At 41.5% G+C, this 115,343-nt stretch carries 96 protein-coding genes, 2 tRNA genes and 2 pseudogenes (1 of these 100 running past the window's edge); 58 read left to right on the forward strand and 42 right to left on the reverse strand.

Features of this window, described 5'->3' with window-relative positions; genetic code table 11:
• Positions 1-138: 138 nt before the first annotated feature.
• Positions 139-873 carry an MBL fold metallo-hydrolase gene (locus tag V7K35_RS13635; RefSeq protein ID WP_335079764.1) on the reverse strand — a complete coding sequence of 245 codons (735 nt, stop codon included), beginning with the start codon at positions 871-873 and terminating at the stop codon, positions 139-141.
• 290 nt (positions 874-1,163) lie between these two features.
• On the opposite strand from V7K35_RS13635, the gene V7K35_RS13640 reads away from it, so the two are divergent.
• The gene (locus V7K35_RS13640) at positions 1,164-2,681 is read left to right on the forward strand and encodes a site-2 protease family protein (RefSeq protein ID WP_335079975.1); all 1,518 of its coding nucleotides are present in this window, start codon (positions 1,164-1,166) and stop codon (positions 2,679-2,681) included.
• A 507-nt stretch (positions 2,682-3,188) separates the two neighbouring features.
• Here V7K35_RS13640 and V7K35_RS13645 read toward each other — a convergent pair.
• From V7K35_RS13645 to V7K35_RS13655, 3 genes are all read right to left on the reverse strand, one after another.
• Positions 3,189-3,755, reverse strand: coding sequence for a phycobiliprotein lyase (locus V7K35_RS13645; protein ID WP_335079765.1), 567 nt, complete (start codon positions 3,753-3,755; stop codon positions 3,189-3,191).
• A 75-nt stretch (positions 3,756-3,830) separates the two neighbouring features.
• Positions 3,831-4,511, reverse strand: coding sequence for a HEAT repeat domain-containing protein (locus V7K35_RS13650; protein WP_335079767.1), 681 nt, complete (start codon positions 4,509-4,511; stop codon positions 3,831-3,833).
• 287 nt (positions 4,512-4,798) lie between these two features.
• Positions 4,799-4,883: transfer RNA gene (locus tag V7K35_RS13655), tRNA-Ser, on the reverse strand.
• 107 nt (positions 4,884-4,990) lie between these two features.
• Here V7K35_RS13655 and V7K35_RS13660 point away from each other — a divergent pair.
• The 6 genes from V7K35_RS13660 to V7K35_RS13685 all read left to right on the forward strand — a co-directional run bounded on the left by V7K35_RS13660 (position 4,991) and on the right by V7K35_RS13685 (position 9,320).
• Positions 4,991-5,359, forward strand: a complete 369-nt coding sequence (locus V7K35_RS13660) for a 2Fe-2S iron-sulfur cluster-binding protein (RefSeq protein ID WP_335079769.1) — start codon at positions 4,991-4,993, stop codon at positions 5,357-5,359.
• Positions 5,349-5,972 carry a thermonuclease family protein gene (locus V7K35_RS13665; RefSeq protein ID WP_335079771.1) on the forward strand — a complete coding sequence of 208 codons (624 nt, stop codon included), beginning with the start codon at positions 5,349-5,351 and terminating at the stop codon, positions 5,970-5,972. Before V7K35_RS13660 ends, V7K35_RS13665 begins: the two co-directional genes overlap by 11 nt.
• A gap of 31 nt (positions 5,973-6,003) precedes the next feature.
• Positions 6,004-6,816, forward strand: coding sequence for an inositol monophosphatase family protein (locus V7K35_RS13670; protein ID WP_334793062.1), 813 nt, complete (start codon positions 6,004-6,006; stop codon positions 6,814-6,816).
• Positions 6,817-6,890: 74 nt separating this feature from the next.
• Complete coding sequence (locus V7K35_RS13675; RefSeq protein ID WP_335079773.1) at positions 6,891-7,841, forward strand: J domain-containing protein; 951 nt, start codon at positions 6,891-6,893, stop codon at positions 7,839-7,841.
• Positions 7,841-9,055, forward strand: coding sequence for an ATP phosphoribosyltransferase regulatory subunit (locus tag V7K35_RS13680; RefSeq protein ID WP_335079776.1), 1,215 nt, complete (start codon positions 7,841-7,843; stop codon positions 9,053-9,055). Before V7K35_RS13675 ends, V7K35_RS13680 begins: the two co-directional genes overlap by 1 nt.
• A 28-nt stretch (positions 9,056-9,083) precedes the next feature.
• The gene (locus V7K35_RS13685) at positions 9,084-9,320 is read left to right on the forward strand and encodes a hypothetical protein (protein WP_335079778.1); all 237 of its coding nucleotides are present in this window, start codon (positions 9,084-9,086) and stop codon (positions 9,318-9,320) included.
• 26 nt (positions 9,321-9,346) lie between these two features.
• Here V7K35_RS13685 and V7K35_RS13690 read toward each other — a convergent pair whose 3' ends face one another.
• Both V7K35_RS13690 and V7K35_RS13695 read right to left on the reverse strand, forming a co-directional pair.
• Entirely contained in the window at positions 9,347-9,571 is a 225-nt protein-coding gene (locus tag V7K35_RS13690) for a hypothetical protein (RefSeq protein ID WP_335079780.1), read from the reverse strand.
• Complete coding sequence (locus V7K35_RS13695) at positions 9,561-10,085, reverse strand: DUF4258 domain-containing protein (protein WP_335079782.1); 525 nt, start codon at positions 10,083-10,085, stop codon at positions 9,561-9,563. Before V7K35_RS13695 ends, V7K35_RS13690 begins: the two co-directional genes overlap by 11 nt.
• A 684-nt stretch (positions 10,086-10,769) precedes the next feature.
• On the opposite strand from V7K35_RS13695, the gene V7K35_RS13700 reads away from it, so the two are divergent.
• Together V7K35_RS13700 and V7K35_RS13705 are read left to right on the forward strand one after the other, a co-directional pair.
• The gene (locus V7K35_RS13700; protein ID WP_012407913.1) at positions 10,770-10,994 is read left to right on the forward strand and encodes an indolepyruvate ferredoxin oxidoreductase subunit alpha; all 225 of its coding nucleotides are present in this window, start codon (positions 10,770-10,772) and stop codon (positions 10,992-10,994) included.
• Positions 10,995-11,071: 77 nt separating this feature from the next.
• Positions 11,072-11,800 carry an ABC transporter ATP-binding protein gene (locus V7K35_RS13705; protein WP_334793065.1) on the forward strand — a complete coding sequence of 243 codons (729 nt, stop codon included), beginning with the start codon at positions 11,072-11,074 and terminating at the stop codon, positions 11,798-11,800.
• 1,496 nt (positions 11,801-13,296) lie between these two features.
• Here V7K35_RS13705 and V7K35_RS13710 read toward each other — a convergent pair.
• Positions 13,297-14,619 (reverse strand): hypothetical protein, encoded by a 1,323-nt coding sequence (locus V7K35_RS13710; protein WP_335079784.1) that lies wholly within the window; start codon positions 14,617-14,619, stop codon positions 13,297-13,299.
• 497 nt (positions 14,620-15,116) lie between these two features.
• On the opposite strand from V7K35_RS13710, the gene V7K35_RS13715 reads away from it, so the two are divergent.
• A complete protein-coding gene (locus tag V7K35_RS13715; RefSeq protein ID WP_335079786.1) occupies positions 15,117-15,839 on the forward strand; it encodes a carbonic anhydrase in 723 nt (240 codons plus the stop codon).
• 602 nt (positions 15,840-16,441) lie between these two features.
• Positions 16,442-17,950 (forward strand): UbiD family decarboxylase, encoded by a 1,509-nt coding sequence (locus tag V7K35_RS13720; RefSeq protein ID WP_334793068.1) that lies wholly within the window; start codon positions 16,442-16,444, stop codon positions 17,948-17,950.
• A gap of 88 nt (positions 17,951-18,038) precedes the next feature.
• Here the strand turns inward: V7K35_RS13720 and V7K35_RS13725 are convergent, their stop codons facing one another.
• Positions 18,039-18,920 carry a TauD/TfdA family dioxygenase gene (locus V7K35_RS13725; protein ID WP_335079788.1) on the reverse strand — a complete coding sequence of 294 codons (882 nt, stop codon included), beginning with the start codon at positions 18,918-18,920 and terminating at the stop codon, positions 18,039-18,041.
• Between the two features lie 283 nt (positions 18,921-19,203).
• On the opposite strand from V7K35_RS13725, the gene V7K35_RS13730 reads away from it, so the two are divergent.
• Positions 19,204-19,743: an SH3 domain-containing protein gene (locus tag V7K35_RS13730; protein ID WP_335079791.1), complete on the forward strand. Its 540-nt coding sequence runs from the start codon at positions 19,204-19,206 to the stop codon at positions 19,741-19,743.
• A 257-nt stretch (positions 19,744-20,000) separates the two neighbouring features.
• The gene (locus V7K35_RS13735; protein WP_335079793.1) at positions 20,001-21,644 is read left to right on the forward strand and encodes a tetratricopeptide repeat protein; all 1,644 of its coding nucleotides are present in this window, start codon (positions 20,001-20,003) and stop codon (positions 21,642-21,644) included.
• Between the two features lie 129 nt (positions 21,645-21,773).
• On the opposite strand, the gene V7K35_RS13740 is transcribed toward V7K35_RS13735, so the two are convergent.
• The gene (locus V7K35_RS13740; protein ID WP_335079795.1) at positions 21,774-23,684 is read right to left on the reverse strand and encodes an acetate--CoA ligase family protein; all 1,911 of its coding nucleotides are present in this window, start codon (positions 23,682-23,684) and stop codon (positions 21,774-21,776) included.
• A gap of 317 nt (positions 23,685-24,001) precedes the next feature.
• Between V7K35_RS13740 and V7K35_RS13745 the strand changes: the two genes are divergently transcribed.
• The 3 genes from V7K35_RS13745 to V7K35_RS13755 all read left to right on the forward strand — a co-directional run bounded on the left by V7K35_RS13745 (position 24,002) and on the right by V7K35_RS13755 (position 26,946).
• A complete protein-coding gene (locus V7K35_RS13745) occupies positions 24,002-24,205 on the forward strand; it encodes a hypothetical protein (protein ID WP_335079798.1) in 204 nt (67 codons plus the stop codon).
• Positions 24,206-24,582: 377 nt separating this feature from the next.
• Complete coding sequence (locus tag V7K35_RS13750; protein WP_335079800.1) at positions 24,583-25,437, forward strand: cyanophycinase; 855 nt, start codon at positions 24,583-24,585, stop codon at positions 25,435-25,437.
• A 426-nt stretch (positions 25,438-25,863) separates the two neighbouring features.
• Positions 25,864-26,946 carry a tetratricopeptide repeat protein gene (locus tag V7K35_RS13755; RefSeq protein WP_335079802.1) on the forward strand — a complete coding sequence of 361 codons (1,083 nt, stop codon included), beginning with the start codon at positions 25,864-25,866 and terminating at the stop codon, positions 26,944-26,946.
• A 375-nt stretch (positions 26,947-27,321) separates the two neighbouring features.
• On the opposite strand, the gene V7K35_RS13760 is transcribed toward V7K35_RS13755, so the two are convergent.
• Positions 27,322-28,020 (reverse strand): phosphoribosyltransferase, encoded by a 699-nt coding sequence (locus tag V7K35_RS13760; RefSeq protein WP_335079804.1) that lies wholly within the window; start codon positions 28,018-28,020, stop codon positions 27,322-27,324.
• A 188-nt stretch (positions 28,021-28,208) separates the two neighbouring features.
• Here V7K35_RS13760 and V7K35_RS13765 point away from each other — a divergent pair, with 188 nt between their 5' ends.
• Entirely contained in the window at positions 28,209-28,889 is a 681-nt protein-coding gene (locus tag V7K35_RS13765) for a uracil-DNA glycosylase (protein ID WP_335079976.1), read from the forward strand.
• A 430-nt stretch (positions 28,890-29,319) separates the two neighbouring features.
• Here V7K35_RS13765 and V7K35_RS13770 read toward each other — a convergent pair whose 3' ends face one another.
• The 4 genes from V7K35_RS13770 to hetZ form a co-directional block, all read right to left on the reverse strand.
• A complete protein-coding gene (locus tag V7K35_RS13770) occupies positions 29,320-30,060 on the reverse strand; it encodes a Shedu anti-phage system protein SduA domain-containing protein (RefSeq protein ID WP_335079806.1) in 741 nt (246 codons plus the stop codon).
• A gap of 125 nt (positions 30,061-30,185) precedes the next feature.
• Positions 30,186-32,483: a DUF3488 and transglutaminase-like domain-containing protein gene (locus V7K35_RS13775; protein ID WP_335079808.1), complete on the reverse strand. Its 2,298-nt coding sequence runs from the start codon at positions 32,481-32,483 to the stop codon at positions 30,186-30,188.
• A gap of 303 nt (positions 32,484-32,786) precedes the next feature.
• Positions 32,787-33,761, reverse strand: coding sequence for a PatU (locus V7K35_RS13780; protein WP_335079810.1), 975 nt, complete (start codon positions 33,759-33,761; stop codon positions 32,787-32,789).
• The gene (gene hetZ, locus V7K35_RS13785) at positions 33,754-34,959 is read right to left on the reverse strand and encodes a heterocyst differentiation protein HetZ (RefSeq protein ID WP_335079812.1); all 1,206 of its coding nucleotides are present in this window, start codon (positions 34,957-34,959) and stop codon (positions 33,754-33,756) included. The genes V7K35_RS13780 and hetZ overlap by 8 nt, the downstream gene beginning before the upstream one ends.
• 205 nt (positions 34,960-35,164) lie before the next feature.
• Here hetZ and V7K35_RS13790 point away from each other — a divergent pair, with 205 nt between their 5' ends.
• Entirely contained in the window at positions 35,165-35,638 is a 474-nt protein-coding gene (locus V7K35_RS13790) for a hypothetical protein (protein ID WP_334793084.1), read from the forward strand.
• A gap of 303 nt (positions 35,639-35,941) precedes the next feature.
• Here the strand turns inward: V7K35_RS13790 and sds are convergent, their stop codons facing one another.
• Positions 35,942-36,913 carry a solanesyl diphosphate synthase gene (sds, locus tag V7K35_RS13795; protein WP_334793085.1) on the reverse strand — a complete coding sequence of 324 codons (972 nt, stop codon included), beginning with the start codon at positions 36,911-36,913 and terminating at the stop codon, positions 35,942-35,944.
• 934 nt (positions 36,914-37,847) lie between these two features.
• Here sds and V7K35_RS13800 point away from each other — a divergent pair.
• Positions 37,848-38,045 (forward strand): hypothetical protein, encoded by a 198-nt coding sequence (locus V7K35_RS13800; RefSeq protein ID WP_334793086.1) that lies wholly within the window; start codon positions 37,848-37,850, stop codon positions 38,043-38,045.
• 58 nt (positions 38,046-38,103) lie between these two features.
• Here V7K35_RS13800 and murI read toward each other — a convergent pair whose 3' ends face one another.
• The 5 genes from murI to V7K35_RS13825 all read right to left on the reverse strand — a co-directional run bounded on the left by murI (position 38,104) and on the right by V7K35_RS13825 (position 46,212).
• Positions 38,104-38,970 carry a glutamate racemase gene (gene murI, locus V7K35_RS13805; RefSeq protein WP_335079815.1) on the reverse strand — a complete coding sequence of 289 codons (867 nt, stop codon included), beginning with the start codon at positions 38,968-38,970 and terminating at the stop codon, positions 38,104-38,106.
• A gap of 129 nt (positions 38,971-39,099) precedes the next feature.
• Positions 39,100-41,001 (reverse strand): N-acetylmuramoyl-L-alanine amidase, encoded by a 1,902-nt coding sequence (locus tag V7K35_RS13810; RefSeq protein ID WP_335079818.1) that lies wholly within the window; start codon positions 40,999-41,001, stop codon positions 39,100-39,102.
• A gap of 739 nt (positions 41,002-41,740) precedes the next feature.
• On the reverse strand, positions 41,741-43,642 hold the full coding sequence (locus V7K35_RS13815; protein ID WP_335079820.1) for an N-acetylmuramoyl-L-alanine amidase: 1,902 nt from the start codon (positions 43,640-43,642) through the stop codon (positions 41,741-41,743).
• A 594-nt stretch (positions 43,643-44,236) separates the two neighbouring features.
• Complete coding sequence (locus tag V7K35_RS13820; protein WP_335079822.1) at positions 44,237-45,715, reverse strand: cation:proton antiporter; 1,479 nt, start codon at positions 45,713-45,715, stop codon at positions 44,237-44,239.
• Between the two features lie 83 nt (positions 45,716-45,798).
• Positions 45,799-46,212 (reverse strand): EVE domain-containing protein, encoded by a 414-nt coding sequence (locus V7K35_RS13825; RefSeq protein ID WP_335079824.1) that lies wholly within the window; start codon positions 46,210-46,212, stop codon positions 45,799-45,801.
• Between the two features lie 225 nt (positions 46,213-46,437).
• On the opposite strand from V7K35_RS13825, the gene V7K35_RS13830 reads away from it, so the two are divergent.
• Entirely contained in the window at positions 46,438-47,178 is a 741-nt protein-coding gene (locus V7K35_RS13830) for an SIMPL domain-containing protein (protein WP_335079826.1), read from the forward strand.
• Between the two features lie 128 nt (positions 47,179-47,306).
• Here the strand turns inward: V7K35_RS13830 and V7K35_RS13835 are convergent, their stop codons facing one another.
• Positions 47,307-47,669, reverse strand: a complete 363-nt coding sequence (locus V7K35_RS13835; RefSeq protein ID WP_335079828.1) for a single-stranded DNA-binding protein — start codon at positions 47,667-47,669, stop codon at positions 47,307-47,309.
• A gap of 372 nt (positions 47,670-48,041) precedes the next feature.
• On the opposite strand from V7K35_RS13835, the gene V7K35_RS13840 reads away from it, so the two are divergent.
• The 4 genes and pseudogenes from V7K35_RS13840 to V7K35_RS13855 all read left to right on the forward strand — a co-directional run.
• On the forward strand, positions 48,042-49,049 hold the full coding sequence (locus V7K35_RS13840) for a rod shape-determining protein (RefSeq protein WP_334793120.1): 1,008 nt from the start codon (positions 48,042-48,044) through the stop codon (positions 49,047-49,049).
• A gap of 101 nt (positions 49,050-49,150) precedes the next feature.
• A complete protein-coding gene (mreC, locus tag V7K35_RS13845) occupies positions 49,151-49,960 on the forward strand; it encodes a rod shape-determining protein MreC (RefSeq protein ID WP_335079830.1) in 810 nt (269 codons plus the stop codon).
• A 26-nt stretch (positions 49,961-49,986) separates the two neighbouring features.
• The gene (gene mreD, locus V7K35_RS13850; RefSeq protein ID WP_335079832.1) at positions 49,987-50,604 is read left to right on the forward strand and encodes a rod shape-determining protein MreD; all 618 of its coding nucleotides are present in this window, start codon (positions 49,987-49,989) and stop codon (positions 50,602-50,604) included.
• A 914-nt stretch (positions 50,605-51,518) separates the two neighbouring features.
• Positions 51,519-54,260: pseudogene (locus V7K35_RS13855) on the forward strand (beta strand repeat-containing protein); the annotation flags it as partial.
• An 895-nt stretch (positions 54,261-55,155) separates the two neighbouring features.
• Here V7K35_RS13855 and msrB read toward each other — a convergent pair.
• The gene (gene msrB / locus V7K35_RS13860; RefSeq protein WP_335079838.1) at positions 55,156-55,650 is read right to left on the reverse strand and encodes a peptide-methionine (R)-S-oxide reductase MsrB; all 495 of its coding nucleotides are present in this window, start codon (positions 55,648-55,650) and stop codon (positions 55,156-55,158) included.
• A 644-nt stretch (positions 55,651-56,294) separates the two neighbouring features.
• Between msrB and V7K35_RS13865 the strand changes: the two genes are divergently transcribed.
• The 6 genes from V7K35_RS13865 to ssuE all read left to right on the forward strand — a co-directional run bounded on the left by V7K35_RS13865 (position 56,295) and on the right by ssuE (position 61,549).
• Positions 56,295-57,488, forward strand: a complete 1,194-nt coding sequence (locus V7K35_RS13865; RefSeq protein ID WP_335079841.1) for a DUF262 domain-containing protein — start codon at positions 56,295-56,297, stop codon at positions 57,486-57,488.
• A gap of 15 nt (positions 57,489-57,503) precedes the next feature.
• Complete coding sequence (locus V7K35_RS13870) at positions 57,504-58,571, forward strand: MAE_28990/MAE_18760 family HEPN-like nuclease (RefSeq protein WP_335079843.1); 1,068 nt, start codon at positions 57,504-57,506, stop codon at positions 58,569-58,571.
• A 101-nt stretch (positions 58,572-58,672) separates the two neighbouring features.
• On the forward strand, positions 58,673-58,804 hold the full coding sequence (locus V7K35_RS13875) for a hypothetical protein (protein WP_335079845.1): 132 nt from the start codon (positions 58,673-58,675) through the stop codon (positions 58,802-58,804).
• Positions 58,805-59,159: 355 nt separating this feature from the next.
• Positions 59,160-60,320 carry an FMNH2-dependent alkanesulfonate monooxygenase gene (gene ssuD, locus V7K35_RS13880; RefSeq protein WP_335079847.1) on the forward strand — a complete coding sequence of 387 codons (1,161 nt, stop codon included), beginning with the start codon at positions 59,160-59,162 and terminating at the stop codon, positions 60,318-60,320.
• A gap of 27 nt (positions 60,321-60,347) precedes the next feature.
• On the forward strand, positions 60,348-60,965 hold the full coding sequence (locus V7K35_RS13885) for a beta-class carbonic anhydrase (RefSeq protein WP_335079849.1): 618 nt from the start codon (positions 60,348-60,350) through the stop codon (positions 60,963-60,965).
• 17 nt (positions 60,966-60,982) lie between these two features.
• The gene (gene ssuE / locus V7K35_RS13890; RefSeq protein WP_335079851.1) at positions 60,983-61,549 is read left to right on the forward strand and encodes an NADPH-dependent FMN reductase; all 567 of its coding nucleotides are present in this window, start codon (positions 60,983-60,985) and stop codon (positions 61,547-61,549) included.
• Between the two features lie 391 nt (positions 61,550-61,940).
• On the opposite strand, the gene V7K35_RS13895 is transcribed toward ssuE, so the two are convergent.
• Positions 61,941-62,561 carry a TenA family protein gene (locus tag V7K35_RS13895; protein WP_335079853.1) on the reverse strand — a complete coding sequence of 207 codons (621 nt, stop codon included), beginning with the start codon at positions 62,559-62,561 and terminating at the stop codon, positions 61,941-61,943.
• Positions 62,562-62,672: 111 nt separating this feature from the next.
• On the reverse strand, positions 62,673-63,443 hold the full coding sequence (locus V7K35_RS13900) for a pentapeptide repeat-containing protein (RefSeq protein ID WP_335079855.1): 771 nt from the start codon (positions 63,441-63,443) through the stop codon (positions 62,673-62,675).
• A 438-nt stretch (positions 63,444-63,881) separates the two neighbouring features.
• Here V7K35_RS13900 and V7K35_RS13905 point away from each other — a divergent pair, with 438 nt between their 5' ends.
• Positions 63,882-64,148, forward strand: coding sequence for a type II toxin-antitoxin system HicA family toxin (locus V7K35_RS13905; protein ID WP_334793104.1), 267 nt, complete (start codon positions 63,882-63,884; stop codon positions 64,146-64,148).
• Positions 64,132-64,344, forward strand: coding sequence for a type II toxin-antitoxin system HicB family antitoxin (locus V7K35_RS13910; RefSeq protein ID WP_335079857.1), 213 nt, complete (start codon positions 64,132-64,134; stop codon positions 64,342-64,344). Before V7K35_RS13905 ends, V7K35_RS13910 begins: the two co-directional genes overlap by 17 nt.
• An 84-nt stretch (positions 64,345-64,428) precedes the next feature.
• Here the strand turns inward: V7K35_RS13910 and V7K35_RS13915 are convergent, their stop codons facing one another.
• Together V7K35_RS13915 and V7K35_RS13920 are read right to left on the reverse strand one after the other, a co-directional pair.
• Complete coding sequence (locus V7K35_RS13915; protein WP_335079859.1) at positions 64,429-65,490, reverse strand: L-histidine N(alpha)-methyltransferase; 1,062 nt, start codon at positions 65,488-65,490, stop codon at positions 64,429-64,431.
• A 79-nt stretch (positions 65,491-65,569) separates the two neighbouring features.
• Entirely contained in the window at positions 65,570-65,785 is a 216-nt protein-coding gene (locus V7K35_RS13920) for a pentapeptide repeat-containing protein (protein ID WP_335079861.1), read from the reverse strand.
• Positions 65,786-65,962: 177 nt separating this feature from the next.
• Between V7K35_RS13920 and V7K35_RS13925 the strand changes: the two genes are divergently transcribed.
• From V7K35_RS13925 to V7K35_RS13940, 4 genes are all read left to right on the forward strand, one after another.
• Positions 65,963-67,750 (forward strand): ABC transporter ATP-binding protein, encoded by a 1,788-nt coding sequence (locus V7K35_RS13925; protein WP_335079863.1) that lies wholly within the window; start codon positions 65,963-65,965, stop codon positions 67,748-67,750.
• Positions 67,751-68,101: 351 nt separating this feature from the next.
• Entirely contained in the window at positions 68,102-69,901 is a 1,800-nt protein-coding gene (locus V7K35_RS13930; RefSeq protein ID WP_335079865.1) for an ABC transporter ATP-binding protein, read from the forward strand.
• 150 nt (positions 69,902-70,051) lie between these two features.
• On the forward strand, positions 70,052-70,306 hold the full coding sequence (locus V7K35_RS13935; RefSeq protein ID WP_335079867.1) for a TIGR03643 family protein: 255 nt from the start codon (positions 70,052-70,054) through the stop codon (positions 70,304-70,306).
• A gap of 35 nt (positions 70,307-70,341) precedes the next feature.
• Complete coding sequence (locus tag V7K35_RS13940) at positions 70,342-70,875, forward strand: dihydrofolate reductase family protein (RefSeq protein WP_335079869.1); 534 nt, start codon at positions 70,342-70,344, stop codon at positions 70,873-70,875.
• A 148-nt stretch (positions 70,876-71,023) separates the two neighbouring features.
• On the opposite strand, the gene trxA is transcribed toward V7K35_RS13940, so the two are convergent.
• Positions 71,024-71,377 carry a thioredoxin gene (gene trxA / locus V7K35_RS13945; protein ID WP_334793110.1) on the reverse strand — a complete coding sequence of 118 codons (354 nt, stop codon included), beginning with the start codon at positions 71,375-71,377 and terminating at the stop codon, positions 71,024-71,026.
• A 242-nt stretch (positions 71,378-71,619) separates the two neighbouring features.
• Entirely contained in the window at positions 71,620-71,931 is a 312-nt protein-coding gene (locus V7K35_RS13950; RefSeq protein ID WP_335079871.1) for a hypothetical protein, read from the reverse strand.
• A 699-nt stretch (positions 71,932-72,630) separates the two neighbouring features.
• On the opposite strand from V7K35_RS13950, the gene V7K35_RS13955 reads away from it, so the two are divergent.
• On the forward strand, positions 72,631-72,843 hold the full coding sequence (locus V7K35_RS13955; protein WP_334793112.1) for a hypothetical protein: 213 nt from the start codon (positions 72,631-72,633) through the stop codon (positions 72,841-72,843).
• 822 nt (positions 72,844-73,665) lie between these two features.
• Here V7K35_RS13955 and V7K35_RS13960 read toward each other — a convergent pair.
• Positions 73,666-73,989, reverse strand: coding sequence for a hypothetical protein (locus V7K35_RS13960; RefSeq protein ID WP_335079873.1), 324 nt, complete (start codon positions 73,987-73,989; stop codon positions 73,666-73,668).
• Positions 73,990-74,528: 539 nt separating this feature from the next.
• On the opposite strand from V7K35_RS13960, the gene V7K35_RS13965 reads away from it, so the two are divergent.
• Complete coding sequence (locus V7K35_RS13965; RefSeq protein WP_335079875.1) at positions 74,529-76,199, forward strand: ABC transporter ATP-binding protein; 1,671 nt, start codon at positions 74,529-74,531, stop codon at positions 76,197-76,199.
• 209 nt (positions 76,200-76,408) lie between these two features.
• Here V7K35_RS13965 and V7K35_RS13970 read toward each other — a convergent pair whose 3' ends face one another.
• Positions 76,409-77,350, reverse strand: coding sequence for a hypothetical protein (locus V7K35_RS13970; protein WP_335079877.1), 942 nt, complete (start codon positions 77,348-77,350; stop codon positions 76,409-76,411).
• Positions 77,351-78,518: 1,168 nt separating this feature from the next.
• Here V7K35_RS13970 and V7K35_RS13975 point away from each other — a divergent pair.
• From V7K35_RS13975 to patX, 4 genes and pseudogenes are all read left to right on the forward strand, one after another.
• Entirely contained in the window at positions 78,519-79,250 is a 732-nt protein-coding gene (locus tag V7K35_RS13975; RefSeq protein ID WP_335079879.1) for an alpha/beta fold hydrolase, read from the forward strand.
• A 94-nt stretch (positions 79,251-79,344) separates the two neighbouring features.
• Positions 79,345-79,902: pseudogene (locus tag V7K35_RS13980) on the forward strand (hemerythrin HHE cation-binding protein); the annotation flags it as partial.
• 195 nt (positions 79,903-80,097) lie between these two features.
• Entirely contained in the window at positions 80,098-81,906 is a 1,809-nt protein-coding gene (locus V7K35_RS13985) for an FAD-dependent oxidoreductase (RefSeq protein ID WP_335079883.1), read from the forward strand.
• Between the two features lie 107 nt (positions 81,907-82,013).
• Positions 82,014-82,256: a heterocyst-inhibiting protein PatX gene (patX, locus tag V7K35_RS13990; protein ID WP_298911892.1), complete on the forward strand. Its 243-nt coding sequence runs from the start codon at positions 82,014-82,016 to the stop codon at positions 82,254-82,256.
• A 1,000-nt stretch (positions 82,257-83,256) separates the two neighbouring features.
• Here the strand turns inward: patX and V7K35_RS13995 are convergent.
• Positions 83,257-84,156: a ferritin-like domain-containing protein gene (locus tag V7K35_RS13995; protein ID WP_335079885.1), complete on the reverse strand. Its 900-nt coding sequence runs from the start codon at positions 84,154-84,156 to the stop codon at positions 83,257-83,259.
• 404 nt (positions 84,157-84,560) lie between these two features.
• Here V7K35_RS13995 and V7K35_RS14000 point away from each other — a divergent pair, with 404 nt between their 5' ends.
• Entirely contained in the window at positions 84,561-84,761 is a 201-nt protein-coding gene (locus tag V7K35_RS14000; protein ID WP_335079887.1) for a hypothetical protein, read from the forward strand.
• Positions 84,762-84,882: 121 nt separating this feature from the next.
• Here the strand turns inward: V7K35_RS14000 and glnA are convergent, their stop codons facing one another.
• The gene (glnA, locus tag V7K35_RS14005; RefSeq protein WP_335079889.1) at positions 84,883-86,304 is read right to left on the reverse strand and encodes a type I glutamate--ammonia ligase; all 1,422 of its coding nucleotides are present in this window, start codon (positions 86,302-86,304) and stop codon (positions 84,883-84,885) included.
• Positions 86,305-86,662: 358 nt separating this feature from the next.
• Here glnA and apcB point away from each other — a divergent pair, with 358 nt between their 5' ends.
• From apcB to V7K35_RS14020, 3 genes are all read left to right on the forward strand, one after another.
• Positions 86,663-87,172, forward strand: coding sequence for an allophycocyanin subunit beta (gene apcB / locus V7K35_RS14010; RefSeq protein ID WP_334793238.1), 510 nt, complete (start codon positions 86,663-86,665; stop codon positions 87,170-87,172).
• Between the two features lie 266 nt (positions 87,173-87,438).
• On the forward strand, positions 87,439-89,424 hold the full coding sequence (locus tag V7K35_RS14015; RefSeq protein WP_335079891.1) for a Z1 domain-containing protein: 1,986 nt from the start codon (positions 87,439-87,441) through the stop codon (positions 89,422-89,424).
• Between the two features lie 212 nt (positions 89,425-89,636).
• A complete protein-coding gene (locus tag V7K35_RS14020; RefSeq protein ID WP_335079893.1) occupies positions 89,637-90,455 on the forward strand; it encodes a TlyA family RNA methyltransferase in 819 nt (272 codons plus the stop codon).
• On the opposite strand, the gene V7K35_RS14025 is transcribed toward V7K35_RS14020, so the two are convergent.
• Together V7K35_RS14025 and V7K35_RS14030 are read right to left on the reverse strand one after the other, a co-directional pair.
• Positions 90,452-90,712 (reverse strand): Calvin cycle protein CP12, encoded by a 261-nt coding sequence (locus tag V7K35_RS14025; protein WP_334794360.1) that lies wholly within the window; start codon positions 90,710-90,712, stop codon positions 90,452-90,454. The genes V7K35_RS14020 and V7K35_RS14025 overlap by 4 nt on opposite strands.
• Positions 90,713-91,162: 450 nt before the next feature.
• Entirely contained in the window at positions 91,163-92,509 is a 1,347-nt protein-coding gene (locus V7K35_RS14030; protein WP_335079895.1) for a GTP-binding protein, read from the reverse strand.
• 400 nt (positions 92,510-92,909) lie between these two features.
• On the opposite strand from V7K35_RS14030, the gene V7K35_RS14035 reads away from it, so the two are divergent.
• The 4 genes from V7K35_RS14035 (at position 92,910) to V7K35_RS14050 (ending at position 97,711) form a co-directional block, all read left to right on the forward strand.
• The gene (locus V7K35_RS14035) at positions 92,910-94,595 is read left to right on the forward strand and encodes an ABC-F family ATP-binding cassette domain-containing protein (protein ID WP_335079897.1); all 1,686 of its coding nucleotides are present in this window, start codon (positions 92,910-92,912) and stop codon (positions 94,593-94,595) included.
• Positions 94,596-94,815: 220 nt separating this feature from the next.
• The gene (gene gpmI / locus V7K35_RS14040) at positions 94,816-96,414 is read left to right on the forward strand and encodes a 2,3-bisphosphoglycerate-independent phosphoglycerate mutase (RefSeq protein ID WP_335079899.1); all 1,599 of its coding nucleotides are present in this window, start codon (positions 94,816-94,818) and stop codon (positions 96,412-96,414) included.
• Between the two features lie 159 nt (positions 96,415-96,573).
• Positions 96,574-96,807: a preprotein translocase subunit SecG gene (secG, locus tag V7K35_RS14045; RefSeq protein WP_273768523.1), complete on the forward strand. Its 234-nt coding sequence runs from the start codon at positions 96,574-96,576 to the stop codon at positions 96,805-96,807.
• A 124-nt stretch (positions 96,808-96,931) separates the two neighbouring features.
• A complete protein-coding gene (locus tag V7K35_RS14050) occupies positions 96,932-97,711 on the forward strand; it encodes a peptidase (protein WP_335079977.1) in 780 nt (259 codons plus the stop codon).
• Positions 97,712-98,022: 311 nt separating this feature from the next.
• Here the strand turns inward: V7K35_RS14050 and V7K35_RS14055 are convergent, their stop codons facing one another.
• The 5 genes from V7K35_RS14055 to V7K35_RS14075 all read right to left on the reverse strand — a co-directional run bounded on the left by V7K35_RS14055 (position 98,023) and on the right by V7K35_RS14075 (position 104,483).
• Positions 98,023-99,171 carry a glycosyltransferase family 4 protein gene (locus V7K35_RS14055; protein ID WP_335079901.1) on the reverse strand — a complete coding sequence of 383 codons (1,149 nt, stop codon included), beginning with the start codon at positions 99,169-99,171 and terminating at the stop codon, positions 98,023-98,025.
• Positions 99,172-99,524: 353 nt separating this feature from the next.
• On the reverse strand, positions 99,525-101,165 hold the full coding sequence (locus V7K35_RS14060) for an MFS transporter (protein ID WP_335079978.1): 1,641 nt from the start codon (positions 101,163-101,165) through the stop codon (positions 99,525-99,527).
• Positions 101,152-102,081, reverse strand: coding sequence for a DNA repair protein RecO (gene recO, locus V7K35_RS14065; protein ID WP_335079903.1), 930 nt, complete (start codon positions 102,079-102,081; stop codon positions 101,152-101,154). The genes V7K35_RS14060 and recO overlap by 14 nt, the downstream gene beginning before the upstream one ends.
• A 373-nt stretch (positions 102,082-102,454) precedes the next feature.
• The gene (gene deoC, locus V7K35_RS14070) at positions 102,455-103,135 is read right to left on the reverse strand and encodes a deoxyribose-phosphate aldolase (protein WP_298909978.1); all 681 of its coding nucleotides are present in this window, start codon (positions 103,133-103,135) and stop codon (positions 102,455-102,457) included.
• A 79-nt stretch (positions 103,136-103,214) separates the two neighbouring features.
• A complete protein-coding gene (locus V7K35_RS14075) occupies positions 103,215-104,483 on the reverse strand; it encodes a DNA cytosine methyltransferase (protein WP_335079905.1) in 1,269 nt (422 codons plus the stop codon).
• 288 nt (positions 104,484-104,771) lie between these two features.
• Here V7K35_RS14075 and V7K35_RS14080 point away from each other — a divergent pair, with 288 nt between their 5' ends.
• The 6 genes from V7K35_RS14080 to V7K35_RS14105 all read left to right on the forward strand — a co-directional run bounded on the left by V7K35_RS14080 (position 104,772) and on the right by V7K35_RS14105 (position 110,343).
• Positions 104,772-106,052, forward strand: coding sequence for a glycosyltransferase family 4 protein (locus V7K35_RS14080; RefSeq protein ID WP_335079907.1), 1,281 nt, complete (start codon positions 104,772-104,774; stop codon positions 106,050-106,052).
• Positions 106,053-106,533: 481 nt separating this feature from the next.
• Positions 106,534-106,992 carry a ribosome silencing factor gene (rsfS, locus tag V7K35_RS14085; protein ID WP_335079909.1) on the forward strand — a complete coding sequence of 153 codons (459 nt, stop codon included), beginning with the start codon at positions 106,534-106,536 and terminating at the stop codon, positions 106,990-106,992.
• A complete protein-coding gene (locus V7K35_RS14090; protein WP_334721967.1) occupies positions 106,989-107,489 on the forward strand; it encodes a CGLD27 family protein in 501 nt (166 codons plus the stop codon). The genes rsfS and V7K35_RS14090 overlap by 4 nt, the downstream gene beginning before the upstream one ends.
• Before the next feature lie 219 nt (positions 107,490-107,708).
• Complete coding sequence (locus V7K35_RS14095) at positions 107,709-108,662, forward strand: asparaginase (protein WP_335079911.1); 954 nt, start codon at positions 107,709-107,711, stop codon at positions 108,660-108,662.
• A 46-nt stretch (positions 108,663-108,708) separates the two neighbouring features.
• Positions 108,709-108,785, forward strand: a tRNA-Met gene (locus V7K35_RS14100).
• Between the two features lie 103 nt (positions 108,786-108,888).
• Positions 108,889-110,343, forward strand: coding sequence for a YcjF family protein (locus V7K35_RS14105; RefSeq protein WP_335079913.1), 1,455 nt, complete (start codon positions 108,889-108,891; stop codon positions 110,341-110,343).
• A gap of 489 nt (positions 110,344-110,832) precedes the next feature.
• Here the strand turns inward: V7K35_RS14105 and V7K35_RS14110 are convergent, their stop codons facing one another.
• Positions 110,833-111,882 (reverse strand): sugar transferase, encoded by a 1,050-nt coding sequence (locus V7K35_RS14110; RefSeq protein ID WP_334794385.1) that lies wholly within the window; start codon positions 111,880-111,882, stop codon positions 110,833-110,835.
• Between the two features lie 198 nt (positions 111,883-112,080).
• Between V7K35_RS14110 and V7K35_RS14115 the strand changes: the two genes are divergently transcribed.
• Entirely contained in the window at positions 112,081-112,878 is a 798-nt protein-coding gene (locus V7K35_RS14115) for a 7-carboxy-7-deazaguanine synthase QueE (protein WP_334794387.1), read from the forward strand.
• A gap of 282 nt (positions 112,879-113,160) precedes the next feature.
• Here the strand turns inward: V7K35_RS14115 and V7K35_RS14120 are convergent, their stop codons facing one another.
• Together V7K35_RS14120 and V7K35_RS14125 are read right to left on the reverse strand one after the other, a co-directional pair.
• Positions 113,161-113,805 (reverse strand): DUF3318 domain-containing protein, encoded by a 645-nt coding sequence (locus V7K35_RS14120; RefSeq protein WP_298920482.1) that lies wholly within the window; start codon positions 113,803-113,805, stop codon positions 113,161-113,163.
• A gap of 77 nt (positions 113,806-113,882) precedes the next feature.
• The gene (locus V7K35_RS14125) at positions 113,883-114,440 is read right to left on the reverse strand and encodes a hypothetical protein (RefSeq protein ID WP_335079916.1); all 558 of its coding nucleotides are present in this window, start codon (positions 114,438-114,440) and stop codon (positions 113,883-113,885) included.
• A 579-nt stretch (positions 114,441-115,019) separates the two neighbouring features.
• Here V7K35_RS14125 and V7K35_RS14130 point away from each other — a divergent pair.
• Positions 115,020-115,343 carry the beginning of an amino acid ABC transporter substrate-binding protein gene (locus tag V7K35_RS14130; RefSeq protein WP_335079918.1) on the forward strand. 756 nt of this gene lie beyond the right edge of the window, so 324 of the gene's 1,080 nt are visible here — the first part of the coding sequence; the start codon lies at positions 115,020-115,022; the stop codon falls past the right edge of the window.

The raw sequence follows: 115,343 nt of genomic DNA on the forward strand, positions 1-115,343 counted from the left end.
TACTCGTGAACGAGTCTTTGATACTCGTGAATGAGTCTTTGATACTCGTGAACGAGTCTTTGATACTCGTGAATGAGTCTTTGATACTCGTGAACAAGTCTTTGATACTCGTGAACAAGTCTTTAAGCTAGATAAATATTAAATTAGGGGCTGTATCCGCAGCAAATCTGGTAAATCTAGAGAGGCGAGGTGTTGATAAGCTTGATTGATGACACGCTTGCCTCTGAGAAAGCCTGTATTAGCTCCTGGACAAATGTAGCTGAGAGTTTCTGGTGTAAAATCTTCTAATAATAACCGAAGACTGTTAATTTGTCGGGGCCAATGAAAGGTTTTTGCTGTCCGTAATGGTACTGCTTCACCCTTATGATTAGGAACTAAATGACGCCCAGAAAACAATATACCTCCAAGCTCACTGTAGTATAGGCAAGATGAGCCGGGAGAATGACCTGGTGTCCAAATAACTTGGACTACTGGATCAAGAGAAAATTCCTGTCTAAAAGTAGTTACAGTTAAGCCTGGTAATAAATAAGCTTCTTGTTCTTGAATCAGAACTTCGCAGCCAAAGGTTTGCTGAATTTCAGAGGTCTTGCCAATAGCGCCTCGATGGGTGAGAAATAACCAACGTATGCCTCCATGCGATCGCAAAAAATCTTCATTTGTTTGATCTAAAGCAGGGCAGTCTATAAGGATATTGCCTTCATTTCTTACAATGAAATAAGACGTTCCCCCTAATGTGTCCCGATTGGGTGCAAAAGCAAAAATACTTTCCTGTGCGAAGTCCGATTGTAGAGAACTTCCGCTAGGAACTTTGTCAAGAAACACAGGCCGTGGTGGCTTAGTTGTATGACTTGGCACTTGAGGTAAAGGGCACATGATAAAAGAGCCGAAACTGAGGAGTTGTAGACAATCTGCTTACAGTGTGGAAATTCTCAAGAATTGAAACTTAAGCGTTTAACTAGTACAGCACAACGTAAATTCAGCCACCATCTCAGATTAACTAGATTTGGGGCAAACCCTTGTTAAAGGTAGGCAAACTGACGCTACAGTGTACTAACACTGTTAACCGTTCGTAAATAAAATTGGGATTTGAGGTCTGCCTTGTAGTTAATGCTATGGTGCTGAAGCTACTGGTGGGGCGTTTTGTCAAAATTACTGAAGATAACATGGCATTTTGGTTTCTATTTATCCTCTTACTGGGGCTAGCTACTTATCTAATGGTGCAGCACAGTGTTGCTCACATCACCCGGACGCCAGTATGGTTGTTGTGGCTGGTTTTAATGACACCAGCATTTCTGTTGAGTGGATGGACGCTGGTGTATGGGGCGAAACAATCTCCGCCGCCAACGCTGATCATCTCGTCGTTATTTGTCTGCACATTGTTGTACTGGATGTTGTTTCAATGGGGGCGTGGAGTGCCAACAGATACACAAACCCAAACCCAAGCCCAAGCCTCAGAATCACAGCGGACTATCCAGGCTACCGCAGAACCAGCAGTGCGTCCTATTGAGCTAAAGGAAGAAACCCAACTACGAAATTGTTTTCCTTGGTCTGTATACTACGTTCAAAATATTGAGTATCGACCACAAGCGGTGATTTGCCGGGGTCAGTTGCGAACTCAAGCCAGCAACGCCTACCAGCAGATTAAAACTAATATTGAAGCACAATTTGGCGATCGCTTCCTACTGATTTTTCAAGAAGGTGTCAATGGAAAACCTTTCTTTGTGCTGGTTCCCAACACTCAAGCTAAAGAGAGAAATACACCACGACGCGACCAGGAACGCTTAACTCGACCAGGATTAGCACTTTTACTACTAGTAGCTACTTTCCTAACTACTACCTTGGTGGGAATCCAAAATGCTGGTGTTTCTCTTCCACCTCTATGGGAAATTAGCTCTTTGCTAAAAGTTCTATTTAACCCAGATGTCCTATTTAAAGGATTACCCTATGCTTTAGGATTAATGACTATTTTGGGTATTCACGAACTTGGGCATTATTTGACAGCTAAATTCTACAAGATTCGCTCGACGTTGCCTTACTTTATTCCCATACCTTTCTTCTTGGGAACTTTTGGTGCATTTATTCAGATGCGTAGTCCCATTCCCAACCGCAAAGCTTTATTTGACATTAGTATCGCTGGTCCAATTGCAGGCTTTGTCGCGACTTTACCATTACTAATATGGGGCTTGGCTCATTCTGACGTGGTTTCCCTGACTGAAAAAACCCGACTTTTGAATCCTCATGCCCTTAATCCCAAGTATTCCATCTTACTAGCGCTACTCTCGAAGCTAGCCTTGGGTAGTCAGTTAACAGAAAAATCCGCTCTTGACCTTCATCCACTTGCAGTGGCTGGTCTTCTAGGACTAATTGTCACAGCCTTAAATTTAATGCCTGTGGGACAATTAGATGGAGGTCACATTGTCCATGCAATGTTTGGGCAACGAACTGCGATCGTAATTGGTCAAATTGCTCGCCTGCTATTGCTATTACTTTCTTTAGTTCGGGAAGAATTGTTGCTGTGGGCGATTATCTTATTATTTATGCCGTTGATTGATGAACCTGCACTGAATGATGTTACTGAATTGGATAATGGACGTGATATTTTGGGATTACTGGCAATGGCTTTGTTGATTGTAATTGTCTTGCCACTACCGCAGGCGATCGCTAACTTTTTGCAAATTTAAAAAGGATCAAGGCAAAGAAAGAAATATATCTGAATTTTTTCCAAACTATGGTATTAACCACAGTTTGATATTTTGTGATTGAGATTATATCCAATATTAAATAACAGCCCTCTTTTAAAAGTGCTTTTTGCAGTTTTGTCAGCAGAGGGTAAATAACAAATATATCCCTTGCCCCATTGCTCAATACTAGGGCTTATGCCCTGTACAAATTAGTCATGGTATGCATTTCAAAAATAGGTCGTTTCAGGCTTTTATTAATTCTATAAAACGCGACACTAGTTACACACAAGTCTCATTAGCAATTCTATGGTTTATCAAATAGCCCAATCAAACCTCATCTTGGTTGTGCTACGTAAAACTATCCCTCTCCATGAGTTTGGAGAGGGATTTCAATTAGGACAGGGTGAGGTTTTATTTACCTTAATCTTGTAAAAAAGGACTTTTGGGTAATCAGATAACTTGTGTATACACCGTAGCAAGGGAAAGGGAGATTATTTCGTATTACAACTAACTTGATACTGAATTAGCCGCTTTGTCAGCCTTCGCAGCTGGTGGAAAGCCACCCATGCGAATCTCAGAAGTGAAAGAAGTGATACTAAATCCACCAAAACTCTTGAGGACATTTACCCGCATTCGCAAATTGGGACTAGCAAACCACACGCGCTCCTCTAACCACATGGTTTCATCTTCTGTAGTTAGGATCAAGGCACCATCACTGTCAAATTTATAGTCTCCAGCTACTGGGCTTTTATCAGGATCAAGTATTTCCCGCAGTAACTTACCTTGGGCCGGATTATCTGCATCAGGTATCGAAACTAACACAGTTGAACCACTGTGTTTTGCTTGATCCTTTTCCATTGTGCCATTCCAGGTAATTTTGATCGCACAAGAGGCGGAACTAGGATTAATTTTGTCCTGTTGACATAGTTTGATCACTTCTGGATGATCTACTGCCAGCGTCTCAATTATGATGTCTGACTTGCTATTTTCAGATTGGTTAAAAGCCAAATGTTGACTAGTCCGATGAGAAAACCATTTGCCAGCGCTTAACTGAAAAAATTCTTCAATATTCATGAATGAAATTACCCTGCATCAAAATGCTAAAATTCCCACTTAATTATTATTAAAAGGTAGCAGGAGGCTTTAATATTAAGCTTGATTGTCTATTTCCTCAAGCTTCTTGAGGCCAATTCTGGCTGCCTCAGCAACGTTGAAATGATTGTCTTTTTCCAGGTATCTTAAAGCTGAGACACTCTTAGGAGTAGGAAGATTTCCCAAGGCTTCTGCCAAACGCTGCCTTACTATCCAATCATCTGATTGGGCGAAGCGCAGGATATTATCAACAGACTCAATATCTTTAATTTCTCCCAGTGCAGAAATTGCAGCTTGTTGCAACACAACTTCTTTGCTATCCAATGCCTGAAGAAGAACCTGATGGGCCCGAGGGTCTTTAATGTTACCTAGAGAAACGGCTGCACTAAAGCGTACTAGCCAATCAGTATCTTCATAAAACGCCCGTGAAAGCACCTCAAAGGCTCTGGCATCACCCAAATATCCCAAGGCACCAGCGGCATCAGCGCGTATACCATAATCTGGGTCATTTTCGAGAATTCTTACCAAAATTGAATAACATTCTGGCGTCGGCTTGATTCCCAGAGCAAATATTGCCATCGAGCGCAGTTGCAAAGATTCGTCATCTAGTACCTTTTTAATCAAAGGGACTGCATCCTCAGCGGAAACATGACGCAGATTGGCAAGGGCTACCATGCGATCGCGCAAATTCGGACTTTCTAACTGAGTAGAAATTTCTTGTAAGCTTAGATCTGCCATTTAGTTCAAAGCGTTTTCTTTACTTATCTTAATTTACCTGATCTGTTCATCAGGCTGTCACCATAATGAAGTAGGAGTTTGGCGACTTTACAAAATGCCTCAATTATGAGTGAAAAGTAAACAAATGTTACTTCCCGCTAAAACGTTTGAATTTAGCAATCAGATTTAACACTTGATCACCCTTTCAAAGCAATTTTAAGAATATATTTAGCAATATCGTACTATTACTAAACCCGACGATTTGTATAAGTCAAGTTGAAACTATATATTTATACTAGGTTTGAGAACGGAGAGGGAGGGATTCGAACCCTCGTTAAGTTTCCCTAAACAGACTTTCCAGGTCTGCGCCTTAAACCGCTCGGCCACCTCTCCAGGTGCCACAAGTCACGATTCTACTATAGAATCCCAGAAAATGCAAAGATAAACAAAGATATTTTTAGGTTGAATTTGAAAGTCCCAATCCCAAAACGCAAATTTAGATGTCCCGTACATACACAATTAGAGTTCGCGATCGCGCCACTGGCAAAATATACACCTTACAAGTGCCAGAAGACCGCTACATCCTGCACACTGCCGAAAAACAAGGGGTGGAACTGCCGTTTTCCTGCCGCAACGGGGCTTGCACCACTTGTGCGGTGAGGGTATTGTCAGGAGAAATTTACCAACCAGAAGCGATCGGATTGTCGCCAAATTTACGTCGGCAAGGTTATGCCTTGTTGTGTGTGAGTTACCCCCGTTCTGACTTGGAGGTGGAGACACAAGACGAAGATGAAGTCTACGAACTCCAGTTTGGACGCTATTTTGCTAGGGGGAGAGTTAAAGCGGGTTTACCCTTAGATGAGGAATAAACAATTCAAAATCACCGTACCCCTACTCAACCAAATAGCAAGAGTTGCGACCAGAGGAGAAGTTCTAATATCTGTGCGTCTTGGTGACTGGGTGCGAAAAATAGCCATTTTGGCTTGCTTATTGCTTTTAGTGAGTTGCCAAGGTAAAAACCAGCTGCCAAACAATCAGGCTGAGGTGAAAGTAGCGCGAGTAGTTAGTGGGCAAAGTTTGGAAGTGTTAGGCATGGCTGAACAACCAAATTTGATTTCCCAAGTGCGGTTAGTTGGTATTGATGCACCAGATTTGCGACAGCGACCTTGGGGGGAAGAAGCAAAAGAACAGTTAGAAAATCTAATTGGTGGTGCAGAACAATCGGTAACCCTGGAGTTTGATTTAGAAGCAAAAGACAAAATCGGGCGAACTCTAGCTTATGTGTGGAAAAATAAGGTGTTGTTAAATGAAGAATTAGTCAAACAAGGGAATGCAATGTTTACTGGGCGATCGCCTAACCACAAATATGATCAGCGTTTAGAACGTGCCCAACAATGGGCTAGACTTATGGGCCAAGGAATCTGGAACCCTGAAAAACCCATGCGCCTTACTCCCGCCGAGTTTCGCCGCCAAAATCTTTAAAGAGTGGGCACAAAGGAGACTACTAAACCCAATGACAAATCTACAAATTTTTCTAGATATTGCTACAGAAGCGGCCTTAGCTGCTGGTGCCATTTTGCAAGGTTACTTGGGTAAGTTAGAAGACGCAATTGTTGAAAAAGGACGCCCTGGTGATTTAGTCACTGCTGCTGATAAAGCCTCAGAAGAGTTGATTTTAGAAATTTTGCGTCGCCACTTTCCCCAACATTCTATCCTCGCAGAAGAATCAGGAAAATTAGGTAATCAAGAGAATGAATACCTTTGGGCAATAGATCCTCTAGATGGCACAACCAACTACGCTCATCAATACCCATTTTTTGCCGTTTCCATCGGGCTATTAATTAATGGGGTTCCGCAAGTTGGTGTAATTTATGACCCCTTTCACAATGAGTTGTTCCGTGCTGCTGCTGGCTTGGGAGCAACGCGTAACCGTCATCCCATCAAGGTTTCGGCAACCTCGAAACTGAGTAAAAGCCTTCTGGTAACTGGATTTGCCTATGATCGCCGCGAAACCTCTGATAACAACTATGCAGAATTTAGTCACCTCACCCATCTTACCCAAGGAGTCAGACGTAGCGGTTCTGCATCGCTAGATTTGGCGTATGTTGCCTGTGGACGTGTCGATGGTTACTGGGAACGGGGACTTTCTCCTTGGGATATTGCCGCCGGGATAATTTTGGTACAAGAAGCCGGGGGCAAAGTCACCGCCTACGATGGTACTCCCGTCAAAATCGAGTCAGGTAGAATTATTGCAACAAATGGTTATATTCACGACTCTCTGAGTAGCGAACTTTTACAAGTTCCACCACTGTCAGCATGGGTGTAGCAGATGGGGGCTTTCCCCCCGACTTTGGGTAAACTAAAAAGAATCTAACTGCTCCTTTGGTGCAAAACCTGTATATGTCTTTCAAAATAGATCGTGGATTATTTAAATATGATTTCATAGATCATCACGCAGTATTATGCGTTCCAGTTGATGCGGATGTTAAAGAGATTCGCAAACGCTATCTCAAAATTGCTCGCCGCTTACACCCGGATAGTAGTTTTACTGAAAGTGATGCACAAAAACAGCTAGGAAACGAATTGTTATCAAAGTTAGTTAACCCAGCTTACGAAAAACTTTCTGGCGATCGCACTCGCGTTGAATATATTCTAATTTTGTCGCAAATTGGCAAGCGCCTGGTACAAGAGTCTACTTCGGTTATTCTAAACACTGACTTGGGGAAACAGTTAGCTGATACCGCCAATATCGATCATTTCTATAAAAGTGCGATCGCTAAACTAGCCCAAACCCAATATGATTCTTTAGAGCAAGCGCTGCAAGTCATTGCCCAAGTTAGTGAGTTGAATTTAGTCTATTTAATGCGGAGTGGGGGCAAAGCATCCGCACCGCCGCCACCATCTGCTCAACCCAAAGTCCAATCAGGTACGTCTGAGCCAAATACACCAAAGAATACACCACCAGCGCCAGCAAAAGAAGACTCGATTGTAGAACAGTATGTTCGTCGCGCTCAATCTTTAATTGACAAAAACCAATTTACCCAAGCCAAAGTAGAGTTGCAAGATGCCCTAAAGCTAGAACCTAAAAATAGTCGCTGCCATAGCTTAATTGCAATGGTGTATTTGAGGCAAAATCAGCTAAAAATGGCAAAAATCCACTTTGACAATGCTCTAAAATTAGACCCCAATGACGAAATAGCTCTGCAATGGAAACCTAAAATAGATAAAGCTCTAGGACAACAACCTAGTGATCATAAGGTGACTTCATCCCCCAATAATAGAGATAAGCAACCAGATAAATCTGGTAGTGGCGGTTTGTTCGGTGGTTTGTTTGGTGGGAAGAAAAAATAATGGTGTATCAACCAGCAGCGGGAGCCAGGGATTTATTGCCCTTGGATGTGGAGAAAAAACGCTGGATTGAAGAGCGGTTACAGCAGGTGTTTCACCGTTGGGGATATCACAGGATTATCACCTCGACTTTAGAGCGCATGGATACTCTGATGGCGGGGGAAGCAATCCAGCGTCAGATGGTGATTCAACTACAACAAAATGGCGAAGATGATGAATTAGGGCTACGTCCAGAATTAACAGCATCCATTGCTCGGACTGTTGTCACTCGGATGGCAAGTCTGCGTTATCCGCAACGGTTGTACTACAACGCCAATGTGTTTCGCCGCACTTGGGAAAGTAGACACAATCGCCAACAGGAGTTTTATCAAGCTGGGGTGGAGTTGTTAGGTGCTGGCGGATTGCTGGCAAATGCAGAAGTACTACTATTAGTAGCAGATTGTTTGGCAGCACTGGGTTTGCAGGAATGGCATTTAATTTTAGGTGAGGCGGGAATTACCCGATCGCTTCTGAGTGCCTTTCCAGCTAATTTACAGGATAAAGTTCGCAGTGCGATCGCTCATCTTGACCGGATTACTATAGATAATTTACCCATAAGTGACAAACTACGCGATCGCGCTAGAATCATCCTGGATCTACGTGGCTCTAGTGCAGATGTGTTGCAAAAAGTTAGTAGTTTGGATCTAGATGAAGAACAGCGAGAGGCAGTAAATAACCTCAAATCCTTAGTAGAATTACTGGAATCAGAGAAAAAACTTCCGTTAATCCTTGACCTCAGCCTCATTCAGACCATAGATTACTACACTGGTATTGTATTTGAAGTTGTCACAGATACCGAATCGCAAGCCAGAGTTTTAGGGCGGGGTGGTCGCTATGACCAGCTTTTGGGGCTATATCATCCTCAAGGAGAAAACATCCCCGGAATTGGTTTTGGACTCAATATCGAAGATTTATACCAAGTTTTGTTGTCTACTCAGCAATTACCACAGATAATCCCAGCGAGTAACTGGTTGGTAGTATCAGAGACGCCGAATGCTAACGCCTTTGCCTTTGCCTACGCGCAAAAACTCAGAGATTCTACTGATTTGGTGCGGGTAGAAATTGATTTGGGGGGAAGGGATGCAGACGCTATTCGCCAATATGCACGCGATCGCAGTATAGCCCAAATTGCTTGGATCAAAGCTGATGGCTCCCCAACTATTGAATCATTGCGTTAAGTGAGTTGAGCATTGGGCATGGGGGGCATTGGGAAGAGACAAGGGAGACAAGGAAGAAACTTGTTCAATAATTCTCTCTCGTCCCCCTCATCTCCTGCTGCCTCCCTCACTCCTCACTCCCCAGCTACGCGACTCAGATAATACTATAATTTTAGAAACTGCTGTAGCAGCTAATGCCGAAGTTATCGTAACTGGCAATTTAGATTTATTGATGCTGACAAAATTTAACAAAATTCCCATTTTGACATTTTGGCTAATAAGCTAGCTATCCGAATACTTTATTGATTTATCCTAAGCAGCAAAGTCATACACTGGCGTTTCAACAATGCAGACAGGCTCTTGTTGGTTGTAAATAATCTGCTGCAACCGTTCTACTGTAGACGGTGAGAAAAATTGTTCTCCTGTCTCTGGATTTACCCGTGCAGGTACATTTTCAATTAAGTAAAATTTGCCATTCATCTGTAGTGTGTAAGTTACTGTTTGCTCTATTAGTGTCTCATTGAAGTTACTGCTCATCGTTGCTTCTCCTTCGGGTAAAGTCATTGTTCCATAGGTTGGAGTTAGGCTCGTAAACGGTAATAATTTTGATTAAGGAGCGAGAGGGATAGCTACATTGAACGTGAAGAGGTCGGTTTGCTTGCGTCAAGCCACTAATCAAGCAGCTAGATCCATATTTATCATCTGGATAGTCTTCGATAACTTGACTACTAGCAATTGCCTCCTTAATTTCTTGTACGTGAATACCACGCAGAATAGATTGGTCAAGAGCATGTTTGGAGAATTCAAATTGATCATCAGCTATTTTGCGACGAATTTCTGCAAGCATTGTGAGCAACAGAATAATATCGGCTGTGTTTAAATTGTTATTAATTTGCTGATCCCACTCCTCTCCAGGTAGTATCTTGCGATCGTGCCAGCTTGAAATTACACTCTGCCGTGTCAAAGTACTGAGGTGATTAGCTAGTTCATCCAGTAAAGCTTCGTCTTTGTGAGAGTAGGAGAAGAAAAGCTGTAGCGATACTTCTGGCATTTTGCGTTTCAGGAGTAGGATAAATTACGCTTGTAACAAATTATAGTATTTTTGCCTGAATTTCCCTAGAACCTAACGGCGATAGCTAAGACAGCTTGCTTAGTACAGCCCACCATAAATGAGGTACGGAATTCGTTTTTTGAATTAAACGTATCTAGTATAGCAGTGGACAGACAGCTTGGGACATTCGTAAATTCCAAGAGAGTGGCTGTCACAGCTATCCATAGCAGACTTGTCCTAACCATTATGGCAGCCGCTATAACATCACAGTTTTTATTTCCGACCCCTTTTTGGGGTGACATGTACTTAGTACAATTTTGCATAAAAGCGTAGTGTTTTTAATGCAGGAGGATGCATTGGCATTGCAGAGGGACGCATTAACATTGCAAGGTATTGCCAAATTTAATTCGTTACAAATTAATGAAATGCTGTACTTAGGGACTTCCAATTAAAAAAATACTCAACTACTTCTTGTGCGGTGGGCGACACGAGAGGCCGTAGCCAAAGGCGGGCAAGACTTTGTTACTACTAAGGGTAAATTTGAAAATTCCGAGTTCTGAGCTACTAATGAATAGAAATTGCACTCTCATCCAGACTCACCTTAACAGCGGTATCTCCAATCTCCAGTCCCCACTCCCCTGCTAGGCTAGAAATAGCCGATACAGAAAAGAGGGAATCGAGAACATGCCGCACACAATTGTTACAGAAGTCTGTGAAGGCGTAGCTGACTGCGTAGATGCCTGTCCAGTAGCTTGTATTCATGATGGCCCAGGCAAAAATGCCAAGGGAACAGATTGGTACTGGATTGACTTTGCAACTTGCATCGACTGTGGTATATGTCTCCAAGTTTGCCCAGTAGAAGGGGCGATTCTTGCAGAAGAACGACCAGAGTTGCAAAAAACTCCGTAATAGTCCATAGTCAACAGTCAATAGTCAATAGTTATGTTTGACTTGACTGTTGACCAATGACAAATGATAAATGACAAATGATAAATGACTATTTACTAGACATTCAAAATGTCCACGCTGGATACATCAAAGATGTAGATATCCTGCAAGGTGTAAATTTCCGGGTTGCACCAGGGGAATTGGTAACAGTGATTGGCCCTAATGGCGCGGGTAAATCTACTTTAGCAAAAGCAATTTTTGGGCTTTTAATCCCGCACACAGGCACAATTACCTTCAAAGGTGAAAACATCGTGGGGCTAAAATCCAATCAAATCGTCCAACGAGGAATGTGCTACGTACCGCAAATCACCAATGTCTTCCCCTCTCTCAGTGTTGAAGAGAACTTGGAAATGGGTGCTTTTGTGCTTAACGTTCCCCTGAAACCAATCAAAGATAAAATATTTACCATGTTCCCTAGACTGAGCGATCGCCGTCGTCAACGCGCTGGTACTCTCTCTGGAGGAGAACGCCAGATGCTAGCGATGGGCAAAGCTTTGATGTTGGAACCTAGTTTGCTGATTTTGGATGAACCATCTGCTGCTTTATCCCCTATGCTGGTGACACAAGTCTTTGAGCAGATTAAACAAATTAATCAGGCGGGTACTGCGATCGTACTAGTGGAACAAAATGCCCGTAAGGCTTTAGAAATGGCTAATCGTGGCTATGTACTGGAGTCGGGACGCGATGCGATCTCCGGTTTTGGTCAAGAACTGTTGAATGACCCGAAAGTGGGTGAGCTATATCTAGGAGCAGGTAAAAGACATTAAATAGTTGCTAGCTATGGGGAACCAAAAAGCGTATTGACACCAATGAGCTTTTTCTATGCTCCGAAAGTGCGGGTCTATTTACTATCAAAGAATCATTAATAAAAGCCTGAAAGGGCAAGATAAAACAGTGAAGACTATAAAAGCTTCTTTACGAGACGCTGCGCGAACGTTATCAGTATCGCACGCAACGAGATGTCCGGTTGCCCTACGCGCAACTGTAAATCAAACTCAATCAAACACTCCAGTAATGAATTATTAATTAGTATTCATATACCGTGTAATCTGTGAGTAAATTGTGATTTATCTTACCTGTGAGCGCTAAAGTTGTAGTCTTTCAGATAGCAGCAAGCCTTATCATAGTTATCATCAAAGAACATTGCAGCACAAACAGCCATTGTAATAATTTCTGTATTGCTCATCTCGATAAGACAATCTTCTTGATCAGCGACGCCGAATAGCCCGCTGTAGGCATCCCCTTCTCTTCTCTACGAGAGGCTACGCCAACGAGACCTTACGCGAACAAGAGATCATCAGTGATAGCATAGACAGTAATTATTTCATTTAACATATGCCCCTCCTAATTTTCTGAATGGAGAGGTTTTTATTACTTAAGTGACCTGAAGTGATCGCTTGGCAGCATAACTAGCATACTTGGGTTAATGCAAAAGCTATAACAATTCCTGCCACTGCCGCGACCGTCATTTTCGATGCTCAAAGAATTCTCCCCAATAATCCTTGCGTTTCTAATCACATCTACAGCGAGTAAAAAGGTAAAACAGGACATTCATTCAGGAAAAAGTGACCAGAACGTAAATTATCGGGATCTGCCAAAACTCTCATTAAATAGGAATGCATAGTGAGCTTCCTATATATAAATAGGACTTATGCATAAGAGATCCTCTAATCCCCTTAAAAAGTTGGCTTTTAAGATCCCCCCTTTTTAACGGGAGCCACTTACTCAGAGGGGTTTCCTCAAGTGGACGATCGCGTGGGCGGGTCTTTTGACTTAAGCGGACTGGCATCAAGTGGCATGGGTTAGGGAGGAGTGCGCGAACGAGGTTTCAGGTTTTTAATGCGTAAGTCGTGATAAAGCTCTGCATTAGTTTTTGATGTACTGCTGAGTTACAACAACTCCTGCAAAGCTGCGCCAGAGGAAACCTTGGGCGTTTTTGCATGGAATAAAAATGCTTATGTTTCCCCTAATCAAAATTGATTGAGTGCTTTTGGCAATTTGGCACCCAAAATTTTTCTATTGCAGTTTTAATTGAGATATCAGCAGGGTTACTGGGACATTGAGAAAGTTCTACAAGGGATCGATTCCCGTCTCAAAAATCCCACCCAATGGCCAGTTGTTGACTTTTGCGCTCTGTGAACTACCCTTTTAGGGTGGATGCAGTAAACAAGCACGAACGTCAGCGCTTCACCACAACTGGCTAGAAATCAAACAGAAAACACATAGTTAGGCCATCGGATCATACCAAAGCGATCGCCACCATTTATTGAGCCTCAAGCTGCCTTAGTTTATTATTTGCCGACAGTAGTAACTCTTGAGCTTTTAGATAGGCTGTTGTGCCATTTTGGACTTTTCTTAATTGATTAATAATACTCTGCAATTGGCTCAACACCCGATTGCGCTCCAGATCATGAGCATCAGCAGGAATTGAAGCCAGGAACCTTCCGATTTCTCGTTGCGCTGCGTCTATTGCCTCCACAGCATCCGCCTCAGCTTGCCGCCTGACTTTAACTTGACCTAAATTAGCCTGATAAATTGCTAATAACTTTTGTGCTTCGGTATAACCCGCCACATCTTTTGAAGAAATCTCTTTAAGCCGCTCAATTGCCTCTATCCACAAATTTTCTATCTGTTGCCATTCAGTTACGGTGTGCGGCGGATTTTGACCAGCTTTGGCAGCTTGCCAGGAAAACTGCCGGGCTGCGGTGATTAAGGCACTGATGCGATCATTCCCAGCTGCCAATCCAACAACTTCCTGAAACTCATGCTTATAAGTATCTAGTTGATTTTGTACGCTTTTTCCTGCTAGGGTTTGACCAGGAATCTGCTCTAATTGATTAAGCGCCGTCTGCCAAGCAGCTGTTGCAGCCTGTTTATCAGTTGCTGTTGCAGCCTGTTCATATTGCTGTTTTGCATTTAAGAGGGTCTGCATATTATCGGTAAGCAAGGACTGAGCATTTTTTTCCTGAAAAACCTTAGCTTCTAGCTGCCCAACTTTACTCCGAAATGCATTAAAATCATAGATGCTAAAGCGCGAGTCGTACCACCAATATCTGTATTCTGACCAATCGTTGACAAAGGAAGTTGGCAACTGATCTAGATGTTTTTGTGTTTCTTGTAGCTTCTGTTCTCCCAAAGCCAAATCTGCTGGACTAGTAGCTTTTTCAATCAATTGTTCAGCTTGCTCGACTGATACCAACGCCTGTCGATAGTGATTATCCATGCTGATGTAGCTGGGTAGCAACAAAAAAGGCGCATGGAGCATCACCGGACGGCGAATTACCGGGTAAGGCTGGTTCGCCACCCAAATTACACCAACGGGAATGCCTATAAGTATTGCTATCCAAATAAGTCTACTACCTATACCCCGCTTGGCTTTGCTATGCAGTTGCTGAGGGGAGGTTTTGATAACCCGCCTCTCTAACTCAATTTCATGCTCTAATTCAGCAAGGTTTTTGGGGGTTGATGGTGTTGCAGGTTTTTTCTGCACTACAGGTTGAAGGCTTGGGGCAGACGGATCTATGCCAGAGCTATTTTGAGGATTTTTACGTAGAAAGTTCCAGTTTATTTTGTTTAAAAAAGTCATATCTATAGCCAGTACTATGTTAAGTATTCCCAAAAAATATGGGAAATACAAACAATAGATCATTTTGGCTTTTGACACGAATTATACTCTTTTGTAACTAGAAGATAATGTGTTGGAAAAACTATCTTAGTTATGACTCAATACCTTGGATTAATGATACTTTGTCCAGGAAGATCCCCCCAATTACTTGCTCATAAGGGAAACCCCCAAGCCGCAGTGGCTCCTCTTAAAAAGGCTTGCTCTAATTTAAGGAGGGTTAGGGAGGATCAAGCTTTAACTGAGCCATATTAGGTTATGGCTAACTCTAGCTTTAAATTTGACAGATGATATCGAATTTCCTTGATACACATAATAGTCAATCTGTATAGTGTATAAGTTCTAAATTCCAATGCAAGGTGAAGATTAAATGACTCTTAAATCGTGTTAAAGGGTACTCTTACATCTTGCTTGAGTCTGATATATTCCTGATAACAGCTTTGTTGTTGTCAGGTAGATTGATGAGTCGAATTAATGGATTTGTAGGGCGGCGTGATTTCTTAAAATTCGCAAGTGTGGTAGGTATTGCAGCTACTACTTTGGGTAATAGTTTTTGGAATACAGAGCAAACTGCTGTTGCTGATATTCATCCAGTTAACCCTAATCTAATCAGTCCTAATGAAGCTATCAGACGCTTGCTTGATGGTAATCAAAGATTTATCCATCAAAAACGTAAATATCCCGATCAATCATTAGAACATCTACGATTAGTTGCTAAAGCTCAGTATCCTTTTGCCGCCATATTGGGCTGTGCAGATTCCAGAGTACCAGCAGAAATCGTCTTCGATCAAGGGCTTGGAGATTTATTTGTCGTGCGAGTTGCTGGTAATGTCGTCAGTGACACGGTTATAGGTAGTTTGGAATACTCTACAGCAGTATTGGGTTCGCAGTTGATTGTGGTTTTGGGTCATAAAAGATGCGGCGCAGTAGCAGAAGCAATCAAAAATGAACCACTTCCTGGTAGAATTGGTTTAATTATTGAGGGCATCAAACCATCTGTAGAAAGAGTAAAGTTAAAACCGGGTGATAATATGCAAAATGCGATTATAGCTAATATTCAATATCAAACTGAAAAATTGCAGGAAAGCTCAACGATTTTAGCCAAATTGCTCCGTGAAGATAAACTAAAAATTGTTGGCGCTTGTTACGATATTGATACTGGTAAAGTCAACATTATTACTTGAAAATCTCACACTTTAGGCGTAAAATTTTTAGTTTAATGATATTGCAAAAAATTATTATTTATAAAGCTTTTTTCATTAATAATCTTCAAAAATAATAAAATTAATTGCTTAACTTAGAAACCTATTTTTTATACAATTTTACAAAATACCTGTTACATATACATTGGGAAGGGTGTACAACTGTACGCTCCTACAGTTAGGCTACGCCAACGCAAACTCACAAAAATTCAGAAAAATATAAAAGTAAAATACAGATCAAACTTGTAAAAAATAAACCCAGCAGGGGACATATAACAAGCCCGCCTGCCAGGAAGGTATAGTATATTCTGGCCATGTTTGATCAGGTTAACGCTTATTTGTAAAAATAATTGCGTATCCCTAGATACAATAACTAAATACTTTGGAAAACACAGTTAAGAAAAGTTACTAAATAGGTTAATTTTCAATTAAAACCAACAATTTCCCAAATGGGAAGATGAGGGGACAAGGGGTACAAGAGACAATTATTGAATAAGTTTCTTCCTTATCTCTTCGCAATACCCAATGCCCCATAATATAAGAAAGCGCTTCACACTTCTTAAATAATCAGCTTTATTAGAACAATGGCGAGAGACTTGCGGGGATTCATTAAAATTTTAGAAGAAAGAGGACAATTACGGCGAATTTCAGCTTTAGTTGATCCAGATTTAGAAATTGCTGAGATTTCCAACCGAATGCTACAAAAAGGTGGCCCAGGGTTGTTGTTTGAAAACGTCAAAGGCGCTTCCTTTCCGGTGGCGGTGAATTTGATGGGAACTGTGGAACGGATTTGTTGGGCGATGAATATGCAGCATCCAGAGGAGTTGGAAAGTTTGGGGAAAAAACTGGGTATGCTACAACAACCAAAACCGCCGAAGAAGATTTCCCAGGCGATAGATTTTGGAAAAGTACTGTTTGATGTGGTGAAGGCGAAACCAGGACGAGACTTTTTTCCTGCTTGTCAGCAAGTTGTGCTTCAAGGTAATGATTTAGATTTACATAAGTTGCCCTTGATACGTCCCTATTCTGGTGATGCTGGCAAGATTATCACGCTAGGACTGGTAATTACCAAAGATTGTGAGACGGGTACACCCAATGTAGGTGTGTATCGCTTGCAACTACAATCTCAGAATACGATGACAGTTCACTGGTTATCGGTGCGGGGTGGGGCGAGGCATTTGCGAAAAGCGGCCGAACGTGGGAAGAAATTAGAAGTTGCGATCGCACTTGGTGTAGATCCTCTAATTATCATGGCAGCTGCCACACCCATTCCTGTAGATTTATCAGAATGGTTGTTTGCTGGACTGTATGGCGGTTCTGGTGTGCAGTTGGCGAAGTGTAAAACTGTAGACTTGGAAGTTCCCGCAGATTCAGAATTTGTCTTGGAAGGAACGATTACACCTGGGGAAGTTTTGCCAGATGGACCTTTTGGTGACCATATGGGTTATTACGGCGGCGTGGAAGATTCGCCGTTGATACGTTTTGAGTGTATGACACACCGGAAAAATCCGATTTACTTAACAACATTTAGCGGTCGTCCACCTAAAGAAGAAGCGATGATGGCGATCGCACTAAATCGCATTTATACTCCCATTCTGCGGCAACAAGTCTCAGAAATTGTCGATTTCTTCCTACCAATGGAAGCTTTGAGTTACAAAGCGGCGATTATTTCCATAGATAAAGCATATCCAGGACAAGCGCGACGGGCAGCTTTAGCGTTTTGGAGTGCGTTGCCACAATTTACTTACACCAAATTTGTCATTGTTGTGGATAAAGACATAAATATTCGCGATCCGCGTCAAGTGGTGTGGGCAATTAGTTCCAAAGTTGACCCAGTGCGGGATGTATTTATTTTGCCAAATACACCTTTTGATACGTTGGATTTTGCCAGTGAGAAGATTGGCTTAGGTGGACGCATGGGAATTGATGCGACTACAAAAATTCCACCGGAAACAGACCATGAATGGGGTTCGCCTTTGGAATCTGACCCAGATGTGGCGGCGATGGTAGAGAGGCGATGGGCGGAGTATGGTTTGGCAGAGTTGCAGTTAGGAGAAGTAGACCCGAATTTGTTTGGTTATGATATGAGGTAACGTGTTAGATAGAAACTGGTAAAAATCTATGCTGGCTATCAGCTTAACTGATTTTTATCAGTTTAACTTACCCAAAACTAACAAAATATTAGAATGAAAAAGCTGGAGAACATAGCCTGATATAAATATCTCTTTGATTATCAGCAAAAGCTCTTCTACCATGAAGTATTCTTGTATTATCAATCATTAAAATATCCCCTTTTTGCCACGAAATTTCTGTGGTTATTTTTTCAGCAATTTCATTAAGTTCAGAGACAACCTCTTCAGGAATTTCTGAATTATCCTCAAACTTAAGTATTTTTGGGCTTAACTGCTTTGTGGGCAATAGACTATTAATAAATACTTGATACTTTCCACATCTGCTGGGGATAATGGCTGGACAAATATATTCAATCAGAATCGATTGATCATCATTTACTGCTAGATGCGTATTATTCTTCTGACATATCTCTTCTAGTGTATTTAAGTTATCTGTTTGGTGTTTTTTTTGCCACTCCTCTTTAGATATGCTAACAGTAAATTTTAGCTTCTTTTTGTTGAACAATTCTTTAGTTGAACTACTAATTTCATTGAAAAATTGTCTACCATCACATACCGTAGTTTCACCATCTTCTAATGGTGGATTAGCACAAAAAAACCACAGCATAAGTGGGATATTTTGCTGATAATACATTTCTCCGTGCAACTTAATCTCAGACTTAAAATCATTTACACTTAAAAGAGTTTCATCTCCATTAATTACCCTCCTACTGAATGCACCGCCAGCATAATTGATAAAATCGGTACTCAAGATATTAGTAAATTCTTTAAAAATGTCAGTCTCAACATCAAATCCTTTAAAAAGTAAGATTCCATAATGTTTAAACAGACTAATAATTTTTTCTTTGTCTAATTCTAAAATACTGACATGATCGAGATTAATAATCTCTTGACCTATGGCATCTGATATAGGCTGTATCTTGGTATTCATATAACTTAATAAAAGTTTGTCGAAATTTGAACTCAATGTTGGCGTTAACTATACCATATACTGACATTTTAATACTCAATATGTCGTTGTGATGCATCTGCGTAGGCGTAGCCCGTCGTAGACATTGCAGGACTAAATTTTGTAAAATTAAAAGTGTTATTGCAGTACTAAAATTCATTTTAAGGAACTACGTTACAAATTTAACCCTAATTTATTTGGGTAGATTATCAGATACAAATAAGACTATAGCCTTAGTTACTGATGCCAGAAAATTAGAGAAATTATGACAAAAAAAGCGAAAAATCCAGTATCAAAGTTAGTAATAGGATTAACATTCAGTTGTATTAGTATAATACTTAATACAGGTATAGCTCATCAAATAAGTTTAGCAAAATCAACTAATCCTCAAAAGTGCGATATTCTTGCCTACGTCACCGATACAGATCCACAAGGTTTAAATGTGCGGAGTAGTGCAAGTACAAATAATACAATTATAGGGCAAATACCCATCAACGAAACAGTTCAGGTTATTGGTGCTGCTAGAGATTGGGTACAGATTACTAATGCTAGTGATGGTTTTCAAGGAACTGGATGGGTGTTTGTGTCCAAATTAGGCTTAACAACGCGGGGCTACGGTACTAATGGCGTGGATTTATATGCTAGTAGCAGTCAACAAAGCCTAAAAGTGCGAAGAATTCCTGCTAATACGGTTGTTAAGTTGTTAGGTTGTCAGGGAGATAAAGCGCAGGTAGAATATCAAAGTGTTAAAGGTTGGTTAACAAAGGAAGATCAATGTGGTGCAGCCCTTACGAGTTGTTCTTAGAATCACTCCCCACTCTTCAAGAGGGGGCTAATAGCAAGAAATCTTAAAATCCCGAATATAGCTGTAGCTACACCTGCCGTTCAACCTAAAACGGTGATAGTTCCCATACCTGAAATAGTAACAGATATTAAGTAAAATTAATAATGATTACAAAATAATAAGCAATTTTTGGGAATATCACTCAAGCTAATTAAAAGGTTTACGCCGAATATATATTTTAATAGAATAATCTCATCAAAAGATTCGCAGAAACATAAATGGACTGGATTACACTACTGCGATCGCTACAGTCTGATTTTATTAAAAGGTTAACATCTGGTTGTCTGCTTCATTGTGAAATAGAAGGTCAATATAGTGAATTAACTATAATCTCTGGAGAGAGATTAAAGGCACTACGGGAATTTTGCTGGCTGATGGCTGAGAAATATAAGCGTGTTTCGCCAGTGCGTGACGTTTTTATTAGCTATCTCAAAGGGAAGTTGGGTGAGGAGGTTGTCAAAGAACGTTTAGCTGATTTTATTACCGAAGTCGATTATGAAAAGCGATTCGGCGGCGATGGTAATATAGATTTTACCTTGACTTCTGACCCATCTATTGGTATCGAGGTTAAATCTCGTCATGGTCGGATTGATAGAGTTAGATGGTCAATTAGTTCTGAAGAGGTTGAAAAAAATGCAGTTGTAGTTTGCATTTTGATTCAAGAAGATGTGAGTGAAGCACAATCTGAGTATCACCTTTTTTTGGCTGGCTTTCTGCCAACCCGGATGATTAAGTTGAAGACTGGGAAAATTTCCTTTGGGATAGAACAATTACTGTATGGTGGTGGTTTATGGTGCTATCTAGAACAGTTACAATCTTCTATAAATAATTCTTCTAAGCAACAACCATCAATTTACAAATATCTTCCGAAGCAGGAAACTGCACCTAAGCCAACTAATAATCAGTTGCTCAAATCTTCGTTTCAACCTGAATTAGAGAACTCTTTACAATATCGTGAGGAAAATTTAAATATATTTTATGTAAAATTAGGTGATGAATGTTTTGAAAAAGGAGAATATCAGAATGCGATCGCTAACTATAATCAAGCCTTACAAATTAATTCTAGTGATGTTGATTTATATTATAAACGAGGTTTAGCTTATTATAAAATAGGAGATTATGAAGCTGCGATCGCAGATTATTCTCAGGCAATTCAGATGAATCTTCATGATGCTAAATCTTATAATAAACGAGGTTTAGCTCTGTCTCAACTGGGGCGATTAGAAGAAGCAATTAACGATTATACCCAGGCTATCATCATTAATCCTAATGTTGCTGTGGCTTATAAAAACCGGGCTGAAGCTCGTTCTCATGTAGGAGATAACCAAGGAGCAATTGAGGATTATACCCAGGCTATTAAAATTAACCCCGATTATGCTGATGCTTATAAAAACCGTGGAATTGCTCGTTATTTATTAGACTCTCAACCGGGATTGGGATTTCCTCAAGCAATCAAGATTAATCCTAAAGATGCCATCGCTTATAAAAAACGTGGTAATGCGCGTTCTGATTTAGGAGATTTTGAAGGAGCGATTGAAGATTATACTCAAGCAATACAGATTAATCGTAATTATGCCGATGCTTATTACAACTGTGGGAATGCTCGTTCTGATTTAGGAGATTTTGAAGGAGCAATTGAAGATTATACTCAAGCAATACAGATTAATTTAAATTATGCAGATGCTTATTACAATCGTGGCAATATCCGTTTAGAAATAGCAGATAAACAGGGAGCAATTGAAGATTTTCAAAAAGCCGCAGACATCTATCGTCAAGAAGGTAAGCTAGAAGCACTCAAAGATACACGAGAAAGAATATTAGATTTAGAAATAGAAGAATCATTAGATATTTTAAAGTTCTAGAAAATCGATGAATTCAGATAATTAGCAATTTTTAGCTAAACTATAGAACCCCGACTTCGTAAAAGTTGTCGGGGTTCTAACTTTTTAGTTAGATTTAGAAATATTGGTTTGAGTGCCTATTTACTTAGCTCATAAAATCGCTCCACTTTCTTTCAAATAAACCCGTGTAAATGGTTCATCTTCAGTCAAAGTATAATCTTCAATCAACCCTTTGCGACGCACAGAAATGTCGTTACCTTTTCTAATCACCACAGTAGAACCATCGAAGATATCCCGCACTAGGATCATCTCAGTTTCGGTGGGATTATCCAAAACTACGATATTACTACTCCGGTAAAACATGCCCTCTTCATTTAGGATGTCTTCCGCATACTCGGCAATCAGCAAATCAAGTTTTGGATGACGCAGCAAAGTTTGGACATTGCTGTTGTAATTTTTGCTTAATACTTTTTTCGAGCGATTCACAAAAACTGCATCACGACAAACAGCGCCTATTGTCCAGTCGGGATGTTGCAAAAGGATATGGTCAATCGTTGCTTGCAGTTCTTCAACTGAGATTTTATTAAAGGTAATAATCGGTATCCTAGCATCTGTACCTGACTCAAAAAAGGTTTCTAAGATATGGGAAGGTACATCAACGCTTTCACCAACAGAAGGTTTAAGATGCATTAAAACGCCTGGTGCAGCGTTGATTTCCAAAATGGCAAAGTTACTGGACTTCCAAGATTCTGAGAGACTTTTGGTAATCACATCAATACCAAGGCAAGTCAGCTGGAAATGTTGGGCAATATCTTGCGCCAAGATAATATTGTCAGCATGAACTGTCTGGGTTGCATCGATGCTTATACCTCCGGCTGAAAGATTGGCGACTTTACGCAGGTAAACAGTACGTTCCTTCTCAATCACGCTGTCTAATGATAAGCGTTGTTCGTCTAGGTAGAGTTCCATCGCTTCATCAATCTGAATTTTACTCATTGGCGAGGTGGGTGAGTCTAAACGTGCAGGTTTGCGGTTCTCTTGGCGAATTAATTCTGCAAGCGTTAAATACCCATCACCGACAACCGATGCTGGACGGCGTTCTGTGGCGGCGACGAATCTACCATTGACACACAACAAGCGAAAATCTGATCCGGAAATACTTTTCTCAACAATTATCCGAGTTAGCTGGTCTTCGGGAATCGCTGCCAGTGCTCTATTATAAGCAGATAGCAGTTCTTTTGAGTCTTGTATGTCAGCCGTAACACCAATTCCTTTGTGACCTACCACTGGCTTAACTGCCACTGGGTAGCCAATTTGTCTAGCTGCCGCCAAGGCTTCCTTTTCCGAAAAGACGATATTGCCTTCAGGGACTGGGAAACCCAAAGTTTTTAAAAATGCCTTGCAGTCATCTTTGCGGGTGGTAAACTCCGAATCTAGATGACTATCACAGTTAAATGTTGTTGCTACCCCCCGGACATGTTTTTTTCCCAAGCCGTACTGCATCAATCCTTCTTCCCACAGATAAAAGGCGGGAATACCTTTTTCGTAGGCTGTTCGCAATAAGGCGTAAACCGTAGGACCACCATAGGCAGATGCGCGGAATCTATTTTGCAGCTTCACTAACTGTTCATCAAAGGTAAAGTCTTCGTCTTGAGTAATGGCTTCAAACCAATCCCAAACAAAATAAGCTACTTCTCTAATTGTGCGTTCATGTAGTGATTGGACACTAATCCGCACCAAATCTGGATATGGCTTAACACTCCAATGGTTAAGGTGCAAATCCATGTCCAGTTTTCCAACTTCGGACACAACTTGGGCAAATAAATGAGCATAAGATTCATAGGTTTGGCTGCCCAAGTGTGGATAGCGATCGCCAATCCTTGCAATATAATCTTTAATGGGCAAAGGCTCTCTAGAGTCAATTAGAGCAAAGTCAAATACCAGCGCCCCTGTATCTAAATAGGGGTTGGGCCCAATATAATGCTTGAATTTGAAAATATCGAATACATCCGTTCTTCTAGCATTAATGCGGGCTAAATCACTGCTTTTTTGTAGAACCATTGATTACGAACCTTTGGCTAAACACCCTGAAATTTATGATGCTGAGGTATGGTTACTCAGACTTATTGATTGTAGATTGATTCAGATTAATTTTGAAGAGTGATGGCAAAGCCATTGATCTAATCAGAACCCACCTTAACCCTATTAGTAAGTATTTTCAACTATCTCAAGGCATAATTAAACCCCCCTTCCTCAGCAAAGAATAAACAACAGTCTATTCATCCTTATGATTAGTCAAAAATATGACCTTTGAAAGGTGCAACACCCACTAAATTATTTGTATAGTTAAATATACGGTATTGAAAAGACAGCAAAGTATGAATAGCACACAAGCTGCTCTAAGAGATGAAATTCGGGAACTTGCTGAGGAAGCTTTTCACCAAAAGCTGATCTCTGGGCATGGTGATGGCCCAGACGTGAATGAGTATCAAATTGTCTACCAAGGCAAACCCAGGCATCTCCCACTAGAACAAGCACGTTTTTTCTTAACTAACTTGCTTTACAAAAGTCGCATTCATTAGGACTAGTTATTAGATATCTAATTGCATCTAGCTAGAGTTAATACCAATTACTCACGATTGCAGGATAAATTTCCAATCGGCAATTAGCAGAATAGTCAGTAATGCCTCTAGAAGATTTCTATAGAGGCAATTGATGCTGTAAGTTTTATTAAGTTAATGAAAATTAACAAGGATAGTTATTTGTCTGTAATTTTTCAGAGAAATCTTTTGGTTTAACTGCGATGTCTAACGACAAGCCGCTTCTCTAAGAGACGCTTTGCGAATGCGTCTACGCAAATATTAATCCTACTTCTATCAGCTAATCTACCAAAGGGATACTTGTATAATTTTAATTGTCATGGTTTAGTGAGATTTATTAACTCAAATCAGGGGGCATCATGGTACAGACTAATGTCAAACGGCAGTTGGTAATTATTGGGGGAGCTGAAGACAAGGATGGAGATTCCGTAATTCTCCGGGACTTTGTGCGCCGCTCTGGGGGTATCAAGGCGTACATTGTAATTATCACTGCGGCGACAGAATTACCAAAAGAAGTGGGAGAAAATTATATTAGAGTATTTGAGCGCCTGGGAGCCGAGAATGTTCGCATTATTGATACAGAAACGCGCGAAGATGCATCTTCATCTACCGCATTGGAAGCAATTAATAAAGCAACTGGGGTATTTTTTACTGGGGGAGACCAAGCTCGGATTACCAGCATCCTCAAGGACACTGAAATAGATACAGCGATTCACAAACGTTTCTCTGAAGGTGTAGTTATCGCAGGCACCAGTGCGGGTGCTGCTGTGATGCCAGATGTAATGATTGTAGAAGGGGATTCAGAAACACATCCAAGGATTGAAGCTGTTGAAATGGGTCCCGGTCTAGGTTTTTTACCGGGGGTGGTAATCGACCAGCATTTTTCTCAGCGCGGACGCTTGGGACGCTTAATTTCAGCTTTGATACTACAGCCTGCTGTTTTGGGATTTGGTATTGACGAGAATACCGCTATGGTAGTGACAGATAACCAAGTTGAAGTTATTGGCCAAGGCGCTGTCACAATTGTTGATGAATCAGAAGCTACATATAACAATATGGGCGAAATTTTGAAGGATGAGTCTTTGGCGATTTGCGGAGCAAAGCTTCATATTTTGCCACATGGCTTCAAATTTGACTTGAAAACCCGTCAACCTATCCTAAATAATGGCTCTGTGGCAAATGTCTCTGTGCCAGTTGGTGCAACCAATACTTAACTTTTAGCAAGTCCATTTAAATTGAGTAAGTAATTAATACTTGAAGATTAGTTACATTTATCTCTTGAATATCCTCCCAATTACTCTCAGAAATAGCGGACATAGCCCCGCTTTTTCAGGAGGAAAGGGGGGATTAATTATTAATATTCCTTATCTTAACTTCAGCAAACTCCTACAACTAATATCATGTCCGCTTGATTATTTATTAAACCCCAAGAACCCCAAAGAGCCAAAGCGTAGCATAGTTCTTACTCTTCATGAGTGGTAATCTCAAAGCCTCGATCAACGATTCAATAACGAAGCGATCGCTTCATTGATCAACTCTCACCCCTACTTAACCTATGCTGTGCTAAACCAACCTGATGAAAGATACCTTCTGGTTTTGGGAACACTAGATTTACCAGCAGACTTAACAGGAATGGGTTGATGTCTAAAGGCGAATGGAATAACAGAGCGAAAAATACAGTTCCCCTGCAATTACCCATAACACACCTAAAATCAGTGAAGCGTAATACAATTACCCATGAATTTGACTCTGGTTCACAAGCAGAAATACTACCTCCACAGGAAAGTGACGACAATTTATCAGAAGCGTCCAAGCTACTACGGCAAGGAATTCAACAGCAGCAAGCTGGTGAATTCCTTACGGCGATGAAATCTTTACAACAATCCTTGGGGTTGTTTCAGGCAATTGGGGATTTGCAAAAACAGGCACAGGTGCTTTGTTTTTTAGGATTAGTAACTTACAGCGCCGGAGACTACAAGGCTGCTATCTGTCACTCCCAACAGTGTTTGTCTTTGCTCTACAACACCTCAGATTTAGCATTGCAAATGCAAGCACTTTCCCATTTAGGCAATTCATACCGTCATCTAAATGACTATAGTAAGGCTATTGAGTTTCTGGAAAAGTGTTTGAAAATAACCCAGCAGCTGCAAGACAAACGGAGTCAACTGGCTGCACTGAATAATTTGGGATTGGTTTATAAAGCTTTGGGTAACTTTACACAGGCAATTGAGTATCAGCAGCAAAGCCTAGAAATTGTGCGGGAACTCAAAGATAATTGGGGTGAGGAACAGGTACTCAAGAATTTGGGTAATGCTTGGTATGCTTTGGACAATTACCCAAAAGCGATCGCCTACTATGAGCAATGTGTAGTAATAGCACGCTCCTTAAAAAATGTTCGTAGTGCTTCTCAGGTGCTAAAAAATCTAGGTAATGCTTGTTATGCCTTATATGATTATGTCAAAGCCATTAAGTATTATGAAGAGCGGTTGCAATTAGCTAGAGAAATTCAAGACAACCGTAGCGAAGAACAGTCTTTAGGTAGTTTAGGAGTTGCTTGTGAAGCTTTGGGTGACTATAACAAAGCAATTACATATTATGAAGAACGTTTACTTTTAGCTAGGAGTATGAAAGATCGGCGCAGTGAAGAAGAAGCTCTTGCTCGTTTGAAAGCTGCTTGCTATGCCTTGGGCGATTACGCCAAAGCTATGCAATACCCTGGTTGACTGACAAATATGAATGCGTTGCACCTTAACCCGCCCTGCAATAAATTGATTGCTCATAGCTCCAGTCCACTTTAGTGGACTGGATATACTTTTGAGTCTACTTTAGTAGACTTAAGCTATTCACTTGGGAATTGATTCCAAGCTGGATGAAAGCGAAAAAACAAAACTTTGAGGACTTTAGGACTTACGCAAAAATTGCCAAAAAGCTTAATTTATCGAACCGCCAAGACGCCAAGAGCGCCAAGAATTCGTAGAGTGTGCGTAAGTCCTAGACTTTTGTCAGTCAACCAAATGTAATACCAGTAAGGAAAATCTCCAATAATTAAAAAGGTAGAGGGGAAAACAATTTAAAATTTACTCATTCAAAATTTAAAATTACTCGCACAGATCCATTTCCCCCATTGTCTTTTGTTGCTGGAGATATCGGATAACTTCTAATGTATCTACTTGAGGAAATTGGGCATAAAAATTACTCACACTCAAGAAGGGTTCCGGTGTTTGCAAGACAATTGTGCGATCGCCCCACTGTTGTAACCAGGGTAGCAATTTTTGTGGCGCTACTGGAGTACATAGCCAAACTGCTGCTGGAGAAAGCGCTTTGATAGCAATTGCCGCTACCGCTATTGTCATACCTGTGGCAATGCCATCATCAACTAAAATGAGCGTAGCATTCTCGGCATTCACCTGCGGACAAGCAGGAATTAATTGAGCTTCAAGAGATTTAGCTTGGTTGATGGCTTTATTTAAAGCCACTTCCCGCCACCGCGCATCATGTTTAGGGCGAAATAGCTTTTGATCAGTCCAAAGAACATTTCCAGAAGTAGTCACTGCACCAATTGCTAACTCTGGATTTTCTGGATGGCTAATCTTTTTCGCCACAACAATTGTCAACGGACAATCCAAAAGACGGGCTATTGGTGCTGCTAATGGGACACCCCCTCTTGGCAAAGCATAAACAATTGGTACAGGCTTTATCCCAGAATCAATAGTTTGCTGAGTTAAAACATCATGAATCACTCGCGCCAATTGCTCACCCGCATGGGTGCGATCGGCAAAAAGTGGGGTATGTGACATGGTTTCCCCCAGCATCTTAGGACGGCACTACTTTTATCATGACTGAATTTTGTCTCAAATTAACTGATACAATAAGATTTGTATAAATAATAAGTAATCAGCAAAAGTCTATTTATTCTGATAAATCTGCAACAAAAGCGGTATTTAATTCAGATATGACAGGTGCTGATACCAAAATCCTGATTTTCATGAGCAGCGAAACCCAACTCAGCCTTTTCGACGACTCAACCTTTAGCCAACAAGAACTGATTCCCACGGACGCTAAAATTCCGATCGCTCCGGGAACATATTCTGGCATCACGGAGTTAACACAGGATTGCGATCGCTGCCACCGTTGTGCATTGGGAGACACTCGGACTCATGCTGTTGTCGGACGCGGTAATCTCAAAGCACCAATCATGGTTATAGGAGAAGCGCCTGGTCAAAATGAAGATGAAACGGGTTTACCATTTGTAGGCAGATCAGGGCAGTTGCTAGAGAAGATTTTGGCATCTGTAAATCTGACTACTGAGCAGGATGTATACATTGCCAATATAAATAAATGTCGCCCACCAGATAATAGAGTTCCTACTCCAACAGAAGTGGCAGCTTGTCTACCCTACTTACTAGAACAAATTCGCCTAGTTGACCCTAAAATAATTTTGTTAACCGGTGCAACTGCTGTCAAAGGAATCACTGGCGATAAGCGCGGGATTACGAAAATTCGCGGCCAGTGGCTGGAGTGGGAAGGGCGTTTGTGTATGCCAATTTTTCATCCTTCCTATTTGCTGCGTAATCCTTCTAAGGAAAGAGGTGCGCCGAAATGGTTGATGTGGCAGGATATCCAGGCAGTGCGTGCCAAGTTAGACGAAATCCAAAACAACAGCTAATATTTAATTTCCTCCTTTTAAGGCTTGTCATTACCAACATCTTTTCAATTACTTGCTTCGTTGCTATCCCGTTTGGGAATAAATTCCAAAGCTAATAGCTAAAGTCCTCTCAAGAGGACTGAATACAAGATTTTAAGCAATGTAGATGACTAAACTCTGTGAAAGAAAAGAGAAAATTTCAGTCCACTAATTGCGATCGCTATCTTTGACTCATACGGTGCTAGCAGTAGCTGGGTCAACTACCGTGCTGTTGGTTGGTGAGCTGTGTTTTACCACGGTTTTTGTCGCTACTCTTCAATATTTGATGCAAATGTGAGGCTAAGTTCTGCCAGTGTTTCAAGTTGAGCTAACTTGAGGTAATTAATGAGATAATACACGATTTAAAGTTTTAGGAGATTAGTGTTAAAGCAAAGTTTAGGGTAATGCCCATTTAAAATGGCGAATTTTCTTCATCTATATCAGTTTCTATGGCTTCGTATTGTACATCATCCCCAGGTTTAGTAGTCAATAAATTTATTTGTAGTTTCTGTAACCAAGGTAACTTGTAAGATATCTGTCCAGCCTCGGCTATTTTGCGAATCAGAGCATCGTAAGTTCGGATTTGAAGATGATAATTATTTTTATTATGACGTGCTTTTAATCTTCGTTTTTCTTGATTATTTTTAAACTCATGCTCCCTCCCAATGATTAAAATACCTATCGGTTCTGTAAATGTCGTTATTCCATAGGCACTTCTCATTGTTTCTTGATTTGTAGTGCAATAGTCAATGTATCTTGTAAGTTGATTAATTCCTCTATTTGCTGCATCTCCAAACCGGAAATCACCATTCTTATCTTCAATCCAAATAGTCTCGTTTGCTCCTTTTAACTCTAGAACCCACCACGTAATTCCATCCGAGTTCTCTCCTGCAAATAAGTAATCAGGTTTCAAACCTTTTGTTTGTGAGCCAACACGCGGACGAATAAGCTGTTGAGGAATAACCCAGGCATTGTGATGCCCTGTTAAAAAGAAAACAGAAACAAATGCTAGTATTTCAGGGTTTGCTCTCAAAAAAACATCGATTTCTGTCTCATCACATCTTCTGAATACAAGGGAAATAAACTTTTTTAATTGTTCTGGAGTAACGTCAAAGCGATTAACTTGAAATTCATCAGGCGGATAGATGCTCATTACTTAGCAATTTACAATTTCAATTTTAAACAATGCGGTACAGGACTAATTTAGGCTTTGACTTCGCTTCCGTGTTGCCACTAAGTCCTGCTAAAAGACACCTTCTTATGTAATTTATCAATAAGTTACTTCGCAGTCTTTTTCAGTTCTTGCCATCTTTGCCGCAGTCGCTTCAAGTTAGGCGTATGACCACCATAACGCCAACTAACATAGGCTTGGCTAATCTCATCTATTACCTCAGCAGTTGCTGGGGCATGATGGTGGTATGATCCTTTGGCATACTCTAAAGGTGTTTGTGCTGGATGCTTACCTAAACCTTTTTGAGTTGTCCATTGCAGCATTTGTTGATAAAGGCTCTCCATTGCTGGCAATTTCTTTAACCATCGGCGGTTGCGCCACTCTCGCCATTGTCCCCAACCTAGCCAACCGAAGAAAGCTGCTGTAGTTGTCAAAATTGAGCCAGTTAATACACCAAACCAACCTTGAGAGAATAAAGCTAAAAACCAAGCGATCGCTCTAATCACCCACCTAAATATTGTCTCAAATATATTATTCAACAAACCTGTCACCGGAGAAGGTAACCATCCAGCAACCCAGTGCCACAACTGGCGCAATACACTAAAAGTCTGAGTATCTTCTACTGATGGAGGTATAAGGGGATGATTGGGAATGGGGTCAAAGGCAAACCAGCCATATTTCGGAAAATATACTTCCGTCATCGCATAAGCGTCAGTATTACGGACAACATACAGCCCTGTAAATGGATTAAATTCTCCTGAACTAAACCCTGCTACTAACCGCGCTGGAATACCAATGGAACGTAGCATCACCGTAAGAACTGTTGAGAAGTGGTCTGGATAACCACCTTTATATTTGAATAAAAAAGCTTCTACTAAGTCATCTTTTTGTCCCAAATAAGGCAAATCTAAGGGATTTTGGGGAATAGAATAGTGTTGCTTCAGGTATTGAGCTAAGTAGAGAGCCTTTTCATAAGGTGAATCCAAACTTTTAAAAGACTTTGATACCCCTTCTCGATTGTAGTTAGCGAGAATTTCTTCGGTGCGTTGTCGGACTTTTTCGGCAATTTCGGGAGGAATTTGGAGATAATGCTTCTTAATCTGTTGCGGATATTTAGTAGAAGCTTCACCTAACAAAGTGCGATCGCGGTATGGTACTCCAGAAATTACTGTGTAGGTGAGTCCTTCTGATAATTCCACAGGCGATCGCAATCCATTTTCTGTATCAACAGCGATCATTGCTGTCGGAAAATAAATCTCTTTAGGATAAGCCATCGCCGGAATTAGGTTAGGCAAATCCGCCACTACTGTATAAGTTTGTACTATCTCTTGGGTTTTACCTATAATCAGAGGTTGGTTCAGGAAAATTTGGTAAGACCAAGGCGATCGCTTCATGGTCATAACATCTTCATTACGAGAAACTTCCCATCCCTTACCTGTATAACGGTCAAATCCTAGCACTCGCCAAAAACCCTCAGCTTGCGATCGCACCCGCATTACAACTTTAGGTTTCATCTCGCCCCGCAGGTTTTGGTTAATCTGACTATTAAAACCGTAATAAAAGTTATTATCTACTTTCCCTGGTTCACCAGTTTTATTTTGTCCTGTACCACCGCTACCACTACCTTGATTATTACCTTTCCCTTGGCGGGCATAACCGGGATTGATGATACTACGACCTGTAAAATTGTTTTTTAACTCGATAGGAGAACTTACAGGAAAATTCCGTAATTGATAGCCAGGGAATCGGGGTAAAAGAGCAAAAATTGCCAGCCCCAGACCGACAATTAGCAAAAAATTCAGAATTAAAAATTTAAAATTAAGAGTTGAGGAATTCTGATTGAGTTTTTCCTTTTGAGCTTTTAATGGTTGCAAACCCAAGCGTGAGCGATAATCTAATACTAAAGTTGGCAGAGCGATCGCTAAAAATAACAGCAATACAGGTGCAAATGCTAATGTCTGACTTAGGGTTGCCGCTACCCCCAATAAAATCAGTCCTATGACAATCGAATAACCTAAATTTTTGCGGCGGGGTGTATCAAAGCTGTGCAACACCTGGAGTTGAATCAATAACTCCGCCAAACTCAACCGCGTATCATTCAACTCTCCCACTAACCGCGCAAAGAAAGCACCCAGCGCTAGTAACATTCCAATAGCGATGCAAAACTTAACTGCAACATTGGCATCACGGCGACGATAGTAACTCCAAATCCCACCCAATCCACTCAGGGGTAACGCCCAAAAACTGAATGAAGTCTCGGCGGCAATATCCGTCACCACAATTCCCAAAATAACCAACGCTAGCACCAGCACCCGCAAGAAAATTGAATCTTCCACTTCTATTAAAGGCGACCCCTGCATATGCCGCCAGAAATTACCTACAGGGAGACGCCAAAACCGATTCATCCTGGATAAGTTAAACATTTGAGTCTAAGCGAAGCAATGATGTAGATGCAACAGACACAATCGGGGGGATGTAATTAGCTACCTTACTACTTGTCAAAGAAATAATCGATAGCGGAAGATGCAGCCAGAGACGTAAAGACACGGAGAAATTATCAAATACTTTCTCCGTGTCCCCGTGTCTTTGTAATAGCTACTTCTCGTAAACACCCTAATCACCACTTGTTGAAAAATAGGATAAGCTTCAAAACCAGGAAAATCCTCTTAATATATATCGACGTAGTGTGCTAGCGCTGGCAATTTAAACTAAATCGTGGGACTAATCACGAACAACAATGGCTGTTGGTCTATTTCTGGAAACTCAACTTCCAGGGTATAAATTGGGTTAAGTTGTTCGCAGCCTAACTCTACACTTAAGTATCCCGAAGTAGAAGAGGTTGCCATTGCTAAGGTGCCACTTCCGCGAAGTGTCAAAGTTCCTTTAACGGGTAACTCAGCCTGAACAAGTAACCTCGTAAGTTTACCTACAGACTGATACTCTACTCTAATGTTCAAATTACCGACACTGGTTAGCCATTGTCTTTCTACCACTGGACTGGTTGCTGAAAGTGGTAGAGTCAGATTTTCCAGCAGTTGTTTAGCTGCTAGCAACGACAAAGCCATCTGTTGACGTGGTTGTAAATCTGAGTAATCGCTCTGAATATTGGGTATTGTTTCCAGAGTATTTACAGACCGATAGGTGCTTCTTAGCACCAATCCAGCTATATCGTTTAATGCTTGAGACTCGTTGGGAAAAAAGTTCTCCACCACCTGAACTAATTTTGCCCCCAGAGGTACTGAAGATGTCACCAATGCCTGACATTGTTCCAGCAATTGCTGGAAAACTCTCTCCGGCAAGGGACATGGCAGTTTCAGCTTCGACTGTTGTACCATCCACCCCCAGGTAGGAACGAGCGTCATTGACGGCTCATCAACAAAATCGGGATAGTCGATTAATTGTGTTTCCCAGGGAAACAAAGGTGGGTGGTCTTGGACTTGGATTTGTAACCGACGCTTAAGGACGGCTTGGAAACGATCTTGCACAGTAGGAATTTCTCCCAATTGAAGGGCCTGGGGCGTTCCTCCCAATTTTGGCTGACTGCTTTTTGAAGCAGTGGCTTCCTTGAGGAGGTTTTCTACCCCGTCATTTTCCTCACATACCGATTGCTCGTTATTTTTGACATCATCTGTCAATAACCAATCGAGACACTGGTGTTGTAAGGATTCTGAGTCACTATTCATGAGTAGATGCACCTGATCCGGACACTAATGAGTTACGAATTTCCCAAGCTTGCTCAAGAATCTTAAACCATCGTTTTTGAAGTTGTGCCATTGACAGCCCTAAAGTTTTTGCTATTTTTTCATCGGCTTGTCCTTGTTGCTTCAACTCTAGTAAAGACCGTTGCTTATTGTCCAGCTGTGCTGTGTATACTTGCCATTGCTGGGGAGTTAAGCCCAAATTGGTGTGCAAAGAAGCTTCCAGCCACTCGTGAACTAATTCCCAACGGTGTAACAAAGCAAACCGAATCAAATGATACTTAAAGCGCTGCTGCAAGTAATCTCTCTGACGAGGGGTTAAACCTAAAATCGACTCAATTTCCTGTGCTGATAGATCCTGGAGGCGGAGGGAAAAGTAATCAGCGCAGTCAGATTGTTGCCGTTGTTCGAGATAATTCATTAATTCCGTAACCACAACGGAGCGCAAGGTATCTTCTTCGGGTTCAGGTTCGGCTTGCGTTGCCATTGTGGAGCGCAATTGCTGCACTGCTGGCTCTTCCCAAGAACCATCGGCTTCACTATTGCTGCCTTCTGCGGCTTGTTCTATATCTACGCTGGTTTCTGGGGGCTGCTGTTGGGAAAAAGTTTGCGCCCGCAGGATAATTAGCTGCTGCTGACGGCCTGGTAAGGGAATGCGTCGCTTGCCGTAGCGCTCGGTAAATGCCATGTACTCGGACAATTCTAGAAGCGTCTGAGGGCGATAAGTAGGGCCAAGTTGATTTTCTCGCCGGAAAGCGTTTAATGCCTCCAGATAAAAACTCTGTAAGAAATCTTCAATTATAGTCAGCCGCCCTTGATAACTCAATTGCTTCTGAGGAGGATTAATGTATCGATAAATAATTGCACTCAGAGTGCTGTGTAATTCTACCCTGCCCCGATTTGAACCCAACTGATAGTACCTGAGACATTGTTGTAGCCGATGCCGAGCTAGGGTGAGCGCCGAGCTTTCTACAGACCCAGAAGCTTGGATACGTTTGCTTTCATGGCAAATTCGATATACTTCGGTGGTAATACGTGTTGCTACATCGTGGCAATTCTGTTCCGAAGCTTTGGTTGACTGCTGAAACTCCCTGGACAGGAGTTGAAAGATCACCTCCACGCCTTTAGAATTTTCTCCCAGAATAGTTACAGATGGAATAGTTGCGGTTGCGGCTGAATTCATAGTCTCGGTTTTCAAAAGACCCTAACTTACTTAAATACAACCTGTATGACTGTGGGTATTGGTTTTTTCCGTTTTATGTATAAGCTAAACGCAGACCAATCCTACATTCAGGATATGGCTGATTTTATTATTCCCAACTTTGATGGGATTGTTCACACTTTGATAGATGTTATTGCCATTACCCAGGAGCCGTATACAAGTCATTATGGATTTAGAAGCACAAATTCAATTGCTGATTGACAATGCGCCCCGCGATGGGATGACACCACATCTTGTTGCAGCAATTGCTCCTGCCCTTAGAGCGATCGCTCAAAAATTACGTTACTCCCAATACTATATTCTCCAAAATTCAGAGGAAAGCTGGGTTTTAACTACATTGAGCAATCGTGCTAATCCAGGATTGGAAAAACGTGTGATTTACGCTTTTCCTACCATACAGGATGTCTCTCTAATTCCCCCTGCTGGGCTTGACCCTCAAATGCTAGCTAAAATTATTCCTGTCACCCATATTTTGTTCCAATTGGTGGCATTGGAGCCCGTAGATAGTATCGTTTTTTTGGAAACGCCGGGTAAGACCACTCATACCGTTGAAATTCGGCGAGCTGACCTAGAAAAACTCATGCAACAACAGTTGCGACAACAGCGATCGCCTAAACAGATACCCCCTGATATTGCATAGAAAAATTTTGGATGTTGGATTGTTTCTATACAATCCAACATCCAAAATTTTAAATCTCAAATTTGTTTGAAAAAGTTTATGATGAAGAAAAATTAATGCCAGTTACTACCCTTTTAGGCTTTTAAATAACCAGGCGATTGCCTTAACTTTCCCTTTAATCTAAAATTGGTTAACAAACAGTTATCAGTGAACATTTTTTAAATTTGAGTTTACCGTTGAGCCAGATTCCCCCACCTAAAAACAGGTGAAAGGTTTAACTTAAGGTCTAAATTCTCATTCTGTACCTGTTAACTGATAACTAATTTAATAGAGGCGACTCAGTGTGTACTCAGCTATATTAATCAATGCCTGGTGAGATTCTGAGGGTGGGAGAACTGCAAGATGTTCAATTGCTAACTTAGCATGATGAGCAGCTAACTCTCGCGCCTGTTGTATACCTTGACTATCTTGAATCAGTTCCAGTGCTTGCTCTAAATCCCCTTCTTGAGCAAACTCTCTCTCAATCAGCACTTCCAAGGATGGTTTTTCCGTTAAAGCAAATAAAACAGGTGCAGTCAGATTACCACTTTTGAGATCCGACCCCACTGGTTTACCCAAGGTATCTGTTGTACTGGTGAAATCTAGAATGTCGTCAACGATTTGAAATGCTATACCAAAATGACGACCGTAGCTATACAGATGCTCAACAGTTTCTTGCGAAACTTCACTAAGTAACCCAGCAGCTTTAGAACTGTTGGCGATTAACGAAGCTGTTTTGTAATAACTCTTCTGGAGGTAAGTTTCAATAGAGATCCCAGCATCAAAACGATTTAGTCCCTGCTGGATCTCCCCAGTAGCCAGATCCATAATGACTTCTGAGAGGAGTTTCACAACTTCCAAATTGTCTAAGTTTGCTAAATACCAGGACGATTGAGCAAAAAGAAAATCTCCTGCTAATATGGCAATGCGATTACCGAACAAACTATGAACGGTAGGAACGCCTCGCCGCACGTCTGATTCATCTACTACATCGTCATGTACCAAGCTTGCTGTGTGAATCATTTCTGTAATCTCAGCTAGGCGGCGGTGACGCGGCGTAATGTCTTGATCTAACATTGTTGCCCGCGATATTAGCAGGACGATTGCTGGTCTGATACGCTTTCCCCCAGCTCCGAATAAATGTTCGGCTGCTGCAAACAGAATGGGGTGACGATTTCCAACTAGCTGTTTTAGGTTATCTGCTAGTAGTCGCAGGTCTGCTTCCACAGGGGTAAACATGGAGGTGGCTGGGGTCATGGATGGGCGGACTCTGACTTAGGTTACGAAAGTTTACATATCCTCTACTCATTTTAAGATAACCCTGTGCCAGCGCAAAGTTTTCATAAGGTAATCCCAGATTCATGAGTCTATCGGTGATTTTTAGAGTTAGCAATGTATTTGTCAATAAGCAATTATGCTTATTTTTTACAAATTTATGTTTTAAATTAACTTATAACCAGAATTACCAGTATATGGGAATAAATATCAGCTTAAATTGTATTAGGTAGTTTCCCACCACAGATCAAAACACAATTTGAGCAATATTACTTATTGACAAAATTAATGTAATTTAAAATGGTCACCAATAGGTAATAAGGAATTTTTCAGGACTGAAGTGTAGCTATTCAAAAAATTTGAAATTTAGCACTCAAGTGGGCTTAAAATTCAGGATGGTTGTGTTAGGCTAAAATATAGGAATTTTAAATTTTTCAGATATTCACATCCCAAAAGTCAAGTCACGTACTAGTTGATTTTACTAGCTTAGTAATGTGAGTCTAAAATAATTACTCGTAGCCTAGATTAAGGGAATAATTCCTTTGATTTTTCCTGCGAATCCGCGAAACTCCTGGTTTGGAGCTATGTGATATCCCTTAGGGAAGCGGCTACACGTCTTCAGCGCAGGTTGAGCGCGAGCATTGCTCATTTAGCAGCAGTGTGAGCAAAAAGAATGCAGATCAAGTAGATCGCAAAGAATCGTAGTTTTAGATTGCTAAAGGGCAATCTAACTGCTGTGGGATCTATGGTCTGCGAGAAGTCGCATTAGATAATAAATTCTTTGTCCGTAAAGAATTTATTATCTACAGCTAATTTTACCATAGGAAACTATAGCCATCAAGAATGCACTTGGTTGGCTGAGGTTCTACTAATTTTGTGGAATTTTATATTCGTTTAGAAAGGTGCTGGTAGAACAATGATTTACGGAAGTATACCTATGATGATTTTTATTTTAGCGTCTGGATATTTGTTCACAGTCTACCTGTTATTAGCACTGGCAAAGCGAACGGGTGCAAGGACTGTTCTTACAAGTTTCCCTTCATCTGCCGAAGAAAAACACAAGCAGGAGATATCAGTAAGGACAAAGGTGACTCAAGCAGTTAATAGTCAGTAGTTAGGAGTGAGGGGTTAGGAGTTATTAATTCAAAACTTTTAACACCTAATACCGAGTTTTATTGGAGTTGGGAAATAGCGGTATCTGTAAAGCAAACCTCTTCAACCATTGGGGTATAGCCTAGCCACTGCACTCCTGACTGGGAAAACTGTTGCGGACAACCGCTGACGGCGAAGCGAGTTGGCAGTGGGAGGTGAGTATTTCTTAAGCCTAGCAAGTCTAGCTCTTGGGCACAAGCTGCGGCAACATGAACAGCCGGGTCAACCAATTGGACTTGAGAGGGGAGGAGCGATCGCAATACTGGTGTAAGGTGAGGATAATGGGTACAGCCGTGAACTAAGGTGTCAATTTCCTGCTCTAGTAAAGGTTTTAGGTAGGCTCGTGCAACTTCAGCAGTGTAGGGGTCGTGAATGCGGTTTTGCTCGATGAGTGGCACAAACTCTGGACATCCGACTTGCCAGACTTGGACATCAGGAGCAATTTCGAGTATAGCGTGCTTATAAGCATTACTCTTAGCTGTAGCTGGAGTGGCAATCACACCAATCCGCTTTCCTTGCTGCACCGCTGCTTTTGCACCCGGTAGGATCACTCCCAAAATGGGTATGCTGAATTCATGACGCACCGTTTCTAGGGCTAGGGCAGAACTGGTGTTGCAAGCCATAATCACCATTTTTACCCGCTGCTGTTGTAGCCAGGTAATAATTTCCCGCGTAAATTGTAAAATTTCTGCTTGTGAACGAATTCCGTAAGGAAGTCGAGCTGTATCCCCAAAGTAAACAATTGATTCATTGGGGAGTTGCCGATATAGTTGTTGCAGTACCGTCAGTCCACCCACACCACTATCAAAGATGCCAATTGGGGCCCGTTGGGGTTCAAGAGCCGAAAAATCGTCAAGATTCCCTTCAAAGATGGAAGATGAATACACAGGCAGATGTTGATTTAGGTTTTTGGATTTAAAATACAGAATTTAGCAGACAATCTGCAAATTGACTACTAAATTCTGCACGTAAAAGAAGTTTAAATACCACCTCTTTAATTAGTAATTTGTATTATATTACCTCTGCTGTAAGTATTTGAGGATGCCACGAGCGATCGCTTCTGCCATCCGATTTTGATATTCTGGCGTTCCTAATCTGGGATTATCCTCGTAACCAGTCATGTAGCCTGTTTCCACTAAAATCGAGGGCATAGAGCTTTTCCTGAGGACGTAGAATCTAGCTTTGCGGGTTCCTCGGTTTTTGATAGTACCGATATCTTGGAGAATGGTATTGCGAACTACTTCAGCCAGAGCGTAACCGCTGTCGTAATAATATACTTCTAACCCATTCACGTCAGGGCGATTATCAACGGAATTAGCGTGAATGCTGACAAACGCAGTCGCATTAACTCGCTCGGCAATTTCTACCCGTCCTTGAAGTTCTACAAAAAAGTCAGCATCCCGCGTTAATACCGCTTGTACACCATTTTGCTCTAAAATTGCTGCTACCCTTTTACCAATAGGTAGGATTACATCCTTTTCTAAAAGTCCACCCAGACCTGGGGCACCTGAATCTTTTCCACCATGTCCTGGGTCAATAACTACTAGCAATTTCCCTTTGGGAACCGAGGGGTGTGGCCGTGGCTGCGAAATTGTCCGGGGAATATCTGTAGGGTTTGGGAATTGACCTTGGTTCGGCGACGGCAGAGGAGGTAAAGCAATAGGCGCTGTGACGCTACCAGAGCGTTGTAATTCCAGAGCCAAAAGCTCGTCGCCAACCTGGTTGAGTTCCCCAATTTGCACTCCGGCTGCTGGTTGAACCAAGACGATGACAGTATTCGATTCTTGTGGTTGCAGGCGGACTCGCAAGATAGGGCTGTTAGGATTAAAAGTCGGGCCTGTGACTTTGGGAGCTAACCGAGCATTGTTGATAGTTATGCGGAACAGACCAGAACTTCTATCCCAGCCCCCTGTAGCAGATAAAGCTTGGTCGGCTCTAATCAGCAATTGTGTGCCATTATTAGCCAGTTGCACAGACTCAATAGTAGCAGGTGAGGTGTTAGTAGATGGTATAGGACGTGGATTGTTACCTCCAGGCAACTGGGCAACGCCACGACTGGGCAGAACGACAAAACCACCAAGACTACTAGTGGTTGCTCGCCAATTGGGACTATTTTCCTCTACCTGTAAAGTCAGGCGAACAACAGATGGGCTTGTTTGCAGTTGGCTGAATTGAATCCGGCTGACACCATAGCGATTAATCGACAAATCCCGCTGCTTTAGAATTGGTGATAAAGTTGCGCCAGCAATATCGATGTTAATTGCCCTCTGATCGTTGCTACGATTAACCTTAATCTGAGGATTACCACCATTGGTACGGATGAAAAAACCATCGCCTGTGACTTGTAAGTTCTCAATTTGAGTACCCCTGGCGACAAGCATTCCGTTTTTAGGTGGATTGACAGGATTTGTTGTCACCACGTTGTAAATATCTCTTTGGGAGAACACTGGTGGAGATGTTCTCGGTGAAGTTTCTGTTGCTATAGCTTGTTCTTGTTGCCCCACAGTATTTCTTGAGGGGACATTTTCGGCTTCTGGCGTAGGTAATTGCACTGTCCAACGGTCGCCAGTTCTGCCAACAAATTGTACTCGTTTGGGGTCTAAAGTATAACCAGGAGTCACCTCAACGACTATGCGCGTTGTTTGTTCATCAAACTGCCCAACACGGATTGAACGAATTGCACCACCCACCTGTTGGGTTAGCTGCGGACGCCCAAATGTGGTTCCTGGCAAATCAATTACCAAACGAGTTGGGTTAAAAATTAATTGTGCTTGGGGTTGAACATTCCCTAAAGTATTAATTTCTAGCCTGTTTTGATTGGCATCAAAACGCCAAGATTCAAGTTTCGCGGCCATTGCTGGCGACGATAGCATGAAGATAGTTCCAATAGTACTGGATAGTAACCAGTGTAATTTCACAGTCCTTTCTCCTGATTCACATTCATGGGAGCCGTCAACATCTCAACATATTGGCAAATCCTCACACCATCACCGCGCCCACTTGAGTTTTGCGCTGTTATTAAGACACAGCTAATGGGGTAAAATATAGCACGCTCTTCTGAATTTGCCATGCCATTAGCTCAGATAAATTTGACTGTCAATTTTAGATTTTAGATTCCCAATTTTAGATTTTTTGATTTTTGGTTCATGCCAGACTAACGTCTTGCTAGACTAACACCCCTTATGACCTTAAATAATTCAATCATTCTAAATTCAAAATTATTAAGCCCCATCCTTTTATCAGTGGGGTCAATCCCTTCTCCCAAGGGGAGACGCTGCGCCAATGGCTTGGTACAGTCGCTCATTGTGGACGGGTTTCCCGGCATAAAGGAGGCAGTGCGCCCTTACGGTTTCCCGACATAAAGCAAGTGGCGTGGAAACCCTTAATATCGGCTGCACCAAAATCTGAAATCGTTCGACTGAAGCGTTCGCAAGAGCGTCTCTAAGAGTTGCCGTACCACTTCGTGGAAGTAAGCTACGCGTAGCGTTCCGCAGGAAAGTCCAAAATCCAAAATTGCATGGCTTGCAAAGCATCAGATGACAATAATAAAGAAGCTACTTCTGTCCCACCGCAAAAATACTTAAATTGTTTTACTACTAAATTGGATAAAAATGGTAAAGATTAGATGTATTTACTCAATAATTTCGACTAAATTACTTATCTTCTCTTTAGATACTGAAGAACACCACGAGCGATCGCCTCTGCCATTTTATTTTGGTAAGCTGAGGTTCTCAGTCTAGCCATATCCTCTCGACCAGTCATATAACCCGTTTCCACGAGAATGGAGGGCATAGAACTTTTTCTGAGAACATAAAATCTGGCTCGCCGCACTCCCCTGTCTTTGATAGTCCCAATACTTTGGAGAATGCTACTGCGGACAATGCGAGCTAAACCCAGACCGCTGTCGTAATAATAGACTTCCAAGCCATTAACATCGGGACGACTCGCACCTGCTGAATTAGCGTGGATGCTAACAAATACATCAGCATGAGCTCGCTCTGATAATTGCACCCGTCCGGGAAGGGTAACAAAATAGTCAGAATCCCTGGTCATAATTACTTGTACACCATTTTGCTGCAAAATCTCTGCCAGCCTTCTACCGATAGGCAAGATAACATCCTTTTCGCGTGCCCCCCCAATGCCAAGCGCTCCAGAGTCTTTGCCACCATGTCCGGGGTCAATAATGACTACCACTCGCCCATTGGTAATTCGGCGCTGTGGTTGTGATGCGAACTGGGGATTTGGATTGTTTGGGTCTGGGAATGGCCCCCGGTTTGGCGGTGGTAGCCCTGGTAAGGCAAAGGGGGGTCTTCCGGGGAGTGCGACAACCCGATGAGAACTTTGTATTGATACCAAAAGCTGGTCACCAATTTGCTTGGGTTGCCCAAGTTGCACTCCGGCTGCTGGTTGAACTAAAACAACAACTGTATTGGGTGCTTGCGGTTGCAGCCGGACTCTGAGAATGGGGCTATTGGCAGCAAAAGTAGGGCCTGTAACTCTGGCAGCTAACTTGGCATTGGTAATTGTGACGCGGAACACACCTGATGATCTATCCCAGATTCCCCTAGCAGATAAAGTTTGGTCGGCTCTAATTAGCAGTTGTGTACCATTATTAGCCAGTTGTACAGACTCAATTGTTGCTGGTGAGTTGTTAGCAGATAGTCGGCTAGGAAAAGAAACGCGTTCTGACTGATTGTCCGAATTATTACTTCCAGGCAATCTGACAACACGACTAGGTAGAACCACCAAACCACCGCTGTTACTATTAGTTGCTTGCCAGTCTGGACTATTTTTATCTACCCGCAAAGTCAAACGGACACCAGGAGGTCGGGTTTGTAATCGGGTGAATTCGACGCGGCTAACACCATATTTATTAACGGGTATATTATTCTGTTGCGTCAGACGTGGTGATAAGGATGCGTCAGAGATATCCATGAAGATCGTAGCGCGATCGCGGCTGCGAATTATCCGAATCGGAGGATTACCACCACTGGTACGAATGAACAACCCATCGCCTGTTACTTGTAAGCTCTCAAGTTGAGTCGCCCCTTGTATAGTAGTGGCAACCCTTGAAATACCAGGTTGAGGATCAGAGTCTGGGGTAACAACACTGTAAGCACTTCTAGGAGATGAGGCAACTTTATCGACTTCTGGCTTAGGTAATTGCACTGTCCAGCGTTCACCAAGTGTCCCCGCAGGGGATTCGCCAGTTGCGCCCACAAATTGCACTTGCTTAGGGTCTAAAGTATAACCAGGAGTCAGTTCGACAACTATCCGCGTCGTTTTTCCATCAAACTGCCCAACACGGATCGAGCGAATTCCACTGCCCACCTGTTGGGTTAGCTGCGGACGACCAAATGTAGTTCCTGGCAAATCAATTACCAGCCGAGTCGGGTTAAAAATTAGTTGTGCTTGGGGTTGAACTGCTCCCACAGTATTAATTTCCAGCCTGTTTTGATTAGCATCAAAGCGCCAAGATTCAAGTCTCGCAGCCATTGCCGGCGACGATAGCATGAAGATAGTTCCAATAGTGCTGGGTAGTAACCAGTGTAATTTCACAGTCCTTTCTCCTAATTCACGTTCATGGGAGCCGTCAATATCTCAACTCATTGGTAAATCATCACATCGTCACCACCTAAACTTGACCTCTGATGCCTTTTTTGATTTTCTAAGCTGGTATAAAGACGCGCTTAAATCAGTTATCAGGTTTCATATTGAGTTTAAATCCCCATGTAAAATCTTCCACCTTTAGAGGTGGGGGACTCTGACTCCCAAGGAAGCTAAAAAACTAAAAACTGATAACTGTTCACTGATAACTGTTTTTTGTTTGTTGCCATCAATGCACTAAGTAAATAATTCCCATTACTGTGAGATGATCTAGCAAGATTTATGGATGTTACTCCTAATTACCTGGAAAATATTCAGATAAAGGCCTACAAGCCAAGGGAGACTGGAAATAAATAACATTCCGAATGCTGGTAGAAATTAGAAACAAACGATTATTCTACAATCACACGGGACGGAAATTTGGGGAGAGAAGTTTCCACTACACAATCGTAAAATCTTCAAAGCCCGGTGATAGTAGTGAATTCAGAGTCCTGAGTTCCGAGCAAAATCGCTCAGAACTCAGTCAGAATTTACCCAAGACTTTAATTAGCGATCGCCCGATTCTGGAGTTACTTCCAAATTGCCACTATCATTTGATGCTGGCATCCTCGACGCAGGTGGTTCAATTACCAACGAAGTCCCAGAGGAACCATCTAAAATCAGTTGCTCTGAGCCTGCATCCACGGTTTTTGGATCTGGAAATACAAATCGTAACAAAGGAGGAGCTAAAAAGGTTGTCAAGATAACCATCATGATAATTGCTGCTCCTAATGGTTTCGAGAGAGCGCCACTGGCTGCGCCGACACCAGCAAACACTAAACCAACTTCCCCTCTGGGAATCATCCCCACACCGATCGCTAAACGGTTGATTCCTGGCTGACCAAACACGCTTAAGCCTGTGATTACTTTACCGAGAATAGCTACTGTGATCAGGAAAGTTGCCATAATTAGACCTTCCCGATTATCGGGAATTGCTGGGTTTAACACTCCCAAATCAGTCTTTGCCCCAACAGTCACAAAGAAAATTGGCACTAAGATATCAGCAATGGGAAAGACTTGCGTTTGCAGTTCTTTGCGCTTATCTGTCTCTTCCAAAACTAAACCGGCCGCAAAAGCTCCCAAAATTGCTTCTAAGTGGATGACGGCGGCAAAGTATGCCATAGCAAAGGCGAAAATCAATGCTGGGATTACCAGTCCACCGCGTGTTTTGAGTTGATCAGCGATCGCTACAAAGGACTTATTGAAAACATTCCCCAGTAATATTGCTCCCAAAATAAAACCAGTGGCGCTGATAATCAAATAAATGACTTTGTTTACATCCACCACGCCATCTTTAGCTAGGCTAGCTACTACCGCTAAAACGATGATTCCCAGTACGTCGTCAATTACGGCAGCACCGAGAATAATCTGCCCTTCTTTAGAATTGAGTCGTCCTAATTCTGACAGCACTTTGGAAGTAATACCAATACTAGTAGCAGTCAAAGCCGCCCCGGCAAAAATTGCGGGTACAGCCCCAATCCCAAACAAAGTCATTAGTCCCACAGTACCAGCAGCAAAAGGTACTACTACCCCCACTATTGCTACGACGGTAGCTTGGATACCAACTGCCATTAAGTCTTTTAAGTTCGACTCCAAGCCGATTTCAAACAGCAGGATAATCACACCCAATTCTGCCAAAATCGAAATGACCTCAGACTGCGCTGCAAATACGGCTGGAGTGGCTTCAGGCGTTAAACCAGCAGTGATTTGAAGGAAAGACATGATCAAAGAGCTAGAACTGTCTGTGCCGCCTTCTGGAAACACTAAAAGGTGGAAAACAGAGACGCCAACTACCACGCCACCTACAAGTTCGCCTAAAACAGGCGGTAAACCCACTTGGTTTGATAACTCTCCACCAACTTTGCTGGCGAGATAAACGACTACTAAGCTTAGTAGCACTGCTGCTACTACCATTGAACTGTCTGCGGCTTGTGTTGCGCTGGCCAACAGAGGAAAAGAGTAGCTGATTGGATCTAACAAATGCATGGGTTCTGTGAAAATCCTTCTCTTTGATTTTGACGCGTTTCTGAAAAACATCCTATGAAGATGTAATTGGCAGCTGACACAAATTAATTTGTACCATTTGTCAACTCGATCAAGTATTGCCAGTAGACTTCCCAAACCGGGACTACAGAAAGTCTAGGAAGTCGCAGCAAGTCAAAATCTGTGAATTTACCATCCTGTTTTATTTGGGCTAGGGTGACGGGTTGGTATACTCTTTGTAATGCCCGCACATCCACAACTGCCCGTTTGCTGTCATTGAGTGCTGGATCGATATAGGGTTGACTAACTATCTCTGCTAAACCTATGACTTGCCGTTCTTTGCCTGTGTGATAAATTAAGGCCAAGTCACCAAGGAGCATGGTACGTAGATGTTTGAGCGCTAGGGAATTGTTGACTCCATCCCAAACTGTACTGCCGTCCCGTTCCAAATCGAAGTAGGAATAATTTTCCGGTTCAGTTTTCAGCAGCCAATACGCCACGACAAATCTCCAAAAAGGCTAGTGTAATTTTTTTAGTATCCAAAAATGTAACCATTTCAGCTTTTGATTATGGCGGTGTCAAAGTAAGAACATACAAATCGGATCTAGTGATCGCACTTAAGTTGTGAAAAACTTGTGGTGACTGTTAACTTTTAACAGCCACCAGAAGATTGCTACATACGCTTATTAAAAACATCTGTGGATACTTTGAGGAGTGCAAATCTTATGACTAGAACCGCTTTACCTGGTTCTCAGTTTCTTAATGGGAACTTGTGGAAAATACTGCCTTTAGCTTTGCTCTTATGTACAACTTTTGTATTACCTGCGTTAGCACAAGAAAAGGATAAATTGTGGCGAACCCTTAGTGTCACTGGTCGTGGAGTGGAAACAACTCCTGCAACCTTGGCACAAGTCAGTTTAGGAGTGGAAATTCAGGGGAAAACAGCACAGGAGGTACAGCAAGAAGCCGCCCGGAGGTCATCGGCTGTAGTTGCGTTCCTTAAGAGCCAAAATGTCGAAAAATTACAAACTACTGGTATTCAACTTAACCCAGTTTACAGCTACACTAATAATGTGCAGCGGATTACAGGTTATGCTGCCACTAACACCGTGAGTTTTCGCATTCCCACCGAGAAAGCTGGTACATTATTGGATGATGCAGTGAAAGCGGGTGCAACACAAATTAACGGCATTAGTTTTGTTGCGAATGATCAAGCGATCGCGGCTGCTCAAAAACAAGCATTGAAAGAAGCTACCCAAGACGCCCAGCTGCAAGCTGATGCTGTTTTCAGTGCCTTGGGTTTTAAACCCAAAGAAGTAGTGAGCATTCAAGTTAATAATGCCAGTCCACCTCCACCACCCATGTTTTTACGGGCTGAGGCTGCAAAGGTAGCTGATGCTTCCACCCCTGTCGTTGGTGGTGAGCAGCAAGTAGAAGCATCGGTGACGCTGCAAATTAGTTATTAATTATTAGTAATTTGTCCTCTCTTACAAAGTTCTGATCGCCGGAAGCCGGCGCTCAGACTTTGCGCTTTGTCATTTGTAAGGGCAAAGGACTAATAATCAATGCCCAATCCCCAATGTCCAATCCCCAATTAAAAATGTTCTGAAGACATATCTCCTGTACCGCCTTCTCCATCTCGCTTAGAGCCTAATAAATCCAGTTGGTCTACTTGGATAACTGGTGATGATCGGTTTGCTCCTGTTTGACGATCGCTCCATGTGTCAAACTTCAAGGAACCTTTGACGGCAATTTGTTTGCCCTTACGTACATAATTACCTGCTACCTCCGCCGTTTTTCCCCATAGTTCTAAATTAAACCAGTCGGTATGTTCGCCTTCTTTAGTGCGGCGATTAACAGCTAGTGTCAATTTACACTTAACACTACCAGACTCAAAATACTTAATCTCTGGGTCGCCGCCTACGCGACCAATGAGGGTGACAACATTTACACTCATGTGTGTTACCTTTTAGTACATACATACTTAGTAATTCCGACTTTCATCATAGCGAATTGTGAAACTATTGAAAATAATGTGTTAAACAGTTAACAATATAATTGAATTGAAAAATTATACATATTACTTGGAGAAATACATAAAAGTATACGGATATACTAAGTTAACCAAAAAATATCAAAAAATAGAGGACTGAGACATAGTAGATATTCCTGGGAATCAGATAAAAATATAGTCTAGTTTACTCAACTCAGGATATAAACGTAATCTAATTCAGCACGATTAATTCTTACCGTTGTAGTCAAAAAGTATCGCACATAGGGGGCTTAGAGACGCGTGGGTATTTTTAGGAACTTTCGCACATCATGGGATATGGGTATCGACCTCGGTACCGCTAACACTCTCGTTTATGTATCTGGTAAAGGTATTGTACTGCAAGAGCCTTCTGTAGTTGCGATCGATGTCAACCAAAAGGTAGCACTGGCAGTAGGAGAAGAAGCCAAAAAAATGCTCGGTCGCACACCTGGAAATGTGATTGCTCTCCGCCCTTTGCGAGATGGTGTAATCGCTGATTTCGATATAGCCGAGCTAATGCTGAAAAGCTTTATTCAGCGTGTAAATGAAGGTAAGTCTTTGATTTTACCCCGGATTGTCATTGGTATTCCCAGTGGCGTCACAGGAGTAGAAAGGCGAGCTGTGATGGATGCAGCTCATCAAGCAGGAGCAAGAAAAGTATATTTAATCGATGAACCTGTAGCTGCGGCCATTGGTGCAGGACTACCTGTTGCCGAACCCACTGGCAACATGATCATCGATATTGGTGGTGGTACAACAGAAGTTGCAGTGCTGAGTCTTCAGGGTACGGTGATTAGCGAATCAGTACGCATTGCTGGAGATGAACTGACTGAAGCGATCATTCAGTATATTAAGAAAGTTCATAACCTAGTGATTGGTGAACGGACTGCCGAGGACATCAAGATTCGGATTGGTTCTGCCTATCCTACTAATGATGATAATGACGCGATTATGGAAGTCCGAGGCTTACACCTGCTTTCTGGTCTACCGCGAACTGTAACGATCAAAGGCCCAGAAATCCGTGAAAGCATGTTGGAACCACTATCAGTAATTATAGAAGCTGTGAAGCGGACACTGGAACGTACACCTCCAGAACTAGCAGCAGACATTATTGACAGAGGTATTATGTTAGCTGGCGGCGGTGCTTTGCTCAAAGGCATAGATACCCTCATTAGCCATGAAACGGGGATTATAACTCACATTGCCGCCGATCCTCTCTGCTGTGTTGTGCTGGGAACAGGTCGTGTGTTAGAAAACTTCAAACAGTTGGAACGAGTTGTCACAGAAAGCTCTCGCAATATGTAGCAAAAAAAATATCAGACTTGAGTTCTATTTGAGTTCTATTTGGGTTCTATATAAATAGAATCCAAGTAGAACTTAATTTGTATAAGTATGTAAAGGTATATATGGTGACAATACGACGTTGGTGGGATCGTAAAGGGTTACAAATCGGGTTGTTAACTCTAGTAGTTGGTAGTGCTTGCATATTGCGACAAACTCAAGGTGAATTGGTGCTTGAGACATACCAAGCAATTACTCGTCCGTTAGAGATGTTGCAGTCAGGGCCAACTCCAGAAGAACGTCTTAGAGATGCCCGGATATTGGAATTGCAAACCCGTATAGTAGATTTAGAAAGTCAAAAGACAAAGTTACAAGATTTATTAGGCTATATAGAAAAAGAGCCACTGGCATCACGACCAATTCCAGCACGGGTAGTAGGACGTAGTGCTGACCAATGGTGGCAACAAGTATTTCTAAATCGTGGTGCGAATGCAGGGATTCACGAAGGCTTCATAGTCAAGGCAGATGGCGGATTAGTCGGTCTGGTGGAGAGTGTAACTCCTAATACTAGCCGCGTGTTGTTAATCAGTGACCTCAAAAGTCAAGTGGGTGTATCAGTTAGCCGCACGGCAGCTAAAGGCGTTTTGCGAGGAGATTCTTCGGCAGAAGCTGTGCTGGAGTTTTATGAAAAAGTCCCAAATGTCAAGGTAGGAGATTTAGTTTCCACATCTACTTATAGCCAGAAATTTCCATCTGGCTTGGCAGTAGGACGGATAAAGTCACTGGATTTAAAGAAACTTCCCGCATCAGTGGCGAAAATTGAGCTTTTTCCGCCAATCCGCTCTCTCGATTGGGTAGCTGTTTATCCAAAAATAGAAAACCAAGAGTTGGAAACCCAAAAGTCGGTAAATCAAGTGCCGCAAAAGTCTAAGTAAATTCTTTCTTGAAAATCCATAGAAAAATGAAGATTCCTGCATTTGGTGGCAGCAGCCAGAAAAGGCCAAAATCCTCAGGGCGAAAATCGAAATTCCAAATCCAGCCGCTTGCTCGTTGGCATCCCGGTATCCGTCAGTTGTTGGGTTGGATAGTGACGGCTGGATCTGTAGTGTTATGTTTACTATTATTGCCAACCCGCTTGCCAGGTATGGAATTATTAGGAATTGGCCCTAACTGGCTGTTAATTTGGGTGGTAGCTTGGAGTGTGAAGCGCACAGTCATTTCCGGGGCATTGGCAGGTATAGTTCTGGGGCTACTTCAAGATTCCATGACATCACCTAACCCTACTCATGCCCTCAGTTTAGGTATAGTGGGAATTTTAACTGGTCTGCTCCAGAAACAGCGTTTTATCGAAGAAGATTTTATTTCGATTGCTGTAATTGTCTTTGGTATGGCAGTTTTGGCAGAAACTATCTTTGGATTGCAATTAACTTTGATCGGCGATGAGCGCAAAGTAACAGATATTTGGACATATTACCAGCGTGTCGCTCTAGCCTCTGCCATTCTTAGTAGTCTGTGGGCACCTGTGGTCTATTATCCCCTGAATCGTTGGTGGCAGCGGATGAAATTGTTGGAACAATAGTAAAGGAAGTTAGGAGTTAAGAAGGGGATATTACAGGTGAGAGTAAAGAAAATTATCCTCTGTACCCTGTAAAACTTGCCTTTGCTCCAGCTAATAAATTCACCTAAAGTGTTTTGTATTTGACCTGCATTTAATACAGGGTTTTGATATCTACCTTCAACCGAGCAGCGAGATTTTCTGTATGCTCACAGCAATTAAGCGATTGTAAATTGGATACAATTTATTTTTCTGGTAGCGATCGCTCAAAATATTTGTGTTCTATCGCTCCAGAGGACATCTGTCTACTGCTTTTGGTAAATTCTTTGACTTGAAAATGTCAAGTACATATAAAGTTCAGTACTTAATATATACATATATGCAAAGATATTTGTCTAAATCTAAACATGTAAATAAATATTTTGTACTAAGCGTAGTATGATGTGATTTAGATACTTCATATTTTGAAGCCAAATATCTACAGGCAATAGTCCACGGCCCGGGCATAAAGATCCCTTCTCCGATGCTCTATCAAGTGTTCCCTATTTTCAAACTAATAAGACTTCTGCCTTGACAAAAAAACTAAATAATGGTATGCAAATTTGGGGTATCAAGCTCGATTTTTGTGAATTTTTGTCAGCGATGTCTATGGTAGATGGTTGCCTATGCTACTGCTGAAAGATGATTGAAATCAGCCTGAAACTACTATTTTTGTGAATCCACACACTGATGAATTTGTAGAATGCTTAAAACTTAGATAGTCCTCAATACTTGCAAATCAATCAAAAAGAGAATTTTCATTAAAAATTCCTAATCCCCAAGGCTGAGATTTAGCTGTGTCGAAAGCGTCAACTTCCGAGAAATTTTTGTGCCCTAAAACAGCACTGACACTTGAAAACTAAAGTTACTGCAAAAATCGATTCAGGTAGGAAATAGTTATGGCAAACATCATTGGAACCAAAGCAAATGATACCCTACAAGGCACTAATAGTGACGATACGATTAACGGCAAAGCCGGCAATGATACCATCACAGGTTATGAGGGTAAGGACACCCTGACTGGTGGCGGTGGCAACGATACATTTGTTTTCAATGTAGGTGACGGCACTGATACCATCACTGATTTTAGTGGTGTCGGTAAAAAAATAAACCCAACACCAGCAGTCATTGGCGAAATTGATACCATCAAATTCCTTGGTACTGGATTGATTCCCCAAAATCTGCTACTTACGCAGAATGGCACAAGTTTGGAAATTAGCTTTGAAGGGATAGTTCGCACAAAAGTTATCTTGAAAAACTTTAAACTAGAAGACTTGAATAACCTTAAAGCTTCTGGAACAAAACCAGCCATTGGTAATATCCTGTTTGATAGGCAAACTAGTATCACCGATAGTTTTAATGTCTTGGATGCTAACTCTACTAATACAAGCATCGGCATTAAGAACACAGTGACCTTCGCCAATGACCTAAATAACAATATTACGGGTTTAGATGACTCAAATGATGTGGTGAATGGTCAGGGGGGTAACGACATCATCAACGGGTTAAGTGGTGACGATTTGCTGCGGGGTGGTACGGGCAACGATACTCTCATTGGTGGTATCGGCAATGATACTCTTGTTGCTGGTACGAGGAATTACAGCTTTGATAGTACTAATGAGGATAACTCGAATGTTAACTATTCATTAGGTGATAACCTACTTGATGGTGGTGATGGCAATGATTTTCTCTCTGCCTCTGGTTACGTTGACTACTATACAAATGATGTTTATTATACCTCAGGCGATAATACCTTCAATGGTGGTGCTGGTAACGATACTTTGAATCTTGACTCTTCAATAGGCAATAACACCCTTAACGGTGGCGCTGGTGCCGATATTTTGTATGCTCACGGTTCAAAAGGCAAGAACTTACTCTCTGGGGGTGAAGGCAATGATCGTCTTGACACCTCTTACCTTACTATTAACTCGGGACACGGCTTTATTGCTTCTTTAGGCAATAATACGCTCAACGGTGGCACTGGTGACGATACTTTGCTTGCTGAGTCTCCATTGGGCAATAACTTGCTCTCTGGGGACGATGGCAATGATTATCTCTCCAGTTCTGGCGTTGATTATTATAGATCATTTTTCTATTTTAGCTCTTCAGGTAATAACACGCTTAACGGTGGTGTAGGTAACGATACTTTGCGTGCTGAGTATTCAACAGGCAATAACCTACTGTGTGGTGGCAATGGCAATGACTATCTCTCCACCTCTGGGTATTTGATCGGGTACTTCAACGGTGAAATTTTTGATGCCTCCTCAGGCAATAACACGCTCAACGGTGGCGCAGGTAACGATACCTTGCGTGCTGAGTATTCAACAGGTAATAACCTACTCTCTGGTGGCGATGGCAATGACTCCTTCTATGTAAATGCTAAATCTTCAGATACTGCCCCCTCTAATTTAGTGACTCAAACGGTAGATGGGGGTAAGGGTGACGATTTGTTGAGAATCGATTACAGCAATGCTACAGGGGGGATTACAACAACATTCAATCCCACTACTAACATTGGCTCAATTACGGCGGGCATCTCTCGCGTTAGCTACAAGAATATCGAACGATTAAATATCTTAGGTACAGCCTATGATGACAATATTGTGGGCAGCAATGGCAACGATACGCTCTCTGGGGGAGTTAGTGGCAAAGATACGATAGATGGAGGTAAGGGTGACGATTTATTATCCGTCGATTACACTAATGCTACAGGTAGGATTACAACAACATTTAATGCCACTACTAACATTGGCTCAATTACGGCGGGCACGAATCTGGTTAACTACAAGAATATCGAACAATTAAATATCTCAGGTACAGCCTATGATGACAACATTATAGGGAACAATGGCAACGATACGCTCTCCACGGGCAGTGGTGGCAAAGATACGATAGATGGGGGTAAGGGTGACGATTTATTATCCGTCGATTACAGCGGTGCTACGGGGGGGATCACAACGACATTCAATGCCACTACTAATATTGGCTCAATTACGGCGGGCACCTATGGGGTTAGTTATAAGAATATCGAAGGATTAAATATTACAGGTACACGCTACGCTGATAACATTGTGGGGAGCAATGGCAACGATACGATCTCTGGGGGCTATTCTGACAGTGGCGATACGATTATTGGCGGTGCAGGTGACGATCGCTTGAATATTGATGGAAATAATTATTTATCAGGTAATAATCTTCTAGATGGAGGCGATGGCAATGATACTCTCACAGCCTCTCAGGCATATGACGCTAAGAACATACTCATAGGTGGTAATGGCAATGATATCCTCATAGGTGGCAAAGGTAATGATAGTCTCTATGGAGGATCTGGTATTGATACCTTTGTTTTTAATACTTACGATCTACCTCCCAATAGTGGCAATAGAGTTTATGACTTCAACGCCACTAATGACGTGATTGGGATATCGAATTTTGGTGGGGGGTTATCAATCGGTTCACTTTCAGCTAATCAGTTTCAGATCGGAGCATCTGCAACTACTAGCGCTCAGAGATTTATTTACAACAATACTACAGGTGCATTGTTCTTTGATCAAGATGGCACTGGTGAGTCGAATCAGGTAAAATTTGCACAATTATCTCCTGGGTTGCCACTAACCTACAACAACTTCGTAATTATTTAAAACTGAGATCGAAATAAGCGAACGGACAGTCATAACTTCTTACTTTTCACGTCATCTGGAAAACCTCACTTCCTATTCCTCTGAGGCCACATGCTACCCTGCGGGAACGCTAAGAGCGAATCAGTCGAGAAACCGCAGACGCTCGCAGGCTCGCTACCGCTGCGCTATTCGCCCTTGGCGTCTCCCCTTCTCACATTGGGAGAGGCTAACGCCAAGGGAGAAGGGCGCAGTGGCTCCCCTAAAACGGGAGGGGCTTTGATTTTTCCCCCTTCCCTACTAGGGAAGCTTGCTCAAGGGTTAGGTTTGGCGTTGGTTTTTCCACATGAGGTGAAAAGTCAGATCATAACTTTTTATAAAGGAGAGGCAGAGAGTTTTGAATTATAAATAATTAGGCGGACGTAATATAACCTAAATCTTCATGGAATTTGGGCAATCTCTGGCAATATAAATTCAAGCTACATTAAATCAAACAACACCTTATCATAGTAGTTAGTAGTATTCATGTCTGATGTTTTCTTTTTTTGCCTAAAAAAAATATCAGATAAGTCATCTACTGCTTTGCTGACGGCAGAATCTGGAAGCTTGCACTGATTAATCTAATTGGAGAACGCTGATGTCAAAGGAAAGAAAAAGTAATAAAGAAGTTAAAAAACCTAAAAAAGATCCGAAAGACAAAAAGGATAAAAAAGACCCAAATAAATAGGACGATTTAAGTAAATAGATTTAAAGAAGACCAAGAGTTCATTTCCTGAAATTGACAATACTTCGTCCAGTAGAATTGACTAGGATAAATTATTGTCAAAAATTTATTCACTCTTGGTCAAATCTTCAAATCTGATAATTTAGGTTGGCAGCGCGTGCAATGTCTACGACGGGCTACTTCTGGGGAACTAAATTAGGCAGGAGTAAACTTCAGCGAAACACCATTCATGCAATAGCGCTGACCAGTGGGTGCAGGGCCGTCATTAAAAACATGACCCAAATGACCACCACAGCGACTACAATGTACTTCAGTTCTGGTCATAAACAACGACTTATCTTCAGTAATGGCGATCGCACCTTCAATTGGATTAAAAAAGCTAGGCCAGCCAGTACCACTGTTAAATTTGGTATCAGATGTAAACAGTGGCTGTTCACACGCAGCACAATAATAAGTACCGTTGTCGTATTCCTTATCCAATGGGCTGGTGTGAGGGCGTTCAGTCCCATGTTTACGCAATACATTAAACTGTTCTGGCGTTAAAATCGTGCGCCACTCTTGCTCAGGTTTGGTAACTTCAAATCCACTCTTAGAAGTTGTCATCTCTTTTGACCCCCAATTGATATACCTTGATAACAATGCTGTGCCGACTATTAGGGCACTAGCTTGTAAAAAATACCGTTTGTCCATATATCCATTATTTTCTATTTTCCGGTTAACTGGCCAATCAACTCCAGTACGGAATTCCCTACATTAATGACTATAATCACCGATCGCTCTGAATTAGCGCTGATAAACTGATTAAAATTAGCTAAGAAATAACAAATTATTTATGAACTACCCAGACCTACTTCGTTGATATCTCAGGGTAAGCGCATCTTGTCAATAAGAGTAGCTCAATGTCAATAAACCTTAAACCAATTCGCAATTACGTTTTGTAAAGGGGATTTTAATTAGGCATCAAAACGTGATGGCTGTAGAGGCAGGGAAATTAAACTCCCAAACTTTATTAAAAGATTATCAATAAGTAAGCATTATTAATAATCTTTTAGTGATCGCTTTAATCCTTGGGAAACAAACCAAACGAGAAAGTCTGATTATTCCTTTATTTACAAATCAAGATTTTTGTCAATACTAATTTAGATGCGCTTACCCTGTAGTTATAGCCTCTTTTTGTAGAATAGCTCAGATTAACAGATTAGCTATCCGAAAATTTGTGTATTAAAATGATAAATCAAGCCTTTTGAAGGCATCTTGCAGGTTTTTACATACATGAAGGTACAGTACCATCTATATTGAAAAAGTTTATCACCATAAAATCTGGAGACCCCTACATGACAACAAATAGTCACTTAATTTCAGGCGAAACATTTTTTTTCCCAGATAAGTTGGATATTTCTCAAGTCTCTGTTTCAGACGACGAGATTAACGAAAAATACAAGAAGGGAGAGATAAGAATTGTAACGGAACAAGCTCGTTACCCACTTGATAGTATAGAAACTATGCTTGACAGTAAAAAGTATATCCTAAATCCTGAATACCAGCGCAGAAAAAGGTGGGATAATGCTCGAAAATCTCGTTTAATAGAATCATTTATAATGAATGTGCCGATTCCGCCTATCTTTCTTTATGAAGTAGATTACTCTATTTATGAAGTAATGGACGGACTGCAAAGGCTAACAGCTATTTATGATTTTTACAAAGGAAAATTTAACTTAGAAGGATTAGAATATTGGCAGGAACTTAACGGGCGAAATTATAAAAATTTACCCGAACAAATTAAAAGAGGAATAGATAGACGTTATTTATCATCTATTGTATTGTTGCAGGAAACAGCAAAAAGCATAGAAGAAGCTGATTTTCTCAAGCAAATAGTTTTTGAAAGATTAAATAGTGGTGGAGAAAAATTAACTCCACAGGAAACAAGAAATGCCTTACACAATGGCAAATTTAACCAATTATGTATAAAACTTGCTGAAAATGACTCTTTCCGCAAAATGTGGAAACTACCTTTAGAATCCGAAGGAGAAGAAAAATTACTTGAAAGCGAATCTTATCGCCAAATGGTAGATGTTGAATTGGTTTTACGATTCTTTGCTTATCGTCATATAGCTAACTTCAAATCCCCAGTGGATAAATTTTTAGATAACTATTTAAAGCAGGCAAATAGTTATTCAGATAAAACAATACAAAATCTTGGAAACCTTTTTAATGAAACTATTAATTTGATTTATTCCATATTTAAAGATTCAGCTTTTATACCACCAAAAGAAAAACGTGACAATAAAGCGCCATTAAAAACTATTTACGATCCATTGATGCAGGTGTTTGCAAATAATATTTCGCACAAGGAAAGTTTTCTCAACCATAGCAAATCCATACAAAGTACTTTGTATTCAAATAAAGAATTGTTATATGTCAAGGAAGAAAACAACAGACTCCTTTTTGATGGGAGATACAATAACAAAAAAGATGTAGAAGCACGCATAAAGTATTTTCATAACTTTCTGCAAGGTTATATATCTTAGACTTGGGTAGAAAATATGAATACAACGTCATTGGAGAGCTTCCAAAAAGAAATAAATCAAATACGAGAATATTTTAAACATATTCAGTATGTGAATAATATGGTAGATTATACTGTGTCGCAGACTGATAGCGAACAAATTAAATCGTCGCTAAGTATATTGATAGACCATCACAGAAGTTTTGCAACAGATAAAAAAATATTTGAGTACAAAGCGTCTATTATTTCACTTTATGGGCTGCTAGAAAAGTATGTAGAAATTTGGATTAAGGAATATCTTGATTCACTTTCCAGTTTAATAACCGAGTACAATAAAATAGATGAAAAAATTAGAAACAATCATTTTGAACTTTCTTTAAAAGTAATAAATACTATTACAAGTAGAGAAAGTGCCAAATATCAGCACCTTACAAAAGAACAAGTTTTAGAAAAGCTCAATAAATGTATCGTAAATCCTATAAGTTATAAATTCAATACAGAAGCTTTTGTTCTGTCATCAGGGAATTTGAAGCACAAACAAATCGTAAAGCTATTTGAGCTTATAAATGTGAGCTTAAATGAAGCATTAAAAAGAAATCAAACATTAATTGAATATATCACAAATGATAAGCAAATTAAAAATATAGCAAATGTAAAAACAGATGCTTTATACAATACAATCAATGATTTAGTTGAAAGAAGAAATCAAATTGCTCATGGTTCAGAAGTCTTAGATATTTTAAGCATATCTGGATTAGAGCCTTATATAGAATTTTTAGAAAAATATTGCCAAGCTCTTTTAGAAATATTAGTTGAGAAATTTATTAAAAAAGAATCAATGTATACATTTCAAAAAATCGAAAAAGTATTGCAAATTTTTGGTAATCAAGTATTGGCGTTTGAAATCGAAAACTATACGATAAAAGTTGGAGATATGCTTATTATTGAAACAACAGAAGGTAACTTTTACAAAAAGCCTATTTCAACAATTCAATTAAATAACGATTCATATACAGAACTTATAATTACAGAAAAAACAAATATTACTGTCAGTGTTGAGCCTAAAATAAAAGAAAATCAAACATTTTATATAGTAAAGCAATAATCCCAGCTATTAATATTTGTATTGCAGCTATTTTCTTAGGGAACATAAGAGCGTATGGATGTTAGGTTAAAGTTTGATGCTGCCTGAATTGGTGATTCAATGTGGATAGTTGCGTTATTGGGTTCGGGGTCAACTTGATGGCTGGTTTAGCTGCTTACACTTATTTGCCTCAAAAACCCTTACTTGATATTTATCCCAAAGACTTACCTGCCGTTCGTTCTGCCGTTTTTTAGTTGCTCAAACTCACATTAATTTAACCTGCCGCAATGCGTTCAAGAAAATACTGAACGGGAATCCGATGAACTTGACCTGATTTTGGACAGTACACCTTGATGTGTGTTAGATGTCGTGCATAGATGTAAGGGAAGCAGGGGAGAGACGAAGAAATAACTAATACCCAATGCCCAATGCCCAATTTTTTTGATCGCCAGCTTATTGAACACGGCTTAATATACATTGGTTGGATAGGAATACCGTAGTTTTATAAAAAACTTCTTGCTTGGTTAAGTGGAATATGTGATACTCTGAAAACTATAACTAAAGCACGGTATTTCTATCGAATTACCGTAGTTTAAAAGGACAGGACTCATGCAGCTACTATGGTTCATCCCAACCCACGGCGACGGACGTTACCTTGCAACTGCTACAGGCGGACGAGCAATAAGCTTTGCTTATCTGCGACAGATTGCCCAAGCGGTGGATGACCTTGGTTATACAGGGGCATTGTTGCCTACAGGCCGCTCTTGCGAAGATGCTTGGATTGTAGCGTCAACGCTGGTATCACTAACGCGACAGATGCGTTTTTTGGTAGCGATTCGTCCCGGCTTGGTATCAGCTGGGGTGGCAGCGCGGATGGCGGCGACCTTTGATCGCCTTTCTGGTGGACGGTTGCTGATAAATGTCGTGACAGGGGGCGATCCTGTGGAGTTGGCGGGAGATGGCTTGCATTTGAGTCACGATCAGCGCTATGAATTAACAGATGAATTTTTGACAGTATGGCGAGCGATCGCCAGTGGTGAACAAGTTAATCTTCAGGGCGAATATCTCAACATTCAGGATGGTAAGCTCTTGTTTCCACCCGTCCAGAAGCCATATCCGCCCTTGTGGTTTGGCGGTTCCTCTGCGATCGCCCAAAAAATCGCTGCCAAGCATGTAGATGTCTATCTAACTTGGGGCGAACCACCGGCGCAAGTAGCCGAGAAGATTGCATCGGCTCGCAGACTTGCTTTATCAGAAGGCCGGACTTTGCGGTTTGGGATTCGCTTACATGTGATTGTGCGCGAAACCGAGAGTGAAGCTTGGGATGCGGCGAATCAATTGATTAAGTATGTAGATGACGAGGCGATCGCTAAAGCCCAAAAAGCTTATGCTCGGATGGATTCAGTTGGACAACAACGGATGACCCAATTACACCACGGTAATCGTGAGGCATTAGAGATTAGCCCGAACCTGTGGGCAGGAGTCGGTTTGGTACGAGGTGGTGCGGGAACAGCCTTAGTAGGCGATCCTCAAACTGTAGCTGCCAGAATGTTGGAATATGCAGATTTAGGCATTGAGTCCTTTATCCTCTCTGGCTATCCCCATTTAGAGGAAGCTTATCGAGTCGCAGAACTTCTATTTCCCCATTTGCCCTTAGAGAATCTGCCAGCAGTGGAGAAGCAACATGTCTTGAGTCCATTTGGTGAGATTGTCGCAAATGAAGATTTCCCTAAGCAACAGCCTCAGCAAAGAGCAACGTCCATATCCTAGTAGATAAGAATTAGGAAATTACCAACCATGTTGCACCAACAAATTGACCAAAAGATTTCTGAAAAACAAGCGTGGGCATTGCGTCGTCAGTTGGGAATACCTAATAATAAACGCTTGTGGGTGCTAACTTGCATGGACGAACGTTTACCTGTGGATAAAGCATTAGGAATTGGTGAAGGAGATGCTCATATTTTCCGTAATGCCGGGGGGTTAGTTACGGATGATGCTATTCGGTCAGCGATGTTAACTACACAGTTTTTTGGCACAAGAGAAATCATCGTCATTAACCATACCGAATGTGGCATGATGACAGCATCAGGAGACTTTCTCAGTGAGGTATTGCGAAACCAAGGTATTGATGTGGATCAAGTTACGATCGATCCTGCTTTGCCAGAGTTGAAGCTAGCAAAAGGCGTTTTTTCCAAATGGATCAAAACGTTTACCGATGTGGACAAAATCTGCACACAGCAGGTGGAATTGCTGCGTAATTCTCCTTTAATTCCCCAGGATGTAGTTATTCATGGCTACATCTGGGAAGTAGAGAGTATGAGTTTGCGCCGTCCCTACAAACGTCTGAGTGAAAAGGTCAACACAGCAGAAGCTATGAAGACTAAAACCACAAAACACACTGAACCCGTTTTATAAATTGGGAGTTCAATTGAATGACAAATATTTTAGCGATCGCTGGTAGTCCAACTCATCCCTCTAGAACCTATGGTGTTGTCGAATACACTGCCAAGCTTTTACAACAAGAAGGCTTGCATGTAGACATTATTTCAGTTCGGGATTTGCCTGCTGAAGATTTAGTTTTTGGACGATACGACAGCCCTGCTTTGGAACAGCCAAAAGCTTTGCTAGCAAAGGCAAGTGGTGTGATTATTGCCACGCCAATCTATAAAGCTGCTTACACAGGAGTGCTCAAAACGTTTCTAGATTTGCTGCCACAAAAATCATTGACAGGTAAACCCGTGTTACCAATTGCCCTTGGTGGGACGCTGGCTCACTTATTGGCAATTGAATATGCTCTTAAACCTGTTTTATCTGAATTAGGAGCGCGGCATATTCTAGCTACTATTTATGCGGTAGACAAACAAATTCAACGACAAGCTGATAACAGTGTGGTGTTAGATGAGGAAATTGAGCAAAGACTCAAAGATGTTCTCAAAGAGTTTGTTAAAGCTGTAGAATATGATGCCGCAGCGCCTCAAGAATTGGCTCATGCCAATTAACTAATCAAGTTTATACCTCCGTTTACTTGTAGCAGAGGGGTAGTTTTACCCATCTGCTACCTTTCTTTAAAATAACTCTCAAAAATTAAACTTTTATAACGATATTTAAATGAATAGACTACGCCTAAACCTCGCTTCCATTTCTCTCTAGTCTATTCAACTAACACCCCTATAATTTTTGATTTTTCCTATATATAGCGAGTCTCATTTGAATGAGATACAAGGTAGGATCTGGCAATGCAGTATTATACCTTGTATCTATATTTATCTGTGGTTAATTATTTTTTCTATACCTTACCCATGCGGCAACGCCATAGCGGCGGAATGTTCCTCTGGAAAAGTTGGGAGGAATTTGTCTAGGCTATTTTTGAGCAAATAATAACAGCAGTTTTTAACACTCCCACGCAGCCTGAAAAAAGTCGCGTTCGCAAAACATAGCATAACGATAGGTTGAATGCACAACCGAATTAGTAGTGGCATAATTGTCAACCAAACTTTCTAATTGTTGTGTTGGTTGTTGAAAGTCTGCGCTGCTATAAGTACGAATCCAGTCTGCATATTGATGATTAGGAATGCCGTTATGAGCTAATTGTTCTCCCAAAAAGGCATACAAACGCATACACGGAGACATCGCCGCAGCAGTTAAACCCACATCTCTACCCCAAGCAGTTGCTAACAAAAAGTCAGTATAGCGGCGGGTGGTGGCTCCTGGTTCCACAGAATCCAAATTAATTCCCCACCGGGAAGCATAGCTACTATGCATCCGCAGTTCTTCTAAAGCTTCACTAGCTAGGTTATGAAATGTGGTGAAACCTAACCAGTCTGGTGCTTTAGCTGCGGCGATACTATACGCACGGGCAAAAGCTTCTAAGAAAAAAGCATCTTGCCCTACGTAGTAAGCAAATTTCGCCTGCTCAAGAGTACCATCGCCAATGCCTTGAACGAAAGGATGCTTTAGGCAAGCTTGGGCTAAGTCTTGATTTGCTGCCCATAATTCGTTAGATAAAGTCATTTATTATTTGTCCTCTCTTACAAAGTTCTGAGCGGAGGTTTCCTCCGCTCAGACTTTGTGCTTTGTCATTTCTCATCTGTTATTATCCCCCTGTTCTGTGAACTCTCCCCCTCAAAAAGGTAAGAACTGAAGCAAGACTGAGCCAAGACTTCCCAAAAAGTCAACGAAACTGGGCTTACCAGCGCTTACCTTCTCATTTACGGGTGTTTGCAGTTCTTTAATAAAAGCCTGCGCTGTTTGCGTTCCAGCGGTATTGTTTTGCGATGTAAACAATTTTTCAGCAACTTGGGCATCTTTGAATGCACCTTGTCTATCCAGTATTTGGTAACAGGCAACACCACGAGCTAAATAAGCACCCGCATATTCTGGTTTAATAGCGATCGCCTGATTAAAATAACTGATTGCTTGCTGTTGGTTACCTTTTTGTGCTTCTGCTACACCCAAAGCATAAAATTCTTCGGGTGTTGCAATTTGTGATGGTATACCAACTGCGCCTTGGAAGTTAGCGCCATTTAAGTAAGCACCAGTCAATTCTGCATTTGCTAGATAGGTATTTCTTAAATCAGCACCCGCCAAATTTGCGCCAGTAAACTTAGTTTGGCTTAGGTTAACACCAAATAAACTCGCGCCACTCAAGTTTGCACCCCGTAAATCAGCACCGCTCAAGTTTGCCCGGCTGAGGTTAGCACCTGTGAGATTAGCACCACTCAAATTGGCTCCAGATAAGTCAGCCATCACTAAACCTGCACTGGTTAAATCACAGTTTTGACATTGTTTGGTTGCCAATAACTGTCTAACGTGTTCAGAATTTGCTGCTTGTACGGTTGTTGTCAAACTAATCGTGGTTAAAAAGGCAGCTATGACTAAAATTTTGTTTTTCATATTCGCGTAATATTTATTACTCCATATTCAACATTAACTGAGACGGATTTATACCTCAGCCTATGATATGAGCAATCTGAACAGTTTGCCCTCTGTAGTTGCCTATATCACTTGTAAATTTGAGTAAACACTTACTGGTTGTGCAAGTTCACTATCTTCTAATTATTTATGCCTAGCTACTTATTTGTTCTTCAGGGGTCAGATCTTGACGTTGCTGTAATACTTTTTGATAATTAGACATAAAATTTACACTTCTACTTCTTTGGACTTTAAGTCATCTTGATTTTACAAAGAAGTGATCTCTAACGACAAGCCGCTATGCGTCTGTGCCTGGAGCTAATGTGATCTCACTCAGGAGTAAAAACAGAGATTAGCTCGTGTATGCCCTGATTTTAAATAAATATGAGACTATAGAAACATTAAGACAGTCAAAAAAACGTGAGTCAGCAAGACAAACTCTTAGAAAAAATCCTCTCTGGGACTTCTGATACAGACATTCCTTTCGCACAACTGTGGCAACTTTTATATGCACTAGGCTTTGATGAACGGATTCGTGGCGATCATCGGATTTTTGTCAAAGCCGATGTTGAGGAAATATTGAACCTGCAACATAAGAGAGGAAAAGCCAAAAGCTATCAAATCAAACAAGTTCGTGCAGTAATTATCAAGTATAAGCTAGGAAGTAAAAATGATATTTCGTTATGAAATTATTCTCTACTGGAGTGAATTAGATCAAGCCTTTATTGCTGAAGTACCAGAATTATCAGGCTGTACTGCTGACGGCGAGACTTATCAAGAAGCCCTGCACAATGTAGAAGTAGTTGTGCAGGAATGGATAGAAACAGCTAAGGATTTAGGGCGTCCAGTTCCTGAACCTAGACGGCGTTTGATGTACATCTAATTGATACACAAGCTAAGTCCATTAGATATCCGACAACTTTTACGAAGTCGGGGATCTGGACAGCGTTAAATCTAATTGAAAAGGTTAGTTACTGGCAACCTTACAAATTACCATAATATGTGATTTGTATTTGTCAGTATTATATTGAATAAGTTGTAATCCAGAACGTTCTAGTTCTTGCAAAAGTTTAGGAATTTCATACTTGTGATGTCGCCAAATAGTTATCTCTTCACCTTCAGGGATTTGAATTTTCTTATCTATCCCCATCTGACTGAAATTTATAATATGATTATGACGAAATTTCATATTAGCAACTATACTATCTGTTTTTAAATCATACTTTCTCACCAATTCACAATCTTCAGATTTAATCCCAATATTATTTTTAACCCATCCATATATTTCTTCTACATGATAGTTGCAGCCACCTCTGACGTTTCCATCCCATTGAGAGTTAGAACCAGTTTCATTAGTGAACACCAGAAAATCGTTTTTTTCCATGCTATCTCTAAAATTTTTGAGTACCTTATCTCTATTTTGATGATTCCCAATGGTAACACCTAAGTGGAAAAATATTTTTGCTGTGTCATCAATTTCAAGGCTAGCTTTATTTTGAAATAAAATTTTTGGTATGCTACTATTTTCTATATCAATCGTCGAACTGATAAATTCAATGGAAGGAAACCATTTTCTAAAATTATTTTTGGATAAATGAAGCAATTCCTCACTAATATCTAAGGCAATATATTTATTAACCTTTCCCAATTTATTAAGTCTTTGAATAAAATTTTTAACTGGATATGAATTTCCGGCACCAACGTCTACAATATTTACTCTTTCGCCACTTTTAATATTGTCATTAAAGTATTTAAAGTTATTCTTTAAAAGGTCAACTTCTACACTTGATGTCCGATACCATGTAGGAAGAATATATTTTAGATAAAAATTATCCCAGATTTTTGCGCCTCTACCTTTATAAGAATACTTTAGAGGTATTTCTCGTCTGATTTCTAATGCATGAATTATCCCTATAATTTCTTCCTCAGAAAAAAGAGAGTAGAATTCAGAACTTGGCTTTGCTGTGCGACTGATAGCAGTTGAGATATCCGATGGAAGTTGGGAATTGCTAGGAAAATTTTGAGCCATTATTCTTGTTATTTGGTTTTCTTAATTTATTCTCCCAGACCCAATTTACACCAGATGTGTCAACCATATCTGGGACCGACTACAGTACTTCCATCTGGCATAATAGAATCAGATTAGCACCACTCAAGTCGGTTCCTTTCAAGTTGACATTCCTGAGATCAGCCTTCCTCAAGGCAGAACAATTCAAGTTGACACCAGTCAGGTTGACGCCTCTCAAGTTAGCACCTACAAGGTTAATACGAGTCAACTCAGCTTCTCTCAAATCAACACTACTCAAATCAACCCCCAGCAGCATACCTTCTCAACAACTCCTCAGCATTCATACCTTAACTCTTAAATCAATTACTACTTAGAATGGCTATTTTAACGACTTTAGTCAATTTTGCGACCTGAGTTAGACCATTATCAAGCGCGATCGCTTATACCATAAAAAATAGGAGATAATTTTTCAAAGATACAGGGGTAAATACCATTGGTTCAGCAACCAGAACTCCAGGAAACTTCGTCGATACAGTCAATCCAGCGGGTGCTTGAGAGTTTAAGCACTTACCGATGGACTTCGCTGGGAGCATTGGCCAGCCTGTTGCTGTTGACGATCGCAAACGCAATTACCCCGCAACTATTTCGCTGGGGAATTGATCAAGGCATCAGCCCAAAAAACATCCAAATTGTGCTATATAGCGCCGCCTGGATGGTAATCGCCGCGATCGCCCGTGGTTTATTTAACTTTGGACAAAGCTATTTGGCAGAAGCCGTGTCTCAAGGTGTAGCCTATGACCTGCGAAACAAAATTTTCAGCAAGATTCAAAATCTCAGTTTCAGCTATCATGACCAAGCCCAGACTTCCCAACTATTAACTCGTGTCACCAGCGATATTGAGCAGATCCGCACCTTTGTTGGCACTAGCTTAATTCAGGTCATCAGTTCAGTTGTGACATTGGTGAGTATTTCGGTGATTTTGCTGGTGATGAACTGGCGATTAGCACTGATTACGCTGACAGTAGTGCCCCTATCTGGATGGGTGATGGCGCAATTTATTACGCGGAATGATAAACTTTTTCGGCAAGTACAAGAGCAACTGAGCGACCTCAATGCTGTATTGCAAGAAAACTTACTAGGAATACGGGTAGTGAAAGCCTTTGTGCGGGAGTCAACTGAAAGGTCGCGTTACACAACCCTGAATGATGGTCTAGTCAGGGCAAACATGAAGACCATTAGCGCCATCCGTAATACCTTTCCGTTAATATTTTTACTGAGTAATTTGGTCACACTGGCAGTTTTCGGCTACGGAGGAGCGCAGGTAATTGGGCGCAGATTTTCCATTGGCGAACTGGTGGCGTTTAACTCCTACCTAGCGTTAATTCTCCAACCTATTTTGTTGATTGGATTTGCTGCACCTGCGATCGCTCAATCAGCTGCTTCCGCCGAACGGGTTTATGAAGTTGTAGATGCAGAGATAGAAATTCGCGATCGCCCCGGTGCTGTCCCATTTGACACCTGTGGTGGGAGAATCACCTTTGAAAATGTTTCCTTTCGCTATCCAGGAGCGACAACCGAAGCTCTTAAAGAAGTTTCCTTTGAAACAAAGCCTAACGAGTTGATCGCCGTTTTAGGGATGACTGCTTCGGGAAAAAGTACAATTATGAACTTAATTCCCCGCTTTTACGATGTCACAGGGGGAGCAGTTCGCATTGACGGACGAGATGTAAAAAGTTTCACGCTCAAAAGCCTTAGATCGCGTATTGGCATTGTATTTCAGGAAACCACCCTCTTCTCTGGCACAATCCGCGAAAATATTGCCTACGCAAAACCCAATGCAACTCTAGAGCAGGTGATTGAGGTTGCCAAAACTGCACAAATGCACGATTTTATCAGTAGTCTACCCGATGGCTACGAGACGATCGTGGGTGAACGGGGCGTGGGCTTGTCTGGCGGACAAAAACAACGAATTGCGATCGCTCGGACTTTACTGACAGATTACAGCATTCTGATTTTAGATGATAGTACCTCGGCAGTCGATGCCAAGACTGCTGCCCAGATTCAAGCCGAACTGGATAAGTTAATCCACCAAAAAGCTTGTACAACTTTTGTAGTAGCTCAACGTATTAGCACCGTCAAGAATGCCGATCGCATTTTTCTTATGGATAAAGGACGATTGGTGGCACAAGGCACCCATGAGGAATTGATGCAAACCAGCCCGCTCTACGGTGTGATTTTGGAATCTCAGGTTAAGGTGAAGAAACAAATGATCCTAAATTAGCACAAGTAGTCCAATACAGTTCAGTTAAGCATTTCTTCCTTCTCTTCCTTCTCTTCTCTACGAGAGGCTACGCCAACGAGACGCTACGCGAATGCGTTCTTCTCTACCAGACCACAGGCGAATGCCTCCTTCTAGTGCAGACGCTGCGCGTACCCCTACGGGGAAGCAAGCTATGCGTAGTGTCTCGTAGAGATAGCAGTAGCCTGGGCGTCTACGTTAAAAAAATTGACGAGGAGGAATTAAGCCTTAACCCAACCGTATTGATAAATAGTTTTGCTTGAGATTTTTATAACAGCGAATAAAGACAAAGACTTTTAATCCAAAATCCAAAATCTAAAATCCAAAATTGGTATGAGAGGCACAGTTACCGTTGTTGCATCTGAGCAGGCGAGTCAGCAATTTTCCACCCTGCGGCGTTTTTTGCAATACCTGCTACTTTATCGCAAAGAAATTCCCATCGCCTTGACATTAGTATTTATTGGTGCTGTAACCCAGGCAATTGGGCCGTTTTTCATCGGTTGGTCGATTGATCACCTAATTAAACAAGGGAATTTGCAAGGACTGCTGGTGTTATTAGGGCTACTAGCGCTGAACTATGGACTTGGTGTTTTGGCAATCCGGGGTCAAATTATTCGAGTCGGTTGGATTATGCAGCGATTACTGGCTCAACTGAGGCAAGATATTTTCATTAAAATCCAAAGTTTGCCACTCAGCTTTTTCGATCGCAGCGAAGCAGGCGATTTAATGAGCCGCCTGCTAAATGATGTCAATACTGTAAATCAGGCATTTGGACTGACGATCGCCCAAATGCTGGGCAACACTTTCAGTTTGGTGGGCATAATCATTGCTATGCTCTCAATCAACCTGCAACTCGGTTTGTTAAGCAATCTGGTTGTGCCACTGATGATTTTTACCACAAGCTTGTTTGCACGTTGGGCAAGAGCCAGGTTTCGTGTTACGCGACAGACTATTGGGGAGCTTTCCGCCAAGTTAGAAGAAGATATTGGTAGCGTCAGAGAAGCACAGGCATTTAATCGTGTACAGATGAACATCGCAGAATTTGACATTCTCAACGCTGCCAATCGTGATGCTAACGTCGATGCTGTAGCAATTACTTCGGCCTTTTTGCCCTCGATCGATTTTCTCAACACACTAGCAACGGCTGCTGTGCTGGCTTATGGTGGCTATCTTGCGGTCACTGGAGGTGCAACCGTGGGTGTGGTGACATCCTTTTTACTTTATGTCCAGCAATTCTTCCGCCCGATCCAAATTCTCAGCCAGTTTTACACCCAAGCTCAATCTGCCTTCGCCGGATTAGAGCGAATCTTTCTATTGCTAGATGAACCGTCAGAACTCAAAGATGCACCCGATGCGACAGAAATGCTGCCTATTCAGGGTGAGGTGACATTTTCAAATGTCAAGTTTGGCTACAACCCAGATCAATTGGTTCTCAAAGGGGTGAATTTGCACGCCTATCCAGGGCAGATGGTTGCGTTAGTAGGGCCGACAGGTTCGGGAAAAAGTACGATCATTAACTTGATTTTGCGCTTCTACGATGTATCTGGCGGTGCAGTGAAAATTGATAATATTGATGTGCGTAGCGTGACTCAAGCAAGTCTGCGGCGTCAAATTGGTATCGTCCTACAAGACAATATTCTGTTCAGTGGCACCGTCGCCGAAAACATTGCCTTTGGCGCTCCTTACGCCACCCAAGCTGATATCGAAGAGGCTGCACAACTAGCAAATGTGCATGAGTTCATTACCTCACTGTCACAGGGTTATACAACTCAATTGGGTGAACGGGGCGCTCCCCTAAGCCAAGGACAGCGACAACTGATCAGTATTGCGCGTGCGGTGTTGATTAATCCCCAAATTCTGATTCTTGATGAAGCCACCAGCAGCATCGATACCCGCACAGAAGCGCTAGTACAAACTGCGATCGCCCGCTTGCTGCAAGGTCGTACCAGCTTTGTGATTGCTCACCGCCTCAGTACAGTTACTCTGGCAGATCAGGTATTAGTAATTCAGCAGGGAGAAATTGTAGAGCAGGGTACTCACGCCGAACTCATCGATCAGCAAGGTGTATATGCGAATCTCTATGCCCTACAACTGGGTGCAGCAGACACAATGGTTCTTCAAAATGAAAAGTAAAATATATATAAGACCTCTTGCAAAAGTCACTAACACCCCTCCCCTTGGTAAGGGGAGGGGAGACAAAGCGTAGCTTTGGCGAGGTGGGGTTCTTATTTTTGATTTATGCAAGAAGTCTATAGCTCAAATTTCTCAATTGCCAGCAAAGAAATGAAATTACCTGACCTCGATTCACAAACCATCGATCGCATTATTGAAATGGCATGGGAAGATAGAACATCTTTTGATGCTATTGAGGCTCAGTTTGGGCTGCTAGAGAAACAGGTAATTGCCCTAATGAGGCGCGAAATGAAAGAATCTAGTTTCCAGATGTGGCGTAAGCGAGTCACCAAACGCAATACAAAGCATTTATCTAAGCGAGAATTTATTGCAGGTCGGTTTAGATCGTCCAATCAAAAAACGTAAGTAATTGAGTGAAAATTACCACATTCAGAAGCACAATGACGAAAGTTACACTTTACATTGCAGCTAGTTTAGATGGCTACATTGCTCGTAGCGATGGCGGAATTGATTGGCTATCAATCCTTGATACAGAAGGTGAAGACTACGGTTACGCTGCTTTTTACGAATCTATTGATGCTATTGTCTTGGGCAGCAATACATATGAAGTAGGGCTTAGTTTCGATGAATGGCCTTATTCGGGGAAAAAATCCTTCGTTTTCACCCAGCGCCATTTCCAATCTGACCACGAAGACGTTGTGTTTGTTTCGGACACAGTGAAGCACGTCTTAGCAAATATGGAGGCTCAAGGTTTGGAAAATATCTGGTTAGTTGGTGGCGGAGCATTAATCAATTCGTTTCTTCAGCACAGCTTGATTGACGAATATATTATTTCAACTATTCCAATTATGTTAGGTGGTGGTATACACCTTTTCCCACCAGCTAGCGCTGAAGAAAAATTGGAGCTGATTGACTCAAAACAATATCCTAATGGTTTACTCCAATCACATTATAGGCAAAAAGGAAAGGGTTAAAAATTTATAATTGTGTTTCAAGTGGTGAGAAGTCCGAGGGTCGGCTTGCGAGGCTCGGAACTTCGGGGAATTTAAACTCCACCTGAAACGTGACTGCTGTTATTAGGCATCCGGGTATTAAACCTTATTTAATTTATGAATATACCAATTACGTTGAAACACCCTCAAGAAGCTTCTGAACAGCGTTGCTGAAGTCTTCGTAAGGAGAAACTCCCACGATGGTTTCTGCTAAAGTACCATCTTTGAAAATTAAAACTGCTGGAATACTGCGAAGACCGAATTTTTTGAAAATCGGCTTGTTGCTATCAACATCTATTTTAACGACTTTGGCGCGACCTTTGTATTCCTGGGCAAGTTGATCCATTAACGGACTGATCAGGCGACAGGGGCCACACCAAGTAGCAGTAAAATCAACAACAACGACTTTCTCTTCACTTCCAGTTAAAACAGTATCAAATTCACTTTCTTCAACGTAAGCAACTATCTTAATATCAGTAGACATTTTTTAATTCCTTAGTGTGCAAACTAAAATTTCAGCAAAAAGCTAACTATACAAACTATACTCCCTTCTGGGTGTCAGATTTACCAGTCATCTAGATTGGGAAACCCCCGCAACTGACTTTTGCTTGGTAGCGTGGATTTAATAACCTACAATTTTCTTACGTAGGATACGTTAGCGATCGCATAACGCACCCTAACAACTTACTTAATCCAAAAATCTCATACCTTTAAAGGGTGGAGGTATCAATAGTCATCCTGCTGATCAAACAGTTCTAACAACCCAATTGTGCCTACAAAAAAAGTATAAGTAGCATATTTTATTGGCATCTTTTTTCTGGAAGGTGCATAAAAAGCTGCTATAATGCTTTCTATAAAATGGCAGGTCATGGCAAAACGCTCAATCCAAAAAATTGGATTAAGACTGCTTGGTAAATAACTATTAGTTATTACTGCATAAATATTCCACGATTCCAATCCAATTGCGCTTGTTATAAGCACTATAGATATAACTTTTACAAAGGTAAAAAGGTTTCTCTTTATAAACTTTAAGTTCATCCTGTTCACCAAAAAATGTTTAACATATTTACAAGACTCGGTAAAGTAACAGATAAGTTAATGCGTCTTATCTAAAAATTCTCCCGAAATCAACCAATCTTATATCATAATTTACATTTTTGTAAAAGCCTGTCAAAATATCGATATGATGTATTAAGCCAATATTCCCAAACTATTGAGAATGGATTTGTGGAAAAAACTATGCAATTTTGCCGTTTGAGGATTTCTCGTGAAAAGTCGGGAGCATCCCAAATGTGTAAAAACATAATTTGTCGTTGCGAGCAAAACGCAGTGTTCGCAAAGCATCTTGTAAAGTTGGAGTCCGCTTCATTCGCAATTGACTTTTAACGATTTTGGTAAATTTGCTTGCTATTGGAATGCTCCCTAAAAGTCTCCTCCTTTGGAGAATATAGCGGTTCCCACATGGGTAAGGTACAGAAAAAATAATTAACCACAGATGAACACAGATACAAGGTAGGGACACAGCAATGCCGTGTCCCTGATTGCATTAAGCGTCTGATTCAATGCCCTAAAAACCCCGAAAAAATCAACTACTCAGGCAAGGAAAAATGCCATACCCCTAAACACTACTAGTCAAAAGATTAAATCACCAGATATTTAAAAAATCATAAAAGTGTGGAACAATACATAGGTGGTAAATTTAATTGCACTCTATAGATTAATAAGAAATGTAAAGCTATGATTGCTCAACATTACAATAATTCAATTCATGTTGAAAAAAACTTACTTAAACAAATCAAAATTAAAGAAAATCAGCTAAAAATTGCACAAGAATCTAATCTGCTCTATGTAGCAGAAGGATTACAAAATGAATTATTAAAGTTACAGTGTCAATTATCAGAGCCGCAAGACGCTGAAATCCAAGCGTTGATGAGTTTACTAGACGATTAAGATTGTAAATTTGTGTTGCAAAGTTTATTCAAAACACAAAATCTCTGTTAAGAGAAAGCAGAGTATAGTGATTGTGATGCCTGGCGGTGTGGTTTAGGCAAACGTTTTTTAACAGTCAATGCCTTGGGATTAATACTGAGAGTTTTGGTTACTGCTACCAGTATGGTGAGTGTGTTCGTGTTAGCGTCCTCTAGGGAAGGAACATCCACAAAAAATTATCAAGCACCAAGTTATACCAAAGTTACTAAACCTGTATATTAGACCTCTTGCATAAGTTGAATAGACCCCCCTTAATCCCCCCGATATATTGGGGGGAAACTTTAAATCTTGCCCCCTCCCCTTCATAAGGGGAGCCACTGCGTTGGGCGGCTCTGCCGACTTGAAGCAAGTGGCGTGAGGGTTGGGGAGGGGTGATTCAAGGATTTTTGCAAGAGGTCTATTCTTTAAGAATTCCTAAAGAATTACTACTTGAACTGATCAGCGTGTCACAAGCTATATAAGGAACGAACCGCAAAGGGCGCATAGACACGTACTCCTACGGAGAAGCAAGCTACAGCGTCTCCAAGGGTTGTGGCTTTCCGCAGAGTAGCCTCACAAAGAAATGGTATAAGTCCAAATGTAGCCTAAACTGGCGATATTTGCAGTAAATAGTCACGATTAAGAGTCAGCCAATCAAAAAATCGAAAAGACATGGCTGTTCTTTCTTTTGAAGTGGATGGAAAAAGTAGTTTATTCAACACACTACTTTTGATTTCCGCACTCTTCAGATGTAAGGAGTTTTCTCAAAAATCAAATAGAAGTCCTATAGAAGAATGATAATTATCACTTAGATAAGATGTTAGGGTTTTGCTGGATCTGTGGTATTTTTGTCTCTGGTACTAAATCAATCTTAAGAACAGGTTTATTTGAGCGCAGTTGCCTTTGTCTAAGAATTTGAATTTCTCTCTCAATAGAATCTTTTCCTTGCCTAAAAAAGTCTTGAGAATTATATGGAACCAAGTCACGGGATAAATGTTGAGCTTGTGCTGGAGTCAATCTAGGAAGGGGTTGTTGAGCATTGGCAGAAGTTTGTACAACCAGCAAAAAAGCTGTTGAAACTACTAAGGGTTTTATTTTTATAGATCCGGTGAATATCGAATTAAACATGATTGATATTATTTATTGAATGAATGCTGATTCCAACCATCTTGTGTTGATCTGCTTATTAGTAAAGTACACTTATTGGCTTACTAATTACCTCCCACAAATGGGTGAATTAATTATTAGAAACTGAGAAAGGTGCAAATATCAAGCTGATGAAGATTAATTAGCTCAATAGTAAAAATGCTTGCTCGTCTCTTAACATAAACAGATAAAACTTGAGACCATCGGTATAAATCAGTATGATAGAACATTGACGGATATTGTCACTATCTTTGGATTGGTTGTCGGTAGATACATTGGGTTGATCCAACCTCAACGTCTCTGTTATAGAACTGTTATTCATCGAAAGTCGGCAGGAAACTTCATCTCCTTGTGGGTGGAGTTTTTTATAAAGGCGATGCCAACTCTTGGAGACGCTACGGCAGATTACGCCTACGTTAAGACAATAAAGATGTTCGGACAACGGAGGTCTAATACTAATCTGATAGACTATCTTAAATTTGAAATTATAAAAGCTGGTAGCTCAGGGCTAATAACTAACTATGAGTAAAGCCTTATTCTGTATCGAAAATCTGCGAGTTGCTTATCCTCACAGGAATGGAGAAGAAGCAAGCTGGGCGGTTGATGATGTATCTTTGAGCTTGCAACCAGGTGAAAGAATGGGATTGGTGGGAGAATCTGGTTGTGGTAAGTCAACTATAGGACGGGCAGTAATGCGTTTACTACCAGCCTCTAGTCGTATTCAGGGACGGGTGACATTTCAAGAACAGTCAGTGTTTGACTTGACGCCTAACCAGTTGCGGAAATTTCGGGGAGAGGCGATCGCCTTAATTTTTCAAGATCCGATGACACGCCTCGATCCGCTGATGACGATTGGTAAGCATTGTATCGAAACCCTTCAGGCGCACTCACCAGAATTATCAACGCGAGAAGCCAAAAAAAAAGCACTTGCTACCTTGGAAAAGGTGAATATTCCGGCTAGTCGCTGGAATCAGTATCCCCATGAGTTTAGCGGTGGAATGCGCCAACGGGTAGCGATCGCCTTAGCTTTACTCCTCAACCCCAAGTTAATTGTTGCCGATGAACCCACCACCAGTTTAGATGTCACAGTTTCCGCGCAGATTTTGAAAGAATTAACTCGCCTGTGCAGTGAAGAAAACATGGGATTGTTGCTGATTTCTCACGATTTAGCAATGGTGGCTGAGTATTGCGATCGCATTGGCGTTATGTACAACGGCAAGATGGTGGAAATGGGTTCTACAGAAACTGTATTTAGACATCCTCAACATGAATACACGCGATCGCTCTTAAAAGCAGCTTTACATATTCAAGCAGTAAATGATAGTGGAGAATTGATAATTGTCAATGATGAACAAAAGCAATTACCAATTATTAATAAGCAATCCCCAATTTTGAGTCTGACTGAACTCAAGCAATATTACACCATAGAACCTAACTTTATTGAACGACTACTTAACACACAAACGCAAACAATTAAAGCAGTAGATGGTATCAACCTGGATATTTATTCAAAAGAAATTCTCGGCTTAGTCGGGGAATCAGGTTGTGGTAAAAGTACGCTATCACGAACAATCTTGCAACTAATTCGTCCCACCAGTGGCAAAGTTGAGTTTTTAGGACAGGATTTAGCTAGACTGTCGCGCCAAGAAATTCGCTCCTCACGGCGACAAATACAAATGGTTTTTCAAGACCCCCATGCTTGTCTCAATCCAGCGATGACAGTGGGACAAAGTATCGCTGATCCTTTATTTATCCACAATCTAGCCGATCCCCTTAAAGCAAAAGAACAGGTTTTGTGGATGCTAGAGAAAGTCGGGTTAACACCGCCAAAAGTGTATTATGAGCGTTATCCATCAGATTTGTCTGGTGGACAACAGCAAAGAGTTGCGATCGCTCGTGCTTTGATTACTCACCCTAAACTTTTAATCTGCGATGAACCTGTGAGTATGTTAGACGCTAGCGTCCAGTCGCAAGTGCTGGATTTGATGTTGCAATTAAAGGAAGAGTTTGAGTTAACTTATCTGTTCATCACTCATGACCTTTGGTTAGCTCGATTTTTGTGCGATCGGATTGCCGTGATGAATAACGGTAAAATTGTCGAACTCGGTCTGACAAAAAATATTTTTGCTAATCCTCAGCATCCTTATACCAAAACCTTACTAGCTGCTGCTCCATTGCTAGCACGCGCTTAAATAAATTAAGGTGAGGAGTTTTGAAGAAGAATTCAGAAGTCAGAATTCAGGAGTCAGAATAAATCAGTGGGGGTTTTAAACCCGTTTATTCATCCGCTCTTATCGTACAGAAAACATTGCTGAATTCTGACGACTCTATTCTGTTTTATAAGTTTCAAATTCCTAACTCCTAACCGGAGGCGGAGTGTCTCCGGCTCCGCTCCTAACTATTAATTCTCTTCCCTTCCCTCAAGTAATTTAGTTGTTTCTCCACTCGAACCATATAGCTCAACGAATCTTTTAAACAGCAACGCAGTCTCGTGATTTGAAGTCCTGCTTAAGTTGAATAAACGCTCTATCTTTTTCTCACTTAAAGCTCTTAAATATGGCAAATCTTCAAAGAGTGTCAAACAAGAAGCAAAATGCAATATTATTTGTAATAATGGCTTTGGCCACTCTAGGTCACAATAAATATCTATAAATAGTTGATGTTCTGAGTCATTTAAGGGGAAAGCATGAAATATAACAATTATTCTTTTCTGATTATAGACTGGAATACTCAGTTCAATAGTGTAAGGAGTATGTAATATTAAATCTACCTCCACAGTCGGTTGTCGCCAAATTCTTAAAGGATTACCTGGCGAATCTAATATTGTTTTAAACTTGATTATTCCACCGCTATTTGTGGTTTCAAAATGGCTAATCTTAATAACTTTAAGATTATTAAGGCTAAATCTATGAACTGTTTCCAAATGTTTTAAGTTCAAGAGATGGTAGATTTGGCAAATATAAGGAAACGGTAAAATGTACTCCTGGCTAATCATGTGGAGCTTTTTTAATTGAAGCTTGTTAGCTTGCGTCCGAGCAAGATATTCTTGATACTGGCTGGGCGCTAAATCATTGCTATTAAAGCTTTCCTCAGGCTTAAGATATAGCCAACTCAAAAAAAAGAAAGAGGCTGTAAATAGCTGAAATATTTCTAGGGGAGATAAAGAACCATCAGCAAATGCAGCTATGCTTCTATCGGTTATTCCTAAAAGCCAAGATGGAATACCAAATACCCAGATATTACTTTTAATTTTATCAATAAATAGTGCTATATCGACATTTGAGACATTGCTATTTTTATTTATACTTAATTCATCATTTTTTTTCAAACAATTAGTAAACATAATATCGGGATTTTACTTGATACTACTAATACATAAAGTTAAGATTTGTATCAATTCTAAATACCAATCTATAGTTCCAACCTCTATCTTTAGATGTATATACAACTTGGATTTATTCATACCCACTGAAAATAAATTTTTATGAGTCTGGCTAAAAAATTTAAGCCCTTGTTTGATTAATCCTAAATTTTATGTATATCCAGCCATAATAAAATTATTTGGAACTCTTGCTTTTATAAGGATTCGACATTGTATTCTTTAATGAATAAATTCAAAGTAACAACTTTGCTAATATATTTCTGTTAGCTGAGATCAAAAATTGAAATTATTTCACCTTTACAAAAGCGGTATCTAGATATTTAGACAGGACTTACGCAAAAATAGCCAAAAAACTTAATTTATCGTAGACACGCAGTGGCTTACCGCAGGCTACCACCAACGCCAACGCGCAGCATCTCATCGAGTTGAGAAGTATTCGTAGAGTGTGCGTAAGTCCTATTAGAGTGTTCCAAAAAATAAATGATCCAAAACCTGTCATTGCGAGCGCAACGAAGTGTAGCGAAGCAATCCCAAGATATTGCGATTGCTTCATTCCGCTTTGCTCCATTCGCAATGACAATTGGGCACTTTTTTACTTGGAGTACTCTTAGAGAAAAAAGTTTATTTTTCCTGATATGAGAAAATTTTCTAAGTAATTAACATAAAAATATTACCTATATAAGTAAATATACGAATTTACTGAGATATGGGCGCTTTTATATAGCGCTTCCCATTCAGATTATATTGCGATGTGTAGGGGCACGCCAGTGGCGTGCCCCTACGCGTGTATATCACATAAACGAGAACCACTATATCAAAAGGGTATTTCTAACTCATCAGCAAGACAAAATCCTGTTAAACCTCTAGACGGGGGAAATTTTTGTATAACTTCACAGAGAAACGGTATTGAAACACTAACAATAATTATTTGCAATAATTTCTCTGATGTTGTAAGCTTTTCTAAAATATATTGAATATTTTTATCAATAAGTTTTTACAGGAGGTTTGACACGCTGGCAAGCCTGACTGGAAAAATCAGCTGTAATCAGATATAGGAACTTGGGATTATTCGTTACAAAAATTCTTAATTAATGAATTGAGAGTTTATTCTATTTACAGGAAAATCAGGATGTCTAAACTACCGGATGTTCTTTGGTTAAATACAAGCCCTAGTTTGCAATACTTTGCTCAACCACTACTTTGTTACTTATCATCTCAAGTAACAATCAAAGAGTGGAAACATGCTCAAAGTCAAGATGAAGCAAGTTCACTAGATGCTGCTGTTGTTCTGCTTCACGACTACCTCAAATCTTGCAATCAACCTGTTCATTTGATTGGTCATAGTACAGCAGGATTACTAGGTCTACTCTATAGCCGTCGCTATCCAGAAACAGTTAAGTCTTTGACGCTATTAGCAGTGGGTGTTGATCCAGCAGTTGATTGGCAAGCGCATTACTATATTCACCGTCAGTTTTTAAGTCACCAAAAGCTTTTGACTGATATGGTTTATAACTTGTTTGGTTATCAGGATAAATGCACTCTTAAGAGTCTGACACATCTTCTGGAGCAAGACTTAGATTGTTCGCTCTCTCCTCATTCTCTGTTTGAGAACGTGAGTATGACTCCAAACAGAGTTTCAGTACCTTTGATGGTTTGTGGTAGCTTAAACGATATTGTTATCACACCTGATGCACTGCAAGGATGGCGATCGCATTTCAAGGAAGGCGATCGCCTATGGTCATGTTTTGAAGGAGGGCATTTTTTTCATTTTTCCCAGTATCAGCTTGTAGGAGAACAGCTACTCGACTTCTGGAAGTTTATCCGTGTGTCAGATTCGCTGTATGCCTGTTTTCGACTTTAAGTAGTAGATGATAATACATCTCAAGAAAGATGCGCCGAGTCAAACAATTGTGAGAGCTTAATCGTGTCCTAAATTATTTCAGGAAAGTCTAGAAATGGTTGTAGCTTTAGATGATACCAAGCGGAGCGCGATCGCTACAGAGCTAGCAGATTTGAAAGCTATACAAGAGTTGCTAATTGCTAATGAACAAAAAGTAATACCTGCTGTAAGCAACGATCAAGAAATTAGCAAGCGCCTAAACGACTTTCTCAAAGATGATCAAGAAAATCTCACAGTAATCGAGCAAGTCATCTCTAAATTTGGTGGTGGTTCAGCCCAGCCTAGAGACACCATAGGGCAGTACATCGAGCAAGTAAATCGGATAATTGATGGAAATGAGCTAACACTGTACCAAAAGGTTTCTATTCACGAAAGGATTAAGCACCAAGCCGTAATGACTGGTTTAATTATCCATAAGGCTGCACAGGTGGTTGGTGATGATGTTAAAGAAGCTATTGGGCCACTCAATCAAGTGAACTTTGAAAATCGTGCCCATCAAGAACAATTAAAAGGTGTGTTGGAAGTTTTGGGTACAAGAGAACTTACAGGTCAAGACCCAGATCAAGGTGTTTGGGCGCGGACTCAAGATGCTGTTGCAGCTTTGAGAGGTGTGTTTGAGGGTTTGACAAAGTAAATACAACTGAAGACCGCCTCAACTTCTAGTTGGATAAGTGCCAATTGATAAAAATCGTAATAATCTCTTTTGATTTAGGGAATCCGATCGCGATCGCACTCAGTTTGAGATAAAAACTGGAATGCGATCGCTTTTTTTTAGGAGAATATGTCGGAACTCCAATGAGGTTAAGCAATGGTTAATCAGACATACACAGCTGATGTCTTAGTTGTTGGCGGGGGAACGGGAGGCACTGCTGCTGCTATCCAAGCAGCGCGTCGGGGAGCCAAAACGATTCTGGTGAGTGAATTTCTTTGGTTGGGGGGGATGCTAACTTCGGCTGGGGTGTCTGTACCTGATGGCAACGAATTAGAAGCTTTTCAAACGGGATTATGGGGTGCGTTTTTGCAGGAATTGCGACAACGACAGCCCGGAGGATTAGATAACAGCTGGGTAAGCTTTTTTAGTTACGATCCTCAGATTGGGGCAGAGATTTTTGCCGATTGGGTGCAGGAATTGCCAAATCTGGACTGGATTTCTGGACAAGTGCCAATAGAAGTGTTCCGCCAAGGTGATTCTATTACTAGTGTCCGCTTTGCTGATTTTGCTGTCACAGCCAAGATTATTCTCGACGCTACAGAATTAGGAGATTTATTGGCTTTAGCTGAAATACCTTATCGCTGGGGTTGGGAATTGCAATCTGAGTGGGAAGAACCTAGCGCCCCAGTGACTTTTAACTCTTTAACCCAGAAATATCCAGTGCAAGCGCCCACTTATGTAGTGATTATGCAAGACTTTGGTGAAGCCGTCGCCCCAGAAATTCCGCCTGCCCCTAACTACAATCCATCCCAGTTTACAGGTGCTTGGGATGGCTATGGAACAGAGACATTTTTGAATTATGGACGCTTGCCAGATGGCCGATTCATGATGAATTGGCCAATTTGTGGTAATGACTACGGCGAAGGAGTAGGGCGGCTGATAGAGTCAGATGTATCCAGAGGTGAATTCATCCAAGAATCTCGCTGGCACAGCCAAAATTTTGCCCATTATATCCAAAATCAGCTTGGTCATCGCTATGGTTTAGCAAAAAAAGTATTTCCTCACGCCCCTACAGCTTTTGCACTGCATCCCTATTATCGGGAAAGCCGCCGCTTAGTGGGGCTAACTACTGTCCGAGAACAGGATATTTTGCCGATTGCTGGAGGGAGAGTTGCATCTATATTTAATCATGGGAATTTTTGCGATTGCAAAGCGTCTTTGATAGGAGAAGCGATCGCTGTTGGTAACTACGCTAATGACCATCATTATCCTGGTGTTCAATTCCCACTGCAACCTAAATCTATTCGCTGGGGAGGACGTTGGACGGGAACTCCTTTTACAATTCCCTACAGTTCTCTAATTCCAGCCACAACAGATGGTTTCTTGGTTTGTGAAAAAAATATTTCTGTCTCCCACATTGCCAATGGGGCCACCAGATTACAACCTGTGGTTATGGGCATTGGTCAAGCAGCGGGGATGGCAGCGGCGATGTGTGTTGAGTTAAACTGCCAGCCAAGGGATTTACCTGTTAGAGCGCTGCAAACGGCTTTATTATCAGATAATCGCTCAAAAGCAGCAATTATTCCTTTGTTTAATCTTCCACCCAATTATTCGGATTGGCTGCACTGGCAACTGTATTACTTAAATAACCCACAAGCCTATCCAGCTAATGGTTATTGCCCTTGCCTACCAGGGGATGAGTACCCTGACTCTACTTTAGACAAGGCATTAATTCGGGAAAGTAACTGTTTCAAAGGCATTTTCTACCGTTTGGATCAGCAGGAATACAGATTCACTGTCACAGCACCAGCCGCATATCAAGGTCAAAATTGGCAGCTTGTGACTTTGCGATCGCATATCGACGAGCAATTACGCGATTATCCCCACGAACAATTAGTTACATTGTGGGGCCGTCAGAATCACTTTGGTAATTGGTTATTAGTCGAACATTTAAACAGAGGATAAGAAGAGTTTATTTTCAGTAAAACAGAATACTTTTTGATTAATTGTCCGGATATTCATCAAAAAGCTAAGTATCAGTGAAGTGGAGAGTTCCAAAATAGACATCTGCTATGCGTGCTGCCATTTCACTTTTAGTCTCGAGTCTGGTGTTAGGCCCCTTAGCTTTTAACTGCCAAGCAATGGTCAATCACTTATCTTATGCGCTGCCTTCTACGCCTGCTTCGGAACAGTGGCTATCGGCGGCATCTGAACAAAATTCAGATGATGCGCCACGTCATCGCGGTAGTGGGCGCAGAGAAGTGACGCAAAAATTCGGAATATATCTATGCTGTGGTTTAACTACTGTAGGGTAATGCCTCTTTTTCCAAAGCAACCAAAATACCAGAAAACAGGATATTGTGCTAATATCTTTTACACAAGTTTTCTGGCAGAGATATATACAGTTGACACCCGAAAATCTTCAGCGATCGCTTAGTATTTCAACTGCAAGCTTTGTATATCATAAGTTGACCTCAATCCTGCCGATCAAAACGCAAATCAAATTAAGTGCTTTGATCAACAGCATTACCAACTCCTCAAAAGCTAGACAACTGTTGCTGATATTCCTGGGAAACTCTGCGTCTTAATCCTCAACTGCTCTATAAATAGATAGGCTATCACTTAATCTAAAGCACATCTAATTCAGACATTTTGCTTGTTGAGGAAACAGTCTTAAGGCAACTTCACTTTATTCGCCAATAGGTTTTCTCATACATTGAGTAGCTGGCTATCTAGATCAGGAAATAATTGATCTTCGCTCCGACACCTATTTAGCATCCTTTGCCAAAGCATAAAATCCCTTTCGTTTTATCTGAATTTATGTAGGGCATAAATTTGCACAAGTAGTATACGTTTATTACACTTGGCAACAAATCTTACTATTCCTGACCTACTTTTGCACTCTGGATCGTTCTCCTCACAGATGGCTCCCAACGAAATAAATATTAAGAAGGATCTGCTATTTCATCTTAATCATTTAATTATTCTACACCCAAGGTCAGATGCAAAATATTGCATCTGACCTTTTTAGGTAAAGTTTACTTAAAGAAAAGGGATGGCGAGTGGGGAAGATGAGGGTACAAAGGGACGAGACTACTAAATCCAATGCCCCATGCCCGAATGGCACTAAGATAAGTCCAAAGTCTTGTTTTGTCTCGTTAAGAGCCTCCAGGCTGGGAAACTATTTTGGGAGGCTCCGCCTCCTCTTTCTTGACCAGAGGCAGAGCCTCTTGAAACTCGTTCCCAGTCTTCAGACTGGGAACGAGGTTACACAAGCCTTTCGGCTTTTCTTAGTGCCATTCCCCCATGCCCCTTTTACACTGTTGTTTTCTTGCGGTTATTCTCTTTTCCCTGGATGCCGTTGAGGAACATTGGCACAAACTTCTCGATAAACATCTGTGGATCGCGCTGCCAAGCTTTTTGTGCAGCCTGAATCCTAGTAAATTGCAACTCAGGCGCTAGCAAAGTCTGGGGTAAGCGTTCCATTAAGTACTGGGGACGTTGCCAAAGCGGCATGGTATTTGCCACTTCTACCAGGTTGGCAACTCGTCGCAGTTCTGCACCCAAGGTGATATCCATTCCAGATTCAAACGCTGCCTGTTCAATTGCAGCATACTTGAGTTTAGCTTGCTCTACCTTTTGCCGATGTTCTGGACTTTTATCTGCTATTTGTGCCAGCCAACGGTTACCCCAACGGACATGTCCTGCTTCCTCTGGCAGAATTTTTTCAATAGTTTCCCGAATTTTGATGTTTTCTTCTGTCTGCGGCGCTTGTTTCAAGGCGTGAATGTGGGCAGAAAAATACTCACAGCCCCGCTTTTCAGTAATATTAATTGCTGCTAAACCAGCTATCACACTGTCCTCTAAGTTGTGTTTTGGGTCATAGGTGTCTTTGTCAAGCAGCCGATCAAATTCATCGATATAGGAACTTCCAGGAGGAGTTCCTACATTGCTTCCCAGATCGATCAGCAAATCAGTTAGCCACATGGCATGACGAGCTTCATCCGAGATGTGATGAGACAAATCCCGCACCAGTTCCGGTGGCTGTCCATTCAGTTGTTCAATTACCTCAGTCAGGTCTTTGCAACTGCGTTGTTCGCTGTAACGGTAGCGGTTGAGGGTCATTAGATGGATTTCGCGATCGCATACCACCCGTTTCAATATCTCTCTCGCACTTAAAACATTCTGAAATTTACGTGGGTAGGTAACTGTCATAAGATTATGTAAATTTTTGTAAATCTTTATTTGATCGTAATTTAGTTTTTGCAACTGCTATCTTTGTGCCGCATTACCGAAAAAAAGAGTAAAAGTTCCAAAAATTAATCACTTGAGTTGAACTTAAGTGTCATACCTTTTAAATGTAAATAAAAGTAACGAATAAATGTTCCGTCTTGGGGAAGGTGTGTTTTTTGAGGTGAGACAAATCTCAAGCCAGATGATTTTAGTCGTCAAAGGTGACTTATAAAGATTTTCCGCCTTTGAGAGAAAAATAGCTGAGATTGTCAGCAAAGGCAAATATAATTTTTAATAAAAAGTAGCTTATGTTACAGAATTTTTGTTATATTAGTTTGTAGGAAAACCAAAAATTATATATTCACAAAATAAAGAGGACTATGATTATGTCTATCGCAGATAAATCTCGTGCGTTAATGGTGCGTGAACATCAGCAAGTCAAGAATCGCCAACAATCAATACTGATGCGGGCTGCACAAGAACTTGGTCTTCCTGAAGAAGCATCTCACTACTGGAATCCGATTCAAGGCAAGGTAGATGCTAATGCTCGGATGATTTATGGGCCCAGTCATGCTTCCATGAGCTAAGTTTCAAGAGTTTTAAGGTTGATTTTTTGAGTGAATGTCTCAACTGACAAGTCTGGAAAAAAAGCCACCCTCTACTATGGGGTGGCAAAACTTGTCAATTTTAGTTAAATACGACTGTTAATTAAGCATCGTAGTAGAGGTAAAACTCGTAAGGATGAGGACGCAGCTGCAACTGCTTGACTTCGTTACTTAGTTTGTAATCAATCCAATTTCCGATAAAGTCTTCCGTGAAGACGCCCGATTCGGTCAAGAAAGCGTGATCTTTTTCCAGTGCTTGCAACGCCAATTCTAAAGAACCTGGAGTTGAAGGAACCTTTGCCAGTTCTTCTGGAGAGAGTTCATAGATATTCTTATCTAAGGGTTCACCAGGATGGATTTTGTTCTTAATGCCATCAAGACCAGCACAAAGCATCGCAGCAAATGCCAAGTATGGGTTAGAAGTAGCATCTGGACAACGGAATTCTAAACGCTTGGCTTTGGGGTTAGTTCCAGATAGAGGAATACGGATAGAAGCAGAACGGTTTCCTTGGGAGTAAGCCAAGTTTACTGGTGCTTCATAACCAGGTACTAGGCGCTTGTATGAGTTGGTGCTGGGGTTGGTAATTGCCAACAGCGCTGGTGCGTGCTTGAGAAGACCACCAATGTAGTACAACGCCATATCGCTCAAACCAGCATACTTATCACCTGCAAACAGAGGTTGGCCGTCTCTCCAGATGGATTGGTGACAGTGCATTCCCGAACCGTTATCGCCAAAAATCGGTTTTGGCATGAAGGTGACGGTTTTACCGTATTTCTTAGCAACATTCTTGATGACATATTTATAAATCATCAACCAGTCAGCCGCTTCGATTAACTTCCCAAATTTGAAACCAAGTTCGCACTGACCACCAGTGGCAACTTCGTGGTGATGCTTTTCAATGGGTACACCTAATTCTGCCATTATCAACAGCATTTCTGTACGGATATCTTGGAAAGAATCCGTCGGTGCGACTGGGAAGTAACCTTCTTTGAAGCGTGGTTTATAACCCAAGTTGGGTTTTCCTTTTTCAAATTTACCGGAATTCCAAGCACCTTCTTCGGAGTCTAAGAAGTAGTAGCCTTCGTTGGCGGTTTGGGCAAATCTAGCACTGTCAAAGATAAAGAATTCAGCTTCAGGACCAAAGAAAGCTGTGTCACCAAGACCAGTAGAAACCAGGTAATCTATTGCTTTTTGGGCAATAACCCGTGGGCAACGGTTGTACCATTCGCCCGTGCGGGGTTCTTTGATACTACAAATTATACTTAGCGTTGGCACTTCCATGAATGGGTCGATCCAAGCAGTGTTGGGGTCGAGTACCATCGTCATGTCCGATTCGTTGATCGCTTTCCAACCTCGGATGCTGGAACCATCAAAAGGCACGCCATCAGTGAATGCAGTTTCATCGATTTGGTTTTGGTACAGTGTGAGGTGCTGCCAAGTCCCTACTGTATCGATGAATTTGAGATCAATCAGCTGAATTTTTTCGTCTTGAATTCTCTTCAAGAGTTCTTGTGGTGTTGTCATTGTTACTCCTTCTTTACCAATTTTCTAAAGTAATACCAGAATCTTCCAAAGCATCCTAACCCTGCTGATCTCAATCAAGCCGTGACACACCAGAAATATCTTAAATACTAGCCATTCGCGGATTATGTAGCTTATGTTACAGATGTCTGGATTCTCAGGTTATATTAACCTTTCGGTGATCATCTGTACAAAACTGGAAAGTTCATCACATAGGGGTCAACTTTGGCATAGAATCCTTAAATAGTCGATAGATTGTTTTTGTGCCGAATCTATTTTTAATAGCACAAAAATTTAATGGTGCATAAGTGCAGCCAAATAAATATCAAACCATAAATAGCAATGATTGGGAGAAAAAGGAATGCGCGATGCGGTAACAAGTTTAATTAAGAATTATGACTTAGCTGGTCGATATTTTGACCGGAATGCGATCGATAGCCTAAAGTCTTACTTTGACAGTGGTACAGCACGAGTACAAGCGGCGGCGGCGATAAACTCTAATGCAGCTGCACTTGTGAAGCAAGCTGGTTTACAGTTATTTGAAGAACTGCCAGAATTGATTCGCCCTGGTGGAAATGCTTATACGACTCGTCGTTATGCAGCTTGTCTGCGGGATATGGACTACTATCTGCGCTATGCCACCTATGCGCTGGTTGCTGGAAACACGAATGTATTGGATGAGCGTGTGCTACAAGGGCTACGGGAAACTTACAATTCTCTAGGAGTGCCTATTGGGCCTACGGTTCGCGGTATCCAAATTCTCAAGGATCTGATTAAAGAACAGGTGACAGCCGCAGGTGTGATTAATTCTAACTTTGTGGATGAGCCATTTGATCACATCACACGCGAGTTGAGCGAACAGGATATTTAGCATCTAGCTCTGGTGACTAGAAATCGCGGAACTATACAAACAAAGTTTGCATAAGTAGGCTTAATATATATCGCACTTTGGCTTGATTGGCAAGGTGCGTTTACTTTTATTAATGCAAAACTTTTTGTCTGACAAATTAATTAATAGTACTGAAAAAATTTTATACCTGCTATAAAGAAACTGCTATTGAAATTGTCCAAAATTGTGTCAGAGTTTATTCAGAGAATTTTGGTAATGGTGATGTAGGGAAAAATAGTACAGGTTTAGTGAGTCAACCTTATAAGGGAACAGATGCTATTCCTAATGGGACAACTGGACTTATTTATGGTCGAGTTCAAAGTGGTAAAACTAACACAACTATTGCAACTTTAGCACTAGCTCATGAAAATAACTTTCGTTGTTTTATTATTTTAACCTCTGATAATACATGGTTAGGAAAACAAACAGCTAATCGTTTTAATAATCAAGTTCAAGCAGGGCCTGTTTTCTTTGATTGGGAAGCATGGAAAAAAGACCCCACTGGTTTTGCAGATACTAAAGTTGCACCCTATATCAAAGATACAGGTGTTGTTTTAATTTCTACAAAAAACGGTCATCATTTAGATAATTTATTAAAGCTATTAATAGCAGCAAAAATAAAATATGTTCCTACTTTGATTTTTGATGATGAAGCGGATAACGCTAGTTTAAATACGAATGAATCTAAACAAGCTAAGAAAGGAAAAGATGCAATTGATGATAGTAAAATTTTTGAGACGATAGGTAAAATTCGTCAAGAGGTTATTAATCATATTTATATTCAAATCACAGCAACTCCTCAAAGTTTATTATTACAAAAGCTCTCTCAGCCTTGTAAGCCACAATTTTGTGCTGCATTACCAGAGCCTGGAGATAGTTATATGGGAGGTGAGTTATTTTTTGCTGAGAAAAGCAACTACTCTTGTATTGTAGATGCTGGAGAAATTAACGAACTTAAGAAACAAAAAGGTGCAATAAATCCTGGGAATAAATGGATAATTCCTGAAGGATTACGACTTGCACTTTGTTGCTTCTTCTTAGGTTCAATCTACAAAATGTTGTCTTCTGGAAGAGAAGATGATAAATATTCTTTTCTTGCTCATGTTTGTTATAAGCAAGATATTCATAGTATATTAGAAAAAGTTATTAGTCAATTTGTAATTAATTTAGATCAAGCAATTAGAGAAAAGAGTTCAGATACAGAAAATAAGCAAGCTCGCAAATGGTTAGATCAAGCTTACAAGGAGCTAAACAAAACTGCTAATAATTTACCTCCAATTACTGAACTTATAGAGGAGTTAAAGATTCAATTAAGACGTGCAATTCCTAAAATAATTAATGCAAATAACCCTGAAAAAGAGCCTAATTATAATCCTGGTATGAACATATTAATCGGGGGTAATAGATTAGGAAGAGGTGTGACCATTGATGGTTTAATGGTAACTTATTATGGGCGAGATACAAAACAAAAAATAATGGATACAGTTCATCAACACGCTCGAATGTATGGTTATCGTTCACAATTAAAAGATGTGACTCGCCTCTTTTTGCCAGAACATATACTAGACGCTTTTCGTTCTATTCACGAAGCAGATGAAGCGATGCGGCAAGCAATTGGAGATGATATTAATAATATAAAACTACAACCTGTTTGGATAGGAGGAAATCTTAAACCAACTCGTTCTAATGTTTTAGATCCTTCAGTAATTGATGTATTAGTACCAGGTTCATTAGTTTTTCCTCAAAACCCAGCCTATAAAAAAGATGAAATTGAGGATAATTTCAAAGAAATTGAGAACCTTTTAACAAATTACCAAGACAATAATCAATATTATGAAGTTGATATAGAATTTATTATTAAAATACTCAATTATACAAAAAGTCATTATGTCCTCTCGGAAAAATGGGAAGATAAACGTATTATCAAAGGATTAACAGATATAAAATCAAAGGGTATGACAAAGGGTCGTTTAAATGTTCGTAGAGGTGAAAGAAATAATAATCAGGGATTAGATATGACGAGAAAAGACCCTTTTGAGTGGATGTTTGGCTTCGGCTCAGGTAGGTGGTCATTAGAGGCTAAAGAAAAATATCCCGATGTCCCAACATTAATTATGTGCTATCAAAAAGGTGAAAAAAGCAAGAAATGGGATGGTCATCCTATATATCTACCTATGTTAGTTTTACCTAAACAAAAATTTGTTTTAATATTTAATTATGATGAGCATGAATAAGTGATATTTTGAATTAGCGAACACTAGATTAAACGCATTAGCTTATGTTATCTGAACCAGAACCGTCATCAGCCACAATTGAAGTTGCCGATGTTTGAAGTACTGATTATGGAAGAATTATTAACCCTAAAAGATTTGCTTGTTAAGAGCGATGTTCAAGGAGTATTGATTATCATGCTTTGGTTTTAATCTTACCAGGAGAGTCTAGTTAATTGGCTAAACAGCGACTCGACACACTATTAGTAGAGTTAAATTTATGTTCTTCTCGCGCCTTAGCACAACGGTTAATTCAGGCGGGGGAAGTTACTGTTAATCAGCAGTTAGTTGATAAAGCTGGTACAGAAGTTGATATTACTGCTCAAATAAATATTAAGGAGCGATCGCCTTTTGTTTCTAGAGGCGGTGAAAAACTCTCCAAAGCTTTGTCAGTATTTACCATTCCCGTAGCAGAGCGCATTTGTTTAGATGGTGGGATTTCTACTGGTGGTTTTACTGATTGTCTCTTGCAAGCTGGAGCAAAACAAGTTTACGGAATTGATGTTGGTTACGGACAAGTTGACTGGCGATTGCGAAATGATTCGCGGGTAATTTTGCGAGAACGCACCAATTTACGGCAACTAGAACCGGATGACTTATATGGGGAAGATGACCCGATTCCTGATTTGGCTGTGGTTGATGTATCGTTTATTTCTTTAACTAAGATTTTGCCTGCTTTGTGGCAACTAACTCAAGCTAACCGAGAAGCTGTATTGTTAGTCAAGCCACAGTTTGAAGTCGGCAGATCCCGTGTAGGTAAAAAAGGCGTTGTGCGTGATCCAAACGACCAAGCTGATGCCATTTTCCAGGTGTTGCAAACAGCCCACCCATTAGGATGGAAATACAAAGGCTTAACTTGGTCGCCGATCACTGGTCCTGCTGGGAATATCGAATATCTTTTGTGGTTGGGAATGGAAAGTGAAACACGATCGCCTGATTTAGAGGCAATTAAGCAAATAACGCAATCAGCAACAACTGATTTACGGAAGAGTTAAACGTCGTATATTAGACACTCTACAGAATCAGGATGGGTATCGCAATAATTTTCTAGAGAGGTTTTCTTTTGTTTTGCTTGGTGTTGATCAGCTTTCTCAGCTTGTAATTCTTCCACAATGTCCCAGGCTACGGCACAACCAGTAGAATCACTGCCATCTTGCTCACAGGTTGTCCGAGCTTCAGTAATCGCTTCAGTAATCGCTTCTTCAATATTTGCTTTCCCAGCAGTTTCAAATGAGTTTAGGCTAGTTGTCATGATCCTTTTACCTTTAATTTACAGAGTATAGATATTAACTGCAAGCATTTCAATGATCTCAAAAAGCTCACCCTGCGGGTGACGCTCCTGCGTCGCTAACGCCAGTCCAACGTCAGTCGCTCCTGGGGGAGACCCCCATGACCGCGCTGGCTCCTCTTTGTTGGAGCAACAAGACTGGGCTGGCTCACATTTACAGTTTAGATAGGCTGACTACAAGAAGCGGTAGTAAACACCGTCATCTTTTTTGTAAAATTGAGTGGGAATTACCCTATTGTCATCTTTGATTCAAAAAGGTAAGAAAATTCCACTAGTTGTGGTCAGTAATAGAGATGGTCATGTTTTCAATCTTGCATCCAAAATTGGGAATGTCAGTCAATTGTCATAAGAGCTTGATAGAAGTTGATAAACACTTATAAACGGCAACAAACGGGAAACAATTTTTATTTATTCTCAATACTTTATGCCTAATTCTTGTCGCAGACGATACAGAATTGTGTTCTGGTCAACTTGAGAGAGAATTTCTTGAATGACGCTGCTAGCGCCCAACTGTCCCCAGGTGCAGCCTTTTTCGAGATACACTTGAGCAGCTTTGCCAACAGAGTATGCACCATAACCGGCGATACCAGCTTGGGCGATCGCACTGCCAGCAAAGGCAGTAATATTGCTGGGATTGTCACCACTGGTGATTGCAGCCGTACTTTTACCCAAACCCAAAAGAAAACTACTACCTAATTCTCCCAGCAACAAACCACCGGAACTAAATAAAATTGTTTTTAAAATTTTTCCAGCTTCATAGCTAGTCATAGGCAAACCATACAACCTAGCTAAAGCGCGAATTAAAGCTAAATCGGCAACAGTTCCGCCAAGGATATCTAAGAAGGCAATGGGATTGAGCATTACTGCCAAAGCTTTGTATTTGGTAAATTGCCAAATGATATCTTCGGCTTCTTGTTGGCGTAAGTCGATGGTTTTTTGAGCGATCGCGGCTTCTGCATCCCGTGCTTGGATCAGTGCATTTAAAGCCAGAAGCGATCGCCCTTCTCGATTAAGAATATTCAGAATTATCTCTTTTAGTTCGTCTACTTGCGGTGGTGGTGTCTCCCATTCATAACTGACACGTCCATCAGCCCACTCAACCCTTACTTCCATTGGTGCTGGTTCTGCCGCCACCATCACAATTTCATCAGGTAGTAGAGGCTTTGCTTGAGGATGTCCTGCACCGAGTTGTTGTAAATTTTGGTAAATCGCTCCCTGGTCTGTATCTGGATAAAGGTCTATCTTGTTAAATACCAAAATCAAGGGTTTTTGTGCTTGACGCAATTCCAGCAGTGCCTGATACTCAGTGCGCGTGATATCACCAGACACAACAAACAGAATCAAATCCGCCTGATGTACCACAACTCGCGCCATGTCTGCCCGTGACTCACCCTCAATTTCATCTAATCCAGGGGTATCAATTAACTCTACTAGTACCTTACCTCCTGGCTGCCAACGCACGGAACGCGGCCATTGAGTGACACCGTTCAAGGGCCCAGTTTGCAGAATCTTGTCTCCCAACAAGGCATTTAAAACTGCTGACTTACCACGACTCACCAAACCAAAAGCCGCAATTCTAATAATGCTAGAGTCCAGCTTGTTGAGTGTGGAGTTCAAAGCTTCCAATTCCGGTTTCACTAAACCTGCCAATTCTGGGTTAGATGAAAGCTGTCCTGACTTGCGAAGATATCCATACCAAGACAGCACTTGCCTGAGACTGGCGCGGGCACGATTTAAGTGAGTTTCTTGCAGATTACGCACGAAGTTAAGTTGATTCAAGGTTGGACAAACAACAGGCTACATATCCATTTTGATCTAATTCCATCAGATGCTCAAAAAATGCTTAAACTGATCAGGAAGCCTTTAAACAAGGTGAGGTTAAAGGTAAACTAAAAGCAGTACCATTAATGTTGGTTGGCAGCAGGGTTGAGGATAAAACAAGTAGCATCGGCTTTAGATTTGAGTGTCGAAGAAGTCAGACAAGTTATACAAAGTCAGCCTTGAAAAGGATGCGGTAAGTTTTATGCGTGAGGAAAGCGAAATTTTGTTTTCGCCTTTGAGACTTGACTCACGACGAAATTTATAGTTAATTTTTGTTAATATTGGAAGCGGTGTTAGTACTTCGTCCTCAACCACCCACTCCCTACCTGAGAGAAACTTAATGCTGCGATTAGAACATATAAGTAAAATTTATCCCACAGGCGAAGTTCTCAAAGATATCAACTGGGAAGTGAAACCAGGCGATCGCATTGGCTTAGTCGGTGTCAACGGTGCGGGAAAATCTACCCAACTCAAAATCATCTCTGGGGAAATTGAACCTACCGCCGGCGAAATCATTCGTCCCAACAGCTTACACATAGCCTACCTCAACCAAGAGTTTGAAGTAGACCCCAGCCGCACGGTTAGAGAAGAATTTTGGACTGTCTTCAAAGAAGCCAACGAAGTACAGTTGTCTCTGGCGCATGTGCCACAAGAGATGGAAACGGCTAACCCAGAGGAACTGGATCGACTGATCGACAAGTTGGATCGCTTGCAGCGCAAATTTGAAGCCTTGGATGGCTACAACTTAGATGCACGCATCGGGAAAATCTTACCAGAGATGGGGTTTGGGCTAGAAGATGGCGATCGCCTCGTCAGTGCCTTCAGTGGTGGTTGGCAGATGCGGATGAGTTTAGGTAAAATTCTTCTGCAAAAACCCGACTTGTTGCTGCTGGATGAACCGACTAACCACCTGGATTTAGAAACCATTGAGTGGTTGGAAAATTACCTCAAAGGGCTGATTACGCCGATGGTAATAGTCTCCCATGACCGGGAGTTCCTTGACCGCCTTTGCACCCAAATTGTGGAAACTGAACGTGGCGTTTCCGCAACCTACCTTGGTAACTACTCAGCATATTTAGAACAAAAAGCTGAAAGTCAATCAGCACAACTGAGTGCTTACGAACGCCAACAGAAAGAATTAGAGAAACAGCAAACCTTTGTTGATAGATTTCGCGCCAGTGCTACCCGCAGTACCCAGGCAAAAAGCCGGGAAAAGCAACTGGATAAAATTGAGCGCATTGAAGCACCCATTGCGGGAGTCAGAACTCTCCACTTCCGTTTTCCGCCTGCACCCCGCAGTGGACGCGAGGTAGTAGAAATTAAAGACTTAACTCATATCTATGATGATAAGATTTTGTTTTTGGGAACGAATCTCCTAATTGAAAGAGGCGATCGCATTGCATTTCTAGGCCCCAACGGTGCTGGGAAATCTACCCTTCTGCGCGTGATTATGGGTATGGAACCACCCACAGAAGGTAGCGTAAATTTAGGCGATCACAACGTTCTTCCTGGTTACTTTGAGCAAAATCAAGCTGAAGCCTTGGACTTGAAAAGAACTGTCATGGAAACTATCCATGATGAAGTTCCCGATTGGGATAATCAAGAAGTCCGCACGCTTTTGGGACGATTTTTATTCACTGGTGACACTGTATTTAAGGCAGTTGGAGCGTTAAGTGGAGGAGAAAAAGCTCGTCTGGCGTTAGCAAAAATGCTCTTACGTCCCGCGAACTTATTAATTTTAGATGAGCCGACAAACCACTTAGATATTCCAGCTAAAGAAATGCTGGAAGAAGCGCTCAAAAATTATGATGGGACGGCAATTGTAGTTTCCCATGATCGCTACTTTATTTCTCAGGTAGCAAACAAAATCGTCGAAATTCGTGATGGTGAATTCCGGGTTTACTTAGGAGATTATCATTACTATCTCCAGAAAATTGCCGAAGAAAAAGAACAAGCGAAGTTAGCTGCAATAGAAGCCGAAAAAGCTGCTAAGAAAGCTGCGAAAGCTTCCACGAAAAGGAAATGAGGGACTGGATAATGCCTTAGTAGTAGTCTGAAACACTACTACTAAGTAATCACTCCTTATTAGCGTTCCAAAACATCACAGAAAAATTACTAAAATTTAAAAAACATTTCAAAGAACTGCAAGTCCTTCATAAAAAAAGTTAATAAACAAAAATTCTCTTGCGGCGTGGATTAGCAGTGGTATCATTCGGGTATTACAAAAAGTAAAGGGCAATTTTACTATGACCAAAGCACCTGTTTCTCCTGTGGTGCTAGTCATTTTAGACGGATGGGGCTACTGCGAGGAAACGCGAGGAAACGCTATTACTGCTGCTAAAACTCCCATCGTGGACAGTTTATGGGCAGCTTACCCGCATACCCTCATCCACACTTCAGGAAAAGCCGTAGGGTTGCCAGAAGGTCAAATGGGCAACTCAGAAGTTGGTCATTTGAACATTGGTGCTGGGCGAGTGGTACCGCAAGAACTTGTACGCATCTCCGATGCAGTCGAAGACGGTTCTATTGCTTTAAACCCAGCACTCGTCAAAATTTGCCAGGAAGTTCGCTCTCGGAATAGCAAGCTGCATCTAGTAGGCCTTTGTTCTGAGGGAGGGGTACATTCGCATATCACCCATCTATTCGGACTACTTGACTTAGCCAAAGACCAACGAATTCCAGAAGTTTGTATTCACGCCATCACTGATGGTCGTGACACCGCCCCAACTGACGGTGTAAGAGCAATCACACTGCTGCAAGATTATATAGATCGCACAGGAATTGGGCGCATAGTCACCCTCAGCGGTCGCTACTACGCGATGGATCGCGATCACCGCTGGGATCGGGTCAAACGCGCCTACGACGTGATGACCCAAGATAGTGTTGGTAATGGTCTCAAGGCTGTGGAAATCTTGCAAGCATCTTACGCCTTAGGGATAAAAGACGAATTTGTCAACCCAATCCGAATTGCTCCCGGCGCAATAGAACCAGGGGATGGGGTGATATTTTTTAACTTCCGCCCCGATCGCTCCAGACAACTGACTCAAGCTTTAGTCAGTCCCACGTTTAACGGTTTTGAAAGACAGCAAATCACACCGTTGTCTTTTGTCACCTTTACGCAGTACGATTCAGACTTGCCCGTGGCTGTAGCCTTTGAGCCTCAAAATCTCAGTAACATTCTGGGAGAAGTGATAGCCAATCATAGTCTGAAGCAATTCCGCACCGCCGAAACAGAAAAATACGCCCACGTCACGTATTTCTTTAATGGCGGTTTGGAGGAACCTTTTGCTGGAGAAGACCGAGAACTGGTAAGCAGCCCGATGGTAGCGACTTACGATCATGCCCCAGCCATGTCAGCAGCAGCAGTTACAGATGTAGCGATCGCTGCGATTCAAAAGGGTACGTATTCTCTAGTTGTGATTAACTATGCCAACCCAGACATGGTAGGGCATACTGGTCAAATCGAAGCTACCATTACAGCAGTTGAAACAGTTGATCGCTGTTTGGGACGCCTACTAGAGAGTGTTATCAAAGCCGGCGGTACAACAATGATTACTGCCGACCACGGCAACGCTGAGTATATGCTAGATAATGGGGGTAATCCCTGGACAGCTCATACCACTAACCCAGTCCCCTTTATCTTGGTGGAAGGAGAGAAAGTCAAAATCCCTGGATATGGTACAAATGTCGAACTGCGAAGCGATGGCAAGCTATCCGACATCGCCCCCACAATTCTAGAGATTTTGCAGCTGCCTCAGCCACCAGAAATGACAGGGCGATCACTGCTGAAAACAGCAGAATATGAGCTGCAACGCACTCGCACCCCTGTGCAAGTAGGGCTGTAAAAGAGTTAGGAGTTAAGAGTTAAGAATGATGAATTAGGTCTTTTCCAACTCCTGACTCCTAACTCTACCGATTTTGAATTTTGGATGAAAGAAAAAATCTAAAATCCAAAATTGAATGAATTCTGTTTTTTGAAATTTTTTATAAATGAGATTCCTACCATGATAGTTACTAATATTGTGCAAGGCATTTGGGCATTTTCCGCCACTGGTTTGATTATCTTGGTTTTACTGCATAGCCCCAAAGGTGATGGCATTGGAGCCATTGGCGGACAAGCCCAGCTATTTAGCAGTACCAAAAGTGCAGAAAACACCTTAAACCGAATTACTTGGGCATTGACAGTAATTTTTCTCGGTTTAACAGTAGTTTTAAGTGCTGGTTGGCTGCCTAAATAAGGATAGGTCAGCCTCTTCGGGAAGTCAAAAGGAGCCAGTGCGTTGTGCGGCTCTGCCGACTTGAAGCAACTGGCGTTCAAAAGTCAAAAGTCAATGGGGAGAAGAACCCAATACGCGATACTTAATCACCCTAATAAATTTAATTTCACGGCGGTTAATTACAGCTCTTGCCTTGTTTACTGGCACAGGGCTGTTAATCATTTTTACAAATTTCCAGTCGAGCGATGGGTTTACAATAATACCAAAATCTGTATATTCAGGCTTAATAATCTCTCTCCCTCCCTCATCCCCAAAACCCCATCCCTTACCGCCCACACTTATACAGTGGCAAGATAGTACTAACAGTGGTGACTACTTTTCCCAAGTCACAACAACCCAAGTTGGTTATTTAGTCTGGTCACAATTTCCCGTTCGAGTTTACGTAGAACCACCAAAAGCCATCAGTGAAAAACAAGCTCAAGCATGGGTTAACGGTGTTTTGCAGGGTGTGCAAGAATGGAGTACTTATTTGCCTTTGACAATAGTCGAACAACCAGAAATTGCTGATATTACAATTGTGCGAAAAGCGCCACCTCTACAAATTTCCCCTGGTAGTAATATACCCCGGGCGCGATCGGCCCAAACTACTTACGAGTTATACACCAGCAACAAAGTTTTATCCCACCGCTTCACCATCTTTTTAAGCCCCAGTCAAACAGGCGAGTATCTCATTGCAGCCGCCCGCCACGAATTCGGTCATGCATTGGGAATTTGGGGCCATAGTCCGCTACAAACCGATGCACTATATTTTTCTCAAGTTCGTAACCCGTCGCCTATTTCTGCCAGAGATGTAAATACTTTAAAGCGGGTTTATGAACAGCCAACCACTTTAGGATGGTCTTTAGTGGATAATTCAGCGACTTAATTTTTTGGTGTTATACCAATTCTGTATGAAGATGCACAGAATATTAAACGAACCGCCAAGTACGCATTAATTAAGGACTTACGCACAAGTGACGAAAGAATCAAACCGCTCCAGGCACAGAGAACACGAACTAATGAGAGTTGGAAGAGATATTTATCAACTTTATCTGACTTGCGTCATACTTCGTTTCGTTAACTCTAGATGGTCTTGTAAAACTGGTAAGAGAATTCTTAGTCAGGTATCTGTATTTTACCCGATCGCACTCATTGCCATCTTAAGATTTACAGTGCGATCGCACTTTTTCCCTTTCACTAGGCTCTACGACTTAATGGTAGAGGTCGTTGTGCTAAAACTTCTTTATAAAGTTCTTCCAGTAGAGTAATATTTTTACTAAGGGTATAGCGGTCTAATACACGCTGTCTGGCTTTTTGCCCCAGTAAGGTTGTTAACTCAGGATGATCTTGTAACACTGGCAAGAGTGTTCTTAATTGCGATCGCGCTGTTTTGGTACTAATAACTACACCTGCGCCCTTTTCCAATACTTCTCCATCTGCACCCACGTCTGTTGCTAAACAAGCCAACCCACATGCCATTCCTTCTAACAGAGATAGGGACAAACCCTCTACCAATGAAGGCAAAACAAATACATCTGCGCCCCGCAAAATTTCGATGCGTCGGTATTCATCAGCGACAAATCCCAACCAGATAATGCCGTACTCTGAGCCAAAAAACGACTCTAAGGAAGACTTCAAAGGGCCGTCGCCAACAATTAGCAACTTACTACCAAGCCCCATTGCAGACTGCTTCCAAGCCCGGAGGAGCGCTTCGACATTTTTCTCTGGCGCTATTCGACCCTGATAGACAAACAAGCGTTCGGCTTTAAATTCTGCTTTGACTTTAGAAAGTCCTGGAGAATACTTGGCGGTATCAACACCGTTTGGAATCACGGCAATATTTTCTTCCCTCACGCCCATCCGTGCCAATAATTCTCGCTGAATTTGGGAAAATACAATCACGCGATCATAATTAACTAAAAAAGGCGCGTAGAGCTGATAAGCCAAAAGTTGTGTTCCCGATATCAGCTTTGCCCCTTTGCCAGCAAACGGTGTGTGAAAAGTGGCAATTAGGGGCAACCTCAGTTCCTCACAGATTTCTGGTAAAAGAAAGTCTAAAGGAGATAGCGTCAAGGAAGCATGAACTATATCTGGCTTGATTTCCCTCAGCGACTCCGTTAAAACTTTAGTGGCTTTAAAAGTGGGAATTGTATAAACCTGGGACTTGTAAATGAAAGGGAGGGAAACCTCTCGAAGATTTGGCCAATTGTCAGGTTCAGACTCTTCCTGGGCGAAGTGAAGAAAGCTAACTTGATGTCCCCTATCTAGCAAGGCATTTGTAATTTCTCGACTGTAGGTGACATTCCCGCAAAAGGGCGATTTTTTTCCAATCCAGGCTATACGCATTCTTTATTTAGCTGTAAGAAAAGCGGGTTTAATCTATTACTTGTGTGTCCTTTGTGATTTTTATTTTATCTAGCTATACTTGCTGGTTTTTTATTTATTACAGATTTCCACCACAATATAGTTTAAACAGCCTATTTTAAGCTGATTAAACCAGTGGATTTATGGCTTTATTTATTTTACTTATAAGTTGTTAATTTATGATATTTAAACAACTTATTCTGACTAATGTGAGATTGATATCCCGCAAGTATGTGATAAATTTTCACTGGACACAGTTTACCATGAACACAAAAGCTTTAAGGAAATTAGTAATTACTTCAAGGTAATGAATAATAACTCCTGTTAGCTGATAACTACTTATGTGAGTTATACCAGGTTAATATACCTCCTGAAAAGACGATCGCTGCTAATCCCAAAAAAACTACCTGTAATCCCAGAAAGGTTTCTGCTACACCTGCTAATGCCAGAGGTAAGGAAAGAGCAATATTAATTACATTGTTTTGCAAGCCAAAGACTTTACCACGCATTTCTGGAGGTGTTTCTGTTTGGATCGCTGTTTGCATGGGAATACCCACTAGCGCCCCAAAGATACCTAATAGCGCTACTAGTAACAATACTAGCCAAAGTTGGGTTGTAAATACTGACAGACCAATCAGGGATGCTGCCATGCCCATACAACCGTACAGACTTAGTTGCGTATAGGAGAAGCGTTGACCAAATTGACCGAGAATTGTTGCTCCAGCAGCGATGCCAACACCGCCAGATGCTAGTAAAAAGCCGAACTGGGAGGCTTTCATGTTAGGAATTATTTCTGCCATGCGAACGGCTAGAACAGTTAATGCTGCAAAGACAGAAAACAAGATAATCAGCTGAAGCAAAGCATTGCGGACGCGATGATTTGCTTTGAGATAGGTAAAACCATCCCGCAAGTCAGAGAATACGTGAGGGAATTCTGTATCGGGGTCGTGGTGTTTTTCCTTAGTTGCCAAGAGGAATAATATTAGTCCAGCGATCGCATAACTACCACCTACTAAAAGTTCTTTGCCCAAACTACTATTACCACCAATTTGCAGCCAAAGTCCATCAGCGATCGCTAACAATGGTTCCCCGACGGCAAACCCAACAATCACCGATGCCATCATCGTTGTCGTGTAAAGCGAATTTGCCGAGAGCAAATGCTGTTCTTCTACTATCAAAGGAATTGCCGCCTGTTCTGCCGGTGCAAAAAACTGCGTCAGTGTGGAAACTAAAAAAGTCACACCCAGGATGATCAAAAAACCCACTGGCAATGCTCCTATCGGTTTCCAATCATGAGTTAACCACAGCAGGAAGGGAATTGACAAAACCAGGATACCGCGCCAAATATTCGTTGCCACCAGCACAGCCTTTTTAGACCAGCGATCGACAAACACACCAGCAATGGAACCAAACAATACGGCTGGAATAGTAAAAGCCATCATCAAGACTGACACCCAACCACTAATACTTTGATTGCTTGCTTGAAACTGAGTATTAATCAAAGCAATCATCAGCACCAAATAAACTTTATCTGCTAGTTGGGAGAAAACTTGACCACCCCAAAGCGCTAGGAAATTAAGGTTTTTTAATACGGGCAAAAACCCTTTCTGTTTGATATTTCCTGAAACAGCTTCTGGACTTAAACCAGAACCATCAAATTTCGGTGGTTCTTTTTCTGGGGGAGAAGCTGCTGGCAAACTTTGCCCGTTGCTATCTACCTCAGCAGTGGTTAATTTTTCCTCAAATTGTGTTTTTGGTTGACTTGGAACATCAGTTTTTGGAATGTCCTCTGTCCAACTTTGCTCGTTTTTAGAAACGTCTTTTGGGGACATTTCTTGGCTATTGATTTGACTAGGTGTACAGTTGGAAACGGCACTCAAGTGATTCTTGACTGGAGGATCTGATGCCCCATTCTGTTTTTTGACAAGGCTTGGTGACAAAGGCGGGATTTTTTTATCCAAATCAGACGGTTGCATCATGGTTGGCAGCAAAATAAGAGTCTATCAAGGTAGCAGAGCGAATAGGGCGACCTAATTGATACTGAGCATACTGGCGCAAAATCTGCTCAACAGATAACCAGTTATAATCTCTAGCACCATCAATTTGCATTATCTCTGGTTGTGACAGATGTTGAAGCAAAGCTAATTCCACAGCACCAAGACGACTAGAAATCACAGGTATTTCTTGCCGATGCACAACAACTGTTTGGGAGCCAGGTTTTGGAGGTGATGGGATAATAGGGTGATTGGGTGATGGAGAAAAAGATGAATTTCTTTGTATCCCCCTCTCCCTCTCTCCCTCTGTTCGTAAACGCTCCCAAGCTTCTAAGCAAACCGCTCCACCCGCAGGAATGCTAAATCCTACCTCCCAGTTGGGGTCTGTAAAGTCTGGCTTGAGGGAGCGCCCAGATAGACAACAGATTTGCACTTGCGGTGTTAGTCCTGCTAAGGCTAAAAGATGAAACACCCCATGAGCCAGATGAGCCAAAACACCAGATGCATTTGCACTAGACAACGCCTCCAACCGATGGAGATGTTCATTGAACAACTCATAAAGTTCTTCTTGGGGTTGTTCGCTCAAAGCTTGACACAGGACTATTTCTGCTAAATACTGACTAGCAGCCAATTTTCCCAAATTTTTAGCTAAACCAGGATAAGTTTTCAACGTCTGTGCTTGAGTAATTTTATCAAGCGATCGCCCTTTCGCGATCAATAGTTCATTGACAACAAACATACCACTCCTACCGCCCAGGCTGGAGTTGTGCTTACGTGCCCCTGGAGCCACTGCTCGAATCAGTCCCAACTCCGGTGTCAAAATCGTCACTATTTTATCTGATTCTCCCAGCACCTGGGTTTTAAGATTAATTCCGGTTGCTTTGTAAGTTCTACTCATTAGTAATTAGTCATTAGCTAATCAATTTTGGATTTGGGATTTTAGATTAACCCCATACCTCAAGGTAGGGGCTTGGGAAAGGAATGCAAGGATTTTAGATTTTAAATTTTTCCATAGTTGAAACTAGTTGCTCTCAAACCAAGTTTAAATTTTGAATCCTCAATCCCTTCGACGCTCCTACAGACGCTCGTTCCGACGCTCCTACGTCGCTACCGCTTCGCTAACAGCACTCATGGGGGAAACCCCCAGACGTTCACAGGTTCGCTACCGCTGCGCTATCGCCAAGGGAGAAGACTGCGCTGCTTCACCAAAATCCAAAATTTAAAATCTAAAATTGGTCATTAGTCATTAGGTTAGGACAAAGTACAAATGACTATTCACCCTTTCCCAGGTTATCGCGCTGGCGGATCAAATCGATACCGCGAGATGTGCCTAATCTAGTAGCACCAGCTACGATTAAGTCTAGGGCTTGATTGATAGTGTGGATACCACCCGAAGCCTTAATTCCCACCCTTTCTTTGGCCAATTCCTGCAAAAGTCGCACATCTGCCACTGTTGCACCACCATTCCAACCTGTACTAGTTTTTAAGAAAGCTGCCCCCGCCTCCATAGCTATTTCAGCAGCTATTTTTTTCTCCGCATCTGTCAACAGGTTGGTTTCCAAAATTACCTTGACAGTTTGCCCAGTTTCTTCACAAATTTCGGCAATTTCTCGGTGGACTTCTTCAGTTTTACCAGCTTTCAACCAGCCCAAGTTCATTGCCACATCCAACTCAGTGGCCCCATTTTCTGCTGCTTCTTGAGCCTCGTACAGCTTGACTGCTGAAGTCGTTGCACCAGAGGGAAAACCAATCACCGTACAAACTTTAGGGTTCTTGCCGTGGAGGAGTTCGACTGCTTGCTTGACATAGGCGGGATACAAGCAAACCGCCGCAAAATTGAATCTGTATGCTTCTTCACACCACTGCTTAACCTGCTCTGGAGTAGCCGTTGGCGTTAACAGGGCGTGATCGATAAATGGCGCAATATCAATATCTGCATAGTCTGCTGCCATCGTGTCTTCTGCCAGTAATTGATTATTAAACTTTATAAAAAATTAAAATATTTCTTATATATATATTAAACCACATTTATTACGAGTTTATCCTGAAAACAAACTGCTGACTTATTTTTGATGTCCGCTTTGGAGATTTCCCGGAATTACTGTAAGTGTTTAAGTTGACATTAGGCATAGTAAGGTTAGAAATATTAACAGCATTTTTACCGCCAGTTCCTAAGAAGTCAATAATAGTTTTAGCTAAAGCCTTCGATGCCAAATATGGTACGCCATTACCAATAGTTTTAAACATATTCGTCAGTGACATATTCTCTGGAAGGACAAAATTTGCAGGCAAAGATTGTATGGCTAAAGCTTCTGCCACAGATATTCGCCGGATTTTATAAGGATGCAAATGTACTTCATTATTTCCATAGCAGGCTGTCGGAGAGTAACGCCATCTGTGCAGACGCTTAAAAGACTTTTTAGAATCATCTCCTTCATCAATAGCAGCAAATCTTGTGATCCCTGCCCTTGGTTGAAAACAGTTTTTAGCATTGGGATGCTTCAGCACGTTATTTTTTCTAAACCAGTACTCAACTGTTAATTCTTGAGGGATGCCGTCAGGACAAGGCATGATGGAATTTTCTTGAAATGGTTCGCACTTACGCCAAGGATAAGCAAAAACCTTTTTTTGAGGATATAAAATGTGATTTTTCCAAGGAAAATATCCCTCAGGTAGTAACTTTTCACTACCGAGTTTTATTCCTATATCCTTGATAAAACTATTTCTGAAACCAATGAGAATAATTCTTTCTCTATCCTGGGGTACACCATATTCGATAGCATTAATTAACCGCTCTGTTAATATATAGCCTGCTTCCAGTAATTGTTGCTTGAGTGATTCAAAAAATAAACGGTGCTCTGTCGTTTTCCACAACCCCTTAACGTTCTCAAATAAAAAGAAATCTGGAAGATTGCGGCAAATTAATTCAACATAAGAAGCGGAAAGCTTGCCATTATCTCCTAAACGTCCTCTATTTTTCCCGCCAATAGAAAAATCAGGACAGGGAGGCCCGCCAATGAAGCCCACAATATTGTTAGATTTGCGGCAGTCTTGTACTAACTCCCGGAGGTGTTGTGTTTGTAAACCTTCGAGAAGTTGCGTGACATCTCCTCCTTCTCGCTCATGATACCCGTATTCTGGCAACGGTAGATTCAGAACCTGCCGTGAATAGCGGTATGCTGCCATGAATGAGGAAAAAATTTCATTGACGTAAACAATATTAAAACCACTGGTTTCAAAACCTAAATCTAGGAATCCTGAACCAGCAAAAAAGGAGAAAATACAAGGGCGATCGCTCATTGAATAACTAATATTGTGAAACTGTCTTAATTAATATCGAAAAATATAGAGTTTCTACTTACGTACCAATTAGAAACTGACACTTCAAATAATGCTCAGGATAGTAAAAAAGATTCACAGATTCCCTAAGTATTTCATATCCAAGTTTACTCAATCTTTAAGGAAAATCCCTGACAAAGAAAGAGTCTGAAGTCACAATTAAATATAGGAGTTTCCAAACTCTAAATGATCTTTAAGACAAATATTTGTCATTAAATAAAAAACCGGGGTACTTCGGACTAATTTTTTATGCGGATTTTAATTTACTCCTACAACTACTATCCAGAGCCAATTGGTATTGCCCCACTGATGACTGAATTAGCAGAGGGACTAGTGAAGCGTGGGCATCAAGTGCGCGTAGTCACCGCTATGCCCAACTACCCTGAGCGTCAAATTTACCAGGAATATCGGGGCAAGTGGTATGTCAACGAATACAAAAATGGCGTTCAAATTCAACGCAGTTACGTTTGGATTCGTCCCCAACCCAACCTATTAGATCGGGTGTTACTAGATGCTAGTTTCGTTGTCACTAGTTTTGTGCCTGCCCTCATCGGTTGGCGCCCAGATGTTATTCTCTCAACATCGCCATCCTTGCCAAGCTGTGTACCAGTCGCTTTTTTAGGATGGTTACGTGCTTGTCCTGTAATCTTAAATCTACAAGATATATTACCAGAAGCAGCAGTCCACGTCGGTCTACTGAAAAATAAATTGCTTATACAGTTATTTACAGTGTTGGAAAAGTTTGCTTACCACACTGCTAGTAAAATTAGCGTCATCGCCGATGGGTTTGTGGACAATTTGCGATCTAAGGGCGTAGAAGCTGACAAAATTGTGCAAATTCCCAACTGGGTTGATGTAAATTTTATCTGCCCTTTGCCTAAAGAAAATAACCCTTTCCGCGCAGCACATAATCTGAATGGCAAATTTGTAGTACTTTATTCTGGTAACATTGCCCTAACCCAAGGCTTAGAAGGCGTTGTTAAAGCTGCTTCTGAGTTGCGCCATATCCCAGATATTGTTTTTGTCATCGTTGGAGAGGCAAAAGGTTTACAGCGATTGCAACAGGAATGTCTAAGCTGCGGCGCAGATAATGTTTTGCTACTGCCATTTCAACCGCGTCAACATTTGCCACAAATGTTAGCAGCTGCTGATGTTGGCTTGGTGGTGCAAAAGAAAAATGTTGTATCCTTCAATATGCCGTCAAAAATTCAAGTGCTACTTGCTAGTGGAAGGGCCTTAGTTGCGTCTGTCCCTGACAATGGTACAGCCGCAAAAGCCATCAGGCAAAGTGGCGGCGGAGTTATCGTTCCTCCAGAAGATCCTCAAGCTTTAGCAATGGCAATTTTAGATTTGTACAAAAACCCCGAAAAAGTCAAAACTCTGGGTTATAAAAGTCGTCAATATGCGGTTGAACACTATGCTTTTGAGCAAGCTTTAAATCAGTATGAGTCGTTGTGTTACTCATTAACGGTAGATAGTAGAGCAATTCAGTCCACAAGAGTTACAGTGTCGAGAGCAGAAAGCCCATGAGGATGTAACCAATTCAGAAAGTCGCAATTCTACCCTCACTATCCAAGATAGCAACAGATTTTGAGGGTGGTTAACTAATTCTGGGGGTTTAAGTCAAGAGCAGTTGTATTGTAATTTTCACTCCTACGTATAGAAGTTTTCTAGGGTACTTACGCTCACTTGTAAGGTTATGAAGTTGTCATCTACAAGAGATTAAAGTGCGAACTCAATCCTAATAAATTACCCTGTAAAAGCCAGTCATCCCCCGATTGCTCGGTTTCGACTGAACGAATCGCACTTGAAAAGCTGCATAATAACCATCCGCAACTGCTGATTGCTGATGTCGAAATATAAACAGCCAATTATCAAACCAGCTTCCATAGACACCTATTTTTTTGTTAATATTCAAAAAAACCTATTGACACATTTTCAGATCAATTGTTTGTTATTTGTAAGTAAATGTAAACAATTGTTTCAAAAGAAAGAAAGCACATGAGGTTTAATGACTGATTATTTCCAAGAAAATTTCCCATTACAATCTGTCCCATTGACGAAAAGTGTGGTAAAGAGCCACGCCCAAACTGAAGAGACGAGCGGAAAATTAGCTGCAATGATAGCAGTTGCTGCATCAGACCGCAAAGCGGGTGAGATTTTATTGCTCAAAGTAGCAGAGGTATCTTACCTGGCTGATTACTTTGTGATGATGACTGGCTATTCTAGGGTACAAGTAAGGGCGATCGCTCAAGCAATTGAAGGAAAAGTCGAAACTGAATTGCAACGGCGTCCCATAAGGACAGAAGGAAAAGTAGAGGGGAGTTGGGTACTACAAGACTACGGTGATGTGATCGTTCACATTATGATGCCTAAGGAACGGGAGTTTTATAATTTAGAAGCGTTCTGGATTCATGCAGAGCGTATTTCCCTTCCAGAATCTGATGAGGGTGAGGGTAAGCCAACATGATTAGGTCTTCGGTTTCAAATTGCCCAGTTCCCACAGACCAACAACCGCTCAATGAGTACGAAGAGTTAAAAACTTCCTGGCTGTTTCGTGATAGCACTTTAAATTGGCGCAAGTATATCACGAAAATTGTTTGGATTTGGAGTTTATCTTGGCTGGTAGCAGGACCAGTAGCTGCGGCAAGTTTTCCTGCCCACAAGTATATTGCACATTTTATCCTTTGTGGTGCAGCAGGAGCGAGTGTCGGAGTAGTGCTCGCACTGGTAAGGTTGTACTTAGGGTGGTTTTACGTGTGCGATCGCCTTTGCAGTCCCACAGTATTTTATGAAGAGTCCGGCTGGTATGACGGCCAAACTTGGACGAAGCCACAGGAAGTCCTCAACCGCGATCGTTTAATTGTGGCATACGAAATCAAACCTATTCTGCGGCGGTTACAATTTACCGTTGCTGGCTTGGCGGGAATGTTCGTTATTGGTACGATAGTTTGGCATTTGTTTTAAAAGTTAGGAGTCAGGAGTTAGGAGTGATTAATGAAGAGTCCTGAGTATGGAGTACTGAGTTAAAAGACTGCACATAAAGAGCGGGACATATACCGAGAGCATCAAAATGAAGTACTTTTTACTTTACTCAGGACTTAAAACTCACCAGTGAGTTTGGTTAATAATTCATAATTCTTAACTCCTAACTCCTAACTAAAAAAAGGTGATAAATATAAACCCATGACAATGGGAAAACGAACTCAAGCCACAGCACTGGAAGTCCGGTTGCTGCGGGAAGGCATTATTGAATCCAAGCACATAGTCCAAGCTGTTGTATGCGACGAACGGGGACGGGTTCTAACCGTAGCTGGAAATTCTGAAACTGCAACATTTATTCGTTCAGCGCTCAAACCATTTCAGGCACTCGCAGTCACCACCACGGGTACACTGGAACGCTATAATCTCAGCGATCGCGATTTAGCAATTATCACAAGTTCCCACAAAGGAAAAATAGATCAAGTCCGACAGGTATTTAATATCCTTTGGCGGGCTGATCTTGACCCAACTATACTCCAGTGTCCAATTCCTGAAGGTAAGCGTAGTCCTCTGGAGTACAATTGCTCTGGTAAACATGCGGGAATGTTAGCCGTTTGTCAGCAGCGCCATTGGCCCTTGAATAACTACTTGGATCGCAAGCACCCAATACAACAGTTGATTTTGGGTAAAGTAGCAGAGTTGCTGCGAATGCCAGCAGCAGAATTTATCAGCGCTCATGATGACTGTGGCGCACCAACTTATTTGATGCAACTCGGTCACATGGCATCTTTATATGCGCTGTTAGCCTCTAGTACCAATTTGGATATGGAGCGCATCGTCCGGGCTATGACTCATCACCCCGCTATGGTAGCAGGAGATGGAGAATTTGATACGGAACTGATGCGCTTAACTCCAGGGGAACTGGTCAGTAAAACTGGTGCCGAAGGAGTGCAGTGCATTGGTAGACTCGGTGAAGGCTTGGGATTGGCAATCAAAGTCATGGATGGGACAAAACGGGCAAAATATGCCGTTGCTATTCACTTACTCCAGCAAATGGGTTGGATTAGTCCCAGCGCCGCCGAAAGCCTCTCAGAAAAGTTTGTGACTTTGGGAAAATACAAGCGTTTAGAAGTAATTGGAGAATTATCATTTTTGTAGTTGCCAAACTCTTGACTATAGGTTATGCTATAAAAGTCAAGAGCGACGCGGGATAGAGCAGCCTGGTAGCTCGTCGGGCTCATAACCCGAAGGTCAGTGGTTCAAATCCACTTCCCGCCACCAAATAAAAAGTAAAGCAAAACCCTACAATCAATAAAGATTGAAGGGTTTTGTTTTATTTTGATCTATTCTGGAAGAAATAGCCATCCAAAAAGCGCGGAGAATCATGGTTGTGAAGTTGCAGCGACCAATTTTAGTGGGAGGATTGGGACTGTCCTTCTCCCTGTGGATGTTACAAAGTTGGCACGATTCTATAGTGCAGGTGGGTGAGTTTGGTTTATTGAGTGCTTTAGCTGTAGGCGGTGGTTTGTGGTTATTTCAGCAAAATCGCCCGAAAGACAGTTTAGAGCAGCTAGATGGTATGCTCGTGGATCGGGTGACTGGGGAAATTGCGATCGCTAAAAGTGAAGCCGTAATAAATCAACTGGCACAAGAAGCAGAAAACCATCTGGCATTAAAGACACTCAGAGAACAAGTTGCCCAATTATTGTTGGAATTAGACAGGCAAGAAATTAAAGTAGCTGTGACTGGCGGTAAATCCGTGGGTAAAAGCACTTTAATGCGAGTGCTACAAAATGTCGAGACACGAAATTTAGTGTCTTTAGAAGAGACAGCACCTTTATTTAGAGAAGTAAGTGACAATTCAGATGCAGCTATTTTGGCAGAAGTGGCAAAATCTGATTTTGTTCTGTTCCTGACAAACGGTGATTTGACAGACTCAGAATTTCAAACTTTACAGCAGATAAAAGCAGCAAATCAGCCCACAATCCTGGTTTTCAACAAACAAGACCAGTATTTAACCAATGAAAGCGCCAGCATTTTACTGTCATTGAAACAGCGGATGCAGGGAAATGTAGTTGCAACTGCGGCCTCTCCCATTGCCATCAAAGTCCGAAAGCATGAGGCTGATGGTTCTGTGCAAGAGTGGATGGAACAACCAGCACCAGCTATCCAGCAGTTGAGGCAGCAGTTGGACGAAGTTTTGGCACAGCAAGGACAACGCCTGGTTTGGCTAACTACCATCAGAAAAGCCGGGTTATTGAAAGCTGAGGCGAAAAACTGGCTGAATGGAACCAGACGCGATCGCGCCACCCCAATTATTGAACAATATCAATGGATAGCTGCCGCTGCTGCCTTTGCTAACCCAGTCCCAGCCCTTGACATCCTAGCGACTGCGGCAATTAATGCTCAGATGGTAATGGATTTGGGTAATATCTATCAGCAGAAGTTTTCCTTAGAACAGGCGCAAACCGTAGCTGGAACAATGGGAAGTTTGATGCTGAAATTGGGTTTAGTTGAACTTTCTACAAAAGCGATTAGTACTGTTCTTAAAAGTAATGCCCTTACCTTTGTTGCTGGTGGTGTGGTGCAGGGAGTAAGTGCAGCTTATCTGACTAGGGTAGCAGGGTTAAGTCTAGTTGAGTATTTCCAACAGCAGGAAATAGCGATAGATTCTGGGACTGGTTTGAATTTGGAGAATTTGCGGCAAACATTGCAAAAGGTGTTTGGGCAAAATCAGCAAATTGGTTTTTTGCAGGGGTTTGTTAAGCAAGGTATGAAGCGATTGTTGCCAGAGGTGCAGCCGATTGAAGTAGTTAGTGTTCAGAAAGCGGTGGGTTAAGTTCACGCAGAGGCGCAGAGTTTTTATAAAACAGAATTCAGGAGTCAGGAGTCAGGAGTCAGAATTCAGCAATATTTTCTGTACGATAAGAGCGGATGAATAAACGGGTTTAAAACCCCCACTAAATCTCTGATTTAGTGGTCAATAAGACAGTGGGGGTCTGAATCCCCCTCTGATTTATTCTGACCCCTGAATTCTGACTTCTGAATTCTTCTTCAATAGCATCTTTGTACCTTTGCATTAGGCTGGAAAATAATTATTTAGGTTTTGAAACCAGCGCTTTTAACATTGTTTATATCAAAGACATCTTCTGACAATTCATGCCAGCATATTGCCATTTACGTGGTAATTCACTTTTTACTCGTTAAGCAGAGGATGACACTTAGGTGCTGTAAACCTAGAATACACCCAAGCCTATTTTAAGCTTGGGTGTATTTAAAAATTCTCGTGATTGGGAGTTACCAAAAAGTTGTGAATAAAGGTAGTTAGCTAAACAGCACCACTGTTTCTCTTAAACAGAATAGCTATAGTTTTGAAAATTAGCTTTAAATCGTACACCAAACTCCAATTTTTTTGATACTGCAAATCCAGGCGAATTACATCTTCAAAACTACGGACTGTAGAACGCCCATTTACTTGCCATTCGCCAGTCATGCCGGGTTTAACATCTAAACGTTGCCACTCTGGTACTTCATAGCGTTCCACTTCATCGGGTGTAGGTGGCCGGGTGCCTACTAAACTCATCTCTCCTTTGAGGACGTTCCAAAATTGGGGTAGTTCATCAAAACTCGTTCGCCGTAAGAAGCGCCCTACCTTGGTAATTCTGGGGTCATTCTCATTTTTAAAAAAGGCACCTTGCACTTGGTTTTTGACTTCAGATTTCTTCGCTTCCGCATCCACACACATGGAGCGGAATTTCCAAATTTCAAACCGCTTCCCCATCCAACCACAGCGGGTTTGACTAAAGAAAATGGGACCGGGATCATTAATTTGAATAGCGATCGCAATCGGAATAAATAAAACTCCTGTAATTAATAAACCGATCACTGACCCTACAATGTCTAATAATCGTTTCATCCAAGATGCCACAGAAGGGTGAGTAGTGGGTAACTGCTCTACTTTCCGGGAAGTTGTCTTCCGAATATCTGCTAAGTCTTCTTGTTCTATTAACGACGCCTCATCCACAAGCTCTAAAGGAAAAACCTGATCCAATCCTGTGAGTTTTAGAACTGCCATTACCTGAGGTGTTACATTCCGCAGTGTTAATGCAATCCCTTTGGACTGGGCGTATTTAAAATTACTTACCAGGGCACCCAAACCACTACTATCTATAAAAGTAGTTTTGTGAAAGTCAATAATGATTTGCTTAAGATGTGAATTGGGTTGGATTAAGCTTTGGCAGGTTTGTTTAAAACCTAAAGCCTCCAGCACACTCAACCGCGTGGGCACCTGCATTATAGCCGTGTCATTTAGGGAATTAACTGGAAAATCGACCTCTGTCGGTTGGCTAGTCATGAAGCTTTGCACTTTCGTTGCCATGTATAATGTAATCTACCAAACATTATTTTGTCCTATAAAATTACTTAATCTAATATTGGAATCAGTAGTAATAAGGACTAATTGCTATTTACCGAGGCTGAGATTGGAGATCGCTAGCGACGATTCACAATAGAACAAGAAGCCAAAAAACATCCTTGCTGTTGTGCCAACGCAGCGCGATCGCGTTGCTCTGATCAAATGATTGCTAAAACTACGGTTACACCTACTGCACGCCTAGTTGAGGTCTTTTCTGCCATTCAAGGGGAAGGACTGAATGTAGGGACGCGTCAGATATTTATTCGTTTTGCTTTGTGTGATTTGCACTGTCAGTTTTGTGATAGTGCCCACACTTGGAATGCACCTGCTACTTGTCGGATAGAGCGATCGCCTGGATTGCGCGACTTTGAAATCCACTCTAACCCTGTCCCATTATCCATATTAATCGAATGGGTGGAACAGCAAAATCTACCTTGTTTACACGATAGCATTAGCTTAACTGGAGGCGAACCACTTCTTCATGCCCCATTTTTAATGCAGTTTCTTCCCCAAGTGCGAGCCATAACTGGTCTACCTATATATTTAGAAACTGGCGGACATCGCCCAGAACAACTGGCGATGATTCTCCCCTACTTAGACTCTGTGGGTATGGATTTCAAATTGCCCAGTGTCAGCGGTGAAAGTCATTGGCAAGAACATGCTAAATTTCTCCAATTATGTCATGATTCATATTTAAATGTTTTTGTCAAGATAATTGTGTCTCAAAACACAGATCCAGCCGAGTTGGAACGTTCAGCTTTGCTGGTGGCAGAGGTTAGTCCAGATATCTCAGTATTTTTACAGCCTGTTACGCCTTTGGCAGCATCTGAACAATTCTCCCCAATACCTGTACTTGCCCCTACGGCTGATCAAGTTTTGACGTGGCAAGCTTTAATGAAGCGGTTTGTCAAGCAAGTGCGTGTGATCCCTCAGACGCATAAAATGCTGAACCAGCTGTAAAATTTGAGTTTGATAAAGATGTAGTCAAGAAAAAAGTAAGATTTTATGAAATGGTCATTGGGGTGCTGCTAATCAGGGAGGCAGCAGCCCCCTTAGTAGGTAGTCTAAGTTATCTCAATCAAAAGACCTCTAAGAGGTTTTTACTGCCTAAAACCGTCCCTCTCCGAATCGGAGAGGGAAAGACTTGAACTAAAGTTCAAGGCAGGGAGAGGTTCCTCGAATTCATGTTGATTTAGGTATTTTGTGGGGTGGGCAATACCCACCCAACCTACTTTTTGGTTTCTACAGTGCGCCCTCATCTGGAGTTTTGGATTTACCTTTTGCCTTATTGGCACTGCGTTTGAGGGCAGAGAGTCTTGCTTCGTATTTTGACCGTTGGCGCTTACTAGGAGTATTATCAATCAAGGTTTTCAAGGCGCTACCGAGACTTTTGTAGGCATTGGGGAGGCTATAACCAAAGCGAGTTGCTAAAGCGATCGCTTTCTCATCAGCATTTAGCAATTCTCTTAGTTGCTTTTCACCACTATTCTTTTGGTACAGTCGCCACCCTGACACACCACACAGCGACAAAGCTAACACCAGCAGCAATCCATCTTGTACCCACAATTCACCCACAGCACCACCTAAACCGATGGCTAGTGCTGCCATTTCCCAACCATCTTTAGGAATTGTGTCATTTTGAACGCGAGCAACTTCATGCCAGAACAGCAGATTACGCTGATCCATTGCGAGGGCATCCCATTTCACCAAGTCAATTTGAATTTCTACCTGGTCTTTACCAATTTCTTCGCAGCGAACCAGGGGTGGATTGACCTCAGTTGTGCCTTCAACCGTGACCCAGCTCTGTAATTCTGGCGGTAATAAGCCTTTCAACCGCCGTAGTTCACTCATTTCCGCTTTGGCAGAGGAGGTTGCATAGGATGTCATAATATCCAGCCCCAGAAAATTTCAGTATATAGTGAGGGTATCACTTTGGAGTATAGCGATTTAAGTGATGATCCGTCTCACTCGCCCTTAAAACTTCCTCGCTTTTTTCGCGCTTCCATTGCTTTTTCCAGTAAATCTAGCAATCCTGGGGCTTCTTCTTGGATACTGAGTAACAGTCTTTCCCCAAGTTCTATATTCCCCGGATCAAAACCTGTTGCCATCACTTCTTTCAGGCGAGGTATTGCTATGCTATCCACAATCTGAATTAACCCACTCAGACAGCGGTGAAATTGCTTTTCTGTGAGAATCGAGTCTTCTAGAGGAAACTCAATAATCGCACGGATTTCGCCATCGGATGGGTCATACTCCCATTGCAACATTTTGGTTTCCCAGGAAATGGCAAGTATTGTTTGTAGAATAGCTGCCTTGTGAAGATGGTGTTGAATTCCTGCCAGAACTTGAGGGGCAAATACCCTGAAAAATTTTCCCTCTTCATCCAACTGGACAACTATTAGGAAATCTTCGAGGTTATCAGCTTCCACACCTGTTATAATTCGGTCTTCTTCATCATCAAAACGGTAGTCCCAACCAAGGTTGTCTAAATAGTTGGCAATCTGTTTGAGGTTAGCTCCCATAAAAGCCTCATAAGGAACGTGGAGCAGTTGTTACCAGACCTAGTTTAACCTGCTTGGGGTAGTTGTTTGGGTTGGTCTGGATACTTCTGATCGCATAGAAGTATGCAATTAGAGCATGGGGGAGGGTTGGGGAGGGGTGATTCAAGGATTTTGCAAGAGGTCTATTGAAGATAGGAAAAACAGATGTTCATTCTGCGCTGTGAATGATATTTTCTAAAGGACTCTTGCTCATTATTAAAGAAGCGATAATCACTTTTTTTAAAATTTTACCCAGTGAAGGATATAGCACTAACTCACCTAAATTTTAATACTCTCTTCTAGGTTTAATGAATGTATTGCTAGATCAAGTATTGTGGCAGTATTTTCAATCTAACTCGAAAGCTGAAGCCAAGTTGAGATAATTTCTACGTAGCATCTGAGGCTTTTGAAAATATAAGTAAAAACTTCAACTACCGCTTTTAAAAGCGAATAAATATAGCACAGAGACTGGTAAAGTTTTATATTACAAGCAATAAATAGTTTTCACGGAATGATTGTAGTGATCAATACATTTTTTATTGTCGAGTATTAATGAAGTTTATGCGTAAATCAGCTTTAATTTTAGCGATCGCACCTCTAGTTTTTGCGATCGCCGCTTGTGGTGAAAATTCAGGACAAACAGCAAGTACACCCGGCACTCCAGGCAGTACTCCAGCTGCACCAGCAACTCGAAATCGTTGGGCTAGTATTAAAAGCCGTGGTCAGGTAATTTGCGGTGTCAGTGGGGAAGTACCAGGGTTTAGCTTTGTAGGAACTGATGGTAAATATAGCGGTATTGATGTGGATATTTGCCGAGCGATCGCCGCAGCTTTATTTGACAACCCAGATGCAGTAGAATTTCGCAATCTCAATTCCAAAGAGCGG

This window comes from Nostoc sp., assembly GCF_036917275.1.
Taxonomy (GTDB): domain Bacteria; phylum Cyanobacteriota; class Cyanobacteriia; order Cyanobacteriales; family Nostocaceae; genus Nostoc.

Bases quoted from the DNA above. Each gene is read 5' to 3' on its own strand.
- V7K35_RS13635 (WP_335079764.1), bottom strand. From the start codon at position 873: ATGTGCCCTTTACCTCAAGTGCCAAGTCATACAACTAAGCCACCACGG.
- V7K35_RS13640 (WP_335079975.1), top strand. From the start codon at position 1,164: ATGGCATTTTGGTTTCTATTTATCCTCTTACTGGGGCTAGCTACTTAT.
- V7K35_RS13645 (WP_335079765.1), bottom strand. From the start codon at position 3,755: ATGAATATTGAAGAATTTTTTCAGTTAAGCGCTGGCAAATGGTTTTCT.
- V7K35_RS13650 (WP_335079767.1), bottom strand. From the start codon at position 4,511: ATGGCAGATCTAAGCTTACAAGAAATTTCTACTCAGTTAGAAAGTCCG.
- V7K35_RS13660 (WP_335079769.1), top strand. From the start codon at position 4,991: ATGTCCCGTACATACACAATTAGAGTTCGCGATCGCGCCACTGGCAAA.
- V7K35_RS13665 (WP_335079771.1), top strand. From the start codon at position 5,349: ATGAGGAATAAACAATTCAAAATCACCGTACCCCTACTCAACCAAATA.
- V7K35_RS13670 (WP_334793062.1), top strand. From the start codon at position 6,004: ATGACAAATCTACAAATTTTTCTAGATATTGCTACAGAAGCGGCCTTA.
- V7K35_RS13675 (WP_335079773.1), top strand. From the start codon at position 6,891: ATGTCTTTCAAAATAGATCGTGGATTATTTAAATATGATTTCATAGAT.
- V7K35_RS13680 (WP_335079776.1), top strand. From the start codon at position 7,841: ATGGTGTATCAACCAGCAGCGGGAGCCAGGGATTTATTGCCCTTGGAT.
- V7K35_RS13690 (WP_335079780.1), bottom strand. From the start codon at position 9,571: ATGAGCAGTAACTTCAATGAGACACTAATAGAGCAAACAGTAACTTAC.
- V7K35_RS13695 (WP_335079782.1), bottom strand. From the start codon at position 10,085: ATGCCAGAAGTATCGCTACAGCTTTTCTTCTCCTACTCTCACAAAGAC.
- V7K35_RS13700 (WP_012407913.1), top strand. From the start codon at position 10,770: ATGCCGCACACAATTGTTACAGAAGTCTGTGAAGGCGTAGCTGACTGC.
- V7K35_RS13705 (WP_334793065.1), top strand. From the start codon at position 11,072: ATGATAAATGACTATTTACTAGACATTCAAAATGTCCACGCTGGATAC.
- V7K35_RS13710 (WP_335079784.1), bottom strand. From the start codon at position 14,619: ATGACTTTTTTAAACAAAATAAACTGGAACTTTCTACGTAAAAATCCT.
- V7K35_RS13715 (WP_335079786.1), top strand. From the start codon at position 15,117: ATGAGTCGAATTAATGGATTTGTAGGGCGGCGTGATTTCTTAAAATTC.
- V7K35_RS13720 (WP_334793068.1), top strand. From the start codon at position 16,442: ATGGCGAGAGACTTGCGGGGATTCATTAAAATTTTAGAAGAAAGAGGA.
- V7K35_RS13725 (WP_335079788.1), bottom strand. From the start codon at position 18,920: ATGAATACCAAGATACAGCCTATATCAGATGCCATAGGTCAAGAGATT.
- V7K35_RS13730 (WP_335079791.1), top strand. From the start codon at position 19,204: ATGACAAAAAAAGCGAAAAATCCAGTATCAAAGTTAGTAATAGGATTA.
- V7K35_RS13735 (WP_335079793.1), top strand. From the start codon at position 20,001: ATGGACTGGATTACACTACTGCGATCGCTACAGTCTGATTTTATTAAA.
- V7K35_RS13740 (WP_335079795.1), bottom strand. From the start codon at position 23,684: ATGGTTCTACAAAAAAGCAGTGATTTAGCCCGCATTAATGCTAGAAGA.
- V7K35_RS13745 (WP_335079798.1), top strand. From the start codon at position 24,002: ATGAATAGCACACAAGCTGCTCTAAGAGATGAAATTCGGGAACTTGCT.
- V7K35_RS13750 (WP_335079800.1), top strand. From the start codon at position 24,583: ATGGTACAGACTAATGTCAAACGGCAGTTGGTAATTATTGGGGGAGCT.
- V7K35_RS13755 (WP_335079802.1), top strand. From the start codon at position 25,864: ATGTCTAAAGGCGAATGGAATAACAGAGCGAAAAATACAGTTCCCCTG.
- V7K35_RS13760 (WP_335079804.1), bottom strand. From the start codon at position 28,020: ATGTCACATACCCCACTTTTTGCCGATCGCACCCATGCGGGTGAGCAA.
- V7K35_RS13765 (WP_335079976.1), top strand. From the start codon at position 28,209: ATGAGCAGCGAAACCCAACTCAGCCTTTTCGACGACTCAACCTTTAGC.
- V7K35_RS13770 (WP_335079806.1), bottom strand. From the start codon at position 30,060: ATGAGCATCTATCCGCCTGATGAATTTCAAGTTAATCGCTTTGACGTT.
- V7K35_RS13775 (WP_335079808.1), bottom strand. From the start codon at position 32,483: ATGAATCGGTTTTGGCGTCTCCCTGTAGGTAATTTCTGGCGGCATATG.
- V7K35_RS13780 (WP_335079810.1), bottom strand. From the start codon at position 33,761: ATGAATAGTGACTCAGAATCCTTACAACACCAGTGTCTCGATTGGTTA.
- hetZ (WP_335079812.1), bottom strand. From the start codon at position 34,959: ATGAATTCAGCCGCAACCGCAACTATTCCATCTGTAACTATTCTGGGA.
- V7K35_RS13790 (WP_334793084.1), top strand. From the start codon at position 35,165: ATGGATTTAGAAGCACAAATTCAATTGCTGATTGACAATGCGCCCCGC.
- sds (WP_334793085.1), bottom strand. From the start codon at position 36,913: ATGACCCCAGCCACCTCCATGTTTACCCCTGTGGAAGCAGACCTGCGA.
- V7K35_RS13800 (WP_334793086.1), top strand. From the start codon at position 37,848: ATGATTTACGGAAGTATACCTATGATGATTTTTATTTTAGCGTCTGGA.
- V7K35_RS13820 (WP_335079822.1), bottom strand. From the start codon at position 45,715: ATGCATTTGTTAGATCCAATCAGCTACTCTTTTCCTCTGTTGGCCAGC.
- V7K35_RS13830 (WP_335079826.1), top strand. From the start codon at position 46,438: ATGACTAGAACCGCTTTACCTGGTTCTCAGTTTCTTAATGGGAACTTG.
- V7K35_RS13835 (WP_335079828.1), bottom strand. From the start codon at position 47,669: ATGAGTGTAAATGTTGTCACCCTCATTGGTCGCGTAGGCGGCGACCCA.
- V7K35_RS13840 (WP_334793120.1), top strand. From the start codon at position 48,042: ATGGGTATCGACCTCGGTACCGCTAACACTCTCGTTTATGTATCTGGT.
- mreC (WP_335079830.1), top strand. From the start codon at position 49,151: ATGGTGACAATACGACGTTGGTGGGATCGTAAAGGGTTACAAATCGGG.
- mreD (WP_335079832.1), top strand. From the start codon at position 49,987: ATGAAGATTCCTGCATTTGGTGGCAGCAGCCAGAAAAGGCCAAAATCC.
- msrB (WP_335079838.1), bottom strand. From the start codon at position 55,650: ATGGACAAACGGTATTTTTTACAAGCTAGTGCCCTAATAGTCGGCACA.
- V7K35_RS13865 (WP_335079841.1), top strand. From the start codon at position 56,295: ATGACAACAAATAGTCACTTAATTTCAGGCGAAACATTTTTTTTCCCA.
- V7K35_RS13870 (WP_335079843.1), top strand. From the start codon at position 57,504: ATGAATACAACGTCATTGGAGAGCTTCCAAAAAGAAATAAATCAAATA.
- ssuD (WP_335079847.1), top strand. From the start codon at position 59,160: ATGCAGCTACTATGGTTCATCCCAACCCACGGCGACGGACGTTACCTT.
- V7K35_RS13885 (WP_335079849.1), top strand. From the start codon at position 60,348: ATGTTGCACCAACAAATTGACCAAAAGATTTCTGAAAAACAAGCGTGG.
- ssuE (WP_335079851.1), top strand. From the start codon at position 60,983: ATGACAAATATTTTAGCGATCGCTGGTAGTCCAACTCATCCCTCTAGA.
- V7K35_RS13895 (WP_335079853.1), bottom strand. From the start codon at position 62,561: ATGACTTTATCTAACGAATTATGGGCAGCAAATCAAGACTTAGCCCAA.
- V7K35_RS13900 (WP_335079855.1), bottom strand. From the start codon at position 63,443: ATGAAAAACAAAATTTTAGTCATAGCTGCCTTTTTAACCACGATTAGT.
- V7K35_RS13910 (WP_335079857.1), top strand. From the start codon at position 64,132: ATGATATTTCGTTATGAAATTATTCTCTACTGGAGTGAATTAGATCAA.
- V7K35_RS13915 (WP_335079859.1), bottom strand. From the start codon at position 65,490: ATGGCTCAAAATTTTCCTAGCAATTCCCAACTTCCATCGGATATCTCA.
- V7K35_RS13920 (WP_335079861.1), bottom strand. From the start codon at position 65,785: ATGCTGCTGGGGGTTGATTTGAGTAGTGTTGATTTGAGAGAAGCTGAG.
- V7K35_RS13930 (WP_335079865.1), top strand. From the start codon at position 68,102: ATGAGAGGCACAGTTACCGTTGTTGCATCTGAGCAGGCGAGTCAGCAA.
- V7K35_RS13935 (WP_335079867.1), top strand. From the start codon at position 70,052: ATGAAATTACCTGACCTCGATTCACAAACCATCGATCGCATTATTGAA.
- V7K35_RS13940 (WP_335079869.1), top strand. From the start codon at position 70,342: ATGACGAAAGTTACACTTTACATTGCAGCTAGTTTAGATGGCTACATT.
- trxA (WP_334793110.1), bottom strand. From the start codon at position 71,377: ATGTCTACTGATATTAAGATAGTTGCTTACGTTGAAGAAAGTGAATTT.
- V7K35_RS13950 (WP_335079871.1), bottom strand. From the start codon at position 71,931: ATGAACTTAAAGTTTATAAAGAGAAACCTTTTTACCTTTGTAAAAGTT.
- V7K35_RS13955 (WP_334793112.1), top strand. From the start codon at position 72,631: ATGATTGCTCAACATTACAATAATTCAATTCATGTTGAAAAAAACTTA.
- V7K35_RS13960 (WP_335079873.1), bottom strand. From the start codon at position 73,989: ATGTTTAATTCGATATTCACCGGATCTATAAAAATAAAACCCTTAGTA.
- V7K35_RS13965 (WP_335079875.1), top strand. From the start codon at position 74,529: ATGAGTAAAGCCTTATTCTGTATCGAAAATCTGCGAGTTGCTTATCCT.
- V7K35_RS13970 (WP_335079877.1), bottom strand. From the start codon at position 77,350: ATGTTTACTAATTGTTTGAAAAAAAATGATGAATTAAGTATAAATAAA.
- V7K35_RS13975 (WP_335079879.1), top strand. From the start codon at position 78,519: ATGTCTAAACTACCGGATGTTCTTTGGTTAAATACAAGCCCTAGTTTG.
- V7K35_RS13985 (WP_335079883.1), top strand. From the start codon at position 80,098: ATGGTTAATCAGACATACACAGCTGATGTCTTAGTTGTTGGCGGGGGA.
- patX (WP_298911892.1), top strand. From the start codon at position 82,014: ATGCGTGCTGCCATTTCACTTTTAGTCTCGAGTCTGGTGTTAGGCCCC.
- V7K35_RS13995 (WP_335079885.1), bottom strand. From the start codon at position 84,156: ATGACAGTTACCTACCCACGTAAATTTCAGAATGTTTTAAGTGCGAGA.
- V7K35_RS14000 (WP_335079887.1), top strand. From the start codon at position 84,561: ATGTCTATCGCAGATAAATCTCGTGCGTTAATGGTGCGTGAACATCAG.
- glnA (WP_335079889.1), bottom strand. From the start codon at position 86,304: ATGACAACACCACAAGAACTCTTGAAGAGAATTCAAGACGAAAAAATT.
- apcB (WP_334793238.1), top strand. From the start codon at position 86,663: ATGCGCGATGCGGTAACAAGTTTAATTAAGAATTATGACTTAGCTGGT.
- V7K35_RS14025 (WP_334794360.1), bottom strand. From the start codon at position 90,712: ATGACAACTAGCCTAAACTCATTTGAAACTGCTGGGAAAGCAAATATT.
- V7K35_RS14035 (WP_335079897.1), top strand. From the start codon at position 92,910: ATGCTGCGATTAGAACATATAAGTAAAATTTATCCCACAGGCGAAGTT.
- gpmI (WP_335079899.1), top strand. From the start codon at position 94,816: ATGACCAAAGCACCTGTTTCTCCTGTGGTGCTAGTCATTTTAGACGGA.
- secG (WP_273768523.1), top strand. From the start codon at position 96,574: ATGATAGTTACTAATATTGTGCAAGGCATTTGGGCATTTTCCGCCACT.
- V7K35_RS14055 (WP_335079901.1), bottom strand. From the start codon at position 99,171: ATGCGTATAGCCTGGATTGGAAAAAAATCGCCCTTTTGCGGGAATGTC.
- V7K35_RS14060 (WP_335079978.1), bottom strand. From the start codon at position 101,165: ATGCAACCGTCTGATTTGGATAAAAAAATCCCGCCTTTGTCACCAAGC.
- recO (WP_335079903.1), bottom strand. From the start codon at position 102,081: ATGAGTAGAACTTACAAAGCAACCGGAATTAATCTTAAAACCCAGGTG.
- deoC (WP_298909978.1), bottom strand. From the start codon at position 103,135: ATGGCAGCAGACTATGCAGATATTGATATTGCGCCATTTATCGATCAC.
- V7K35_RS14075 (WP_335079905.1), bottom strand. From the start codon at position 104,483: ATGAGCGATCGCCCTTGTATTTTCTCCTTTTTTGCTGGTTCAGGATTC.
- V7K35_RS14080 (WP_335079907.1), top strand. From the start codon at position 104,772: ATGCGGATTTTAATTTACTCCTACAACTACTATCCAGAGCCAATTGGT.
- rsfS (WP_335079909.1), top strand. From the start codon at position 106,534: ATGACTGATTATTTCCAAGAAAATTTCCCATTACAATCTGTCCCATTG.
- V7K35_RS14090 (WP_334721967.1), top strand. From the start codon at position 106,989: ATGATTAGGTCTTCGGTTTCAAATTGCCCAGTTCCCACAGACCAACAA.
- V7K35_RS14095 (WP_335079911.1), top strand. From the start codon at position 107,709: ATGACAATGGGAAAACGAACTCAAGCCACAGCACTGGAAGTCCGGTTG.
- V7K35_RS14105 (WP_335079913.1), top strand. From the start codon at position 108,889: ATGGTTGTGAAGTTGCAGCGACCAATTTTAGTGGGAGGATTGGGACTG.
- V7K35_RS14110 (WP_334794385.1), bottom strand. From the start codon at position 111,882: ATGGCAACGAAAGTGCAAAGCTTCATGACTAGCCAACCGACAGAGGTC.
- V7K35_RS14115 (WP_334794387.1), top strand. From the start codon at position 112,081: ATGATTGCTAAAACTACGGTTACACCTACTGCACGCCTAGTTGAGGTC.
- V7K35_RS14120 (WP_298920482.1), bottom strand. From the start codon at position 113,805: ATGACATCCTATGCAACCTCCTCTGCCAAAGCGGAAATGAGTGAACTA.
- V7K35_RS14125 (WP_335079916.1), bottom strand. From the start codon at position 114,440: ATGGGAGCTAACCTCAAACAGATTGCCAACTATTTAGACAACCTTGGT.